Origin of the sequence: Micromonospora sp. AMSO31t, assembly GCF_008868175.1 — a bacterium.
GTDB lineage: Bacteria > Actinomycetota > Actinomycetes > Mycobacteriales > Micromonosporaceae > Micromonospora.
Genome location: NZ_WBKT01000005.1, coordinates 1 through 97,343 on the forward strand (window position 1 = coordinate 1; position 97,343 = coordinate 97,343).

90 protein-coding genes, 2 tRNA genes and 1 pseudogene are annotated in these 97,343 nt (G+C 72.7%); 43 read left to right on the forward strand and 50 right to left on the reverse strand.

What is annotated here, in order from left to right; genetic code table 11:
* The 3 genes from F8274_RS02025 to F8274_RS02035 form a co-directional block, all read right to left on the reverse strand.
* Positions 1–861: hydroxymethylglutaryl-CoA lyase (locus tag F8274_RS02025; protein ID WP_192579667.1), on the reverse strand; the 861-nt coding region annotated here is incomplete at its 3' end.
* Between the two features lie 84 nt (positions 862–945).
* Positions 946–2,283, reverse strand: a complete 1,338-nt coding sequence (locus F8274_RS02030) for an acetyl/propionyl/methylcrotonyl-CoA carboxylase subunit alpha (RefSeq protein WP_151460545.1) — start codon at positions 2,281–2,283, stop codon at positions 946–948.
* Between the two features lie 96 nt (positions 2,284–2,379).
* Complete coding sequence (locus tag F8274_RS02035; RefSeq protein ID WP_151460546.1) at positions 2,380–3,006, reverse strand: TetR/AcrR family transcriptional regulator; 627 nt, start codon at positions 3,004–3,006, stop codon at positions 2,380–2,382.
* 112 nt (positions 3,007–3,118) lie between these two features.
* On the opposite strand from F8274_RS02035, the gene F8274_RS02040 reads away from it, so the two are divergent.
* Entirely contained in the window at positions 3,119–4,318 is a 1,200-nt protein-coding gene (locus F8274_RS02040; RefSeq protein WP_151460547.1) for an MFS transporter, read from the forward strand.
* Positions 4,319–4,324: 6 nt separating this feature from the next.
* Here F8274_RS02040 and F8274_RS02045 read toward each other — a convergent pair whose 3' ends face one another.
* Entirely contained in the window at positions 4,325–5,479 is a 1,155-nt protein-coding gene (locus F8274_RS02045) for an FAD-dependent monooxygenase (RefSeq protein WP_151460548.1), read from the reverse strand.
* Positions 5,480–5,582: 103 nt separating this feature from the next.
* Here F8274_RS02045 and F8274_RS02050 point away from each other — a divergent pair, with 103 nt between their 5' ends.
* Complete coding sequence (locus tag F8274_RS02050) at positions 5,583–6,155, forward strand: TetR family transcriptional regulator (protein ID WP_192579665.1); 573 nt, start codon at positions 5,583–5,585, stop codon at positions 6,153–6,155.
* On the opposite strand, the gene F8274_RS02055 is transcribed toward F8274_RS02050, so the two are convergent.
* The 3 genes from F8274_RS02055 to F8274_RS02065 form a co-directional block, all read right to left on the reverse strand.
* Positions 6,152–7,054 carry a sulfurtransferase gene (locus F8274_RS02055; RefSeq protein ID WP_151460550.1) on the reverse strand — a complete coding sequence of 301 codons (903 nt, stop codon included), beginning with the start codon at positions 7,052–7,054 and terminating at the stop codon, positions 6,152–6,154. The two genes, F8274_RS02050 and F8274_RS02055, sit on opposite strands and share 4 nt — an antisense overlap.
* A 65-nt stretch (positions 7,055–7,119) precedes the next feature.
* On the reverse strand, positions 7,120–7,566 hold the full coding sequence (locus tag F8274_RS02060) for a hypothetical protein (protein ID WP_151460551.1): 447 nt from the start codon (positions 7,564–7,566) through the stop codon (positions 7,120–7,122).
* 2 nt (positions 7,567–7,568) lie between these two features.
* Positions 7,569–8,339 (reverse strand): SGNH/GDSL hydrolase family protein, encoded by a 771-nt coding sequence (locus F8274_RS02065; RefSeq protein WP_151460552.1) that lies wholly within the window; start codon positions 8,337–8,339, stop codon positions 7,569–7,571.
* Between the two features lie 236 nt (positions 8,340–8,575).
* Here F8274_RS02065 and F8274_RS02070 point away from each other — a divergent pair, with 236 nt between their 5' ends.
* Both F8274_RS02070 and F8274_RS02075 read left to right on the forward strand, forming a co-directional pair.
* The gene (locus tag F8274_RS02070) at positions 8,576–10,111 is read left to right on the forward strand and encodes a hypothetical protein (protein WP_151460553.1); all 1,536 of its coding nucleotides are present in this window, start codon (positions 8,576–8,578) and stop codon (positions 10,109–10,111) included.
* Between the two features lie 20 nt (positions 10,112–10,131).
* Positions 10,132–11,712 (forward strand): PQQ-binding-like beta-propeller repeat protein, encoded by a 1,581-nt coding sequence (locus F8274_RS02075; protein WP_305070064.1) that lies wholly within the window; start codon positions 10,132–10,134, stop codon positions 11,710–11,712.
* A gap of 159 nt (positions 11,713–11,871) precedes the next feature.
* On the opposite strand, the gene F8274_RS02080 is transcribed toward F8274_RS02075, so the two are convergent.
* Entirely contained in the window at positions 11,872–12,246 is a 375-nt protein-coding gene (locus tag F8274_RS02080; RefSeq protein ID WP_151460554.1) for a VOC family protein, read from the reverse strand.
* A 191-nt stretch (positions 12,247–12,437) separates the two neighbouring features.
* On the opposite strand from F8274_RS02080, the gene F8274_RS02085 reads away from it, so the two are divergent.
* From F8274_RS02085 to F8274_RS02100, 4 genes are all read left to right on the forward strand, one after another.
* Positions 12,438–14,207 (forward strand): proline--tRNA ligase, encoded by a 1,770-nt coding sequence (locus F8274_RS02085; protein ID WP_151460555.1) that lies wholly within the window; start codon positions 12,438–12,440, stop codon positions 14,205–14,207.
* 55 nt (positions 14,208–14,262) lie between these two features.
* Positions 14,263–14,682, forward strand: a complete 420-nt coding sequence (locus F8274_RS02090) for a CBS domain-containing protein (protein WP_151460556.1) — start codon at positions 14,263–14,265, stop codon at positions 14,680–14,682.
* Positions 14,683–14,751: 69 nt separating this feature from the next.
* Positions 14,752–15,177, forward strand: coding sequence for a SufE family protein (locus tag F8274_RS02095; protein WP_151460557.1), 426 nt, complete (start codon positions 14,752–14,754; stop codon positions 15,175–15,177).
* Between the two features lie 20 nt (positions 15,178–15,197).
* Positions 15,198–15,830 (forward strand): DsbA family protein, encoded by a 633-nt coding sequence (locus F8274_RS02100; protein WP_151460558.1) that lies wholly within the window; start codon positions 15,198–15,200, stop codon positions 15,828–15,830.
* 36 nt (positions 15,831–15,866) lie between these two features.
* Here the strand turns inward: F8274_RS02100 and F8274_RS02105 are convergent, their stop codons facing one another.
* The 6 genes from F8274_RS02105 to F8274_RS02130 all read right to left on the reverse strand — a co-directional run bounded on the left by F8274_RS02105 (position 15,867) and on the right by F8274_RS02130 (position 20,005).
* Positions 15,867–16,415 carry a YbaK/EbsC family protein gene (locus F8274_RS02105; RefSeq protein WP_151460559.1) on the reverse strand — a complete coding sequence of 183 codons (549 nt, stop codon included), beginning with the start codon at positions 16,413–16,415 and terminating at the stop codon, positions 15,867–15,869.
* 82 nt (positions 16,416–16,497) lie between these two features.
* Positions 16,498–16,692: a hypothetical protein gene (locus F8274_RS02110; RefSeq protein ID WP_151460560.1), complete on the reverse strand. Its 195-nt coding sequence runs from the start codon at positions 16,690–16,692 to the stop codon at positions 16,498–16,500.
* A gap of 37 nt (positions 16,693–16,729) precedes the next feature.
* Positions 16,730–17,509 carry an SDR family oxidoreductase gene (locus F8274_RS02115; RefSeq protein ID WP_151460561.1) on the reverse strand — a complete coding sequence of 260 codons (780 nt, stop codon included), beginning with the start codon at positions 17,507–17,509 and terminating at the stop codon, positions 16,730–16,732.
* 89 nt (positions 17,510–17,598) lie between these two features.
* Entirely contained in the window at positions 17,599–18,264 is a 666-nt protein-coding gene (locus F8274_RS02120) for a GAP family protein (protein WP_151460562.1), read from the reverse strand.
* A gap of 51 nt (positions 18,265–18,315) precedes the next feature.
* Positions 18,316–19,689: an MFS transporter gene (locus tag F8274_RS02125; RefSeq protein WP_151460563.1), complete on the reverse strand. Its 1,374-nt coding sequence runs from the start codon at positions 19,687–19,689 to the stop codon at positions 18,316–18,318.
* A 55-nt stretch (positions 19,690–19,744) separates the two neighbouring features.
* Complete coding sequence (locus F8274_RS02130) at positions 19,745–20,005, reverse strand: hypothetical protein (RefSeq protein WP_151460564.1); 261 nt, start codon at positions 20,003–20,005, stop codon at positions 19,745–19,747.
* A gap of 221 nt (positions 20,006–20,226) precedes the next feature.
* Here F8274_RS02130 and F8274_RS02135 point away from each other — a divergent pair, with 221 nt between their 5' ends.
* Positions 20,227–24,789, forward strand: a complete 4,563-nt coding sequence (locus F8274_RS02135) for a cation-translocating P-type ATPase (protein ID WP_151460565.1) — start codon at positions 20,227–20,229, stop codon at positions 24,787–24,789.
* Positions 24,779–25,567, forward strand: coding sequence for an MBL fold metallo-hydrolase (locus F8274_RS02140; protein ID WP_151460566.1), 789 nt, complete (start codon positions 24,779–24,781; stop codon positions 25,565–25,567). The genes F8274_RS02135 and F8274_RS02140 overlap by 11 nt, the downstream gene beginning before the upstream one ends.
* A gap of 55 nt (positions 25,568–25,622) precedes the next feature.
* Here the strand turns inward: F8274_RS02140 and F8274_RS02145 are convergent, their stop codons facing one another.
* Entirely contained in the window at positions 25,623–26,042 is a 420-nt protein-coding gene (locus tag F8274_RS02145) for a CBS domain-containing protein (protein WP_151460567.1), read from the reverse strand.
* 118 nt (positions 26,043–26,160) lie between these two features.
* Here F8274_RS02145 and F8274_RS02150 point away from each other — a divergent pair, with 118 nt between their 5' ends.
* A complete protein-coding gene (locus F8274_RS02150) occupies positions 26,161–26,622 on the forward strand; it encodes a GNAT family N-acetyltransferase (RefSeq protein ID WP_151460568.1) in 462 nt (153 codons plus the stop codon).
* Positions 26,623–26,628: 6 nt separating this feature from the next.
* On the opposite strand, the gene F8274_RS02155 is transcribed toward F8274_RS02150, so the two are convergent.
* Positions 26,629–27,576: an L-threonylcarbamoyladenylate synthase gene (locus F8274_RS02155; protein ID WP_151460622.1), complete on the reverse strand. Its 948-nt coding sequence runs from the start codon at positions 27,574–27,576 to the stop codon at positions 26,629–26,631.
* 75 nt (positions 27,577–27,651) lie between these two features.
* On the opposite strand from F8274_RS02155, the gene F8274_RS02160 reads away from it, so the two are divergent.
* Both F8274_RS02160 and F8274_RS02165 read left to right on the forward strand, forming a co-directional pair.
* Positions 27,652–28,203: a hypothetical protein gene (locus F8274_RS02160; RefSeq protein WP_151460569.1), complete on the forward strand. Its 552-nt coding sequence runs from the start codon at positions 27,652–27,654 to the stop codon at positions 28,201–28,203.
* A 51-nt stretch (positions 28,204–28,254) separates the two neighbouring features.
* Positions 28,255–29,145 (forward strand): aminoglycoside phosphotransferase family protein, encoded by an 891-nt coding sequence (locus F8274_RS02165; RefSeq protein WP_225853555.1) that lies wholly within the window; start codon positions 28,255–28,257, stop codon positions 29,143–29,145.
* Between the two features lie 34 nt (positions 29,146–29,179).
* Here the strand turns inward: F8274_RS02165 and F8274_RS02170 are convergent, their stop codons facing one another.
* The gene (locus F8274_RS02170; RefSeq protein ID WP_151460571.1) at positions 29,180–29,788 is read right to left on the reverse strand and encodes a transcriptional regulator; all 609 of its coding nucleotides are present in this window, start codon (positions 29,786–29,788) and stop codon (positions 29,180–29,182) included.
* 63 nt (positions 29,789–29,851) lie between these two features.
* Here F8274_RS02170 and F8274_RS02175 point away from each other — a divergent pair, with 63 nt between their 5' ends.
* Positions 29,852–30,442 carry a dienelactone hydrolase family protein gene (locus F8274_RS02175; protein WP_151460572.1) on the forward strand — a complete coding sequence of 197 codons (591 nt, stop codon included), beginning with the start codon at positions 29,852–29,854 and terminating at the stop codon, positions 30,440–30,442.
* Between the two features lie 4 nt (positions 30,443–30,446).
* Here the strand turns inward: F8274_RS02175 and F8274_RS02180 are convergent, their stop codons facing one another.
* Positions 30,447–30,800: a hypothetical protein gene (locus F8274_RS02180; RefSeq protein WP_151460573.1), complete on the reverse strand. Its 354-nt coding sequence runs from the start codon at positions 30,798–30,800 to the stop codon at positions 30,447–30,449.
* A gap of 64 nt (positions 30,801–30,864) precedes the next feature.
* Here F8274_RS02180 and F8274_RS02185 point away from each other — a divergent pair, with 64 nt between their 5' ends.
* Together F8274_RS02185 and F8274_RS02190 are read left to right on the forward strand one after the other, a co-directional pair.
* Complete coding sequence (locus F8274_RS02185; protein WP_151460574.1) at positions 30,865–31,113, forward strand: hypothetical protein; 249 nt, start codon at positions 30,865–30,867, stop codon at positions 31,111–31,113.
* Positions 31,113–31,817: a VOC family protein gene (locus F8274_RS02190; protein ID WP_151460623.1), complete on the forward strand. Its 705-nt coding sequence runs from the start codon at positions 31,113–31,115 to the stop codon at positions 31,815–31,817. Before F8274_RS02185 ends, F8274_RS02190 begins: the two co-directional genes overlap by 1 nt.
* Positions 31,818–31,873: 56 nt before the next feature.
* Here F8274_RS02190 and F8274_RS31685 read toward each other — a convergent pair whose 3' ends face one another.
* Positions 31,874–32,044: a hypothetical protein gene (locus tag F8274_RS31685; protein ID WP_225853549.1), complete on the reverse strand. Its 171-nt coding sequence runs from the start codon at positions 32,042–32,044 to the stop codon at positions 31,874–31,876.
* Between the two features lie 103 nt (positions 32,045–32,147).
* Between F8274_RS31685 and F8274_RS31690 the strand changes: the two genes are divergently transcribed.
* The 4 genes and pseudogenes from F8274_RS31690 (at position 32,148) to F8274_RS02210 (ending at position 34,955) form a co-directional block, all read left to right on the forward strand.
* Positions 32,148–32,549 carry a hypothetical protein gene (locus tag F8274_RS31690; RefSeq protein WP_225853550.1) on the forward strand — a complete coding sequence of 134 codons (402 nt, stop codon included), beginning with the start codon at positions 32,148–32,150 and terminating at the stop codon, positions 32,547–32,549.
* A gap of 263 nt (positions 32,550–32,812) precedes the next feature.
* On the forward strand, positions 32,813–33,382 hold the full coding sequence (locus F8274_RS02200; protein ID WP_225853551.1) for a hypothetical protein: 570 nt from the start codon (positions 32,813–32,815) through the stop codon (positions 33,380–33,382).
* Between the two features lie 51 nt (positions 33,383–33,433).
* Positions 33,434–33,565: pseudogene (locus F8274_RS31695) on the forward strand (ADP-ribosylation/crystallin J1); the annotation flags it as partial.
* 238 nt (positions 33,566–33,803) lie between these two features.
* The gene (locus F8274_RS02210; protein WP_151460575.1) at positions 33,804–34,955 is read left to right on the forward strand and encodes an epoxide hydrolase family protein; all 1,152 of its coding nucleotides are present in this window, start codon (positions 33,804–33,806) and stop codon (positions 34,953–34,955) included.
* Positions 34,956–35,345: 390 nt separating this feature from the next.
* On the opposite strand, the gene F8274_RS02220 is transcribed toward F8274_RS02210, so the two are convergent.
* The 6 genes from F8274_RS02220 to gyrB all read right to left on the reverse strand — a co-directional run bounded on the left by F8274_RS02220 (position 35,346) and on the right by gyrB (position 41,374).
* Positions 35,346–35,421 (reverse strand) — tRNA-Ala (locus tag F8274_RS02220).
* Between the two features lie 40 nt (positions 35,422–35,461).
* A complete protein-coding gene (locus F8274_RS31700) occupies positions 35,462–35,590 on the reverse strand; it encodes a DLW-39 family protein (RefSeq protein ID WP_208818042.1) in 129 nt (42 codons plus the stop codon).
* Positions 35,591–35,633: 43 nt separating this feature from the next.
* Positions 35,634–35,707, reverse strand: a tRNA-Ile gene (locus F8274_RS02225).
* Between the two features lie 149 nt (positions 35,708–35,856).
* The gene (locus F8274_RS02230) at positions 35,857–36,768 is read right to left on the reverse strand and encodes a DUF3566 domain-containing protein (protein ID WP_151460576.1); all 912 of its coding nucleotides are present in this window, start codon (positions 36,766–36,768) and stop codon (positions 35,857–35,859) included.
* A gap of 3 nt (positions 36,769–36,771) precedes the next feature.
* Positions 36,772–39,297 carry a DNA gyrase subunit A gene (gene gyrA / locus F8274_RS02235; RefSeq protein WP_151460577.1) on the reverse strand — a complete coding sequence of 842 codons (2,526 nt, stop codon included), beginning with the start codon at positions 39,295–39,297 and terminating at the stop codon, positions 36,772–36,774.
* A gap of 130 nt (positions 39,298–39,427) precedes the next feature.
* A complete protein-coding gene (gene gyrB, locus F8274_RS02240) occupies positions 39,428–41,374 on the reverse strand; it encodes a DNA topoisomerase (ATP-hydrolyzing) subunit B (protein ID WP_151460578.1) in 1,947 nt (648 codons plus the stop codon).
* A gap of 528 nt (positions 41,375–41,902) precedes the next feature.
* On the opposite strand from gyrB, the gene F8274_RS02245 reads away from it, so the two are divergent.
* Positions 41,903–42,457: a hypothetical protein gene (locus F8274_RS02245; protein WP_151460579.1), complete on the forward strand. Its 555-nt coding sequence runs from the start codon at positions 41,903–41,905 to the stop codon at positions 42,455–42,457.
* On the opposite strand, the gene F8274_RS02250 is transcribed toward F8274_RS02245, so the two are convergent.
* Positions 42,442–42,936: a MarR family winged helix-turn-helix transcriptional regulator gene (locus F8274_RS02250; RefSeq protein WP_151460580.1), complete on the reverse strand. Its 495-nt coding sequence runs from the start codon at positions 42,934–42,936 to the stop codon at positions 42,442–42,444. The genes F8274_RS02245 and F8274_RS02250 overlap by 16 nt on opposite strands.
* Before the next feature lie 98 nt (positions 42,937–43,034).
* Between F8274_RS02250 and F8274_RS02255 the strand changes: the two genes are divergently transcribed.
* On the forward strand, positions 43,035–43,265 hold the full coding sequence (locus tag F8274_RS02255; protein ID WP_151460581.1) for a hypothetical protein: 231 nt from the start codon (positions 43,035–43,037) through the stop codon (positions 43,263–43,265).
* 3 nt (positions 43,266–43,268) lie between these two features.
* On the opposite strand, the gene F8274_RS02260 is transcribed toward F8274_RS02255, so the two are convergent.
* The 5 genes from F8274_RS02260 to dnaA form a co-directional block, all read right to left on the reverse strand.
* Positions 43,269–43,883, reverse strand: a complete 615-nt coding sequence (locus tag F8274_RS02260) for a DUF721 domain-containing protein (protein WP_151460582.1) — start codon at positions 43,881–43,883, stop codon at positions 43,269–43,271.
* A complete protein-coding gene (gene recF, locus F8274_RS02265) occupies positions 43,873–45,006 on the reverse strand; it encodes a DNA replication/repair protein RecF (protein WP_151460583.1) in 1,134 nt (377 codons plus the stop codon). The genes F8274_RS02260 and recF overlap by 11 nt, the downstream gene beginning before the upstream one ends.
* Before the next feature lie 16 nt (positions 45,007–45,022).
* Entirely contained in the window at positions 45,023–45,895 is an 873-nt protein-coding gene (gene gnd, locus F8274_RS02270; protein WP_151460584.1) for a phosphogluconate dehydrogenase (NAD(+)-dependent, decarboxylating), read from the reverse strand.
* A 40-nt stretch (positions 45,896–45,935) separates the two neighbouring features.
* Positions 45,936–47,069 (reverse strand): DNA polymerase III subunit beta, encoded by a 1,134-nt coding sequence (dnaN, locus tag F8274_RS02275; RefSeq protein WP_151460585.1) that lies wholly within the window; start codon positions 47,067–47,069, stop codon positions 45,936–45,938.
* A gap of 761 nt (positions 47,070–47,830) precedes the next feature.
* Complete coding sequence (gene dnaA / locus F8274_RS02280; protein ID WP_151460586.1) at positions 47,831–49,660, reverse strand: chromosomal replication initiator protein DnaA; 1,830 nt, start codon at positions 49,658–49,660, stop codon at positions 47,831–47,833.
* 576 nt (positions 49,661–50,236) lie between these two features.
* Between dnaA and rpmH the strand changes: the two genes are divergently transcribed.
* From rpmH to F8274_RS02325, 9 genes are all read left to right on the forward strand, one after another.
* The gene (rpmH, locus tag F8274_RS02285) at positions 50,237–50,374 is read left to right on the forward strand and encodes a 50S ribosomal protein L34 (protein WP_013289388.1); all 138 of its coding nucleotides are present in this window, start codon (positions 50,237–50,239) and stop codon (positions 50,372–50,374) included.
* Positions 50,375–50,408: 34 nt separating this feature from the next.
* On the forward strand, positions 50,409–50,822 hold the full coding sequence (gene rnpA / locus F8274_RS02290; RefSeq protein ID WP_151460587.1) for a ribonuclease P protein component: 414 nt from the start codon (positions 50,409–50,411) through the stop codon (positions 50,820–50,822).
* Between the two features lie 41 nt (positions 50,823–50,863).
* Complete coding sequence (gene yidD / locus F8274_RS02295) at positions 50,864–51,103, forward strand: membrane protein insertion efficiency factor YidD (RefSeq protein WP_151460588.1); 240 nt, start codon at positions 50,864–50,866, stop codon at positions 51,101–51,103.
* Positions 51,104–52,105, forward strand: coding sequence for a membrane protein insertase YidC (gene yidC, locus F8274_RS02300; protein ID WP_151460589.1), 1,002 nt, complete (start codon positions 51,104–51,106; stop codon positions 52,103–52,105).
* A gap of 214 nt (positions 52,106–52,319) precedes the next feature.
* A complete protein-coding gene (locus tag F8274_RS02305) occupies positions 52,320–52,904 on the forward strand; it encodes a R3H domain-containing nucleic acid-binding protein (protein WP_151460590.1) in 585 nt (194 codons plus the stop codon).
* A 425-nt stretch (positions 52,905–53,329) separates the two neighbouring features.
* Positions 53,330–54,109, forward strand: a complete 780-nt coding sequence (gene rsmG, locus F8274_RS31105) for a 16S rRNA (guanine(527)-N(7))-methyltransferase RsmG (protein WP_225853557.1) — start codon at positions 53,330–53,332, stop codon at positions 54,107–54,109.
* Between the two features lie 248 nt (positions 54,110–54,357).
* Positions 54,358–55,722, forward strand: coding sequence for a ParA family protein (locus F8274_RS32430; protein ID WP_151460592.1), 1,365 nt, complete (start codon positions 54,358–54,360; stop codon positions 55,720–55,722).
* Between the two features lie 27 nt (positions 55,723–55,749).
* Entirely contained in the window at positions 55,750–56,808 is a 1,059-nt protein-coding gene (locus F8274_RS02320; protein WP_151460593.1) for a ParB/RepB/Spo0J family partition protein, read from the forward strand.
* Positions 56,809–59,759: 2,951 nt separating this feature from the next.
* Positions 59,760–60,665 carry a hypothetical protein gene (locus tag F8274_RS02325; protein WP_151460594.1) on the forward strand — a complete coding sequence of 302 codons (906 nt, stop codon included), beginning with the start codon at positions 59,760–59,762 and terminating at the stop codon, positions 60,663–60,665.
* A 2-nt stretch (positions 60,666–60,667) separates the two neighbouring features.
* Here F8274_RS02325 and F8274_RS02330 read toward each other — a convergent pair whose 3' ends face one another.
* Both F8274_RS02330 and F8274_RS02335 read right to left on the reverse strand, forming a co-directional pair.
* The gene (locus F8274_RS02330) at positions 60,668–61,666 is read right to left on the reverse strand and encodes a D-alanine--D-alanine ligase (RefSeq protein ID WP_151460595.1); all 999 of its coding nucleotides are present in this window, start codon (positions 61,664–61,666) and stop codon (positions 60,668–60,670) included.
* A gap of 7 nt (positions 61,667–61,673) precedes the next feature.
* On the reverse strand, positions 61,674–62,987 hold the full coding sequence (locus F8274_RS02335; RefSeq protein ID WP_151460596.1) for a PLP-dependent aminotransferase family protein: 1,314 nt from the start codon (positions 62,985–62,987) through the stop codon (positions 61,674–61,676).
* A 297-nt stretch (positions 62,988–63,284) separates the two neighbouring features.
* Here F8274_RS02335 and F8274_RS02340 point away from each other — a divergent pair, with 297 nt between their 5' ends.
* The gene (locus F8274_RS02340; RefSeq protein ID WP_151460597.1) at positions 63,285–63,950 is read left to right on the forward strand and encodes a GNAT family N-acetyltransferase; all 666 of its coding nucleotides are present in this window, start codon (positions 63,285–63,287) and stop codon (positions 63,948–63,950) included.
* 12 nt (positions 63,951–63,962) lie between these two features.
* On the opposite strand, the gene F8274_RS02345 is transcribed toward F8274_RS02340, so the two are convergent.
* From F8274_RS02345 to murJ, 7 genes are all read right to left on the reverse strand, one after another.
* Positions 63,963–65,123, reverse strand: coding sequence for an N-acetylmuramoyl-L-alanine amidase (locus F8274_RS02345; protein WP_151460598.1), 1,161 nt, complete (start codon positions 65,121–65,123; stop codon positions 63,963–63,965).
* Between the two features lie 188 nt (positions 65,124–65,311).
* Positions 65,312–65,635 (reverse strand): thioredoxin, encoded by a 324-nt coding sequence (gene trxA, locus F8274_RS02350; protein ID WP_073836974.1) that lies wholly within the window; start codon positions 65,633–65,635, stop codon positions 65,312–65,314.
* 38 nt (positions 65,636–65,673) lie between these two features.
* A complete protein-coding gene (gene trxB, locus F8274_RS02355) occupies positions 65,674–66,627 on the reverse strand; it encodes a thioredoxin-disulfide reductase (RefSeq protein WP_151460599.1) in 954 nt (317 codons plus the stop codon).
* Positions 66,628–66,806: 179 nt separating this feature from the next.
* Positions 66,807–67,775: a hypothetical protein gene (locus F8274_RS02360; RefSeq protein ID WP_151460600.1), complete on the reverse strand. Its 969-nt coding sequence runs from the start codon at positions 67,773–67,775 to the stop codon at positions 66,807–66,809.
* Entirely contained in the window at positions 67,772–68,503 is a 732-nt protein-coding gene (gene sigM / locus F8274_RS02365) for an RNA polymerase sigma factor SigM (protein WP_151460601.1), read from the reverse strand. Before sigM ends, F8274_RS02360 begins: the two co-directional genes overlap by 4 nt.
* 43 nt (positions 68,504–68,546) lie before the next feature.
* On the reverse strand, positions 68,547–70,157 hold the full coding sequence (locus tag F8274_RS02370) for a protein kinase family protein (protein WP_151460602.1): 1,611 nt from the start codon (positions 70,155–70,157) through the stop codon (positions 68,547–68,549).
* Positions 70,158–70,587: 430 nt separating this feature from the next.
* On the reverse strand, positions 70,588–72,327 hold the full coding sequence (gene murJ, locus F8274_RS02375; RefSeq protein ID WP_151460603.1) for a murein biosynthesis integral membrane protein MurJ: 1,740 nt from the start codon (positions 72,325–72,327) through the stop codon (positions 70,588–70,590).
* 130 nt (positions 72,328–72,457) lie between these two features.
* On the opposite strand from murJ, the gene F8274_RS02380 reads away from it, so the two are divergent.
* Positions 72,458–73,918, forward strand: a complete 1,461-nt coding sequence (locus F8274_RS02380; RefSeq protein ID WP_151460604.1) for a CCA tRNA nucleotidyltransferase — start codon at positions 72,458–72,460, stop codon at positions 73,916–73,918.
* A gap of 179 nt (positions 73,919–74,097) precedes the next feature.
* On the forward strand, positions 74,098–76,143 hold the full coding sequence (locus F8274_RS02385; RefSeq protein WP_151460605.1) for a S8 family serine peptidase: 2,046 nt from the start codon (positions 74,098–74,100) through the stop codon (positions 76,141–76,143).
* A 61-nt stretch (positions 76,144–76,204) separates the two neighbouring features.
* Here the strand turns inward: F8274_RS02385 and F8274_RS02390 are convergent, their stop codons facing one another.
* From F8274_RS02390 to F8274_RS02405, 4 genes are read right to left on the reverse strand one after another with little or no spacing between them, the layout of a single operon-like run.
* A complete protein-coding gene (locus F8274_RS02390; RefSeq protein ID WP_151460606.1) occupies positions 76,205–77,710 on the reverse strand; it encodes a flotillin family protein in 1,506 nt (501 codons plus the stop codon).
* A 26-nt stretch (positions 77,711–77,736) separates the two neighbouring features.
* A complete protein-coding gene (locus tag F8274_RS02395) occupies positions 77,737–78,279 on the reverse strand; it encodes a hypothetical protein (protein WP_151460607.1) in 543 nt (180 codons plus the stop codon).
* Between the two features lie 17 nt (positions 78,280–78,296).
* Positions 78,297–79,379 carry a PD40 domain-containing protein gene (locus tag F8274_RS02400; RefSeq protein WP_151460608.1) on the reverse strand — a complete coding sequence of 361 codons (1,083 nt, stop codon included), beginning with the start codon at positions 79,377–79,379 and terminating at the stop codon, positions 78,297–78,299.
* A complete protein-coding gene (locus F8274_RS02405) occupies positions 79,376–79,885 on the reverse strand; it encodes a SigE family RNA polymerase sigma factor (RefSeq protein ID WP_225853552.1) in 510 nt (169 codons plus the stop codon). Before F8274_RS02405 ends, F8274_RS02400 begins: the two co-directional genes overlap by 4 nt.
* A 70-nt stretch (positions 79,886–79,955) precedes the next feature.
* Between F8274_RS02405 and F8274_RS02410 the strand changes: the two genes are divergently transcribed.
* The gene (locus F8274_RS02410) at positions 79,956–80,435 is read left to right on the forward strand and encodes a methylated-DNA--[protein]-cysteine S-methyltransferase (RefSeq protein WP_151460610.1); all 480 of its coding nucleotides are present in this window, start codon (positions 79,956–79,958) and stop codon (positions 80,433–80,435) included.
* A 63-nt stretch (positions 80,436–80,498) separates the two neighbouring features.
* On the opposite strand, the gene F8274_RS02415 is transcribed toward F8274_RS02410, so the two are convergent.
* Positions 80,499–81,578, reverse strand: a complete 1,080-nt coding sequence (locus F8274_RS02415) for an inositol-3-phosphate synthase (protein ID WP_091264990.1) — start codon at positions 81,576–81,578, stop codon at positions 80,499–80,501.
* Positions 81,579–81,602: 24 nt separating this feature from the next.
* Positions 81,603–82,241, reverse strand: coding sequence for a PadR family transcriptional regulator (locus tag F8274_RS02420; RefSeq protein WP_151460611.1), 639 nt, complete (start codon positions 82,239–82,241; stop codon positions 81,603–81,605).
* A gap of 174 nt (positions 82,242–82,415) precedes the next feature.
* On the opposite strand from F8274_RS02420, the gene F8274_RS02425 reads away from it, so the two are divergent.
* From F8274_RS02425 to F8274_RS02435, 3 genes are all read left to right on the forward strand, one after another.
* The gene (locus F8274_RS02425) at positions 82,416–82,862 is read left to right on the forward strand and encodes a DUF5318 domain-containing protein (protein ID WP_151460612.1); all 447 of its coding nucleotides are present in this window, start codon (positions 82,416–82,418) and stop codon (positions 82,860–82,862) included.
* 194 nt (positions 82,863–83,056) lie between these two features.
* Complete coding sequence (locus F8274_RS02430) at positions 83,057–85,870, forward strand: transglycosylase domain-containing protein (protein ID WP_151460613.1); 2,814 nt, start codon at positions 83,057–83,059, stop codon at positions 85,868–85,870.
* Between the two features lie 122 nt (positions 85,871–85,992).
* The gene (locus F8274_RS02435; RefSeq protein ID WP_151460614.1) at positions 85,993–87,555 is read left to right on the forward strand and encodes a glycosyltransferase family 87 protein; all 1,563 of its coding nucleotides are present in this window, start codon (positions 85,993–85,995) and stop codon (positions 87,553–87,555) included.
* A 13-nt stretch (positions 87,556–87,568) separates the two neighbouring features.
* Here F8274_RS02435 and F8274_RS02440 read toward each other — a convergent pair whose 3' ends face one another.
* Together F8274_RS02440 and F8274_RS02445 are read right to left on the reverse strand one after the other, a co-directional pair.
* The gene (locus tag F8274_RS02440) at positions 87,569–89,905 is read right to left on the reverse strand and encodes a hypothetical protein (RefSeq protein ID WP_225853553.1); all 2,337 of its coding nucleotides are present in this window, start codon (positions 89,903–89,905) and stop codon (positions 87,569–87,571) included.
* On the reverse strand, positions 89,902–90,684 hold the full coding sequence (locus tag F8274_RS02445) for a deoxyribonuclease IV (protein ID WP_151460615.1): 783 nt from the start codon (positions 90,682–90,684) through the stop codon (positions 89,902–89,904). Before F8274_RS02445 ends, F8274_RS02440 begins: the two co-directional genes overlap by 4 nt.
* A 646-nt stretch (positions 90,685–91,330) precedes the next feature.
* Between F8274_RS02445 and rpsF the strand changes: the two genes are divergently transcribed.
* From rpsF to rplI, 4 genes are all read left to right on the forward strand, one after another.
* Positions 91,331–91,621, forward strand: a complete 291-nt coding sequence (gene rpsF, locus F8274_RS02450; protein ID WP_046563719.1) for a 30S ribosomal protein S6 — start codon at positions 91,331–91,333, stop codon at positions 91,619–91,621.
* Between the two features lie 80 nt (positions 91,622–91,701).
* Entirely contained in the window at positions 91,702–92,232 is a 531-nt protein-coding gene (locus F8274_RS02455; RefSeq protein ID WP_192579666.1) for a single-stranded DNA-binding protein, read from the forward strand.
* A gap of 41 nt (positions 92,233–92,273) precedes the next feature.
* Entirely contained in the window at positions 92,274–92,513 is a 240-nt protein-coding gene (gene rpsR / locus F8274_RS02460) for a 30S ribosomal protein S18 (protein ID WP_007073789.1), read from the forward strand.
* Between the two features lie 14 nt (positions 92,514–92,527).
* On the forward strand, positions 92,528–92,974 hold the full coding sequence (rplI, locus tag F8274_RS02465; RefSeq protein WP_151460617.1) for a 50S ribosomal protein L9: 447 nt from the start codon (positions 92,528–92,530) through the stop codon (positions 92,972–92,974).
* Between the two features lie 98 nt (positions 92,975–93,072).
* Here the strand turns inward: rplI and F8274_RS02470 are convergent, their stop codons facing one another.
* Positions 93,073–94,617, reverse strand: coding sequence for a hypothetical protein (locus tag F8274_RS02470; RefSeq protein ID WP_151460618.1), 1,545 nt, complete (start codon positions 94,615–94,617; stop codon positions 93,073–93,075).
* A gap of 395 nt (positions 94,618–95,012) precedes the next feature.
* Between F8274_RS02470 and dnaB the strand changes: the two genes are divergently transcribed.
* Entirely contained in the window at positions 95,013–96,416 is a 1,404-nt protein-coding gene (gene dnaB, locus F8274_RS02475) for a replicative DNA helicase (protein WP_151460619.1), read from the forward strand.
* Between the two features lie 18 nt (positions 96,417–96,434).
* On the opposite strand, the gene F8274_RS02480 is transcribed toward dnaB, so the two are convergent.
* Positions 96,435–97,118 (reverse strand): maleylpyruvate isomerase N-terminal domain-containing protein, encoded by a 684-nt coding sequence (locus tag F8274_RS02480; protein ID WP_151460620.1) that lies wholly within the window; start codon positions 97,116–97,118, stop codon positions 96,435–96,437.
* Positions 97,119–97,343: the final 225 nt, after the last annotated feature.

The following is a 97,343-nucleotide window of genomic DNA, read 5'->3' on the forward strand; positions in this document are numbered from 1 at the left end:
GGAGGGCAGCTTCTTGCCGACGAACTCCTCGGCCAGCTCGGCCGCCTCGATGAGGGCGGCCAGGTCGATGCCCGTGTCGATGCCCATGTCGTGCAGCATGTGCACGGCCTCCTCGGTGGCGAGGTTGCCGCTGGCGCCGGGGGCGTACGGGCAGCCGCCGAGGCCGCCGACGCTGGCGTCGAACTCGGTGATGCCCAGCTCCATGGCGGTGAGCATGTTGGCCAGCGCGGTGCCCCGGGTGTTGTGGAAGTGCAGCAGCACCGGCACGTGGGCGTTGCGGTCGCGAACGGCGGTGACCAGCTCGCGGACGCGGCGGGGCGTACCCATGCCGGTGGTGTCGCCGAAGGCGACCCGGTCCGCGCCGTCCCGGACGACCCGGTCGACGATGCCGGCCACCCGCTTCGGGTCGACGTCACCCTCGTACGGACAGCCGAAGCTGGTCGCCACGATCACCTCGGCGGTCGCGCCCGCGCCGTGCAGCAGGTCGATCAGCTCGGCGATGTCGTCGAGCGACTCCTCGGTGTGCCGGTTGACGTTGCGCCGGTTGTGGGTGTCGCTGGCCGAGACGACCACCTCGATCTCGGTGAAGCCGGCGGCCAGGGCGCGCTGCGCGCCCCGGGTGTTCGGCACCAGCGCCGAGTAGCGCACCCCGTCGGCCTTGGCGGCCCGCTGCCACACCTCGTCGGCGTCGGCCATCTGCGGGATCGCCCTGGGGTGCACGAAGGAGACGGCCTCGATCCGCCGCACGCCGGTGCCGGAGAGCGCGTCGAGCAGCCGCACCTTGGCGTCGGTGGGGATCGGCTCCTCGTTCTGGAGCCCGTCCCGAGGGCCGACTTCCCGGATGGAGACGAAATCCGGCAGTTCCGCCATAAGGGGTCACCTCACTGTGACGGTGGGATGCTGGGTTCCTCCAGCATCCCACCTGTGCCGATGGGGGTCCGATCGTCAGCGCATGCGGGAGACGATGCCGGTGTCGTAGTCGCCGGAGAGGAACTCCGGGTTCTCCAGCAGCTCGGCGAAGAAGGGGAGGTTGTTCTTCGGGCCGGCGATCTCGAACTGGGCCACCGCGGCCCTCGCCCGCGCGACCGCCTCGTCCCGGGTGGCGCCGCTGACGATCAGCTTGGCCAGCAGGCTGTCGTAGAACGGGGTCACCGTGTTGCCGGCGACGTAGCCGGAGTCGACGCGTACGCCCTCGCCGGCCGGCTCGTTCCAGGTGCTGATCGCGCCCGGGCCGGGCAGGAAGCGCTTCGGGTCCTCGGCGTTGATCCGCAGCTCGATGGCGTGCCCGCGCGGCGCGAGCGCGTCCGGGTCGAAGGTCGGGGCCAGGCCGGCGGCGACGCGCAACTGCTCCTCGACCAGGTCGACGCCGTAGACGTACTCGGTGACCGGGTGCTCGACCTGCAGCCGCGTGTTCATCTCCAGGAAGAAGAACTCGTTGGTGGCCGGATCGAGCAGGCACTCCACGGTGCCGGCGTTGCGGTAGTCGACCGCCTCGCCCGCCCGGACCGCCGCCGCCAGGAACCGCTCCCGCAGCTCGGGCGAGACCGCCGGGGACGGCGATTCCTCGACCAGCTTCTGGTTGCGCCGCTGCACCGAGCACTCGCGCTCGCCGAGGGCCACCACCCGGCCGTCGGCCAGGCCGAGGATCTGCACCTCGACGTGGCGTACCCGGGGGAAGTACCGCTCGATCAGCACCGAGCCGTCGCCGAACATCCGCTCGGCGAACGAGCGGACCTTGTCGTACTCGGTGCGCAGCGCGGCGTCGTCGCTCGCCACGCCCATGCCCATGCCGCCGCCACCGGCCGCGGCCTTGACCATCACCGGGTAGCCGATCTCCGCGGCGGCGGTGACCGCCGCGTCCAGGTCGGCCGCCGGCTCGGAGGTGCCCGGCGCGACCGGCACCCCGGCCGCCGCCATCAGGTTCCGGGCATTGATCTTGTCGCCCATCGCGGTGATCGCGTCCGCGCCGGGCCCGACCCAGCTGAGGCCGCTGGCCTCGACGGTACGGGCGAAGTCCGCGTTCTCCGACAGGAAGCCGTAGCCGGGGTGGATCGCCTGGGCGCCGGTGTCCTTCGCGGCGGCGAGGATCGCCTCGACGTTGCGGTAGCTGAGCGCGGGATTGGCCGGGCCGACGCAGACCGCGTGGTCGGCCTCGGTCACGAACGGCAGGCCGGCGTCGGCCTCCGAGTGCACCGCGATCGCACGGATCCCGAGCCTCTTCGCGGTGCGGATGATCCGGCGCGCGATCTCGCCCCGGTTGGCCACCAACAGCGATTCGAACAAGGAAGGGTCCCTTCTTGACGCCTCTTGCATAGCAGGGGCCCCTTCTTAACACGCCGACGACGCGCGCGCTTAACGGGCGTTAAGGCGTGCCGGGCGTCAGGCCGGGTCCGTCGGGGCGAGCAGCGCGGCCAGCGTGGCGCCCCGCAGCAGCTCGGCACGGCGGCGGCGGTCCACCTCACCGCCGAGGAACGGGGTGGAGTTCATGAGGCCGAACGCGGCGTGCGCGAGCACCCGCGCCTCGCCGTCCGGCAGCCCCGGGTGCAGCGCGGTCAGCACGGTCACCCACTCCTCGACGTACATCCGCTGGAGCCGGCGGATCCGGCGGCGCGGCTCGTCCGGGAGGCGGTCCAGCTCGTGCAGGTGCAGGGCGATCACCGCCGGGTTGGCCAGCGCGAAGTCGACATGGAAGTCGATCAGCGACTCCAGCGTGCCGCGCGGATCGTCGGGGTGCCCGGCGGCCCGTTCCCGGCCACCCGCCAGCAGCCCCTCGCTGACCGGGATCAGCGCGGCGACCAGCATGGCCTCCTTGCCGGCGAAATGATGGTAGAGCGCCGGGCCGGTGACACCGGCGGCGGCGCCGATGTCGTCCATCGACACACCGTGGTAACCCCGCGCCGCGAAGAGCCCGACCGCGATCTCCAGGATCTCGTCGCGCCGGGACCGGCGTCGGCCCGCACCCGTCGCGCCGCTCGCCGCGCCCCGCGCCTGCTGTTCCACCGCCACCGGGCCAGCCTAGACCGCGCACCCAAGCTGGTGGAGCCTCGGTTACCCGTCGGTCGCCTCACACCCCCGCCGCTTGACCCTCGACCCGGTTCAGGTCGCAGGGTCCATCGGCATGACCGCTACCGCCACCACGCTCGGCCGCGACTACCGGCTGCTCTGGTCCGCCGCCGTCTCGTCGCGGTTCGGCGACGCCCTGCGTACGCCCGCCCTGGCCCTGCTGGCCGCCGCGCTCACCCGCGACCCCCGGGCCATCGCCGCGGTGACCGTGGCCGGGCAGCTCCCGCCGCTGCTGTTCGGGCTGCTCGGCGGCGCGTACGCCGACCGGTGGGACCGGCGCCGCACGATGGCGGCGGTGGACGGGGCCCGGGCCGTGGTGGTGGCCGCGCTCGCCGGGCTGGTCGCCACCGGCCGGGCCGGGATCGTCGCGCTGGCCGTCGCGGCGTTCCTGCTCGCCACCCTGGGCACGCTCTTCGACGCGTCCGCCTTCGCGCTGCTGCCGTCGCTGGTGTCGCCGGCCGCGCTGCCCACCGCCAACGGCCGGCTCCAGGCCGGCACGGCGGTGGCCGGCGGGCTCCTCGGCACCCCGCTGGCCGGCGTCCTCTTCGCCCTGGCCGCGGCGCTCCCCTTCGCCGTGGACGCGCTCACCTTCGCCGTCGCGGCCGCCCTCGTCGTCGCCCTCCGCCCGCTGCCGGCGGCGCCGCCCCGGCCGGGCGGCACCGGGGTGTGGCGGGAGGCGTGGGCCGGCATGCGGTGGGTGCGCCGGGACCGGGTGCTGTGGGGAATCGCCCTCGCCTCGGCCGGGTCGAACCTGGCGATCAGCGGCGTGATGGCGGTGCTGGTGCTCTACGCGCTCGGGGCGCTGCGGGTGCCGGCGCAGGCGTACGGGCTGTTCGCGGCGGGGGTGGTCGCCGGTGGACTGCTCGGGGCACTGGTCGCCGGGCGGGTGGCGGTCCGGTTCGGCACCCTGCCCGCGCTGCGCGCGGTGCTGCTCGGGCAGACCGTGGCGCTGGCCGGGTTCGCCCTGGCCCGCGACCCGCTGGCCGGGGGCGTGGCGCTGGCCGCGTTCGCCGCCGGCACGACGATCTGGAACAGCCTCTGGTCCGCGTACGGGCAGGGGCACGTGCCGGCGGAACTGCTCGGGCGGGTCGGCGCGGCGCAGCGGGTGGTCGGCGTGGCCGCCGCACCGCTCGGGGCGGCGCTGGCCGGGTTGGCCGGCGAGGCGTACGGGGTGGGCCCGGTGATCGCTGCGGCGGCTGGCGTGTTCGCCCTGGTCACCGCCGGCGCGTGGGGAACGCTGCGCGGGACCGGGTGAGCGGGGTCAGCGGCCGGTCGGCTCGAACCCGGCCAGGCGCACGGCGAGCCGCCGCCGGACCGGGGGCAGCCCGGAGGCCGCCCGGAGCACCAGGTCGCGCAGCGGGCGGGCGGCCGGCGGGACGGCGGTGAGCCGGGTGAGCCCGGCGGCGAAGCCGAGCACCTCCTCGGCGAGCGGGCGGCGGGCGGCGGCGTACTCGTCGAGGAGCGTGTCGGGACCCCCGGCGAGCACCGCGGCGAGGGCGTCGCCGAGGGCGACCGCGTCGCGGAGGCCGAGGTTCATGCCCTGCCCGCCGGCCGGGCTGTGCACGTGCGCCGCGTCCCCGGCGAGCAGCACGGGGCCGGACCGGTAGCTGCTCGCGATCCGGTGGTGGATCCGGAACCGGGAACTCCAGAGCACGTCGGTGACCCGGTCCGGGCGGCGGGCCGGCCCCCGCTCGTCGAGCAGGGCCTGGAAGTGCCGTGCCTCCGGCTCACGCGGCGCGTCGTCCACCGCCGCGACCAGCCGGACCAGCCCACCGGGCAGCGGCGCCCAGACCAGGGGACCCTGCCGGGCCAGGAAGAGGTTGACCTGGTCGCGGGGCAGCGCGCTGTCCACCCGCAGGTCCGCGAGCAGGAACGACTCACCCGGGTCGGCCGGCCCGCCGAAGCCGATGCCGGCCAGCTCGCGGACCGGGCTGCGCATGCCGTCGGCGCCGACCACCCAGCGGGCACGGACCGTCTCGCCGCCCGCGAAGGTCGCGGTGGCGCCGGCGCCGTCGAGGTCGAGGCCGGTCAGTTCGTACGGCCGGAGCACCCGCCCGCCGAGCGCGGTGAGCCGGTCGGCGAGCACCGCCTCGGTCTCGGCCTGGGAGACGAGCAGCGCGTACGGGTAGCGGGACGGCAGGCGGTCGAAGGGTACTGTGAGCAGCACCCGGTCGCGGTCGCGGACGGTGAACCGGGTCGACGGCAGCCCGCGCGCGGCCAGCGGGGCGGCGACGCCGATCCGGTCCAGCACTTCGAGTGTGCCGGCGTGCACCACGGCCGCCCGCGAGGTGAGCGGCGGGGTGGGCAGCCGGTCCACCACGGTGGCGGTCATCCCGTGCCCGGCCAGGGTGACGGCGGCGGCCAGGCCGGTCGGTCCGGCCCCCACCACGAGGACGTCGGTGCGCTCGGGCAGCATGGCCCACCTCCAGGGTTGCCCACAACTGTTTGCCAACACTTGTTGACAACGGTAGGCGCGTCCCGGTTTCGGTGTCAACGCTTGTTGGCCTACAGTTGTGGGCATGACCGACACGGCACCCCGCGCCCGCCGCTCGGACGCCACCCGGGCGGCCATCCTGCGCGCGGCCCGCGAGCGCTTCGCCGCCGACGGCTACGAGCGGGCCACCATCCGGGCCATCGCCGCCGACGCCCGCATCGACCCGTCGATGGTCATGCGCTACTACGGCAGCAAGGAAGGGCTCTTCGCCGCGGCGGCCGAGTTCGACCTGCGCCTGCCGGACCTGGCCGCCGTGCCACCCGACCGGCTCGGCGAGACGCTGGTCCGCCACTTCCTCCGCCGCTGGGAGGGGGACGAGACCCTCGCGGCGCTGCTCCGCGCCGCCAGCACCAACCCGGGAGCGGCCGAGCGGATGCGCCTGCTCTTCGCCGACCAGCTCGCCGCGGCCGTGGCCGACTTCGACACCGATCCGGCGACCACCGGCCGCCGCGCCGGCCTGGTGGCCAGCCAGATCCTCGGGCTGGCCTTCACCCGGTACATCGTCCGGCTGCCGCCGGTGGTGGAGATGGCGCCGGAGGACGTGGTCGCCTGGGTCGCCCCGACCCTCCAGCGCTACCTGACCGGCCGGCCGGCCTAGCCGGCGAAGCTGCCCGGCTCCTCGCCCTGCACGACGGGGGCCCGGACCAGGTTGCCCCACTCGGTCCACGAGCCGTCGTAGTTGCGGACCTGCGGGAACCCGAGCAGGTGGTGCAGCACGAACCAGGTGTGGCTGGACCGCTCGCCGATCCGGCAGTAGGCCACCACGTCGTCCGACGGGCTCAGCCCGAGCTGGTCGACGTAGATCGCGCGCAGCTCGTCCACCGGCTTGAAGGTGCCGTCCTCGTTCGCGGCGGCCTTCCACGGCTTGCTCACCGCGCCGGGGATGTGCCCGCCGCGCAGCGCGCCCTCCTGGGGGTAGGCCGCCATGTGCAGCATCTCGCCGGTGTACTCACCCGGCGACCGCACGTCGACCAGCGGCCGGCCGGCGGTCACGTGCGCCATCACCTCGTCGCGGAACGCCCGGATCGGGGCGTCGTTCCGCTCCGGCACCGGGTAGTCGGCGCGCGGCCGGGTCACCGTGTCCTTCGACATCTCGCGCCCCTCGGCCACCCACTTCATCCGGCCACCGTCGAGCAGCCGGACGTCGGCGTGGCCGAACAGCGCGAACACCCAGAGGGCGTACGCGGCCCACCAGTTGAAGTTGTCGCCGTAGAAGACCACCGTGTCGTTGCGGCCGATGCCCTTGGCCGCGCACAGCTCGGCGAAGCTCCCGGCGTCGAGGTAGTCCCGGGTCACCTGGTCGTTCAGCTCGGTGTGCCAGTCGACCTTCACGGCGCCGGGGATGTGGCCGGTGTCGTAGAGGAGCACGTCCTCGTCGGACTCGACCACCACGAGGCCTTCGTCGCCCAGGTGCTCGGCCAGCCACTCCGTGGTGACCAGGCGCTGCGGGTCGGCGTACGACTGGAGGTGCGGATTCGGATCGCTCGGCACAGGCATGATCCCCAAGGTACGCCGGATCAGCGGACCGCGACCGGCCATCCCGTGTGGTGGCTCGACACCGGTCAGGCGCGGCGGTGCACCAGCCGTCCGGCCACCACCGTGGCCAGGCAGGAGCCGTCGGCCGCGAACACCGCCAGGTCGGCCCGGCCGCCGACCTCCAGCGCGGGCGGCCGGGCGGTGGCGAGCACCGCCACCTCGTTGCGCGCCGCGGCGGACCGCAACGCCGGGTCGGTGACGTGGTCGGCGAGCACCGCGGCGGCCCCGAGCCGGAACAGCGCGTGCACCCGCTCGCGCGGGGTCGGCGCGGGCGGCAGCGGCCCGTCGTGCACCAGCGCCGGCCCGAGGGCGCCGGCCCACCGCCGCACCCGCACCCCCGGGTACGCCCCGGCCAGCTCGTCCAGCGTCCCGACGGCCTCGACGCGGTCGCCGCCCACGAGCACGGCGTGACCCGACCGGGGCTCGTCGTCGAGGGTGAGCCGCAGCAGGGGCGCGGCGTGCAGGGTCCGCACGGTCAGTCGAGGGTGACCGGCCCGAGCACCGGCCGCTTGGCCGTGACCAGGTCACCGGAGGAGCGGCCGGTCAGCCGGCGCTTGATCCACGGGGCCAGGTGCCGGCCGGCCCAGCGCAGGTCGGCGGCCCGGGCGGCCAGCCAGGGGGTGGGCGCCGGGTGCGGCGGCACCATGAGCCACTCCTCGTCGCAGGCCACGCCGAGCGCGGCGAGCACCTGCCCGGCCACCCTCCGGTGCCCGGCCGCCGACAGGTGCAGCCGGTCGGTGCTCCAGAGCATCGGGTTGAGGTAGGTGTCGTCGGCGTACAGGTCGACCAGGATGGCGCCGTGCCGCGCGGCGACCTCGCCGACCACCCGGTTGAGCAGGGTCACCCGGGGGGCCACCAGCCGCTGGCCGGGCAGCCGGGCCATCACGTCGGCGAACCGGAACAGCACCACGTCGGCGCCCCCGGCGCGCAGCCGGCCGATCACCTCGTCGAAGCGGGGCACGAAGGAGTCCGGATCGAAGGTACGGCGCAGCACGTCGTTGCCGCCCGCCGCGAAGCTGATCAGGTCGGGCTTCATGGCCAGGGCGGCCGGCACCTGCTCGGCCACGATGTTCGGGAACAGCCGGCCCCGGATGGCTAGGTTGGCGTAACCGAAGTCGGGACCGGCCTCGGCGGCGAGCCGGGTGGCGACGAGGTCCGCCCAGCCCCGGTAGGTGCCGTCCGGATACGCGTCGTCCATACCCTCGGTGAAGCTGTCGCCCACCGCCACGAAGTTGCGCCAGCGCACTGCGCCTCCCTCTGACTGACCCGGCAGAGCTGCGTCGGCCAGTCTCGCACCGACCGGCCGCCCGCCGCCCGACCCCCGCGCGGGACGTGGCGGAGGTCATCGGGACAAATGTCCCGCTTGGTGGGTCCGGGGCAGAATCCGTCCGCCAGACCGGGGATGATGTGGCCCGTCATCCGGCCCGGGGTGTGAGGCGCCCGCCGCTGCGGCCGTTTCCCGACGGCGCGAACGAGGAACGCATGACCCAGGGACACCCGGCCGTTTTCCCGGCCGACGGTCAGCCGCACCCGCCGGGCCAGGCGTACCCGGCCCCGCCACCGGGGTTCCCCGCCCCGCCCGTCTACGGGCCGCCCGGGGCGTACCCGAGCGGGCCGGGGCAGCCGGGCTTCGGGCCGTACCCGCCGGCCCCGCCGCCGAAGTCGCGGCGCGGCCTCTGGATCGGGCTGGGCGCCGGGGCGCTGGCGCTGACCCTCTGTGCCGGCACGGCGATCGGCGTGGGCGTCGGGCTGAGCAAGCGCGGCGAGGACGCGGCCCCGACGGCCGCCGCCGCGGCCAACGGGGTGACCGTGGCCCAGCAGGAGCTGGACGACCTGCTGGCCCGGCACAGCAAGGCCCTCGCCGACAAGGACCTGAAGGGCTACCTGGCCCCCTTCGACCCGGCCAAGAAGGATCTGGTCGCCGGCCAGACCCGGCTCTTCACCAACCTGGGCAAGCTGCCGCTGGCGGTCGGCCAGTACCGGACCGTCGCGCAGCAGGGGCGGACCACCGACAGCTTCGGCCGCGGGGTCAGCTTCCAGCTCGACGTGTCCTTCGTGCACCAGTTCGAGGGGTACGACCTCACCCCGGTCGCCGAGTGGTACCGCTGGACGGTCGTCCGGGAGAGCCAGGGCGCCCCGCTCAAGGTCACCGCGGTCACCGGCGCGCCCGCAGCGCTGGGCAGCTCGAAGACCGTCTACTACCCCGGCCCCTGGGACAAGTGGCGCGACATCCACGTCGAGCGCACCGCGCACACCCTGGTCATCACCGACGCCGCGCTGGCCGCCGAGGCGAAGCGGTACGCGCCGGCCGCCGAGGCGGCGGTGGCCGACGACTTCGCCGCCTGGCAGGCCGGCGGGGTCACCGCGGACATCCCGAAGGGCTTCGTCATCAGCCTGGTCAAGGGCAAGCAGGACCTGGGCTCGCTCTACCGGATCAACAAGGAGAAGACCACCGAGGCCGGCGTCTCGATCGGCATGGTCTCCGCCGACCGGAAGCAGGACATCGACATCGGCGGCAGCCGGATCGTCATCGACGTGGCCGACCGGTCGTTCTTCGCCGCCGGCAACACCCGGGGGCCCCGGGAGATCTTCCGGCACGAGGTGGGCCACTCCCTGGTCGCCAGCCTGGAGGACGCCGACAAGCAGGACTTCTTCGACGGCATCGAGAACTGGATCGTGGAGGGCTTCGCCGAGTACCTGGCCCACCGGGGTGAGCCGCTGCGGTCCAGCGGCCGCACCCCGCAGGCACGGTCGATCGTCCGCTCCGGCGACTGGGAGGGCACGCTGCCGGGCAACGCCGACTGGGACCTCTCGGGGCGGACCAGCTTCCACTACTGGCTCGGGCACGCGGCCATGACCCACCTCGCGGAGAAGTACGGCGAGCAGAAGCTGTTCCAGTTCGTGACCGCCCGCTACCAGGGCGCCACCGCCGACCAGGCCAGCCGGCAGGTGCTCGGCATGCCGCTGGCCCAGTTCCAGACCGGCTGGGCGGCGTACGTGCGGGCACAGGCGCGTTGAGCGGGAACGGAGCGAACGAGATGACGAACCCACAGGTCCCCGCGAACCAGCCCGGGGCATCCGCCGGCTGGCCCGCCGCGCCGCAGCAGCCGTGGCCGCAGCAGAGCGTGCCGCATCCGGGCATGCCGCAGGTCCCCTACCCAGGAGTGCCGCAGCCACCGCACCCGATGGCCGGGCAGTCGCCGTATCCGGTGGCCGGGCAGCCGTACCCGGTGGCGGGGCAGGCCGCGTACCCGCCGAGCGGCTGGGCCGGGCCGGGCGGTAACCCCCCGGCGGCGCCCAAGCGGCGCGGACGTCTCGCGCTGCTGCTGGCTGGCGGCATCGTGGCCGTGCTGGCCGTCGGCGCCGGCACCGCCTACGGCGTCTCCCAGCTGATCGGCGGAAGCTCCGGCGGGGACGGCGACCTGAAGACCGCCTGGGTGCTGGACTTCCCCGAGCGGCAGAACATGACCGGGCTCACTGCGTTCGACCAGGAGGACATGTTCGGCGCCTGGCTGGTCGGCGACAACGTGGTACGGGCGCAGGCGGACGGCGTGCTCGCCTACCGGCTCTCCGACGGCGGGCAGGCCTGGGGCGCCCCCGCGCCCGAAGGAACCTCGGTCTGCGTCGCCGCCCAGGCGGTGACCGACGGGCGGGGTGCGGTCGCGGTCGGCTCCGACAAGTCCTGCAACACCGTCGCCGGAGTCGACCTGAACAGCGGCACAGTGACCTGGCAGGCCAAGTTCCCCGCGCCGGTCATCGAGGGGCGCGACACCCTCACCGCACCGGACCTGTCGGTCGCCGGTCAGCAGGTGATCGTCCGCTCCGAGGACACCCTGATCGGGCTGTCGCTCGCCACCGGGAAACAGCTCTGGCGCACCACCGGCGAAAAGCTGCTGCCGGGGCGGGACTGCGGGTTCAAGGACATGCGGGCCGCCGACGAGCTGGTGGTGGTCACCTACGGCTGCCCGCGCGGCGGCGAGGTGGACGCCCTCGACCCGGCCACCGGCAAGGTGCGCTGGCGGCAGCGGCTGCCCGAGTCGAAGCTCATCGACGGCGTGCTGAGCGTGCAGCCGCCGGTGGGCCTGCCGGGGCTCGGGCATGACGCGTACACGATCCGGGACCCGCGGACCGGCAAGGAGGTGGCCTCCTTCACCGACCCGATCGACGGCGTCGAGCTGTGGGACGTGCCGCCGAACCGGTCCAACGCGATCGACGGTCCGGCGATCTACGAGTGCCTCGTCACCGACGACACCCTCTACTTCCCGACCTTTCCCAAGCCGGTGCCGGACACCGGGCGGTCGGCCAACCAGATCGTCGCGATCGACCTGGCCACCGGCAAGAAGCGCTGGATCTCCTCCGGCCACAGCAGCAGCAAGGTCCAGCTGATCCGCCAGGACGAGCAGGGCGTACTCGCCTGGGAGAGCGGCGACCGGAAGAAGTCCCCGCCGCGCCTGGTCCGCATCGACCCGGCCACCGCCAAGGTCAGCGTGGTGGCGGAGGGGCCGCTCTCGGCCGGCTTCGAGGGCGAGGCGGCCAAGGTCATGGAGCGGGACGGGGTCGTGGTGATCGTGCCCTGGAAGCACGTCGTGGCGGACCGGGCGATCACCGTTCTCCGCTGAACGGGATCGCCGGGAGGGGCGGGCCACCGGTCGGTGGTCCGCCCGTCGAGGTGGGAGAGCGTCCGAAGCGGGGCACTTTCTCGCCGCCAGTCGATCGCCCCTGAACGTCTCCGGGTGCGGTTGTTGTCGCTGGGGCAGCAACAGACGCACCCACCATGCTCAGAGGTAGATGCAGAACGGGTGACCGGCCGGGTCGAGGTGCACCCGGACGTCGTCCTGGGGCTGGAAGTCCGCCACGGTGGCGCCCAGGGACACCGCGTACGCCGACGCCGCGTCGAGGTCGTCGACCTTGATGTCGAGGTGCGCCATCATCTGTGGCTCGCCCGGGCCGGCCGGCCAGACCGGCCGTACGTAGGCCGGCTCGGTCTGGAATGCCAGCCCGGCGCCGCCTCCGGACGCGGCCAGGACGACCCAGCCCGGCTCGTCCTCGTCCCGTGACCACCCGAGCAGCCGTTCGTAGAACCCGGCCAGCTCGCGCGCGTCGGGCGCGTCCAGCACGGTCGTCGTCATCGTCAGCCGGGGCCGTTCATCCATTCCGCTCTCCTACCCCGGGTCGGCACCCTCCACGCCGGACACCGGCCCCGCGTCGGTGGAACGTTATCGAGGTCAAACCGTGCCGATGACCTCCATGGCGTTCCACCGAGCGCCGCACCGACAGGCAGCTCGGCTCCGAGACGGGGGCCAATACGATCGCTTGCCGACCCCGCCCGCCGTACGCTGCCTCAATGCTGCTGCGCATGTCGACCCTGCTGCTCCGGACCCTGCGCGAGGATCCGGCCGACGCGGAGGTGCCGAGCCACCGGCTCCTGCTCCGCGCCGGCTACGTCCGCCGCGCCGCGCCGGGCGGCTACACCTGGCTGCCGCTGGGCAAGCTGGTGCTGGAACGGGTCACCGAGATCGTCCGCGCGGAGATGGCGGCGATCGGCGACCAGGAGGTGCACTTCCCGGCGCTGCTGCCGGCCGAGCCCTACCGGACCAGCGGGCGGTGGACGGAGTACGGCGACGACATCTTCACCCTCGAAGACCGCAAGGGCGCCGCGCACCTGCTCGCCCCGACCCACGAGGAGATGGCCGCGCTGCTGGTGAAGGACCTGTTCAGCTCCTACCGGGACTTCCCGGTGACGCTGTTCCAGATCCAGACCAAGTTCCGGGACGAGGCCCGGCCGCGGGCCGGCCTGCTGCGCGGGCGCGAGTTCCTCATGAAGGACGCCTACTCGTTCGACCTGGACGAGGCGGGGCTCCAGGCGGCCTACGACCGGCACCGCGAGGCGTACCGACGGATCTTCACCCGCCTCGGGCTGGACTTCACCGTGGTGCACGCGATGTCCGGGGCGATGGGCGGCTCGGCGTCGGAGGAGTTCCTGGCCGCCACGCCGGTCGGTGAGGACACCTACGTCGGCTGCACCGCCTGCGACTACGCGGCCAACACCGAGGCCGTGGTGACGCGCGCGCCGGCGGCCGGCGACCCGGACGCGCACCCGGCCACGGAGGTGCACGACACCCCGGAGACGCCGACCATCGCGTCCCTGGTCGACCTGGCCAACGCCCGCGCGCTGGCCGGCCGGACCGACTGGAATGCCGGCGACACGCTGAAGAACGTGGTGCTGGCCGTCCGCCGTCCCGGTGCCGGGCAGGCGGAGCTGCTGGTCGTCGGTCTGCCCGGCGACCGCGAGGTGGACCTGAAGCGGGTCGAGGCGGCGCTCGCCCCGGCCACCGTGGCGGTCTTCGACGACTGGGCGGCGCACCCGGAACTGGTCCGGGGCTACATCGGGCCGCAGATCCTGGCCAAGCACGGCGTCCGCTACCTGGTCGACCCCCGGGTGGTCACCGGCACCACCTGGCTGACCGGCGCCAACGAGCCGGGCCGGCACGCCACCGACGTGGTGTGCGGGCGGGACTTCGTTCCGGACGGCACCATCGAGGCCGCCGAGGTGCGCCCGGGCGACCCCTGCCCGGCCTGCGGCACGGGCGAGCTGACCACGCGCCGGGGCATCGAGGTGGGGCACATCTTCCAGCTCGGCCGCCGGTACACCGACGCCTTCGCTGTCGACGTCCTCGGCCGGGAGGGCAAGCCGGTCCGGCCCACCATGGGCTGCTACGGCATCGGCGTGTCGCGAGCGGTCGCGTCGGTGGCCGAGCAGCACCACGACGACCGGGGGCTGGTCTGGCCGGCCGAGGTCGCGCCGTGCGACGTACACGTGGTGGCGGCCGGGAAGGGGCCGCAGCTCGACGCGGCGCTGGACCTCGGCGGCCGGCTGTCCGCCGCGGGCCTGCGGGTGCTGGTCGACGACCGCACCCACGTCTCGGCCGGGGTGAAGTTCACCGACGCCGAGCTGATCGGCATCCCGCGCGCCGTCGTGGTCGGCCGCCGGCTCGCCGAAGGGTACGTCGAGCTGCGCGACCGGGCCTCCGGCGAGCGGATTGAGTTGCCAGTGGACGGCCTGGTCGAGCGCCTGCTCGACGAGGCGCGTGGGGCGCGTCGCGACGGGGTGTAGCGGACGCGCCACGGGGTACCGCAGACGGATCGACCAAGGCGTTTCGGAGGCTCTCATGTACCGGGTCAGTGACGTGATGACCAAGCAGGTGGTCTACCTGCCCGCGGAGACTCCCCTGGACGAGGCGGCCAGGGTGATGAAGGAGTCGGACATCGGCGATGTCGTGGTCACCGACGGAGCCACCCTGGCCGGCGTGCTGACCGACCGCGACATCGTGGTGCGGGCCGTCGCCGAGCGGGCCGACCCGGGGAGCACCACGATCGGTTCGATCGTCACCCGCGAGGTGGTGATGATCGAGCAGCACTGCACGGCGGGCGAGGCGGCCGCGCTGATGCGCGAGCGCAACATCCGGCGGGTGCTGGTCTGCGACAGCGACCGCAAGCTGGTCGGCATCGTCTCCCTCGGCGACCTGGCCATGCAGCTCGACCCGAACTCCGCGCTGAGCGACATCAGCGAGGCCGCCCCGAACGTGTGATCCGCCCGACCCGGTGCCCTCCCGGCCGACCCCGGAGGGCGCCGGGTCACCGGCGGTAGCCTGGCGGTCATGTCCGAGATGCCGAGCAAGCTGGCCGAGATCGTCGACGAGTTCGCCGCCGCCCCGCGCGACGTGGTGCTGGAGATGCTGCTGGAGTTCTCCGACGTGATCCCGCCGCTGCCCGAGGGCGTGGACCGGGACGACCTGGAGCAGGTCCCCGAGTGCCAGACCGCGTTCTTCCTGCGCGCCGAGGTCAACCCGGACAAGACGGTGAGCACCATCTTCGACTGCCCGCCGGAGGCGCCGACCACCCGGGCGTTCGCCGGCATCCTCGCCGAGGGCCTGGCCGGGGCGAGCGCCGAGGACGTGCTGGCCGTGCCGGACGACCTCTACCAGCGGATGGGCCTGGCCCAGGCCATCAGCCCACTGCGCATCCGCGGCGGCACCGCCATCCTGGCCCGGCTGAAGCGCCAGGTCCGGGAACAGATCTCCTGATCGACGGGTTGTCGCTGGTCATGGAGATCGAGATCTACGCCGACGTCGTCTGCCCCTGGTGCTGGATCGGCAAGCGCCGCCTGGAGCAGGCCCTGGAGCGGTACGACGGCGAGGTGACAGTCCGGTTCCGGCCGTTCCAGCTGGACCCGACGCCGGTGACCGAGCCGAAGCCGCTCATCGAGGCGCTGGGCGCGAAGTTCGGTGGCCGGGACAAGGCCGAGGGCATGGCCGCCCACGTCACCCGGATCGCCGAGGGCGCCGGGATCGAGATGCACTTCGACCGCGCCGTGGCCGCGAACACCTTCGAGGCGCACCGGCTGGTCCGGTTCGCCACCGAGCGGGGCCGCGCCGCCGAGCTGGTCGAAAGGCTCTACCGGGCGCACTTCCAGGACGGGATCGACGTCGGGTCGACCGACGCGCTGGTCAAGCTGGCCGCCGAGGTGGGCCTGGACGAGACCGAGGCCCGGGACTACCTGGAGTCGAACCTCGGCCGCCGGGAGGTGGCCGCCGACCTGAGCGAGGCGCACCAGCTCGGCGTCTCCAGCGTGCCGACGTTCGTGCTGGCCGGGAAGTACGCCGTGACCGGCGCCCAGGAGCCGGAGACCCTGCTGGCCGCCCTGCACGAGGTGGCGCAGCGCGAGGCGTCCGCGTGATGTTTCACGTGGAACAAGATCGATGCGGGTGACGACCTAGGCCGGTCGGGCCAGGTCCTCCATGACCGTTGCACCGGGCAGCGCGCCGAGCGCCGGCCCGGGCAACGCGATCTTGCTGTGCCGTACGCCGGAACCGATGATCACGTGCGGCGTGGCGATCACGCGCGAGTCGACCAGGATCGGCCAGTCCTCCGGGAGCCCGATCGGGGTGATCCCGCCGTACTCCATCCCGGTCAGCTCGACCGCCTCGGCCATCGGCGCGAAGCTCGCCTTGCGCACGTCGAGCATGCGGCGGACCACGCCGTTCACGTCGGCCCGGGTGGTGGCGAGCACGATGCAGGCCGCGTAGCGCGTCTCGCCGCCCCGCTTGCCGGCGACCACGACGCAGTTGGCCGACTCGTCCAGCCCCACCTCGTACGCCGCGCAGAACGCCGCCGTGTCGGCCAGCTCGGCGTCGATCGGGGCGACCAGCACGTCGTCCACGTCCACCGGAGCCTCGTCCGGCCACCGCTCGATCGCGGCGGCCACGGGCGCGGCCAGCAGGTCCAGTCGGGTACGGGCGGGCTCGGTCTTCAGCGTCCCCATCACGGCTGCGATCCTCGCACCCGCCGGACGGCTCCGCTCGCCGACGTCCCGACCGGTCCGCATGCCGGACGAGGTGACGGGGTCAGCTGCCGGTGAGGAAGGCGTTCTCGCGGGCGAACGTCCGGTCCTGGTGGGCCGCCAGCTCCTCGGCCCGCAGGGCCTGGGAGCGGTGGGTCTCCACGTCCTCGATGCCGTGCCGGACCCCGAGCCGGATCACGCCGTAGAGGAAGACGAAGCCGAAGACGTACAGGATCACGGTGGTGAGGAAGACCAGCATGCGGCCACGGTAGGGCGGTCCGGAACCGCAAGACGTTTCATCTCCCGCCGGTTCCCCCGTACGTGTCGGCGAGGTGGTCGGCCCAGGTGCGGGTGCCGGTCGGGGTGGCGGCGGTGGTGAGGCCGCCGGCACGCAGCTCCCGGCCGAGCCGCCCCGGGATCCGCACCGGCAGCAGCGGACGGTGTGACCGCCGGGCCTTCCGCCAGGCGCGGGCCGCCTCGTCGTAGCGGAGCACCTCCGGCCCGCCGAAGTCCTCGATCCGCCCCGACGGCCCGGCGGCCAGCATCGCGGCGAGCCGGCCCGCCACCTCGCCGGGGTCGACCGGCTGGGCGAGCACCTTCGGGTCCCCGAGCACCGGCCCGAGCCGGCTCGCGCCCCGCAGCAGCTCCTCCAGGAACTCCGGGAACTGGGTCGCCCGCAGCACGCTCCACGGCACCGGCCCGGCGGCCACGACCTGCTCGGCCGCGAGCTTGTGCCGGTAGTAGCCGAGCGGGACCCGGTCGACGCCGACGATCGAGACGTAGACCAGGTGGCCCACCCCGGCGTGCCCGGCGGCCAGCACCAGCCGGCGGGTGCCCAGCACGTCGATCTCGTGGGTGCGCCGGTTCGGCGAGGAGGCCAGGTGCAGCACGGCCTCCATCCCGTCGACGGCCGCCGCCAGCCCCGCACCGGTGGCCAGGTCGGCCGCCACCCACTCCACTCCGGCGTCGTTCCGGGGCCGCCGGCTCACCGCGCGGACGGTGTGCCCCTCGTCGCGCAGTCGGGGCAGCGTCACCCGCCCGAGCCGTCCACTCGCCCCGGTCACCAGCACCCGCATCCCGTTCTCCCCTCCACCCGTTCGCTCCTTCCTGGACGGCGACGGCCGACCCGAGGTGACCGGCTGTGCGGCGACTCACCCTCGGCGACTCACCCGCGGCGACTCGACTCCAGCAGGTCGAGCACGGTCACCAGCGCGAAGAACGCGATCACCACCTCGCTGACCACCCAGCCGTGCCGGTCGGCCCAGCGCCGGAGCCGGGGCAGCGCCGTCGCGGCCCGACCACGGGCCAGCAGCAGGATGAGCAGGGGCACGGCGAGCAGCCCGAGGGTCAGCAGGACGAACGGCAGCAGGTGCCACCACGCAAGGTTGTGCCGGGCGACGCTGGCGCCGACGGCCGCCATGGTGAGGTCGTCGCTCGGGGCGGTCGCGAAGAGCACCACCCCGAGCCGCAGGGCGTAGCCCGGCCCGGCCCGGCGGAGCGGCTCCATCCAGCGGGGCGGGCCGGTGCGGTGCCGGCGCAGCCAGACGACCACCGCGAGGATCACCAGCAGCGCCAGCACGGCCCAGTCGATCCAGATCGCGGTCCGTTCGAACCGGACGACGTCGGTCTCCGCTCTCGCCTCCGGACCGCGGAGCACCCTGGTGAGCAGCCAGCTCAGCGTCACCCCGGCGACGACCACCGCCCCCGCCCCGGTGAGGTACCCGAGCGAGGCGGCCCGGGGCCGCTCGGCCGACGCGAGGAGCACCGCCGCGACCACCTGCGTCCCGGCCACCATCACCACGGCCAGCGGCAGGATGGTCAGGAAGTTCATCGCCCGCCCATCCTCCCGGCCCGTCCTCGGGCCCGGGCCGCTTTGCGCGGATCACCGGCGGGCGAGCACCACGCGGCCGGCGAGCAGCACGCCGAGCAGCCCGCAGCCGGCCGCCACGGCCAGTGTCGTCACGTAGCTCGCCGGGCCCGGCGCCGAACCGGCGGCCAGGACGGCCCCGGTCAGCGCCAGCACGGTGGCCGCGGAGAGCGAGTCGCCCAGTTGCAGCGCCGAGCTGTTCCGGCCCTGCTCGGCCGGCGCCGACAGGTCGAGGGTGAGCACCGACAGCGACGGGTAGAGCAGGCCCATGCCGAGGCCGGCGACGGCCCAGGCGAGCACCGCGAGCGCCACCGGCACGGCCGGCAGGAGGGCCAGCGTGACGCCGGCCGTGCCGGCGGCGATGCAGGCCAGCCCGATCCGGGGCAGGGTGGCGGCGGACCGCGGCGCGGCGATCCGGCCCTGGATCCAGGAGCCCACCGACCAGGAGAGCGCGCCGACGGTCAGCACCAGTCCGGCCGCGGTCGGCGTGAAGCCCCGCTCCCGGGACAGCATCAGCGGGATCACCACCTCCGCCCCGGCGAACGCCGCCGAGGCCAGGCCGCGCAGGCCGATCACCGTGGGGAGCCCCCGCGCGGCCCGCAGGAACCCCGCCGGCAGCAATCGCGGTACGCACACCAGGAGCCCGACCAGCGCCGCGCCGATCAGCCCGGCGGCGAGCGCGCCGCGCTGCTGCCCCCCGTAGTGCAGCAGTGCGGCGCTCGCCCCCGCCCCGCAGGCCCAGGCGATCCGGGCCAGCGCACCGGCCGGCGGGCGGGTCGGCACGGCCGCGCCCAGCGCCCGCAGGCCCGGCTGGACCAGCAGCACCGCCGGCACCGCCACCGCCGGGACCGCGAGGAACACCCAGCGCCAGCCCAGGTGCTCGACGATCAGCCCGGCCAGCGCCGGACCGACCAGCGACGGGACCACCCAGGCCGCGGCGAACGCGGCGAACACCCGCCGCCGCAGTTCCTCCGGGTACGCCTGCCCGACGATCACGTAGAGCGCGACGGAGAGCAGCCCGGAGCCGAAACCCTGCACGACCCGCCCGACGACCAGTACCTCCATGGTGGGCGCGGCGCCCGCCACCACGAGACCCGCCACGAACCAGGCGACCCCGTGCCACATGGCCGGGCGCGGCCCCCGGGCGTCGCACCAGATGCCGGAGGCGACCATGGCGACCACGCCGGAGGCGAACGGGCCGCCGAAGGCGAGCGCGTAGAGGCCGAGCCCGTCCAGGGTGCGGGCGACCGTCGGCATGGCCGTGCCCACCGCGAGGGCCTCGAAGGCGAGCAGCGACACCAGGGCGACGCTGCCCACGGTCATCGCCCGCAGCCGCGGCGACCAGAGGTGTGCGGGCGGGGCCGGCGGTGCGGCGGTGACGGTCGGCATGGGCTCCAGCCTCGGACCTCAACCGGGATTGAGGTCAACCGTGAGCCCCGTCTCGTCAGGCCGACTCCAGGGCCTCACCCACCCCCTTCACCAGTCCCGAATAGTGCTGGTCGGCCAGGAGGTGCCCGGCGGTGATGACCAGGGCCATGGGCCACTCGATGACCTGGAGCGCGGCGAGGACGCCCAGCCCCGCGTAGTAGGCCAGCTTGTCGGGCGGCGGCACCGCCACCTCGCCCAGCATCGGGACCTCCACCCGCCGGCAGTAGGTGTTGATCATCTCTCGCGACCCGCTGAGATTTCGTGTCAGCGTGCTCATTCGCGCCTCCCCGGGTTCCGACGACGACAGCGATCTCTGGCGGCATTCCACCGGCCTCCCTGTCCATGCCCCGGGCAGGGCGGAAACTTCCCCTCCCTGAGGGGCATAACGGACGCGGCGGCGGGAAGTCGGGCTCGCCGGGACGAGGGTGCGGGAGGCGAGATGGCGTACGACGACGGGAGCACCGGGAAGCGGGGCCGGCAACCCGGCCGTACGCCTCGATGACCTCGCTGGGCCGCGTCGCCGGCCTCCTGCTGTCGCCGGCCGCCGTCCCCGACGCGGTGGCCCGGGTCGCGCGTACCGTCGCCACCGCGGTGCCGGACACCGCCCGTACCGTCGGGTCCGCCCTGCCGGAGACGGCCAGGAACGCCGTGCCGGACAGCGTCGCCGACGCGGCGGGGACCGTGGGCGCGGCGGCGGCCCGGCTGGCCCGCCTCGCCGGGCTGACCCGGCGCCGGGTCTGGTCGCGCGACGGCCGGCACCACATCGAGGTGCACGGCGTCTGCCAGGACGGCGGGGACCGGCTGGCCCGGCAGGTCGAGGCGGCGCTGGAGGCGATGCCCGGTGTGACGTGGGCCCGGGTCAACGCCCCGTCCGGCCGGGTGGTCGTGGCGGTCGAGGAGCCGAAGCCGAGGCTGCGCGACCTGATCGCCACCGTGTCGCGAACCGAGCGGGTCTGCCCGCACGAGCCGGACCCGGACATCCCGCCGCCGCACCCTCCCGAGGAGGGACCGCGCACGCCCCGGACGATGGGCGCGCTGGCCTCGGACGCGCTCGGCCTGACCATCTCGGCGGCCACCCGGATCCTGCCGTTCGCCCCGGTTCCCGGTGAGGTGGCCGGCTTCCTCGCCGCGGTCGACCTGCACCCGAAGCTGCACGCGCTCGCCGACCGGGGCCTGCGCGCCGACCCCCGCGCCGACCTGGTCTTCCCGCTCGCCGAGGCGGTGGTCCAGGGGCTCACGGGCGGCTGGGCCGGCATCGTGCTCGACGGCGCGCAGCGGGTGGTGCAGTGGGGTGAGGCGCGGGCCCAGCTCGCCGCGTGGGCGAAGGCGGAGCCGAGGCTGACCGGCGATCCGGACCGCGCGGTCGCCCGGGTGCCGGACGGCGAACGGCCGTGCCCGGTCCCGGACGGCCCGGCCGAGCGCTACGTGAGCCGGATGCTCGCGGCGGGGGCGGCGGCCGGGGCCGCGGCGCTGCCGGTGGCCGGCGGGAAGCGGGCCGCCGCGCTGGCCCTGTCGTCGCTGCCCAAGGCGCCGGGCAGCGGCCGCGAGGGGTACGCCGCCCAGCTCGGTTCGATGCTCGCCCGGCGCGGGGTGATCGCCATGGACCGCAGCGTGCTGCGCGAACTGGACCGGATCGACACGGTGGTGCTGGACGCCGCGGTCCTCGGCTCCGACCGGGGCGTGCTGGCCGACCTGGCGCCGCTGCCCGGCGCGGACACCGGTCAGGTCGCCGGCCGGGCGTTCGCCCTGTTCGACCCGGCCGCCCCGGAGGCCGTCCGGAACGCCGGCGGCTGGCGGCTCGGCCCGTTGGACCGGCTGGACGCCCACGACCCCGGGGACACCCCGGACAGCGCACGGCTACGCGGGGAGGGCGGCCGGCTGCTCGGGCTGGCCGAGGGCGGACGGCTCGCCGCCGTGCTGCGGGTCGAGCCGGAGCCCGTTCCGGGGGTGGACGCCCTGGCGACCGCCGCCCGCCACGCCGGCCTGCGGCTCGTGGTCGCCGGGGACGACGACGGCCGGTACGACTTCGCCGACGCCCTCGTGCCCGGCGGCGGCCGGCTCGCCGATTCGGTCCGCCACCTGCAACGCGAGGGCGCGGTGGTGATGGTGGTCTCCGGCGACCGGGCCGCGCTCGGCGCCGCCGACTGCGGGCTGGGCGTCTCCGCACCGGACGACCTGCCGCCCTGGGGCGCGCATCTGCTGGTCGGCGAAGACCTGCGGATCCCCGCCCTGCTCATCGACGCGACCGGGGTGGCCCGGCGGATGACCGGGCAGAACATCCGGATCGCGATGGCCGGCACCGGGCTGGGGGCGCTGGGCGCGTTCACCGCCGAGCGGGAGCGGCTGCCCGGCCGCGCCCTCGCCGCCGTGAACGGCGCCGCCGCGCTCGCCTTCGCCCACGGCGTCTGGCGGGCCCACCGGCTGCCGGACCGGACGCGCACGCCGGTGCCCGCGCTCACCGCCTGGCACCTGATGCCCGTGGAGACGGTCCTCGACCAGCTCAACACCCACGCCGAGGGGCTGACCGGCGAGGAGGCGGCCCGCCGCCGGCGCGCCGTGACCGGGGACGGGCACGGGCCGGCCGGGCTGCTCCGCGCCTTCGTGGACGAGCTGTCGAACCCGCTCACCCCGGTGCTCGCCGCCGGTGCCGTGCTCTCCGCGACGTTCGGCTCGCTGGTCGACGCCGCCCTGGTCGGCGGCGTGGTGGGTGGCTCGGCGCTGATCGGCGCGGTGCACCAGCGCAACACCGAACGGTCCCTGGCCGAGCTGCTGTCCCGCTCGGCGGTGACCGCCCGGGTGCTGCGCGACGGCGCGGAGCGGGTGGTGGCCGCCGAGGAACTGGTCGCCGGGGACGTGGTCGCGCTGGGGTCCGGCGACGCCGTCCCGGCCGACTGCCGGGTGCTGACCAGCGACGGGCTGGAGGCCGACGAGTCGTCGCTGACCGGGGAATCGCTGCCGGTGGGCAAGAGCGCCGAGCCGGTGGTGGCCGCCGCGGTCGCCGAGCGGCACTCGATGCTCTACGAGGGCACCACGGTCGCCGCGGGCCACGGCACCGCCGTGGTGGTGGCGACCGGTGAGGAGACCGAGGCGGGGCGCAGTCTCGCGCTGGCCCGGCAGGCGCCCCCGGCCAGCGGGGTGGAGACCCGGCTCGGGAAGCTGACCAGAGCCGCCCTGCCGCTGGCCGCCGGCTCGGCCGTCGCGGTGGCCGGTGCGGGGCTGCTCCGGGGCGTACCCCTGGTGGAGACGGCGGCGACCGCCGCGAACCTGGCCGTGGCCTCGGTGCCCGAAGGGCTGCCGTTCCTGGTCAGCGCCGCGCAGCTGGCGGCGGCGCGGCGGCTGGCCGAGCACGGCGCGCTGGTGCGCAACCCGCGGACCATCGAGGCGCTGGGCCGGGTCGACGTGCTCTGCTTCGACAAGACCGGCACCCTCACCGAGGGCAAGCTGCTGCTGGCCGGGGTGGGTGGCGGCGACGACCGGTACGCCCCGCCGGACCGGCTGGACGGTCCGCTGCGGCAGACCCTGGCCGCCGCGCTGCGGGCCACCCCGCCGGCGGCCGACCCGGACGAGCTGCCCCAGCAGACCGACCGCGCGGTACGCGGCGGCGCGGGCACCGCGGACGTCGTGGAGCAGACCGGCGTGCCGGACTGGACCGCGGTGGGCGGGCTGCCGTTCGAGCCGTCCCGGGGTTACCACGCCACCGTCGGCCGCACCGCCGACGGCCTGCTGCTCAGCGTGAAGGGTGCGCCCGAGTCGGTGCTGCCGCGCTGCGCGGCCCGGCGGACGGCCGGGGGCGACACGCCGCTCGACACGGCCGGCCGGGACGCCCTGCACGCGATGCTCGCCGAGCGGGCCGGGGCCGGGCACCGCATCCTGGCCGTGGCCGAGTGCCGGGTGGGGGCCGAGTCGGTGACCGACGAGCAGGTCGACGGGCTGGTCTTCGTCGGTTTCCTGGCCCTCGCCGACGGGGTGCGCGACAGCGCGGCGCCCGCGGTGCGGCGGATCCGGCAGGCCGGCGTGCACACCGTCATGATCACCGGGGACCATCCGGCCACCGCCGAGGCGATCGCCGCCACCATCAGCCCCGACCACGGGGAGCAGCGGGTGGTCACCGCCACCGAGCTGGACCGGCTCGACGACGAGGCCCTCGCGGAGCGGCTCATGGCCACCGACGTGGTGGCCCGCTGCACCCCGGCGCACAAGGTGCGGATCATCCAGGCGTTGCAACACCAGGGCCGGACGGTGGCGATGACCGGCGACGGCGCCAACGACGCCCCGGCCATCCGCCTCGCCGACGTGGGCATCGCGCTCGGCCAGCGCGGCACCCCGGCGGCCCGCGCCGCCGCCGACCTGGTGGTCACCGACGACCGGCTGGAGACGATCATCGCCACGCTCGTGGAGGGGCGGGCCATGTGGTCGTCGGTCCGCCACGCGCTGAGCATCCTGGTCGGCGGCAACCTCGGCGAGATCGCGTTCAGCGTGCTGACCGCCGCCGGTACCGGCCGGTCGGCGCTCACCGGCCGGCAACTGCTCCTGGTCAACCTGCTCACCGACCTGGCGCCGGCGCTGGCCATCGCGGTCCGTCCCCCCGCCTCGGACGGGGCCGACCACCTGCTGCGGGAGGGACCCGACACGTCGCTCGGCGAGACGCTGACCCGGGAGATCGCGCTGCGGGCCGGCGCCACCACGCTGGGCGCGACCGCGGGCTGGACGCTCGCCCGGTGGACCGGCCGGGAGCGTCGGGCCGGCACTGTCGCACTCGCCTCGCTGGTCGGCACCCAGCTCGGCCAGACCGTGCTGGCCGGCGGCACCAGCCCCGCCGTGCTGGCCTCCACCGCCGCCTCGATCGGCGCCCTGGTCGTCGTGGTGCAGACCCCCGGGGTCAGCCAGTTCTTCGGCTGCACCCCGCTCGGCCCGGTCGGCTGGAGCATCGCCGCCGGCTCCGCGCTCGGCGCCACCTTCGCCAACGGCGCGCTGACCCGGCTGGTCGACCGCCTGCCCCAACGCGGCTCCCGCCCGCATGGCGAGGCCGATCAGGGGTACGGCGAAGAGCATGACGCCTGAGGTGACCTTCGTCGGTACGGCGACAACCGTGTTGCGGATCGGCGGGTTCACCCTGCTCACCGACCCGAACTTCCTGCACCGGGGCCAGCGGGCCTACCTGGGCAGGGGGCTGTGGTCGAAGCGGAGCACCGACCCTGCGCTGACCATTCCCGAGCTGCCCACACTGGACGCCGTGGTCCTGTCCCACCTGCACGGCGACCACTTCGACCGGGTGGCCCGGCGCGGGTTGGACCACGCCCTGCCGATCCTCACCACACCCCAGGCGGAGCGGAAGCTGCGCCGCTGGGGGTTCCAGGCGGCGGAAGGGCTGCCCACCTGGCGCTCGCACGAGCTGCACCGCGGGGACGAGACGCTGCGGCTGACCGCGCTGCCCGGCCAGCACGGGCCCGGCGCGCTGGACCGGCTGATGCCCGACGTGATGGGCACCCTGATCGACCTGGAACACAGCGGCGAGCGCCGGTTCCGGCTCTACGTCACCGGGGACACGCTGCGCCGACCCCAGCTCGCGCAGATCCCGGAACGGTTCCCGGGCATCGACGCCATGCTCGTCCACCTCGGCGGCACCCGGGTCGCCGGCATCCTGCTCACCATGGACGCGCGGCAGGGCGCCGACGTGGTGGAGCTGATCCGTCCCCGGCTCACCGTGCCGATCCACTACGACGACTACCCGGTGTTCCGCTCCCCGCTGCGGCACTTCGTCGAGGAGGCCCGCCGGCGCGGCTTCGTCGGGCAGGTCCGCACCGTCCACCGGGGCGAGACCGTGCCGCTGACCCCCTGACGCGGCTCGCCGCCCCACCCGGCGGGAGGCCGGAGGGGCGGCGGGACGGATCCGGTCAGGCGCGCTCGGAGATCGCCTCGATGAGGTCGCCCACCGGGCGTTCCGGCAGCGAACGGGCCACGTCGGCGACGGCCACGATGCCGACGAGTTCGTGCCCGTCGATCACCGGCAGCCGACGTACCTTGTGCTCGCCCATGGTCCGCAGGATCTCGGCCGCGTCGTCGTCCGCGCCGATGGTGACGGCCTCGCCCTGGGCCAGCTCACCGGCGGTCACGTCGGCTGGGTCCTTCCCCTGGGCCAGCACCTTCACCACGATGTCCCGGTCGGTCACCATGCCCTTGAGGCGGTTGTCGTCGCCGCAGATCGGCAGCGAGCCCACCCCGAGCTCGGCCATCCGCCGGGCGGCGGTCCGGAGGTCGTCCTGCTCCCGGACACAGCTCACGTCGCTGGTCATGATTTCGCGTGCGGTCGGCATTGGCATGACACCTCACTTTCGGGGGGTTGTTGTCTGTACTCCTACCCCCACCCGCGGCAGCCATGCGGCGGTGGAAATGGGTTCGATCGCGCGTCGGCCCGGCGGCTAGGGTGCCGGCGTGCCGTCACCCCGCCTGGAGCAGATCACCCCGGACAACGTCCTGGCCGCCTGCGCGATCGCCGTCCGTCCCGACCAGGAGGGGCTCGTCGCGCCCGTCGCCCGGTCGCTGGCCGAGGCGTACGCCCAGCCGGCGGTCGCCTGGCCGCGGCTGATCGTCGACGACGACCGGCCGGTGGGCTTCCTGATGGCCTTCCTCGACATCCGGTGGCGTGCGGACGACCCGGCCGACATCCGCTCCGGCCTGTGGCGGTTGAACATCGCCGCGGACCAGCAGGGCCGGGGCTACGGACGGTTCGCCGTGGGGGCGCTCGCCGACGAGCTGCGCCGCCGGGGCACGGACCGGATGTTCGTCACCTGGGCGCCCGGCCCCCACGGCCCGGAGCGCTTCTACCAGCGCCTCGGCTTCCAGCTCACCGGTGAGACGAGCGGCGACCAGGTGGTCGGCGTGCTGGCCCTCTGACGGGGTCTAGTGCCAGGTGGCGGCGGCCCGCCGCAGCCGGTCGTTGATGGCGCGGCCCACCCCGACCTCGGGGACCGGCTCGGCGACGATCTCGGTGACCCCGGTGGCGTCGAGCCGGTGCAGGGCGTCGAAGAGCCGCGCGGCCGCCGCCGTCAGGTCACCGTCGGGCGACAGCACCTCCACCGCCGCCCAGTCACCCTCCGCCGGCGGCTCCCGGAAGGCCAGGAACCCGCGCCGGCCGCCGTCCCCCTCGGCCGCCGCGCCCAACCGCAACGGGGTACGCGGGGCGTAGTGCGCGGCCAGCGTCCCGGGCGCCACCGGCTGGCCCGAGCTGCCCTGGCGTACCTCGACCGGCCCGACCGCCTCGACCAGCGCCTCCACCGGCAGCGCGCCCAGCCGGAGCACCACCGGCCGCCCGCCGCGCGCGTCCACGATGGTCGACTCGATCCCGCACCGGGTCGGCCCGCCGTCGAGCACCACGTCCACGGCGGCGCCCAGCCCGGCCACCACGTGCTCGGCCCGGGTGGGGCTGAGCTGCCCGAACCGGTTGGCGCTGGGCGCGGCCACCGGCACACCGGCGGCGGCGATCAACGCCCGCGCGGACGGCTCGTCGGGCACCCGCACGGCCATGGTGTCCAGGCCGGACGTGACGATCGGCGGGATCGCCGCCGGTCGGTCCACGATCAGGGTGAGTGGGCCCGGCCAGAAGCGCTCCACCAACGCGGCCACCGCGGGCGGCACCGCACCGACCAGACCGGGCAGGTCGGCGGCGTCGGCCAGGTGGCTGATCAGGGGGTCGAAGCTGGGCCGGGCCTTCGCCTCGAAGATCCGGGCCGCCGCCCGGGCGTCCAGCGCGTTCGCGCCCAGCCCGTAGACCGTCTCGGTGGGGAAGGCGACCAGCCCGCCGGAGCGCAGGACGGCGGCGGCCTCGACGATGCCGCTCTCGGCCGGCAGGACGCGCGGGGATCCGGTGCTCACGCACCCGACGCTAGCCTGCCGGGGCGGCCCGTCCGGCACTACCCTGCCCCCATGGGCAGGCGGGTGGCGCTGGCGGTGGCCGCCGTCCTCGTGCTGGTCGGCGGTCTCGGCCTGCTGACCGCGCTGCCGGCCGTCCAGCGGGCCGTCTCGCCGCACGCCGAGCCCACGCCCCTCCCGCTCCGCCTCACCGGCCAGCGCTACGACGACCTCACCGTCGACCTCCACCCCGGCCGGTACGCCGTCTGGGCCACCCGGCCGACCAGCTCGCCGGACCGCGACCGTTGCCGCGTGGCCGGCCCGGACGGGCGGCCGGTGCCGGTGGCCGAACCCGGGCCGGTGATCAAGTGGACCGAGGTGGCCACGGACGACACGATCTGGACCTGGACGGCCACCTTCGCCGCCCCGGCCGCCGGCGGCTACCGCCTCACCTGCCGGCTCGACCCCGACGCCCCCGGCCAGCAGTACGCGGTCACCCGGGAACCGGACCGCCGGCTCGCCCTGCGCCTGCGGCTGGAACTCTGGCGCGGGCTGCTGGTGGCGGCCCTGCCGACCGGCCTGGTGATCCTCGGCATGACGCTGACCTGGCGCCGCCGGGCGGACTGAATCCGTTTGCGGCCCACGCCGGGCCGAATCAGGATGGTCGCCGTGACCCGGATGAAGATGCACGCCGACGAGGTGCTGACCGACGCCGACCTGGTCGGCCGGCTGCTCGCCGGGCAGTTCCCGCAGTGGGCCGGGCGGCCGCTCCGCCTCGTTCCCTCGCACGGGACGGACCACGACGTCTACCGGCTCGGCGACAACCTCGCGGTGCGGATGCCCCGGGTCGGCTGGGCCACGGAACAGGCGGCCCGCGAGGCCGAGTGGCTGCCCCGGCTCGCCCCGCACGTGCCGCTCGCCCTGCCGGTGCCGCTGGCCATGGGTCACCCCGCCGAGGGCTACCCCTTCGACTGGTCGGTCTACGAATGGCTGCCGGGTGAGAGCGCCAGCACCGCCCGGTACGACCGGGACGCGGCAGCGGTCGACCTGGCCGCCTTCATCGCCGCGATGCGGCGGATCGACACGGCCGACGCGTACCCCCGGCCACCTCGCGCCCGGGGCGCGGACCTCGCGGAACTGGACGAGGGGGTTCGCGACGCGGTGCGCGAGCTCGGCGACCGGGTCGACGGCGCCGCCGTGCTGCGCGCCTGGCAGGAGTCGCTGGACGCAACGGCCTGGAGCGGGCCGGGGCTCTGGCTGCACGGCGACCTGCTGCCCGGCAACCTGCTGGTGGTCGACGGCCGGCTCTCCGCGGTCATCGACTTCGGCGGGCTCAACGTCGGCGACCCGGCCTGCGACCTGCAACCGGCGTGGAACCTGTTCACCGGCGGCCGCCGCGACCGGTTCCGCGCCGAACTGGCTGTGGACGACGCCTCCTGGCTGCGCGGCCGGGGCTGGGCGCTGCTCCAGGCGGTGATCGCGCTGCCCTACTACTGGGACACCAACCCGGGGATGGTCCGCCAGACCTCCCACGCGCTGCGCGAGGTGCTCGCCGACGCCGACCACTGACCCGCGCGGCGATCCGGCGGGCCGGGGCCCACCACTACCGGGCGGCCTCGCCGTCGGGCCGGTCGGCCGGGTCCCGGTCGGTGTCCGGGAGGGTGGGCGCGTCGGTCGGATAGAGGCCGGCGACGAACCCGTACACCTGGTCGCCGGAGCGGGGGATCTGGGCGAAGCGGCGGGCGAGCGCCTGGACCTCCGCCCAGAACGTCCGCACCTCCTCGATCGGGATGCGCGCGTGCACGAGCGTGCACCGCAGGTCGTCGGCGGCGTGGGCCGCGGCGGATTCGGCGGCCGCCTCGGCGAGGCCGTTGATGCGCGCGACGACCTGCTTGTCCTCGGGCCGGTTGAGCACGCCGACATAGAACGTGCGGGCGACTCGGCCGTAGAAGCGTTCCTCGATGGCCCGGACCCGCCGCGTCCGCACCACCTGGAGCAGGCCGGCCTCGACCAGCAGGTTCACGTGGTAGGCCACGCTGCTCTTCGGTCGGTCGACCGCCCGGGCCATCTCGTTGACCGTGGCGGCCCGCTCCAGGACCAACTCCAGCAGGGTGGAGCGCAGCGGGTCGGCCAGCGCGCGCAACTGCTCGGGCGCGGTGACCACGAGCAGCTCGTCGAGGTCGTAATCCGGGATCTGCTGATTGACCGACATTTCTCGACCGTTCTAGAATTCTGGATCATTCGATCACTCTGGTTCGATGACAGGAGTCTAGAGATGGCCGACATCGTCCTCTTCCACCACATCCAGGGGCTCACCGACGGCGTCCACGCCTTCGCCGACCAGCTGCGCGCCGGCGGGCACACCGTGCACACCCCCGACCTCTTCGACGGCGAGCGGCCGGCGACCATCGAGGACGGCGCCGCGCTGACGAAGCGCATCGGCGGCGCGGCGCTCGACGAGCGCGCCGACCGGGCCGTCGCCGACCTGCCGAAGGACCTCGTCTACGCCGGCATCTCCTGGGGCGCCGCCACCGCCCAGCGGCTCGCCCAGACCCGGCCCGGTGCCCGCGGCGCCCTGCTCTACGAGTCCTGCCTGCCGGTCACCGGCGAGTGGGCCGTCGGCCCGTGGCCGGACGGCGTCCCCGTGCAGATCCACGGCATGGACAAGGACCCGTTCTTCGCGTTGGAGGGCGACATCGACTCCGCCCGCGAGCTGGTCGGGATCGTCGGGCCCGAGCGGGGCGAGCTGTTCGTCTACCCGGGCGACGCCCACCTGTTCACCGACAGCTCGCTGCCCTCCTACGACGGGGACGCGACGGCGCTCGCGGTGCGGCGCTCGCGGGAGTTCCTCGACCGGCTGGGGTGACCGGTCAGCGGCACACCGCCGCCACGTTGACGAAGAGGCCGCACGAGGCGACCGTCGTCAACACGATCGCGCCGGCCGCCCGCAGCGCCACGTCGACGCCACCACGACCGCGCCGGGTGACCGACAACGTCTGCTCCAGGACGACCAGGAACACCCAGCCGAACAGCAGGAGCGTGAGATAGAAGTCCCAGGCGGGGTTCCCGAACGCGCTCGCGTTGCCGTTCCCGCCGTAGTTGGGGCAGTCCTCGTAACGGGTGATTGGCTGGAGGACCGCCAGCAGGGCCACGAAGAAGGCGCCGCCGACGAGACAGACCCAGAAGCCGCTGAGACGGGACGGCGACCTCCGGTTTTCGATCATCGACTCAGCCTAGAGACGTGCCGGTTCAGCCGGGGCCCCGCGGCGACCATGCATCGTCCTCGCCATGCTCGTCCGGTTCATCGGGCTCGCCGATGCCGTTGTGCTCGCACCCGACCGCTCCACCTTGCTCGCGCGCGAAGGGCAGCGGCACCACCTTCCCGAGATGCTTCGCGCCGACGCCACGGTCGTCACAGCAGGCTCGGATGTGGAACGCGTTCCTGCAGCGCCTAGGCGAGGTGTGGGCGTGCGGTCCGACCGCGTGGCGCGCGAAACCGCCTTGTTGTCGTGCTGGCCCGTCTCTACGGTGCAGTGATGCTGTCGCGAATTCTGACGCTGACCGTCGATGCGCACGATCCCGCCCGTCTCGCGCAGTTCTGGGCCGGAATGCTGGGCCGGGAGGTCGTCGAGGACGCCGGTGCCTCGCTCCTGCCCGGCGATGACACCCAGGTCAGCCTCCAGTTCGTCCCGAGCGATGCGAAGAAGCTGGGGCCGAACCGCATCCACCTTCACCTGACCAGCACCAGCCTCGCGGACCAGCAGCACAAGGTGGCGACGGCACTGGGGCTCGGCGGCGGCCACCTCGACGTCGGGCAGCGCCCCGAGGAGGGACACATCGTCCTGGCCGACCCCGAGAGCAACGAGTTCTGCGTGATCGAGCCGGACAACTCTTTCCTCGCCGGGTGCGGCCTGCTCGGGGAACTCGCCTGCGACGGCACGCGGGAGGTCGGCCTTTTCTGGAGCGAGGCGCTGGGCTGGCCGCTGGTGTGGGACCAGGACGACGAGACCGCGATCCAGTCACCGCACGGCGGCACGAAGGTCGCGTGGGGAGGCCCGCCCGTGGCCCCGAAAGAGGCGAGGAACCGACAGCGCTTCGACCTCATCCCGGCGGGTGGCGATCAGGAAGGGGAGGTCGACCGGCTCGTCTCCCTCGGAGCCACTCGGCTGGAGGTCGGCGAGGACGGCACCGTCGTGCTGGCCGATCCCGACGGCAACGAGTTCTGCGTCAAGAGCAACTAAGCACCCAACTGCCTGTCCTGCCGGCTGATGGTTGACCCGGGGTCGGCCAGCTATCGTCACCGCTCCACGAAGATCATGAGATGGGATGCGGCGTTGATGGGGCGACGGTTCGGGCTCTGCGTAGTGGTCGCGGCGACGCTGCTGGCCGCGTCGGCGTGTGGCGGCACCTCCGAGGTGCCGGGCACGCCCACCGCCGCGGAGGCCAGTGCCTCCGTGGGGTCCGCCACCCCCACGCCCACGGCGTCGCCGGCGGCCACACCGGCGCACGTATCCAAGCCTTCCCCGACCCCACGGTCCCCCGGGAGCCCGCGCTCCTCGGCGGGCCCTGCGGTGCCCACGACCAAGAAGGCCACGCAAGCGGCCACCGCGAGCAACAAGACGGCCTGCACCGCTGTCAGGGGCCCGCTGGCGAGGGCCCTCGCTGGCCTGGTCGCGTTGGGCGCGATCGCCGCCAGTGCCACGTCGGAGACCGAGGTCGCCTCCGCCTGGACGGAGGCGATCACGCGGCTGGTCAACCTCGAGGCGGCGGCGAACAAGGTTGCCGCCGAGCAGACCGACCGCACGCTGCGGAGCAAATTCAGGGCGCTCGCCGTGGCCGCAGGCCTGAAGTACACCAAGATCCGCTCGGTCAAGCCCCCCAAGGTGGAAGCGCTCGTGGCCGTCGCGGGCGACACCGGCGCTCTGGAGGACGCGGTCAACAAGCTCGAACCGACCTGCGGCAAATACTGGTAGCCGGGTGCCGGCCGCCCGCCTGTGGGGCGGAGCCGCGGAACGCGAAGCGGCGTTCGCGCAGCATCCTGAGGCAAGCGGAATGAACTCGCTGCCTCGGCTCCGAACGTTGCTGGTCGCTCGGCTTCCCTGTGGGGATGGCTGTACAGCCAGGGGCGCAAGGATGATCGTAAGCTGCCCTCGTGAGGCGACACCTCCGTGACGCACCGTCCAGCCTGAGTGCTCGAGCCCGCCGCTTCGTGGCGGTCCATGGAGTTTGGCTCGACGTGCCCTCTGTCAGTGACTGGCGCAAGCAGTGGGAGGCCAACGGCATTCCGTCGGGAGTCGTTGACCGGGCGGAGAGGCATCAGGCTCGCTGGGGCGGGCTCGCCCTACCTCCATCGCTCAATTACGACGGCGGGCCGCGAATGCTGTGCGCAGATACACCGGAGTGGGAGAACGACCTCCCCGAGCCAGGCTGGTGGTTCGAGGCAGGACCACAACGGACAGCGGTGCCGTACTCCTTTCTCATCGGGCCTGACGGAAGCTTTGGCATCGCCATGGATAGTTGGGTGCCACTGCACGCCCGGATCGAAGGTTGGGTCGAGTCGCTGGCACTCGCCCAGTCGGCCGAGCACATCGCGGAGACGGTTACCAAGCTTTCTGGCGACGCGGTTACCGCCCTTGACCTCTCCGGTATGCGACCCGTGCCAGGGACTGCCGGCATTGTCGACACCTGGTGGCATGGGGCAGGCTCGCTCATTGCGATCTGCAACGGAGAAGCGAAGCTGTTTGGACGCCCCGACTACCGGGTTGCGCGCGTCTACTCCGGCAACATCGACATGGAGTGGCTGTAGCCGTTCAAGCGGATCTCCTCATCACGACACTGACGAGAGACAGGCGCACAAGTGAACACCACCGACGCTGGCACCACACTGCTCTGGCGACCCACCGGGCCGACGGAGCTGGATCTCGTGCGCCAGTCGGGTTGGCGTGCTTGGCCGCCGCGCCTACCGGATCAGCCGATCTTCTGGCCAATTCGGCAGTGCACGCCGTCACCGCTGGGTCCTCCGTCGCTGATGTGCGGCAGTCGTCCGTCAACTGATCTGCGACACCTCGGCGCGCTGATCGCGGCAGAAGAGGATGTGTAGGATGACCGGCGTCAGCGATGAGGGGAGGTGAGCCCGGTGATCACTCAATGTCACCTCTGGGCGCTCCACCCGGCTGTCCCTGTCCGCTGACCTTGCGTCGGGGAGCGCCCTCCTAGCCGGAGGAACAATGAGCTTCTCCCCGTTCCGTATCGATGTATCCGACGAGGTACTCGACGACCTTCGGGCCCGCCTGGCCCGTAGCCGCTTCACCGACCGCATCGGCGACCAGCCGTGGCAGGCCGGCACGGACCCCGACTACCTGCGGCACCTGCTGTCCTACTGGCTCGACGGGTTCGACTGGCGCGACCGGGAAGTCGAACTCAACGCACTGCCGCATTACCAGGCCCAGATCGGCGGCCGGCGCATGCACTTCCTTCGCGTACCCGGAACGCGTCCGGAAGGCGCACCCGCACCGCTGCCGCTGATCCTGAGTCACGGCTGGCCCAGCAGCTTCGTGGAGATGCTGCCGCTGGTCGACCGTCTGACCAACCCCGCTCGCCACGGGGGCGACCCCGCCGACGCATTCGACGTGGTGGTCCCCTCGCTGCCCGGCTTTCTGTACTCGGAGCTGCCGAAGGGTCCGCTCACCCGCGCTGCGATGGCGCAGACGCTGCACTTGTTGATGACCGACGTCCTTAGCTACCAGCGTTACGGCGCCTTCGGTGGCGATGTCGGCGGCGTGGTCACCGGTTGGCTGGGCGCTCTGTACCCCGAGCAGGTGGCCGGCATTCACATGATCCACCCACCGTTCCCGGCCAGCTTCGATTCCCACCCGTTGTCGCCGGCCGAGCAGGCGTTTCTCGACGCCGAAGCGGCGTACGACGAGACTGACGGCGGCTACAGCGCCATCATGGGCACCCGACCGGACACCATCGCCGCGGCGCTGGTCGACTCGCCGGCCGGACTGGCCGCCTGGCTCGTCGACAAGTACCGAGACTGGAGCGACAACCACGGGGACCTGGAAAGCCGGTTCGACCGGGACACCCTGCTCACGATCATCACCCTGTACTGGGCGAGCGGCACCATCGGCTCCTCGTTCCGGCAGTACTTCGACTTTCACCACAACAGTCCACGACCTGACATCACGGTGCCGTCGGCGTTCACGGTGAGCACCGAACCGTCGATGGTCAACTTCCCGCGCGAGATCGCCGAACGCGCGTGCACCGACATCCGGCACTGGAGCGAACCAGGTAGGGGCGGACACTTCATGCCGCTGGAGGAACCGGACCTGCTCGCCGGCGAACTGCGGCGGTTCTTCACGTCGCTCCGCCCGTACTGATCAGCAAGGGAGCCCGGTCGCACCGGCCCGGCTCCCGCTGCCGGATTCCGCATGCATCGATCGAGAAGCTACCCGTGAATGCCATCCGATGGAGCCGCGGAACGTTAGCCGGCGCTTCGAGCAGCTGCGTACGGCGGCCGGGCTGGACTGGCTGCACCTGCACGACCTACGGCACGCCTTGCCACGTTCCTGCTCGACCAGGGCGAGGATCTGCGCACGGTGATGGAGCTGCTCGGGCACTCCACGATCCGGATGACGGCCGACACCTGCGGGCCCGTCCTGCCGGCGCGGGCTCGTCAGGCTGCCTCGGCCATCGATCGGGTGCTGGGCGAGGAGGGACGGCGTGACCGCTCGGCTGTAGTGGCGACCGAGATCAGCCGAAGAAAGTGCTGGTGGAGCCCAGGGGACTCGAACCCCTAACCCCTGCCTTGCAAAGGCAGTGCTCTGCCAGTTGAGCTAGGGCCCCGAGGCGGGCGGATTCGCCCCGTGCTGCCGGTCCGACGCGCTCAGCGCAGGTCGGGCGCGGTGGTCGCCTCGTGCCAGAGGGCGCGCTCGTCGTTCGAGGCCTTGATCTTCTTGGCCACGACGGCGGCGACGCCGACGACGCCGGCCAGGATCAGGAGCTTCTTGAACATGGGCTTGACCCCTCGCGCTCGACGACCGTCGGACGGTGTGCGGTGGGGCTAGCTGGAATCGAACCAGCGACCTCAGAGTTATCAGCTCTGCGCTCTAACCGACTGAGCTATAGCCCCGCGTAGCGACGAGCAAGGTTAACCCATCGCCGCCGTGGCGCCCAAATCGGGGGCCGTGGCGGCGCGCTCACCCGCGCCACCTTCGAAACTACCCGGACACGCGACGCCGGGGCGACCGCTTTACGCGGTGCCCCGGCATCGTCGTCGGGTCAGTCCCGCTCGGCGAGCGTCAGCTCGATCCCGCCGACCAGGTCGGCGCAGACGTTGTAGACGAACGCGCCCAGCGTGGCCAGCGCGGTGAAGAGCACGACGTTGACCAGGCCGATCAGCGCGGAGCTGAGGATCACGCCCTTGGCGGTGATCCGGAAGCCGCCGCCGCCACCCTGGCCGCCGCCGGCGTTCACCAGGTCGGTGAGGCTGTCGTTGACGCTCTTGAACACGCCCATGGCGTCCAGCGCCAGGTAGAGCACCGAGGTGGCGACGACCACCACGATGAAGAGCACCACGGAGACCGCGAACGCGAACTTCATCACGGACCAGGGGTCGATCCGCTTGAGGTTCAGCCGGGCCCGGCGCGGTCCCCGCGACGCGGCCGAGCTGACCGAGGTACGGGCGGCGCGTACCGCCTCACCCACGCGCGCGGCCCCGACGGCGGCCGCACCGCCGATCCCCGGCGGCAGCCCGCCCCCGTTGGCGGGGCGGGCCGTGGCGGCGGGGCGGCCGCCGTCCGGGGACGGCTTCGGTGCGGTGCCCAGGCCGGCGCCGACGCGCGGCTGGGTGCCGGTGGTGCCGGTGGACGGCCGGGCGGCCGCCGCGGGCTTGGGCGGCTGCGGGGTCGCCCCCGGCTTCGCCGCGGCCGGTGCGGCCAGGCCGTCGGCCGACGTGGGAGCGTCGACCTTCGTCTCGGCCTGGTCGGCCGGTGGCGAGCCCTCGCCGGTGGTTTCCGGCGGCGGGGTCATGCCGGGAGCCCGGGTGAATTTCGGGGCAGGCGCGTCGGCGGGGACGGTGGCCCGACCCACGGCCGCGCGGCCGGTCGCTGGTGTACCGCCCTGTGCGGCCTCCTCGTCGACCGGGTTGGCCGAGGTCCCCGTGTTCCCCGACTTCGCCTGTGTCTCCGTCATCAACTAGTCCTGTTCGTCAGGCTCGTCGGCATTGCGAGCAATCGCCACGATAGTCACGCCGTCCGGGAGGTCCATCAGCTTGACCCCCATTGTGTTCCGGTCACGCGTACGGCGTACAGGCTTCACCGGAGTCCGGATGACGCCACCGTTGCTGGTGATGGCGAACAGTTCGTCGTCCGGACTGATCACCACCGCGCCGACCAGACCACCGCGTCGCTCGGTGATCTTCGCAGTCAGCACGCCCTTACCTCCCCGGCCCTGGACCGGGTATTCCTCGATCGGGGTTCGTTTCGCGTACCCCCCGTTCGTCGCGACCAGCACGTCCATGTCCATGCCCTCGCGGACGACCTCCATCGCCAGGAGGACATCCTCCTCGCTGAACCGCATGCCGATCACACCGGAGGTGGCCCGGCCCATCGGGCGCAGCGCCTCGTCACTGGCGTTGAAGCGGATGGCCTGGGCGTTCTTGCTGACCAGCAGCAGGTCGTCCGTCGGGGCGACCAGGGCAGCACCGACCAGCTCGTCCTCATCGCGCAGGTTGATCGCGATGACTCCGCCGGAACGGTTGGAGTCGAACTCCTCGAGCCGCGTCTTCTTCACCAGGCCGTTCTTCGTGGCCAGTACCAGGTAGGGCGCCACCTGGTAGTTCGGGATTTCGATGATCTGCGCGATCTGCTCGTCCGCTTGGAAGGCGAGCAGGTTGGCCACGTGCTGGCCCTTGGCCACCCTACTGGCTTCGGGAAGTTCGTAGGCTTTGGCCCGGTAGACCCGGCCCTTGTTCGTGAAGAACAGGATCCAGTCGTGGGTGGAGCATACGAAGAAGTGGCTGACGATGTCGTCCTGCCGCAGCGTCGCCCCGCTGACGCCCTTGCCGCCGCGCCGCTGCGAGCGGTAGAGGTCGACCTTGGTGCGCTTGGCGTACCCGGTGCGGGTGATCGTGACGACCACGTCCTCGCGGGCGATGAGGTCCTCCATCGAGACCTCGCCGTCGAACGGCACGATCTTGGTGCGCCGGTCGTCGCCCCACTTGGCCACGATCTCGCCCAGCTCCTCGGAGACGATGCGCCGCTGCCGCTCGGGCTTGGCCAGGATGTCCTTGAGGTCGGCGATCTCGACCTCGAGCTTGGTCAGGTCGTCCAGGATCCGCTGCCGCTCCAGGGCGGCCAGCCGGCGCAGCTGCATGTCCAGGATGGCGGTCGCCTGGACCTCGTCGATCTCCAGCAGCCGGATGAGGCCCTGGCGGGCGTCCTCGACGGTGGGCGAGCGCCGGATCAGGGCGATCACCTCGTCGAGCGCGTCCAGCGCCTTGGCCAGACCGCGCAGAATGTGCGCCCGCTCCTCGGCCTTGCGCAGCCGGAACGCGGTCCGCCGGCGGATGACCTCGATCTGGTGCTCGACGTAGTAGCGGATGAACTGGGCCAGGTTGAGCGTGCGCGGCACGCCGTCGACCAGCGCCAGCATGTTGGCGCCGAAGGTCTCCTGGAGCTGGGTGTGCTTGTAGAGGTTGTTCAGCACCACCTTGGCGACCGCGTCGCGCTTGAGCACGAGCACGATCCGCATGCCGGTGCGCCCGGAGGACTCGTCGCGGATGTCCGCGATCCCGGCGAGCTTGCCCTCCTTGATCAGCTCGGCGATCCGCTCGGCCAGGTTGTCCGGGTTGACCTGGTAGGGCAGCTCGCTGACCACCAGGGCCGGCCGGCCGCGCTTGTCCTCTTCGACCTCGACCACGGCGCGCATCCGGATCGAGCCGCGCCCGGTCCGGTACGCGTCCTGGATGGCGGCCTGTCCGACGATCAGGCCGTGGGTCGGGAAGTCCGGGCCCTTGACGATCTCCAGCAGCGCTTCGAGGGTGGTGGCCTCGTCGGCCTCCGGGTTCTCCAGGCACCACTGCACGGCCGCGCCGATCTCGCGCAGGTTGTGCGGCGGGATCTTGGTGGCCATGCCGACCGCGATGCCCTCGGAGCCGTTGACCAGCAGGTTCGGGATCCGCGACGGCAGGATGGTGGGCTCCTTGGCCCGGCCGTCGTAGTTGTCCTGGAGGTCGACGGTGTCCTCGTCGATGTCCCGGAGCATCTCCATGGCCAGCGGGTCGAGCTTGCACTCGGTGTACCGCATGGCCGCGGCCGGGTCGTTACCCGGCGAACCGAAGTTGCCGTTGCCGTCGACCAGCGGGTAGCGCAGCGACCAGGGCTGCGCCATCCGGACCAGCGCGTCGTAGATGGCGGAGTCGCCGTGCGGGTGGAACTGGCCCATCACGTCACCGACGACGCGGGAGCACTTCACGTAGCCGCGGTCCGGCCGGTAGCCGGAGTCGAACATGGCGTAGAGGATCTTGCGGTGGACCGGCTTGAGCCCGTCCCGGACGTCCGGCAGGGCCCGCCCGACGATCACGCTCATCGCGTAGTCGAGGTACGAGCGCTGCATCTCGACCTCGAGCCCGACCGGCTCGATCCGGTCGTGCGCGACGACCGCGGCCAGTGTCTCCGGGGTCTCCGGCTCGTTCGGCGTGGACTCGGGAGTATCGGTCACTGTTAACCCTTATCAGACTCAGAGTCGTTTTCGTGCTGTGGATAACGTCTGTGGATACCGGCCAGACTGTGGATAACTCTGTGGACCGCCGGGCCGACCGGTGGATCTCCGGCCGACCCGGCGCGGTCCGTCAGATGTCCAGGAACCGCACGTCCTTGGCGTTGCGCTGGATGAACGACCGGCGCGCTTCGACGTCCTCGCCCATCAACACGCTGAACAGCTCGTCGGCGGTTGCGGCGTCGTCGAGCGTCACCTGCCGCAGGGTGCGGGTGGCCGGGTTCATCGTGGTCTCCCACAGCTCGGGATAGTTCATCTCGCCGAGACCCTTGAACCGCTGGATGTCGTCCGGCCTGGCGTTGGCCTTCTTCTGCTGGCGCAGCGCGATCAGCCCGTCCCGCTCCCGGTCCGAGTACGCGTACTGCGCGTCGTCGCCCTTCTTGTTCCACTTGATCTTGTAGAGCGGCGGGGCGGCCAGGTAGACGTGCCCCAGCTCGACCAGCGGACGCATGAAGCGGAAGAGCAGGGTGAGCAGCAGCGTCTGGATGTGCTGGCCGTCGACGTCGGCGTCGGCCATCAGCACGATCTTGTGGTAGCGCAGCTTCTCGATGTCGAAGTCGTCGTGGATGCCGGTGCCCAGCGCGGTGATGAGCGCCTGGACCTCGTTGTTCTTCAGCACCCGGTCGATCCGGGCCTTCTCCACGTTGAGGATCTTGCCGCGGATCGGCAGGATCGCCTGGGTGCGCGGGTCGCGCCCCTGCTTGGCCGAGCCGCCGGCGGAGTCGCCCTCGACGATGAACACCTCGGACTCGCGCGGGTCGGTCGACTGGCAGTCGGCCAGCTTGCCCGGCATCGAGCCGGACTCCAGCAGCGACTTGCGCCGGGCCAGCTTGCGCGCCTGCTGGGCGGCGATCCGGGCCCGCGCCGCCTGGGACGCCTTCTGGATGATGGTCTTGGCCTCGGCCGGGTTCCGGTCGAACCAGTCGACCAGCCGGTCGTTGCAGACCCGCTGCACGAAGCTCTTCACCGGGGTGTTGCCGAGCTTGGTCTTGGTCTGGCCCTCGAACTGCGGGTTGGTCAGCTTCACCGAGATGATCGCGGCCAGGCCCTCGCGGATGTCCTCGCCGGAGAGCTTCTCGTCGCCCTTGAGCAGCTTCTTGTCCGTGCCGTACCGGTTGACGACGCTGGTCAGCGCGGCCCGGAAGCCCTCCTCGTGGGTGCCGCCCTCGTGCGTGTTGATCGTGTTGGCGAAGGTGTAGACCGACTCGCCGTACGACTCGTTCCACTGCATGGCGATCTCGACCGACATGCCCTCCTCCTCGGAGCCGAACTCGACCACCGTCTTGTGGATCGGGTTCTTGGAGGCGTTGAGGTGCCGGACGAAGTCGGCGATACCGCCCTTGTAACAGAAGGTGACCTCGCGCGGCTTGCCCTCCTCGCCCTCCGGGACCCGCTCGTCGACCAGGTGGATGGTGAGGCCGCGGTTGAGGAAGGCGTACTCCTGAATGCGCCGGTAGATGGTCTGGAAGTCGAAGTCGACGGTCTCGAAGACGTCCGGGTCCGGCCAGAAGGCGACCGCGGAGCCGGTGCGGTCGGTGGTCTCACCCTTCTCCAGCGGCGACGGCTTGGAGTTGGTGTACTGCTGCCGCCAGACGAAGCCGGACTTGTGGATCTCCACCGCCATCTTCGTGGAGAGGGCGTTCACCACGGACACGCCCACGCCGTGCAGACCGCCGGAGACCGCGTACGCCTTGCCGTCGAACTTGCCGCCCGCGTGCAGCACGGTCAGCGCGACCTCGACACCCGGCTTCTTCAGCTTCGGGTGGAGGTCGACCGGGAAGCCGCGCCCGTTGTCGGTGACCCGGACGCCGCCGTCGGCCAGCAGCACCACGTCGATGGTGTCGCAGTAGCCGGCCAGCGCCTCGTCCACGGCGTTGTCGACGACCTCCCACACGAGGTGGTGCAGGCCGCGTTCACCGGTGGACCCGATGTACATACCGGGCCGCTTCCGGACCGCCTCGAGGCCTTCGAGAACGGTGATCGACTCGGCGCCGTACTCCTGCTTGTCCTGCGCTGCCACCCTCGGCCACTTTCTCGCGCCGACCGCGCCAGGGCGCGGGGGCGCGGGTTCGGCGGACAGGACGCGACGTCGGCGCGCACAAACCGGTCCCCGGATCTCCAGGTCACGGATCGCGTGCGCCGGTCGCCGCGGTTGCCCGCGGATCGCGATCGGCTCGACCCGATGCGGGACAATGATCAAGGGCCCGGTGGGCCCATGTCCGTCGCTCCGTGTCGGGTCTTTCGTCTCGCCCTCAATCTTACTGTGCGCAGCCGACCAAACCGCCACTCGGCACCCCTCCGGGGCGGCTGAGAATGCCGTAGGAGCCCGAACCGTGCTATCCGCGACTCCCCCTACACGCCTCGCCCTGATCGAGGGCGCGGCCCGCACCGGATCGGTGCCGGCGGGTGACCGACCGGGGGTCGCGGCGGGACCGGACGTGCCGTACCTTTTGCGGCGCCGCCACCTGCGGTCTTGATCTTTCGCGGCCGGAACCGGGACGATCGACCCGATCGGTCGGACAACGTGCTTGCTGAGAGGTGACGCCAGATGGGGCTGGACAACGTCGCGGTGCACTGGCCGCGGACCGGCCGCTTCTACGATCCGGTCGCGCCGGCCGAGTTCGTCGACTTCGGCGAGATCGTGGACATGCCACGCATCTCGGCACCCACCGCCGCGCTCGCCGAGCTGATCGCGAAGACCGGCACGGTGCGGGCGACGGCCTACACCGAACTGGTCGACCTCATCCTCGGCCTGGAAAATGTGCTCTACGCCACGGAGAACTCGGCCGAGGACGAGGACCCGGTGATCGACCCGGACGGCTGCTCCTGGATCGCCGAGGGCGTGGAGAAGTTCATCACCCGGCACCGGCCCTTCGGCGAGGCGGTCACCTTCGAGTCGGTGAGCGAGGTGCTGCGCTCGCTGCTCGGTGACGGGCGCCTGGCCGAGCAGCAGCTCCGCTGGCTGGACAGCCGGCTGGACAAGCTGCGCGACGAGAGCGGCGAGCCGCCGCAGTGGAACTTCACCTGTGCCGAGCTGAGCGTGCTGGCCGCCTTCTACCGGCGCTGCGCCGAGCGCGGCTTCGCGGTCTACGCCGACGCCTGACCCGGCTGCCCGGCCGCGCCAGGCCCGGCCGTCGCAGCCCGGTTGGCCGCGGCGATCACCTCGGTGAGCACCGTGTGCAGGTGCCGCAGGTCGGCCAGCGGCAGGCCGAGCCGCTGCACGATCGCCGGCGGGATGCGCTCGGCCTGCGCCCGGAGCGCCCGCCCGCTCGCGGTGAGCGAGACGGCCAGGCTGCGCTCGTCCGACGCGTCGCGCTCCCGCCGCACGTAGCCGGCGGCTTCCAGCCGCTTGAGCAGCGGTGACAGGGTGCCCGGGTCGAGCTGGAGCAGCCGGCTCAGGTCCCGCACCGAGAGCGGCGCGTGCTGCCAGAGCGCCAGCATGACCAGGTACTGCGGGTGGGTGAGCCCCATCGGTTCCAGCAGCGGGCGGTAGACCGCGACGACTCCGCGCGCGGCGACGGAGAGCGCGAAGCACACCTGCTGCTCCAGCGCCAGGGGATCGCCCTCCAGCTGGTCGGCCATCCTCGCCCTCCTCGTCCGTCGTTGCGATCGTAGCAACGATTGGTGTACCAATTATTGGGGCACCAATCGTACGTTGGTTGGCGAGGAGAGGGCGGCGGATGAGCGGCGACGAGCAGCAGGTGGGCGACACTTCCGGCAAGGGCGGTCGCCTGATGGGCTGGGTGTTCCAGAACCTCGCCGGCCCGTCCCAGGTGCAGGGCGCGGTGCAGGGCGGCTCCCGCCTGGCCCGCGAGGCCTGGAAGCACGACCTGGAGCGGCGCAAGCAGTGGAGCCGCGAACAGCGGGAGCTCAAGCGCGCCCAACGGGAGGCACGCCGCGGCGACCGGTGACGGTCAGCCGTAGGTGTCGCGCGGTCCCCGCCCCCGCACCCGGCGTGGGCCGCGCGACCAGGACGGCGCCGCCGGGCCGTGAATGTGCAGCTTGCGCACCACGTTGTGGCCCACCTCGCTGGCGATCTGCTTGAGCAGCGAGCCGGCGAGCAGCCGCAGCTGGGTGGCCCAGGCCGTCGAGCGGGCCTCCACGGTCAGCTCGCCGTTCTCCAGCTTCACCGGACGGCTGTGCTGCGCCACCTCCGCCCCGACCACCCGCTCCCAGGCGCCGAAGACCGTCGCCTCGGCCGCCGGCTGCTGCCAGCCACGCGCCTTGACCAGCTTGTCCAGCACCGCGCCGAGCGGCTGCGGGTCCCGCGGATCCGGCCCCGGGCCGGAGTAGCCGCGCAGCCGCTTCTCGCCGTCGCCCCGGACCGCGCCACGCCGCCGCGTGCCGGACGCCGCCTGCCGGCGGGCCTTCGCCGCGTCCAGCACCGCCCGGGCCAGCTCCGGCCCGGACGTCCCATCGGGCAGGTCCGCGCCGGCCTCGCCGCCCGGCTTCGCTTCCGGCCCCTCCGGGGTACGCCCTCCGCGTCCCGGCCCCAGCCGCGCGGGCGGGAGCTCCACCTCATCCGACACGGCGTACCGTCCCCTCGCCCACCGCGTACCGGGTGCCCCGCAGGGTCGCCGGCACGTCGTCGTCGACCGCGCAGGTCACCAGGAGCTGGCTCGCGCCGCCGACCAGCTCGGCCAGCCGTTCGCGCCGGCCAGCGTCCAGCTCGGCGAAGACGTCGTCCAGCACCAGCACCGGCTCGATCCCGTCGGCGCGCAGCAGGTCGTAGCCGGCCAGCCGCAGCGCCAGCGCGTATGACCAGGACTCGCCGTGGCTGGCGTAGCCCTTGGCGGGCAACGGGCCGAGGGTCAGCGCCAGGTCGTCCCGGTGCGGGCCGACCAGGGTGGTGCCCCGCTCGATCTCCGCCGACCGGCTCGCGGTCAACGCGGCACCGAGTGCCTCGACCAGCGCCGCCCGGTCGGTGGTCGACTCGGGCAGCTCCAGCGACGGCCGGTACGCGATCCCCGCCGCACCCCGGCCCGCCGCCACCGCGTCGTACGCCTTCGCCACGTGCGGGGTCAGCGCGGCCACCAGCTCCAGCCGGCCGGCCAGCAGCTCCGCGCCGTGGTGCGCCAGGTGCGTGTCCCAGACGGCGAGGGTGGACAGGTCCCCGCCCCGCGAGCCGCCCGTCTTCCGGGCCAGGTACGCCGTCCGGAGCAGCGCGTTGCGCTGCTTGACCACCCGCTCGTAGTCGGCGCGCACCCCGGCGTACCTGGGTTGGCGGGTGACCAGCAGGTCGTCCAGGTAGCGGCGGCGCTCGGCCGGATCCCCGCGGACGAGTTCCAGGTCCTCCGGGGCGAAGAGCACCAGCCGCAGCGCGCCGAGCACGTCCCGGGCGCGGCGGGCCGGGGAACGACCGAGCCGGGCCCGGTTGGCCTTCCCCGGGACGATCTCCAGCTCGATCAGGAGCTCCCGGCCCTCGTGCACGACCGCGCAGCGGATCACCGCCGAGGTGGCGCCCATCCGGACCAGCGGGGCGTCCGTGGCGACCCGGTGCGAGTCCAGGGTCGCCACGTAGCCCAACGCCTCGACCAGGTTGGTCTTGCCGACGCCGTTCGCGCCGACCAGCACGTTCGGGCCCGGCTCCAGGTCGACGCCGACCCGCTCGTACGAGCGGAAGTCGACCAGTTCGAGCCGGCGGACGTACACAGGCTGTGGATGCCAGTCAGCGCTTGCGGACGGCGTGCCCGCCGAACTGCTGGCGCAGCGCGGCGACGGCCTTCATGGCGGGCGAGTCGTCCTGCCGGGAGGCGAACCGGGCGAACAGCGAGGCGGTGATGACGTTCAGCGGCACGGCGAGCCGCACCGCCTCGTCGACCGTCCAGCGGCCCTCGCCGGTGTCCTCGGTGTAGCCGCTCAGCTCGGCCAGCTCCGGGTCCTCGTCGAGCGCCCGGTCGAGCAGGTCGAGCAGCCAGGACCGGACCACGGTGCCCTCGCGCCAGGACTTGAAGACGCCCGGCACGTTGGTCACCAGCTCGGAGGCGGCCAGCAGCTCGTAGCCCTCGGCGTAGGCGTGCATGAGGCCGTATTCGATGCCGTTGTGCACCATCTTGGCGTAGTGGCCGGCGCCGACCGGGCCGGCGTGCACGAAGCCGAACTCGCCCTCGGGCTTGAGCGCCTCGAAGATGGGCATCAGCCGCCCGACATGCTCCTGAGCGCCGCCGACCATCAGGGCGTACCCGTTCTGCTTGCCCCAGACGCCGCCCGAGACGCCGACGTCGATGTAGCCGATGCCCTGCTCGTTGAGGCGCTCGGCGCGCGGGGCGTCGTCGCTGAAGCGGGAGTTGCCGCCATCGATGATGATGTCGCCCTCGCCGAGCACACCGGCGAGCTCGTCGATGGTGGCGTCGGTGACGCCGGCCGGCACCATCACCCAGACCGCGCGGGGCGATTCCAGCTTCTCGGCCAGCTCCGCGAGGCTCGCGACGTCGCTCAGCTCCGCGTTGCGGTCGTAGCCGACCACCTCGTGACCGGCGGCGCGCAACCGCTCGCGCATGTTGCCGCCCATCCGGCCGAGTCCTACCAGGCCGAGCTGCATCTGCTCCTACCTCCGTACGTCTGGATCGTGCTGCCGGCGATCAGCGGGACACGCGGATCGGCATGATGAGATACCGGTACCCCGGGATGACCTCGCCATCCTCGCCGGCGGGGGAAATCACCGCGGGCTTGAAGGCGTCCACGAACGCCAGCTGGGCGTGCTGGGCGCCCAGGTTGGTCAGGCCGTCGATCAGGTACTGCGGGTTGAAGCCGATGGTCAGCGCGTCGCCGGTGAAGGTCGCCTCCATGGCCTCGCTGGCCCGGGCCTCCTCGGTGCCGCCGGCCTCGACCACCAGGCCGTCGGAGCTGAAGCTGAGCAACACCGGGGTGGTGCGCTCGGCGACCAGCGCCACGCGCTTGACCACCTCGATGAGCGTGGCGACCGGCACGCGGGCCTCGGCGTTGTGGCTGGCCGGGAAGAGCGAGCGCACCGGGGGGTAGTTGGCCCCGTCGAGCAGCCGGCTGGTGGTCCGGCGGGTGCCGCCGGAGAAGCCGATCATGCCCTCGCCGGCGCCGCCCTGGGAGAGCGCCATGGTGACGTGGCCGCCGAGCGGGCCCAGAGCCTTGGCGGTGTCGTGCAGCGTCCGGGCGGGCACCAGCGCGTTGAGGCTGATCTCCGGGTCGTCCGGGTTCCACTCCATCTCGCGCAGGGCGAGCCGGTAGCGGTCGGTGGCGAGCATCGCCAGCGTGCTGCCGGACAGCTCGATCCGGACGCCGGTCATCATCGGCAGCGTCTCGTCCCGGCCGGCGGCCACGGCCACCTGGGCCACGGCGGCGGCGAAGGCGGCCGCGTCGACGGTGCCGGCGCTCTCCGGCATCTCGGGCAGGGTCGGGTAGTCCTCGACCGGCATGGTCGGCAGGGTGAACCGGGCGCTGCCGCACACCAGTTCCAGGTGCGCGCCGACGGCGGCGATGTCCACCGGCTTGGCCGGGAGCGCCTTGGTGATCTCGGCGAGCAGCCGGCCGGAGACCAGGGCGGCCCCGTCGGCGTCACCCTGCACCTCGACGGTGACCTGGCTGGAGACCTCGTAGTCGAAGCCGGAGACCTGGAGGTTGCCGTCGGTGACGCGGAGCATCACCCCGGCCAGCACCGGCACGGAAGGTCGGTTGGGCAGGCTCTTGGCGGTCCACGCGACCGCCTCGGCGAGCGCGTCGCGCTCCACTCGGAACTTCATCAATGCCTCCGCGTCGACGTCAGCGACAACTCTCTCATGCCGACCGCTGCCACCCGTCCCGCCCGACCGTGCGGGTACCCCTCGCACCTTAGGGCGCGTGGGCATCGGCTGTGCGCCCGACCCCGTGGATCCAGGTGCCCGGGTGACTGCCGGCGGCAGTGCTCCGGCCCGATCCACAGGAAGTCCAACGGTGATGATTGGTTTTTGTTGTTTAGAAGAGATAACTCATCGTCTTCATCGCACCTGTGCAAACTGTGGAGAACCGGCGTCCGCCCAGGTCAGACAGGTTATCCACCGGTGGTTTCGCTGTGGAGAACCAGGGGTACAACCCGTGTCTGAGTCCACAGCCGTCGCCAGCCGCCGAGTTATCCACGGCTGTCCACCGGTTGTCCACCGCTAATCCACCGGGTTTCTCCCCAGTGCTGTGGACGGCGCCGGCGGCGTCGACCGGCGTCATCCCCAGAACCTTCAACAGGTCGCCCACAGGCCGACCGTCGTCGGTGGACAACGGGACCGTCGTCCCCAGGCGTCCACAGCCTCGTCCCCAGGAGTTGTCCACAGTCTGTGGGTAACCGGGCGGAGACCGAGCGTGGTTTTCCACCGGCTGTGGAACAGGGGGTGTGGACAACCGGCCCGGGGTGTGGATGAAACACGACACCGATCGTGGGCCCTGCACCGGGTCGAGGGTCAAGCGCCGGATCTCCACCGGCACGAAAAAGCCCGGCCGGTGGGCCCGGCCGGGCGTCGCGTCGGCGTACGGATCAGGTGGTCTGCTTGATCCGGTTGGTCAGCTCGGCGATCTGGTTGTAGAGCGAGCGCCGCTCCGCCATCTGCTGGCGGATCTTCCGGTCGGCGTGCATGACGGTGGTGTGGTCCCGGCCGCCGAACGCCTGCCCGATCCGTGGCAGCGACAGGTCGGTCAGCTCGCGGCACAGGTACATGGCCACCTGGCGGGCGTTGACCAGCACCCGGGACCGGGAATGGCCGCGCAGATCCTCCAGGCTCACCCCGAAGTAGTCCGCGGTGGAGACCATGATCTGGTCGGCGGTGATCTCCGGGCCGGCGCCGTCCGGGATGAAGTCCCGCAGCACCTCCTCGGCCAGCGACAGCTCCACCGACGAGCGGGTGAGGCTGGCGAACGCGGTGACCCGGATCAGCGCGCCCTCGAGTTCCCGGATCGAGTTCGACACCCGGGAGGCGATGAACTCCAGCACGTCCGGCGGGGCGTACAAGCGCTCCTGCGCCGCCTTCTTCTGCAGGATCGCGATCCGGGTCTCCAGGTCCGGCGGCTGGATGTCGGCGAGCAGCCCCCACTCGAACCGCGTCCGCAGCCGGTCCTCCAGCGTCGCCAGTTGCTTCGGCGAACGGTCGGAGGTGATCACGATCTGCTTGTTGGCGTTGTGCAGCGTGTTGAACGTGTGGAAGAACTCCTCCTGCGTCCGCTCCCGGTTCTCCAGGAACTGGATGTCGTCGATCAGGAGGATGTCCACGTCCCGGTAGCGGCGCTGGAACGCGCTGGTCTTGTCGTCCCGCAGCGAGTTGATGAAGTCGTTGGTGAACTCCTCGGTCGAGACGTACCGGACCGAGCGGGCGTTGCCCAGCGTCGTGGCGTAGTGCCCGATGGCGTGCAGCAGGTGAGTCTTGCCCAGCCCGGAGCTGCCGTAGATGAAGAGCGGGTTGTACGCCTTCGCCGGCGACTCGGCCACCGCGACGCTCGCCGCGTGGGCGAAGCGGTTGGACGAGCCGATGACGAACGTCTCGAACATGTACTTCGGGTTGAGCCGGTTGCCGCCGCTCTCCGCGCCGCCGGGCATCCGCCGGTCGGCCTGGCCGCCCGGGCGGTGGTCCGGGCCGCCGCGGCCGGGGCCGCTGTCCGTGGCGCCGTCCCGGGGCAGGCCGCGCAGCGGCGGGGCGTCGGCCGGGCCGGGCGCCTCCCGGTAGCGGGGCTCGTAGTTGTCGGGGGCGGCCGCTTCGACCCGGGGCCGCTCGTCGAAGCCACGGCGCTCGGGAGTGGCGCGCAGCGGCTCCGCGAAGGCGGCGCTGAAGAGCGTGTCCTGGCCGTCGCGGCTGGCCGGGATCAGCTGCGGGCGGCCGCCGTCGGCCGTGCGCTGCCGCGGGGCCGGCTCCTCGGCGGGCGGCTCCGGACGCGGATCGGCGTACGCCGGGGCCTCGGGCCGGCCCGGGGGGAAACCCAGCTCGGGGAAGCCCGGCGCGGCGTCGGCCGGGCCGGGCTGGTCGAAGCCGGTGAGCAGATCCGGTGGGCCGGCGGGCTCGGCGGCGGGTTCGGGGTTGCTGCGGTAGACGGTGCCGGCCGGACGGCCGCCCGGGTCCTCCGCGACGCGGACCGTGACCGCCACCTGGATGGGCCGGCCGAGCCGGCGGCTCAACGCCTCGGTGATGGCCGGGCGGAGGCGGGACTCGATCACGTCCCGGGTGAAGGCGTCGGGCACGGAGAGCAGTGCGGTGTCCTCGACGATCGCCCGCAGCCGGGTCAGCCGGAGGTACGCCCGCTGCTGCGCGGAGATGATCTCGTCGGCGAGCTCGTCGGTCGTCGCCGTCCACACCGCGGCAAGGTCGGTCGCTCCGGTCACCGTCGTGCCACCCCCCCTCGCCTCTCCTCACGCCCGCCCGGACGGCTGACCGGTCGTCATCCACAAGTTATCCACAGCCTGTGTGTACCGACCGATTGGGGCCGCCCACCGGACGCGGGTCGGACCTGCCCCCTGATTCGCGGAGGCACTGAAGCGGGTTCACCGTGCCGAACGATTCACTACCTTGTCCGGTCTTGCCAGCCAGCGACAAACCCCCACCCCCGACGCTGACCGCAATCGGGCACGCTAACAGCGCGGACCCCGCGCCATCAACCGTCGACACCGGGGCAGCCTTGTCAACATCAGTGAAAACCGCCCCTTCGGTCGCGCTCCCGGCGCTGGTCGCGGCCGAGGTGCGAGGTTGACGGTCACTGCCCCCCTGCGTAGGCTGGAACGGCTGCTCTCTCGCCCTCTGCTAGGGTGATGAGTGCTTGCTGCCCGCGGTCACCGCCCCGCCTAGCCGGGGTCCCGCGCCACCGGGCAGCACCGATCGGAGGCCACCGCCCGAGGTGGCCTGGACCACCACACGACCCGGGCGATCCCCCGCGCGAGGTCTACGACAACGGAGAGCCTGACGTGAGCAAGCGCACCTACCAGCCGAACAACCGCCGGCGCGCGAAGACCCACGGCTTCCGGCTGCGCATGCGCACCCGTGCCGGCCGCGCCATCATCTCGACCCGTCGCAGCAAGGGCCGCGCCCGCCTGTCGGCCTGAGGCCGACAGGTCCGGTCCGGGGACGTGGGCAGTCGTGCTGGCCGCCGCACAACGACTGCGGCGTAGCAGCGACTTCGCCGCAGCGGTCCGCGGTGGCCGACGCGTCGGCCGTGGCGCCGTCGTGGTGCACCTGACCCTCCCCGAGCAGACCGGATCCACCGCGACCACCTCGCCGGAGCCGGCGCGGAGCAGCGGTGCGGAGACCTCCGCACCGAGCCGCGCCGGCTTCGTCGTGTCCAAGGCCGTCGGCAACGCCGTGGTCCGCAACACGGTCCGCCGCCGGCTCCGCCACCTGGTCCGCGAGCGGCTGGCCGACCTGCCCGCCGGCAGCACCCTGGTGGTACGCGCGCTGCCGCCGGCCGCCCAGGCGTCGTACGCCCGGCTCGGGGCCGACCTGGACGCCGCCCTCGCCGCCGCACGGTCCCCACGGGGACGGCGGTCGCGGTGACCGAGCACACTGCCGCGCCGCGGCCCTCTGCCGGTGCCCGCATGCTGATGGCGCCCATCATCGCGTACCGTCGGTGGATAAGTCCGGCACTGCCGGCCCGCTGCCGGTTCTACCCGTCGTGCAGTGCCTACGCCGTCGAGGCGGTGTCCCGGCACGGTGCGCTGCGGGGAGCCTGGCTGACGGTCCGGCGGCTGTCGCGCTGCCACCCCTTCCACCCTGGTGGACACGACCCGGTCCCGGAGCCGGGCGACCGCCGCCGTTCCGACGTGACTGGAGCCTGAGTGTTTAGTCTCGACTGGATCTACTACGCGATCTCGTGGATCCTGCTGACCTGGCACTCGGCCTGGGACGCCATCGGGGTCTCGGTCGGGGCCGTGATCGGCACGAACTGGGCGTGGATCCTCTCCATCATCTTCCTGGTGGTCACCGTCCGGGTGATCCTGTTCCCGGTCTTCGTCAAGCAGATCAAGTCGCAGCGGGCCATGCAGGCGCTCCAGCCCAAGGTCAAGGAGCTGCAGGAGAAGCACAAGGGTGACCGGGAGACGCTCCAGAAGGAGATGATGGAGCTCTACCGGAAGGAAAAGGCCAACCCGCTGATGGGCTGCCTTCCGATGTTCCTCCAGATCCCGGTCTTCCTCGGCCTGTTCCACACGCTCAAGCGGCTCAACCCGGACAACCAGGGCAAGACCCTGTACGGCTGGACCGTCGAGCAGTTCAACAGCGCCTCGAACGCGAAGCTCTTCACCGCTCCGATCTCCGGGAAGTTCGGCTCCACCGCCGGCGAGATGGCGGCGCTCGGCGCGAACCTCACCACCGTCAAGATCGTCGCCGGCGTACTGGTCTGCATCATGATCGCCACGACCTACCTGACCAGCCGGCAGATGATCCTCAAGACCGGTTGGGCGGAGGACCCGCAGCAGCGCATGGTGCAGCGGCTGATGCTCTACGGCATCCCGGTCTCGCTGCTCATCTCGGGCGCGATCTTCCCCATCGGCGTGATCATCTACTGGGTTACGAACAACCTCTTCACCCTCGGCCAGCAGCAGTGGGTGCTGCGGAAGTTCCCGCCGCTGGTGCCGCCGAAGAACAGCACCGCCGGCAAGGCCACCGCGGGCAAGGCCGCCGCCCAGCCCGCCAAGGCAGGTGGCCTGCTCGGCCGCAAGACCGCGCAGCCGGCCGCCAAGGCTCCGGCCGTCGCCCCCAAGGTGGCCGGTCCGAAGCCCGGCGCCAAGCCGGTCAACCCGAAGAAGGGCAGCGGCCGACCCGCCAAGCGACAGGGGTGAGCCGCCGGGCCGCCGCCGGACACCGGTGGCGGCCCGTTCGGTCCCCGAGCTGCCACCCGAGGGGTCGGCGCCGGACCGGAACCGCCGCGCCGAGCGCGGTCACGGGCGAAACTGGCCCGTACAGACGTGCCCGAGGGCACCGGCGAACCTCCCGCCGGGCCCCGGGAGACCAGCGGACCCGACGGTCCGGCCGAGCGAGTACGGAGATGACACCGTGACCGACACCAGCATCCCCAGCGCGGACCAGTCCCTGGACGAGGAGACCGCGCCGGCCGCCACCACGGAGGAGGCCGAGGACACCCAGGCCGAGGGCCGGGAGAAGAAGGCCCTCGCCGACAGCGACCTGTTCCGGCAGAGCGAGATCGCCGCCGACTACGTCGAGGGCCTGCTCGACATCCTCGACTACGACGGCGACATCGACGAGCTGGTCTCCGGTGGCCGCCCGGTCGTCGAGGTGGTCGGCGCTCGCCTGCAGAACCTGGTCGGCCAGCGCGGCGCCACCCTGGAGGCGCTTCAGGAGCTGGCCCGGCTGGCGGTGTTCCGGCAGACCGGTTCGCCGAGCCGCCTGCTGCTCGACGTCGGCGGCTACCGCGCCGCCCGGCGCAAGGAGCTGGCCGCCGTCGCCAAGAACGCGGTGGAGAAGGTCAAGGAGCACGGCGAGGCGGTGCGCCTGGAGCCGATGTCCGCGTTCGAGCGCAAGTGCGTGCACGACGTGGTCAACGCGATGACCGGCGTGGAGAGCGAGTCCGAGGGCGTCGAGCCGAACCGCCGGATCATCGTCCGGCCGGTGACGGACTGACGTAGGTGTCCTCCGACGAGACGACGGCGGGTGCCGTGACCGGCCCGGGCGGCAACCCGCCCGGGCCGTCGCCTGTCCACACCGACCCGGCCGTCGACCCGCTCTTCTCCGCGGGCGACGCCCCGGCCCAGCCGCCGATGCCGGGAACGCCGGCGGGTCCGATCGACCCGGCCTTCTCAAACGAGACGGCCCTCTCGGATGATTCGGTTCCGGCGACGGCGCGGCCCATCGCCGGTGCCGACCCCGCCACCGGAGTGACGCCGGCCTTCTCCGGTGAACCGGAGGAGCGGCCCGAGGCGCCGAGATCGGCGGAGGTGCCGGTCGCACCGGCCGCGGTCGACCCGGTGTTCGCCGAACCGGCGCCCGCCGGCGGCGACCCGGACGACGGCCCCGCCGACGATCGGAGCGAATCCGGACCGTCCCTCCTGGACAGTGAGGACCGGCCCACCGGCGATCAGCCCGCCCCGGGGGACGCGACGTTGCCGCCCGAGTTGGCGGAGGCCGCCCGTACCCTCTTCGGCGACCGGCTCGACCTGGCCGCCGCGTACGCCGAACTGCTGGCCACGGACGGCGTGGTGCGCGGCCTCATCGGCCCCCGCGAGACGCCGCGGCTCTGGGACCGTCACCTGCTCAACTGCGCGGCGATGGCCGAGCGGATCCCGGAGGGCGCCAGCCTGATCGATGTCGGCTCCGGGGCCGGCCTGCCCGGCCTGGTGCTGGCGATCGCGCGCCCCGACCTCACCGTTACCCTGGTCGAGCCGCTCGCCCGGCGCACCTCCTTCCTCATCGAGGCGGTGCAGCAACTGGGGCTGACCAGGTCGGTCCGGGTGTTTCGTGGACGGGCCGAGGAGGCCGCGGTCGGCTCCCGGGACCGGGAGCCGCTGACCGCCGACATCGTCACCGCGCGCGCGGTGGCCCCGCTGGACCGGCTCGCTGGCTGGTGCCTGCCGCTGGCGGTGCCCGGCGGGCGGCTGGTGGCGCTCAAGGGCGCCTCCGCCGCCGAGGAGATCGCCGAGCACGCCGCGGCGGTGGCCCGGCTCGGCGGCGGCGAGCCGGAGTTGCACCGGTGCGGTGCCGACGTGATCGACCCGCCCGCGACGGTGATCGAGGTGGTCCGCGAGCGGGTGGTCGGCCCGGCCAGGAAGAAGGGGCCGAAGCGCTCGCGGGGCGGCCGTCGGCGCGGCACCCAGGGACGGGATCGCTGACGCGGCGCGGCTTTCCGGACGCCCGCCCGGTCGTTGGACCGGGTGGGCGTGAGCTGATCGATCAGAACCCGACGTGGACCCGCTGCGCCCGTCGGCCGTAGGCTGGCCGCGCGCCGATAGTGTGGAGCGGCGGTGTCGGGCGGCACCCGAACCCGACCGTTCCCACCGGGCCGGTGACGCCGCGCGGCGAGCGCGGGGGCCTGAATGACGGGTGCGGACCGACCATCCGGAGCGGGCAGGGATGACAGGTGCATGACGACGGCAGGTACGACGATTCACGGGTGACCGGGCCAGGCGAGAGATCCTCTGCCACCGGCCCCGTTTCACGTGAAACCACCTTCGAGGGCTGGCCGCCGAACGGCGAGCCACACGACCCGTCCACGCGACCCCCGGACTGCGACCCGGTGGTGCGTCGGGACGTGCCTCCAGCCGGCGCCGTGCGGCCGACGTCGTCCGTACCGGCGAACGTCCCGCCGGTGCGGGACCCGCACGACCCGAGCGACGGCCCGGCGAACGCTCCCGCCTCCCGTCCGGCCCCGGTGCGCGGGAACGCCGCGGTCCCCGCCCGCTACGAGCCGCAGCCGCCGGTCGTGGTCGTGCCGCAGCAGCCCACCCCGGACTCCGCGCCGGATGTGGCTCCGGCCGCGCCGCCTTCCGACACGCCACCGGACGCCGGCTACGGTGCCGAACCCCCGGCCAGCACGTACGTTTCACGTGAAACCCCGACGCGCGAAGAGGATGACCCACCGTTGGCTATGGAGGCTATGCGCGCCGTGCAGATCCTGAACCCCAGTGGTGAGGTCACCATGCCCCGCCCCGAACGGACCCGGGTGATGTGCGTCGCCAACCAGAAGGGCGGCGTCGGCAAGACCACCACCACGGTGAACCTGGCAGTGGCGCTCGCCCTGCACGGCAACCGGGTGCTCGTCGTCGACCTGGACCCGCAGGGCAACGCCTCCACCGGGCTCAACGTGCCGCACCACACCGGAGTGCCCGACGTCTACGACTGCCTCATCGACAGCGTGCCGCTGGAGGAGGTGGCCCAGGCCGTCGAGGGCATCCCGAACCTGTGGTGCGTACCGGCGACCATCGACCTGGCGGGCGCCGAGATCGAACTGGTCTCGGTCGTCGCCCGGGAGTCCCGGCTGGCCCGGGCGATCGCCGCGTACCCCGGGCACTTCGACTACGTGTTCATCGACTGCCCGCCCTCGCTCGGCCTGCTGACCGTCAACGCGCTGGTCGCCGCGCAGGAGGTGCTGATCCCGATCCAGTGCGAGTACTACGCGCTGGAGGGCCTCAACCAGCTGATCCAGAACATCAACCTCGTCCGGCAGCACCTCAACCCGAAGCTCGAGGTGTCCACGATCCTGCTCACCATGTACGACCGGCGTACCCGGCTGGCCGACGCGGTGGAGCAGGACGTCCGGAACCACTTCGGCGACAAGGTGCTCCAGTCCGTGATCCCCCGGAACGTGCGGGTCTCCGAGGCGCCCAGCTACGGCCAGTCGGTGATGACCTACGATCCCGGTTCGCGGGGGGCCACGAGCTACTTCGAGGCCGCCCAGGAGATCGCGGAGCGAGGCGTCAAGGAGCCGGTGAGCCGGAATGCGTAGTACGGAGAAGTCGCTGGGAGGCGTCGCATGAAGAACCGTCCTCGCGGCGGCCTGGGCCGAGGGCTCGGTGCCCTCATCCCCACCGGGCCCGTGCCGGGCAGCGCCACGGCGACCGCCGAGACCGAGAACGGTACGGCGCCGGCCGTCCCGGCCACCCCGGTCGGCGGCGGCCCGGCGGCAGCCGTGACCGGAGCCCTCGACGGCGGCAACGCGGCCGCCCCGGCCGCCCCGGCTCCCGAGCCGGAGCCGCAACTGAGCCCGGTCCCCGGGGCGCGCTTCGCCGAGATCCCGGTCGACAGCATCGTGCCGAACCCGAAGCAACCCCGGCACGTCTTCGACGAGGAGGCGCTGGAGGAGCTGAAGACCTCGATCCAGGAGGTGGGCTTCCTCCAGCCGATCGTCGTCCGCCAGCTCGACAGCGAGAAGTACGAACTCGTCATGGGCGAGCGGCGGTGGCGGGCAGCCCAGGCGGTCGGCCGGGAGAGCATCCCCGCGATCGTCCGGGACACCAAGGACGACGCGATGCTTCGGGACGCGCTCCTGGAGAACATCCACCGCGCGAACCTCAACCCGCTGGAAGAGGCGGCCGCGTACCAGCAACTGCTGGAGGAGTTCGGCGCCACCCACGAGGAACTGGCCCGCCGGATCGGCCGCAGCCGGCCGCAGATCTCCAACACCATCCGGCTCATGAACCTGCCGGCCCAGGTGCAGCGCCGGGTCGCCGCCGGGGTGCTCTCCGCCGGCCACGCCCGCGCCCTGCTCAGCCTCGACGACTCCGAGGCGCAGGAACAGCTCGCCAAGCGCATCGTCGCCGAAGGCATCTCCGTACGCGCCACCGAGGAACTGGTGGCCCTGGCGCTCGCCGACGGCCCGGCGAAGACCCCGGCCGCGAAGCGCCGACCGAAGCCGCACGCGCCCGCGCTCACGGACCTCGCCGACCGGCTCTCCGATCGTTTCGACACCCGGGTGAAGGTCGACATCGGCCGGAGCAAGGGCAAGATCACGATCGAGTTCGCGACGGTCGACGACCTGGAGCGGATCGTCGGGATCATCGGCGTCGGGCAGGAGGAGCAGCCCGGGGAATGACTGGCCGGCTGCCGGTCTCGTCCGCTGCCGGTCTCTTCGCTGTCGGTCTCGGCCGCGTGGTCCCTGTGTCGGGGCGACGCGGCCGAGCCGTTTCCGGGCGCTGTTGGGTTCGGTGCTCGGGATCGGTGGGTCTGGTCGTTGTGAGGACGGCCCTGCCGCTTCGGATGGGCGTGCTGGTGGTCTCCTGACGGCCGTTGCCGAGGGTGGACACCGAGGGCCCGCTCTGACTCGCTCGCGCGCTTCTCGGATGTCGCGATAGGGCGTCCGTGCGGCGGCCTGAGGCGCCCCAGGGTGGGCGGGGCGCCTTGGGTTGGTGTGGGAGATCCGAGTTGCTGTGCTCAACGCTGACGGCTTCTGCGGGCACCGGTCGCGCCGGCACCTCGGCGTCGCACCATCGCCTCGGCGTCGCACCATCACCGCGTGGTTGGCAGAAGCTACGAATTGCTCCCTTGGACGCGCGGTTGTCTGCGCAATGGTCCATCGCCGTCGCCGTCGCCGTCGCCGTCGCCGATCGTCGTGGTTGCCGGCTCGGCCGCGTCTTGAAATGGTCGCGCTTCGCCGGAATGGCTTAGTGGGTCGCAATGGATGCCGCCGTGGCCGTCGGCGTCGCCGTGGCCGTCGCTGTGGTCGTGGTGGTGGTTGTGGTCGTCGCGGTGGCCGTGATCGTCGTCGTGGCCGTCGCCGTGTCGTGGTGGTGGCTGTGGTCCTCGCGGTGGCTGTGGTCGTGGCTGTCGTCGTCGCCGGCGGCGTCGTCGTTGCCATGGCCGGGGACCGGGCCCGGGGGCGTCGCCGTGGCGTGTGGGCGGCCGCCATGCGGTCTTGTGCCGCATGCGGATCTCGCGGCCGGCCGGCACGGGAGCGGATCCGTCGGGTACGCCTGCCGGTCCCCAACTGCGGCCGCTGATGTATGGCGGCGCCGGTCGTGACTGCGCGGACCGTTTCACGTGAAACGGGGCCGGCCAAGTAAGCCAGCGAGATCCCGCTCGGCACGCGTCCCGGCCACCCAAGAACAGCCAGCAGCGGTGCGCCACTCCGGCCAGAGCCCTCCGGGGCGAGTTTCACGTGAAACGACGACGCCCGAGCGAGCCCTCCGGATCGTCACGCCCATCCGCTGTGCCCGGTGCCCACACCGGCGCGCACCCCGCCCGCTGGCCGTCAGGTGCCGGGTCCAGCGCGGGCCCTCATCGGTCAGCCCTCGTGCGGGGATCCCTTCGCCAGGCCGGCGTCTCTCCGCATCTGCTGCCGTCGCCCATGTCGAGGCCGCTCCTGTCGGCGACTTGCACCACGTCCGTTCCGTCCCGCGATCCCGACGGTTTCTGAGCCGGCAGCGGCACCGGAGCTCGGCCCTGTTGTCCCGCGCGAGCACTCCCGGGCGCCGGCGTCCAGCGCGAGCGGTTGGTCTCGTCGACGGGCATGCGACTGTCCGCCTCGATGCCGATGCTGCTCGCTGCGGCCGTGACGCCGCTCGCGTGGACGCTCCAGTCGCAGTCGCAGTCGCAGCCGCAGACGACAGCGACAGCCGCAGCCGCAGACGACAGCGACAGCCGCAGCCGCAGCCGGTAGCGGCAGCGACAGCCGGTAGCGGCAGCGACAGCCGGTAGCGGCAGCGACAGCCGGTAGCGGCAGCGACAGCCAACAGCGGCAGCGACAGCCAACAGCGGCAGCGACAGCCGCCAGCGGCAGCCGGTAGCGACACCGACGGCCGACCCGCAGCCCGACAGCCGATAGCCGGACCCCATTGCCCCCCAGCCGTAGCCGTAGCCGAGCCCTGGCCGAGCCCAGCAAGCCCAAGCTAAGCCCCAGCCGAGTCCCGGCGAGCCGCAGCCGTCGGCGCAGCCGAGCCGCGACCGATGCCGTAGTCGAAGCGGAGCCGCCGCCGAGTCGCGGTTGCCGTCGAGGCGGAGGTGGTTCGTCCTGGGCCTGTGGGCCCTCCTGGCGCTTCTTCCCGTCCTTCTCGACCCAGGGGCGCCGAGCGCTGCCTGTGAGCGGCTCAGAGCCGCTGAGCGGGCCGGTGCCGGCTGTCTACCACTGGGCTGCCCGGCACAGTCGCTCTGCGGCCCGCCGGCTGCAAGTCGTCGCCGGTCCGCATCCACCAGTCGCCCGTCCGGTCGGCGGCGGCGTTCGCCGGCTGTCCGTCGTCAGGGCTGGGTGTCAGACGCCGTGGACGGACAAGACCGGTGCGTTGCCGTCAACGGACCATCAGAGCCGACGAGCTGGCAGAGCCGCGGAGGTGCGATGCCCGGTGGCTTAACGGTGGTCCGGATGGCAACTCGTGCAGACCGGCCCGCCGAGCGCGAGCAGCGAGCAGCGAGCAGCGAGCATGGACGTTCACGTCGGTCATGACGCCCGCCGGCCTGCGCTACAGGGGGCCCGTCGATTCACGCCCAGGCGCCACGCGACCTCGGCAGCCCCGTCCCGTTGTTTCACGTGGAACAGGCCGTCCAGCGACCGCAGCTCGGCGCCCGTTTCACGTGAAACGGGGCTCAGCCACGATCGGAGCCCAACCCCTGCAACAACCGCCGCTGATAAGTACCCCAACGACGCTGCACCGGTCAGATCGCTCACCTGCCGACGCCGCCGTTTCACGTGAAACACCACCGCACCCGGCCCGCCTGTCCGGCCTTGCGAACCGCCTCGGAACCCGCTCCGGAAACCACCGGACCGGCCGGTGCCGATCGCCGGTTCGCTCGTTGGGAAGGAAGGATCGAGGCACCCCGGAGCCCGGAAAACCACCGCCCCCGTTATCCACAGCTGTTTTCCACAGGCCCTCCCCGTTTCACGTGAAACACCACGCCGAAACCCTTGCTGAGCAGTGGATGACGCGCTGTGCTGGTGATCTCAGCTGCCTGTGGACAACGCGGTGGACAACCTGTTGTGGATCGACGAGGAACGCTCAGCGGCTCGGCAATCAGGTAAGGACAGGCGTCGCCAACTCGGTTAGGGTCAGCGTCGTGCAGGACACCCCTCCCTCAGTCCCGGACTTCACCCAGTGGCCCTCCTTCCCCTTCGAGGGCGATCTCCATGTCAAGCAGCTCGACGAGCCGGTGCCGGTCGAGCCTCCCCGCCGCGGCGAGGGGAATCGGGAGTGCACCGCCTGCAATGCGTCGGACGAGGCGTACATCTGGGTGGGTGAACGATGGCGGGTCCGGGCGATGGACCGGCCCACCGGCCTGCCGATGGTGTTGATCCTGGAGTCCCGGTCGCACCTCGACCTCGGCGACCTGCCGAACCTGCTCGCCGCCGAGCTGGGCGTCATGACCGTGCGCCTGGAGCGGGCCATCCGGTCGTTGGACGGTGTGGCCCGGGTGCACGTCAACCGCTGGGGCGACGGCTCGGCGCACCTGCACATGTGGTTCCTGGCCCGGCCGTACGGGCGGCTGCAACTGCGGGGCACGTTCCTGTCCCTGTGGGACTCGATCCTGCCGCCGATTTCCGAGGCGCAGTGGCGGGAGAACCTGGCGATGGTCGCCGCGTGGTTGGCCGAGTTCGGTGGCCGGCCGCTCGCCGAACCGCCCCGCATCCAGTGGCAGGCGCCGTCGAGCCTTACCCCCGCGCCGACGGGCGGGGCGACCGAGGAGCCTGAGGAGGAGACCGCTTCGGTGATCGAGGCCGCGGACGAGATCCCGGAGGCCGAGGCGGCGGAGGAACCCTCGCCCGATGCGCCGGAGCAGCCGGCCGCGCCCGAACAGGCCGGGCCCCCGGAGCGGGCGGGCACGCCGCAGCAGCCCGAGGCGCCGCGGCAGGCGGGCGCGGCGCAACAGACCGGGCAGCAGCCGCAGCAGGCGGGCGCGCCGGACCAGGCCGGGCAGCAGCTACAGCGGGCGGAGACGCCGAAGCAGGCGACCGAGTCGGCCTGACGTCAGGGGCGGCGAGCGGCCGCGCGGCTCACCAGGGTGCCGAGCGCCCGCCCGAAGTCCAGACCGGCCGCCTGGACGGCCAGCGGCAGCAGCGAGGTCTCGGTCATCCCCGGGGAGACGTTGACCTCCAGCACGTGCGGCTGCCCGTCCGCGTCGACGATCAGGTCGACGCGGGAGAGGTCGCGGAGGCCGAGCGCGGCGTGCGCGGCGAGCGCCACCTGCGTTACGCGCCCGGTCGTCTCCGGGTCGAGGCGGGCCGGCGCGTGCCAGGTGGTGCGGCCGGCCGTGTAGCGGGCTGCGTAGTCGTAGACGCCGTTGCGGGGCACGATCTCGACCGGGGGCAGGGCCTGCGGGCCATCGCCCAGGTCCAGCACGGAAACCGCCACGTCCATCCCGGGCACGTAGCGCTCCACCAGCGCCGTCTGGTCGTACGCGAAACAGCCGACCATGGCGGCCGGCAGCGACGCGGCGTCCCGGACCACGGCGGCGCCCAGTCCCGAGCCGCCCTGCGCGGGCTTGACCATGAGCGGCAGGCCGAGCCGGTCGGCGATCCGGTCCAGGACGGCCACCGCGCCCAGTTCCGAGAAGCGGTCGTGCGGCAGCGCCACCCAGTCGGGCGTGGGGATGCCGGCCTCGCGGAGCACCGCCTTGGCGGACGGCTTGTCCCAGGCGAGCCGGGACGCGCGGGCGTCGCAGCCGACGTAGGGCACGTCGCAGAGGTCGAGCACGCCCCGCAGCGAGCCGTCCTCGCCGGTGGCGCCGTGCAGGGCGATCACCACGGCGTCCGGCGGGTCGGCGGCCAGGGCGGGCAGCAGCGCCACATCGGCGTCCCGTAGCTCGGCCTCCACGCCGACCGCGCGCAGCGCGTCGAGCACCCGCCGGCCGGACCGGAGTGAGACGTCCCGCTCGTAGGAGAGCCCGCCGGCGAGCACCAGCACGTGCAGTTCGTCGGTGGCGGCGGGTCCGGTCACGGGAGTGTGTGCGGCAGGGCTGACGGACATGCGGGAATCATGCCAAGTCGGGACCGGGCGCGTCCGAGCCGCCCTGCCGGCGCCGCGGACCCGCCCCGCCGACGGCGCCGAAGACCTTGCGCATGGCGATCTCCTGCTCCATCACGCCGGCCAGCCGGCGGACGCCCTCACGGATCCGCTCCGGCGGCGGGAAGGAGAAGTTGAGCCGCATGTTGCCGGCACCGGTCCCGTCGGCGTAGAAGCCGGTGCCGGGCACGTAGGCGACCCGGGCGGCGACCGCCCGCGGCATCATCGCCTTGGAGTCGAGGCCGTCCGGCAGGGTCGCCCAGACGAAGAGGCCGCCGGCCGGGGTGGTCCAGGTGGTGCCCTCCGGCATCAGGTCCGCGAGCGCGTCGAGCAGGGCATCCCGGCGCTCGCGGTAGACCTCGCGGTAGACCTTGAGCTGCTGCCGCCAGGGCATGGTGCTCAGGTAGGTCGAGACGGCGGCCTGCGCGTAGCCGCTGGGGCAGAGGATCTGCGCCTCGCTGGCGATGACCAGCTTGTCGCGGACCGCGTGCGGGGCGAGGATCCAGCCCACCCGCAGGCCGGGGGCGAAGGTCTTGGAGAAGGTGCTCAGGTAGAACACCCCGTCGCGCCGCCGGGCCCGCAGCGGCGCGGGCGCCTCGCCCTCGAAACCGAGCTGACCGTACGGGTCGTCCTCGACCACCAGCAGCCCGGCGCGCTCGCAGATGTCGAGCACCCGCTCGCGCCGCTCCTCGCTCAGCGTCACGCCGGTCGGGTTCTGGTAGGTCGGGATGGTGTAGAGGAACTTCACCCGCCGGCCGGCCCGGGCCAGGTCGGCGATGGCCGCCTCCAGCGCCTCCGGGATCAGCCCCTCGGCGTCCATGGGCACGTGCGCCACCTGGGCCTGGGCGGCCTGGAACACCCCGAGTGCGCCGACGTACGTCGGGCCCTCGGCGAGCACCACGTCACCCGGGTCCAGGAAGAGCCGGGCCACCAGGTCGAGTGCCTGCTGCCCGCCGACGGTGACGACCACGTCCTCGGGTGAGGCGCCGCACGACGCGTCGATCCCGGACAGCGCCATCACCTCGCAGATCCGCTCGCGCAGCTCCGGGGTGCCCTGGCCGATGCCGTACTGGAGGGTGGTGGCGCCGTGCTCGGCGCCGAGCCGGCCGAGCATCTCGCCGACCGCGTCGAGCGGCAGCGCCGCGATGTAGGGTGCCCCACCGGCGAGCGAGACCACCTCCGGCCGGCTGGCCACCGCGAAGAGGGCCCGGATCTCGGAGGCCGTCATCCCCCGGACCCGCCGGGCATACCGGTCGGTGTAGTCGTCGAGTGTCGTGCCGGTCATGACATCACCTCGATCGGGTGTCGGCGGGGCTGCCGCCCGGTGTGGTACCCGCGATGCCGGCAACCATGGCGGCGCGCGGGAAAAGCCGGTTGGTCGATCGTAGTCGCCGCCGGCCAGCACCGGGCCCACCGTGTGGGTACGTCCACATCCCGGACCGGCCCGCTCTCCCCGGCTCGGGTGGGCGTTCGCGCGTCCTCTCCCGTAGCGCCGGGCGGAAGCGTACGATCGCTCGTCGGGGGCAGAAAGGCGGTGGGAGACCGCAGTGGTCTCCGCTCCGGGCCTATGGGTGGGGTGCTCATGTCGCGACGTCTGGTCAGTCTGACCCTGGACACGCTGGAGGACCTGCCCCGCTCCTGCCGGCAGTGCGTCTACTGGGAGCTCGACCCGGTCTCGGCCGAGCGCGCCTGCGCCGCCGGCGATCCGGGGTTGGAGAAGGAGGCCTGGGTCTCCCAGACGCTCCTCGAGTGGGGATCCTGCGGCAAGCTCGCGTACGTGGACGGCATGCCCGCCGGTTTCGTCATGTATGCCCCGCCCGCGTACGTTCCGCGCTCGATGGCCTTCCCCACCTCGCCGGTCTCGGCGGACGCCGCGCTGCTCATGACGGCCCACGTGGTGCCCGCCTTCGCCGGCGGCGGCCTGGGCCGGATGCTGGTGCAGGGGGTCGCCCGGGATCTCACCAAGCGCGGGATCAAGGCGATCGAGGCGTTCGGCGACGCGAAGTTCGGCGACGACGGGGGCGACCCGACCCGGGCCTGCCTGGCGCCGGCCGACTTCTTCCTCTCGGTGGGCTTCAAGACGGTCCGCCCGCACCCGCGCTACCCCCGGCTGCGGCTGGAACTGCGCACCGCGTTGAGCTGGAAGTCCGACGTCGAGTACGCGCTGGAGAAGCTCCTCGGCTCGATGAGCCCGGAGACGCTGCTCCGCCCGGTCCGCCCGGCGCCCGCCACCCGCTCGATGAGCTGAGGCGCGGGTCGCTCAGTCGACCACCGTGCCGGCGGCGACCACCGCCCGCAGCTCGCTCACGTCGATCGAGCCGGTGGGCACGTCCCGCTCGATCGGGTAGTACATCCGCTGTACGGCGGCGACGATCGCCTCGACGAGCCGGTCCCGGAACCGGGGGTCCACGAGGCGGTCGCGGTCGGCCGGTGAGGTCAGGTAGCCCACCTCGACGCGGACCGCGGGCATCCGGGTCAGCCGCAGCAGGTCCCAGGTCTTGGCGTGGGTGCGGCAGTCCCGCAGCCCGGTGCGGGCCACGATCTCCCGCTGCACCAGCCCGGCCAGCCGCTCCCCGGTGGCGGAGGTGACGCCGTTGTTCGTGCCGTAGTGGTAGGTGGCCACCCCGTCGGCCGCCGGGTTGGTGTGCCCGTCGGTGTGCAGGGAGATGAAGACGTCGGCGCCGAGGGAGTTGGCCAGCTGGGCGCGGTCCGCGTCCGGCAGGCAGGTCCGCGGGGACGGGCCCCGGGTGAGCTGCACGCGTACGCCGGCCGCGGCGAGCCGCCCCTCCAGCCGGCTGGCCAGGTCGTGCACGAGGTCCGCCTCGGTCCAGCGCAGCGGGCCGTCGGGCACGACCACGCCCGGGTCGGTGCCGCCGTGCCCCGGGTCGATGACCACGGTGCGCCCCACCAGGGTCGGCCCGGCCTGCCGGATGGCGTCGGACTCGCGGAGCCACTGGGGCCGCCCGCCGACCACCTTCCGGCCGAGGCGGCGCAGCGCGTTGATGGTGTGCGGGCCGCACGTCCCGTCCGGTTTCAGCCCCATCTCCCGCTGGAACTGGGCGACGGCGCGGGAGGTGCGGATGCCGTAGATGGCGTCGGCGCGCCCCGCGTCGTACCCCATCTCCAGGAGCCGTTCCTGGAGTGACCGGACGTCCTCGCCGGTCAGCGGCTCGGGGACCGCGTGGTAGAGGGTGCGCGCGCCGAACCGCCAGCGGGCCGCGTCCAGCGCCTGCCAGGTCTCCGAGCCCACCCGCCCGTCCACGCTCAGGCCGCGGGACTGCTGGAACGCCCGGACGGCGCGCTCGGTCTCCGTGTCGAACTCCTCGCCGCCGCGGCCGGCTGGGAGCAGCTCCAGGCCGGTGAGGACGGTGCGGATCTCGGCCACCGCGGGTCCCCGGTCACCGGGTCGGATGGGACGCACGACGACCCCCTCTGCACGGACGCTGGCTGGCCGGAGACTCCGACGGAGGTGCTTCCCCGCTGGGGACGCCTTACGGAGCGTACCGTGGCCGGTCACCGGCGACTGCGGGTTCGCCGCAGGTCAGGAACGCGGAACCCCCGTCACCCGGGGTCGGGCGGACGGGGGTTCCGGTGGTGTCGGGTGTCGGCTCAGAGCGCCGACTCGATGAGCTTGACCAGCTCGCCCTTCGGCTTGGCGCCGGCGATGGACTGCACCGGCTCGCCGTTCTTGAAGATGGTCAGGGTCGGCACGGACATCACCCGGTAGGTGCGCGCCGTCTCGGGGTTCTCGTCGATGTTGAGCTTGACGATGGTGACCTGGTCACCCATCTCGCCCGCGATCTCCTCCAGCAGCGGCGAGACCTTGCGGCACGGACCGCACCACTCCGCCCAGAAGTCGACCAGAACCGGCTTGTCGGACTTCAGCACGTCGCTCGCGAAGCTCGCGTCCGTGACCGCCTTGGTTGCTCCCACTATGAACCCCTCCTCCGGGACCTGTTCGTGAAAATCTTTCAGCCTTGCAGGGTGGCGATGAAGCGCTCGGCGTCGAGGGCGGCCGCACAGCCCGTGCCGGCCGCCGTGATGGCCTGCCGGTAGATGTGGTCGACCACGTCACCGGCGGCGAACACACCCGGAATGCTGGTCCGGGTGCTCGGCGCCTGCACCTTCACGTACCCCTCGTCGTCGAGTTCCACCTGGTCACGGAAGAGCTCGCTGCGCGGGTCGTGGCCGATCGCCACGAAGACGCCGGTGACGTCGAGCACCTTGCTCTCACCGCTGTGCACGTTGCGCACCCGTACGCCGCTGACCTTGCCGTCCTCGCCGAGGATCTCCTCGATCACGCTGTTCCACTCGACCTTGATCTTCTCGTTGCCGAGGGCGCGAGCGGCCATGATCTTGCTGGCGCGGAACGAGTCGCGGCGGTGGATGATCGTCACCGACTCGGCGAACCGCGTGAGGAAGCTGGCCTCCTCCATCGCCGAGTCGCCGCCGCCCACCACCACGATGTGCTGGTTGCGGAAGAAGAAGCCGTCACAGGTCGCACAGGACGACACGCCGTGGCCCAGGTATTCCTGCTCGCCCGGAACACCCAGCGGGCGCCAGGCCGAGCCGGTCGAGAGGATGACCGCCTTGGCGCGGTAGGCCGTCTCGCCCACCCACACGGTGCTCACCGTGTGGGAGCCGACCTCGCCGGTGTCCTTCAGCTCGACCCGGGTCACGTCGTCGGTGAGGAACTCGGCGCCGAACCGCTCGGCCTGCTTGCGCATGTTGTCCATCAGCTCGGGGCCGAGGATGCCGTCCGCGAAGCCGGGGAAGTTCTCCACCTCGGTGGTGGTCATCAGCGCGCCGCCGGACTGCACGCCCTCGATGACCAGCGGCTTGAGGTTGGCGCGCGCGGCATAGACCGCCGCCGTGTAACCGGCCGGCCCGGAGCCGATGATGATCAGGTTGCGGACCTCGTCCACTGCCGTCTCCCGATGTGTGTGTTCGTCACCGGCGCGCACCGATGTCCGATCCCGAGTGCCGACAGCTCAGCGGCGCCGACACCTGACTTGCAGAACGTCATCGTACGAAGCGGGGATTCCCGAGCCGGTCATCCGGTGGGTCACGTCACGTGGCGGAACCCGCCCGGGTGACCGCGACCTCACCCTACCCGCGCGGTGAAGCGGGTGTCGGCTCCGGACCCGGGGACCCCGCACTCGGGTCCGCTCACCCAGGCCCACCGGGCGCCGCCCCCGTCCGTGAAGATGACCACCAGGGCCGGGCCGCCCCGGAACCGGGCGTAGTCGACCAGGTGGACGCTGAGCGGGCCGGCACCGTGTTCCGTGCCGATCTCCGACAGGCAGGAGGCCAGCGCCTCGGGGCGTTCCAGCCGGTCCAGCCCGGCGGACTCGAAGACCCGGTGCTCGTCCTGTCCACCGGCGGAGCTCGCCTTGTCGCTCGCCATCATCGAGGGCCCGGCAACCCCGCCCGGGATGCGGGAGATGGCGTCCGGGGTGTAGTCGGTGCCGCTGTGCAGGGCCGGCCCGGTGGTCTGGAACGGCCCGGCGGCCAGCGGAGCGGCCTCGCCGTCGGCCCGGCTGCCCGCGCTGTCGGCCGCACCGGTGACCTGGCCGGCACCCGTGTCGATCAGGTGGCTGACCCCGAACCCGACCGCGGTCACCGAGGCGGCGGCCAGCGCGACCGGACCGGCGAGCCGGGTCCAGCGCCGGGAGCGGCGCCCCGGTCCGGTGTTCCGGCCGGGGCGGCCGGTCGCGCCGGACGGGTGGGTGCCGCGGCCGGGCTGTGCCGGCACCGCGGCCGGCATCGAGCCCGGCTCGGGAGGGTCGGACGCCAGGTCGCCGGTCGGGGCCGGGCCGGCGCCGGCGAGCGCCGCGGTGATCCGGTCAGCCACGGACTGCGGAAGCTCCGGGCCGGGCTCGGCGGCCCAGCCAGCGAGGTCCGCCCGGACCAGCTCGTCCGCACGGGCCAGGGTCGCGTACGCCTCGCCCCAGGCCGGGTCCCGCTCGACCAGCCGGGCGACGGTCGCCTGCTCCGGGGTGCCGTCCAGCGCCCCGCCGAGGTAGTCGGCGAGCAGGTCGTGGTCGACCTCGCTGAACTCCCGGGAAGTCACGTCTCCTCCTGGCTGGCATCCCGCCGGGACCGTCCCGACGTGGATCCGACGCCCTCGGGCGGCCGCGGGTTCCCACCGGTGACCCGGGGCACGTCCGGGACCTCGTCGGAACCGGTCCGCAGGTGCCCGAGAAGCACGGCCAGCCGGGCCCGGCCCCGGGCGCACCGGCTCTTCACCGTGCCCTCGGCGACCCCGAGCATCCGGGCGACCTCGGCCACCGGATAGCCCTGCACGTCCACCAGGACCAGCGCGGCCCGCTGCTCGACCGGCAGCGCGGCCAGGGCCTGCCGGACCACCAGGGCGGTGTCGTGGTCCCGGGCCGGCGCCGCCGGCTCCACCCCGCCGGTGTGCCGGCCGGGCTCCCCGTCGGTGTGTACGCCGTCGGGCAGCGGGACGGTGGCGTGCGTCTGGCGCCGCCGGATCCGGTCCAGGCAGGCGTTGACCACGATCCGGTGCAGCCAGGTGGTGACCGCCGAGTCGCCCCGGAACCGGGCCGCGGCGCGGTGCGCCGACAGCAGCGCGTCCTGGAGGGCGTCGGCGGCCTCCTCGCGGTCGCCGAGCGTCCGCAGGGCCACCGCCCAGAGCCGGTCCCGGTGGCGGTGGAACAGCTCGGCGAAGGCGTCCCGGTCACCGGCGACGTGCGCCCGCAGCAGGTCGAGGTCGGACATCCCGGCCGGCGGGCCGTCCCCGGTCGCCGGCTCGGGCGTACGCCCACCGCGACCCGCCATCACCACGTCCGGCGGAGGTGGTGCACCGGGTGCGGCGTGCGGCTCACGAGCCCTCGACCGTCAGTTCCTGGACGCCGAGCTTCCAGCCGCCGCCGCTGTCCTTCTCCGGCAGCTCGGTGATCCAGAAGAGCAGGTACTGGTACTTCTCCTCCGGGTTGAACCCGTCGAAGACCATCGTGGTGCCGTCGTGCTCCTCGAACGGCTGGCCGATCCGCTCCTTGTAGGCGGCGACGAGGTCCTTGTCCCCGGAAGAGCTGGAGGGGAACTCGCCCTTGCCCGCGCGCAGCTCAGCGGAGGCGCCGGTGGACGACAGCGTCGCCTTGATCGACTTGACCGTGTGCGGGGAGCCGAGGTCGATCCAGATCCCCATGCCCTTCTTCAGACCGCCGAACTTGCCGTTGTTCCGGTAGCTGGCGGTCTCCCAGCCCTCGTTCGGGTCGCCGTCGATCACCTTCTCGGCGTCCCGCACCTCGGCGCGGTCCCGGCTCTCCGGGTCGATGATCCGGACGTCCTGGATGTTCAGCTTGCGGACCGGGGCGGCCGGTGCGCTCGTGCCGCCGGCGGGCGCGCTGCTGGACGGCTGGGCCACCGGCTCCTTGCCCGGGTCCTTGTCGTCGCCGAGGGCGCTGATGCCGATGAGCAGGCCGACCAGGGCCACCGCCAGCAGGGCGGCGATGCCGAGGGCGACCTTGCGGCCCCCGGCCGCGGCCAGCGGCGAGGGCTCGTCCTCGGTGTCGGCCGTGAAGCGCAGCGGACCGGCCTGCTCCAGGAAGTGCTCGTCGGCGGGGATGTCGAGCCGGTTCAGCTCGGCCGACAGGACGTCGGACGAGGGCGGCGCGATCTCCGAGTCGAGCAGGTCCATGGTGAGGTCGTCGAGGTACGCCGGCACCCCGGCGCGCACCTGGCGGGGCGCGGCGATGGAGCCGCCGGCGTCCCGGACGGCGTCGGGGAGGGCGGCGCGGCCGTGGCCGGCGGTGGCGCCGTGCAGCGGAGCCTCGCCGTGCGGCCAGTGCCCGGTCAGGGCGAAGTAGAGCACCCCGCCGACCGCCCGCAGGTCGTTCTCCTGGCTGTCGGCCCCGTCGGTGCGGGCGTCGGCCAGCACCACGCGGCCGTCGTCGCTGATCATCACGGTGCCGGGGTGGACGTTGCCGTGCACCATGCCGGTGGCGTGCACGGCGGCGAGGGCGCTGGCGACGGCGCTGCCGATGGCCGTGGCCCGGGCCGGGTCCAGCGGACCGTCGGCGGTCACCAGCTCGCGCAGCGACTGCCCGTCCACCCATTCGCGGACCACGTAGGCCCGGTCGGCCTCGTCGATCGCGTCGTAGACGCCGACCAGGTTGGGGTGGATCACCCGGCTGGCCGCGACGGCCGCCTGGAGCATCTCGGTGGCGGAATCGCCACCCGGGTAGCGGAGGACCACCGCGACCGGACGGCGCAGCACGACGTCGACCCCGCGCCAGACCAGCCGGCCTGCGCTGTCGTTGTTGATGTGCTCGACCAGCTCGTACCGCTCGGCCAGGACCTCACCGACCGCGGGAGCACCGAAGGTCACGACCGGAGGAGAGGTCTCCTCCGCCTCCTGACCCTCGCCGACCTGGGTCACCCGTCCTCCCTCGGTGATCGTGTCGATCGATGGACCCGTGCTGCTGGGCATGTGGCTTCCCGCTCTGCCTTGGCTGGAACCGGCAGACCGGTGTCGACGCCCGCGTCGGCACCCGCCGTGCCCGTCGAGAGTGACCTTACCCGGGATGCCCGGTTCTCCGACATGTCATCTTCCCGCCGGAGTTGGTGGGACGCCAGTGACGGTGGGGATCGGCCGGGTGAACGGCCCGGTCGGGCCACGTCGCTGGGACACGCACGCCCAATCTAGATGTTGACGGCAAGTAGTCGGCGCAGGGGCACACCGGTGTGGCGGCCTCCGTGACCCGGGCGGGTTTCCCCTGCTCCGGCCCTTCACCCTCAGCCGTACGGTTGGTTGTCCACAGGCCGAGAGGCCCATTGGGCGGGGGAACCCTGAGTTATCCACAGCCGTATCCCCAGGCTGGTGATCGTCGTTCACCGTCCGTCACAGGTGCTGGTCGAGGTCAGCGCCCGAGGCGGCGGCGGACCATCCCGACCACCTCGGTGATCTCACCGATGCGCAGCACCATGGCGAGCCCGAGGTACGTCACGCCGATCACCGCGCCGCCGATCACCAGCTGGGCGACCGCGGCGAGCCAGCTCAGGTGGGCCGGGTCGCCGGGGAGCAGCTTCACCACGAGCAGGCCGACCAGCGCGGCGCCCAACGCGGCGAGCACCACCCGGCCCATGGTCCGCATGATCCCGCCGAGCCCGATCCGGCCCACCCGGGGTCGCAGCAGCAGCGCCGAGACGACCGCCGCCGCCACGTACGAGATCGCGTTGCCGAGCATCATGCCGGCCGCCGCGAAGGTGGCCGAGAAGGCCAGGTAGAGGCCGACTTGGAGGAGCACCCGCAGGGCCACCACCGGGATGTTGACCAGGGCCGGAGTGCGGGTGTCCGGCAGCGCGTAGAAGGCGAAGGTGAAGAGCTGACTGATCGCGAACGGCACCAGGCCGATGGCCGCCACCAGCAGCACGGTCGAGGTGGCCACGGCGTTCTCGCCGGTGAACGCGCCGTACCGGAAGACCACCACCGAGATGGGGCCGGCCAGCACGGCGTAGCAGACCGCGATGGGGGCCAGCACCGCGGTGACCATCCGGGTGCCCCGGGACAGGTCGGCGGTGACGTCGCGGAACCGGCCGTCGGCGGCGGCCGCGCTCATCCGGGGCATGAGCGCGGTGATGATCGACACCGCGATGATGCCGTGGGCCATCATCAGCAGCAGGAAGACGTTGTTGTAGATCAGCAGGCCGGCGCTGTCCTCGCCCGCCGCCCGGGTGAGCAGGTTGACCACCACGAAGAGGCCGAGCTGGTTGACCGCGACGTAGCAGAACATCCAGGCGCCGAGCTGGGCCAGCTCGCGCAGCCCCAGCTCCCGGAAGTCGAAGCGCAGCCGCCACCGGAAGCCGACCTTGCGCAGGGCCGGCAGCAGGCCGGCCGCCTGGACCGCCACGCCGAGCAGGGCGCCGCCGCCGACCAGCAGGATCTGCCCCCAGCCCATGTCCTCCGGCCGGATCGCCTCCGCGCCGTAGATCAGGATGTAGAGGCCGAAGGCGCCGATCACCACCAGGTTGTTGAGGATCGGCGCCCACATCGGGGCGGCGAAGTGCCCCCGGGTGTTCAGCACCGCGGCGATCAGCGCGCTCAGGCCGGTGAAGAACAGCATCGGGAGCATCAGGTACGACAGGTTGGTGACCAGGTCGGTGTAGTGCTCGTCCTTGCCGCTGGCGTAGAGCGCGGTCAGCACCGACGCGCCGGCCATCGCGATCAGCGCGGTGGCGGCCAGGGCGAGCACCGCGAGGGCCAGCAGCCGCTGCGCGTACGCCTCACCCCGGTCCGGGTCGATCTTGCGGCGGCGGACCAGCACCGGGATCAGCACGCTGGTGAGCACGCCGCCCAGCAGGAACTCGTAGACCTGGTTCGGCAGGAACTGGGCGGTGGTGAACACGTTGCCGACCAGGTTGCCGAGCGCCGCGCCCACCATGAGGTTGCGGACGAAGCCGGTGCCCCGGCTGACCAGGCTGCCGACCGCCATCACCGCGCTGTTCGCCGCGGCGCTGGTCTCCGCGACCACCTCCTGGGGCGGCGCGGTGGCCTCGACACCCGGCTGGTTCAGCGGCTCCGCCGAGATGAAGGTGGCGTCGTCGTTCGGCGGCAGGCCGTCGCCGTGCGCGTTCGCGCTGCGGTAGAGCCCGCCGCTCATTTCCCAGCCTCCAAGGGGTACGTCAGAGCCGGGCCTCGCCGGTCCCGCTACCGAGACCTTAGTCAACCTCGGCCCGTTACCCGCGCCCGGCGCAGGAGATGCCACCCGGGCCCGATAGGCTGGCGATCCCATGTCCGAAGTCTCCGCGTCCCACGCCGCCGACCGCCGCGACCTGACCGCCGCGCAGCGCAACGCCGTCGCCGAACTGCTCCGCGTCTCGCCGGTCGCCGACGAGCTGGGCCGGCGTTTCGCCCAGGCCGGTCACGAGCTGCACCTGGTGGGCGGTTCGGTCCGGGACGCCCTGCTCGGCCGCCTCGGTGACGATCTGGACTTCTGCACCGACGCCCACCCGGACGAGACCATCCGGGTCATCCGCGGCTGGGCCGAGTCGATCTGGGAGACCGGACGGGAGTTCGGCACCATCGGCTGCCAGCGCGACGGGCTCCGGCTGGAGATCACGACCTTCCGCGCGGAGGCGTACGACCAGGTCAGCCGGAACCCCGTCGTCGAGTACGGGACCAACCTGGTCGACGACCTCAAGCGCCGGGACTTCACCGTGAACGCGATGGCGGTCAGCGTTCCCGACCACCGGTTCACCGACCCGTACGGCGGCCTGGCCGACCTGGCCGCGAAGATCATCCGTACCCCGGGCACGCCTCAGGAGTCGTTCCGGGACGACCCGCTGCGGATGCTGCGCGCGGCCCGGTTCGCCGCCCAGCTGCGCTTCGGGGTCCACCCGGACGTCCGCGCGGCGATGACCAGGATGGCCGCCGACCTGGACCGGATCACCGCCGAGCGGATCCGGGACGAGTTCACCAAGCTGCTCTGCGGTGCGGACCCGATCACCGGGCTGCGGCTGCTGGTCGACACCGGGCTGGCCGAGCGCTTCCTGCCGGAGCTGACCGGGCTCAAGCTGGAGATCGACGAGCACGCCCAGCACAAGGACGTCTACGAGCACACGCTGACCGTGGTCGCCAACGCCATGTCGTTGGAGGAGGGCGGCTGCGACTTCACGTTGCGGATGGCCGCGCTCATGCACGACGTCGGCAAGCCGGCCACCAAGGCGGTCGGCTCGGACGGCCGGGTCAGCTTCCACCACCACGAGGTGGTCGGCGCCCGGCTCACCAAGGCCCGGATGAAGGCCATGCGCTACCCCAAGGACGTGACGTCCCAGGTGGTCAAGCTGGTCGGCCTGCACCTGCGCTTCTACGGGTACGGCCGGGGCGAGTGGACCGACTCGGCGGTCCGGCGGTACGTCACCGACGCCGGTGACCTGCTGTCCCGCCTGCACAAGCTGACCCGCTCCGACTGCACCACCCGCAACCGGCGCAAGGCGGCCCAGCTCGCCGCCGACTACGACGCGCTGGAGGAGCGGATCGCCCGGATCGCCGCGGAGGAGGACCTGGCCCGGGTCCGCCCCGACCTCGACGGCAACGCGATCATGGAGTTGCTGGGCGTGCCGCCGGGACCGGTCGTCGGGCGCGCCTGGCAGTACCTCAAGGAGTTGCGGCTGGAGCGCGGCCCGCTGGAGCGGGACGAGGCCGAGGCGGAGTTGCTGCGCTGGGCCCGCGAACAGGGCGTTCTCGGCTGACGCCGGCGGCCGGCTGACGACGATACGCCGGCGTGTCGACCGAACGGTTGACGCGCGAGAGTCGATGTCTCCCGCATGATGTTGGTCATCACCGGCCTCCCGGTTCCGAGGGGTGAGGCTGTTCTGATCGCATCCGCCCGTCCCATCCGGACGGTCGCTGGGCACGGGGAGAACTCTCAGTGAGAAGCCACGGCGCCCTGCGCCGCTCTGCCCTGGTGGGGCTCGCCCTCACCTCGGCAACCTCCATCATGTGCGCCGCCGCGGGTGGACCCGCGTATGCCGATCCGGCCGGCCCGAAGCGTGCTCCGGTCCGGGGCGCGGACGCGGCCGAGGCGGTCCCCGGCCGCTACATCGTCGTCCTGAAGGACGGCAGGGCAGCCGGCGCCGCCAAGGTGCGGTCCGCCGCCTCGGCCCTCGCCGGTGAGCACGGCGGCACCGTCCGCCGGGTCTTCGGCAAGGCGCTGCACGGCTACTCCGCCAGCATGGACCGCCGGCAGGCCGAGCGCCTCGCCGCGGACCCGGACGTCGCGTACGTCCAGCAGGTGCAGCGCTGGTCGGCCACCGGCAGCCAGAGCAGCCCGCCGTCCTGGGGCCTGGACCGGATCGACCAGACCACCGCGAAGGCCAACGGCGTCTACACCTACCCGGCGACCGGGGCCGGCGTGACCGCGTACGTCATCGACACCGGCATCGACATCGAGCACCAGGACTTCGGCGGGCGGGCCAGTTACGGCTACGACGCCATCGAGCAGGACGACGTGGCGCAGGACTGCGACGGCCACGGCACCCACGTGGCCGGCACCATCGGCGGCACGAAGTACGGCGTGGCCAAGGACGTCAAGCTCGTCGCGGTCCGGGTGCTCGACTGCGCGGGCAGCGGCGACAGCGAGCAGGTGATCGCCGGCATCGACTGGGTCACCGCGCACGCCACCGGGCCGGCCGTGGCCAACATGAGCCTCGGCTTCGGCGCCACCGACCAGGCCGTCAACGACGCGGTCGCCCGTTCCATCACCTCCGGCATCACGTACGCCGTCGCGGCGGGCAACAGTTGGCAGGACGCCTGCGGTGTGTCCCCGGCCAACGTGCCGGCGGCCATCACGGTCGGTGCCACCGACCAGGTGGACTTCCGGGCCTGGTTCTCCAACTACGGCCGCTGCCTGGACACCTTCGCGCCGGGCACCGGCATCGTCTCCGCCAGGATGGGCACCACCGACGGCTCGGTGGCGATGAACGGCACCTCGATGGCCTCCCCGCACGTGGCGGGCGCCGCCGCGCTGCTGCTGGAGGCGCACCCGACCTGGACGCCGCAGCAGGTGCGGGACGCGGTCGTCACCACCGGTGTCGGCGGCGCGGTGCACGACACCATGGGTTCGGTCGACCGGCTCCTGCACGTCGGCACGGTCCCGACGGCCCGCGCCTCGTACGGCCTGAAGGCCCGGGTCAACGGCCGCTACGTGACCGCGGAGAGCGGCGGCAACCGGCCGCTGATCGCCCGGGGGACCACCATCGGGGCCTGGGAGACGTACGACGTGGTCGACGCCGGCAGCGGCCTGGTCGGTCTGCGCGCCCGGACCAACAACAAGTTCGTGACCGCGGAGAGCGGCGGCAACCGGCCGCTGATCGCCCGGTCCGCCTCGATCGGCGCCTGGGAGACGTTCCAGATCGTCGACAACACCGACGGCTCGATCAGCCTGAAGGCGACCACCAACGGCCGGTACGTCACCGCGCCGAGCACCACCACCCCGCTGATCGCCAGCAAGACCGCCATCGGCACCGCCGAGAAGTTCGACTTCGACGCGTCGGCCCCGGTGGTCAGCCTCAAGTCGCTGGCGAACAACAAGTTCGTCACGGCGGACAGCAGCGGGAGCCAGCCGCTGATCGCCAAGGCCGCCGCCGTCGGGGCCTGGGAGAAGTTCGAGCTCGTCAGCGCCGGCGACGGCTACGTCGGCCTCAAGGCGCTGATCAACGGTAAGTTCGTCGCCGCGGAGAGCGCCGGCACGAAGCCGCTGATCGCCCGGTCCACCGCGATCGGCCCGTGGGAGACGTTCGACTTCCTCGACTACAACCCGGACGGCTCGGTCTACCTGCGGGCGGACATCGACGGGCAGGCCGTCACCGCCGGCAGCACCGGCACCAGCCAGCTCATCTCCAGCCGCACCATCGACTGGGAGAGCGAGACCCTGGGTCTCGGCATCGGCGAGAAGTTCGTCGTCGCGGTCATCTGACCGTCCACATAACGGCGCCCGCCGGCATCCCCAGCAGGGGAGACCGGCGGGCGCCGTCGTGTCACGGGGTGACCGTGGTGCCGTCCACGGTGTTCTTGCCGTTCGTGTGCGCGCTGCCCAGCTTGGCGAGCAGCCCGGCCAGGTCGATGCCGGTGAGGTCGCTGCCGAGCTGAAGGCCCTGCGCCACGTTGCCGGCGACCGACTTGGTCAGCGACGACGCGCCGTCGGTGGAGATGACGGTCATCTTGTCGATGGCGCCGATCGGGGCGCTGGCCGCCTCGACCACCTGCGGCAGCACCTTGACCAGCAGGTCCAGCACCGCGGCCTCGCCGTACGCGGCGAACGCCTCGGCCTTGCGGGCCATCGCGTCGGCCTCCGCCTGCCCCCTGGCCAGGATGGCCGCGGCCTCGGCCTGACCCTCGCGCTCGACCGCCTCGGCGATCGCGGAACGCCGCCGCTGCTCCGCCTCACCCTCCTTGGCGCCCTCGATCGCGTTCGCCTCGGCCAGCGCGGCCCGGCGGGCGCGCTCGCCCTCACCGGTGAGCCGGGCCTGCTCGGCCGCGGCCTGGGCGGCGGCGATGGTGGCCTGCCGCTCGGCGTCGGCGCGCAGCACGGCCGCGTTGCGGTCCGCCTCGGCCTCCTGCTCGACCTTGTAGCGGGCCGCGTCGGCCGGCTTGCGCACCTCGGTGTCGAGCTGCCGCTGCTTCAGCTCGGCGTTGCGCTCGGCCACCTTCTGCTGCTCGGACAGGATCGCCTGGTCCCGCTCGGCCTGGGCGAGCGGGCCGGCCGCCGCGGACCTCGCCTTGGCCGCGTCGATCTCGGCCTGGATGGCGGCCTGCTTGAGCGACAGGTTCCGGTTCGCCTCGGCGATGGCCTCCTCGGCCAGCAGCCGCTCCTGCTCGGCCTGCTGCCGGGCCCGCGCCTCGGCGATGGCCGCGTCCTTGAGCACCCGGGCCGCCTCCGGCCGGCCCAGGTCGGCCAGGTAGGAACCCTCGGCCAGGATGTCCTGGAGCTGGAAGGTGTCCAGCACCAGGCCCTGGTTGGTCATCGAGTGCTCGGCCTCCTCGGCGACCGCGCTGGCGAAGGCGGCCCGGTCCCGGATGACCTCCTCGACGGTGAGCCGGCCGACGATCGAGCGCAGCGCGCCGGCCAGCACCTCCCGGGTGAAGTCCTCGATCTCGTCCTGCTGGTGCAGGAAGCGCTGGGCAGCCGCGCGGATCGCGTCCTCGGTGCCGCCGACCTTGACGATCGCCACGCCGTGCAGGTCGGCGCGGATGCCCTGCTTGCTGACCGCACCCTTGATGCCGACGTCGATCCGCCGGCTGGACAGGTCGAGCGACTGGAGCTTCTGCACCACCGGCAGCACGAAGACGGACGCGCCGAGCACGACCTTCTGCCCGGACATGTCGGTGGAGCGTCCGCCGTCGGCGGTCTGGGTGGTCCGGCCCTTGCGGCCGGTGACGATGAACGCCTCGTTGGGGCCGGCCACCTTGATCCGGGAGAGCACGAAGAGGACGAGGACGACGGCGAGGAGGACCGCGCCGCCGATGGCGACGAGCAGGGGCATGGGGATTCCCGTCTGTGCTGGAGGTGTCAGTAGGTCTCGACGTGCACGCTGGTCTCGCTGAGCGCTTCGACCACGAAGATCCGGGCGCCGACCGGGATCGGATGGTCGGCGCGGGCGTTGAGTTTGACCGGCTGGCCGGCGAGGCGTACCCGGACCTCGCCGTAGCCGCCGGCGGGGACCGGGGTCACCACCAGGCCGATCGCGCCGGCCAGGTCGTCCCGCGTCGGGGTGGCGTCCGTGCGCATGTTCCGGGCCGCGCGGCTGAGCCGGGCCGCCAGCCAGCCGGTGGGCACGGCGGCGAGCGCGCCGCCGGCCACCGCCGCCGCGATCATCCCGGGGGTACGCCCACCGAGCAGCTCGTTGACGATCGCGGCGCCGAAGCCGAACGCCCCGATGAACCCGGCGACCGCCTCCAGCGACACCGGCCCGTCGACGTCCGGATGGCCCAGGTGCAGCACGCCCGACCCGAGCAGGGCGAGCGTCAGCACCCCGACCCCGACTCCGCCGATGATCAGGAAGATGAGCGTCCCCGTGGCCACGACCTGCACGGTATCGATGCCCCGCAACATCAACGACCGCTGAACGGTCAGCGGGGAGCGACACTCACCTCAAGATCGATCAGCTGCTTCGGCAGCGGCTGGCGGACCAGTTCCCGGCCGGAGGTGTCGGCGAGCACGAAGTCCCGCGACCCGTTCGGCCGCCGGTAGAGCAGGCGGTCGTCGGTGACCCAGACGACGTCGGCGGTGGGCAGCGGGTTCACCACCCGGCCGGTGGCCGTCTCCACCAGCAACGGCTCGGTCAGGCCCTGGACGACCACGAGCTTTCCGTCCGGCGACCAGGCGTCGGGACCGGCCGGCCCGCCGGGCATGGTCACCAGCCGGGTGGGCCGGCCGTCGTCGACCGACAGGAGTTGGACGCCCTTGGCAAGATCCCGGGGCCAGCTCTCCGAGCGCTGCTTGCTCAGCGTCAGCGCCACCTCCCGGCCGTCCCGCATCCAGGTGAACTCGCAGGTGTCCGCGCAGGGCCAGCCCAGGAGGCCCACCGGATGGGTGTGTCTGGTGCCGTCCACGTCCAGCACGATGAAGCCGAAGTGGTCCAGCTGGTGGGTGGTGAACAGCAGCCGCCGCCCGTCCGGCGACCAGCGCGGCACGGAGAGCGCGCGGCCCACCTCGTACCAGCGGGTTTTTCCGCTGGCCACGTCGACCAGGCCGACCTCCCGGGGCCGGTCGTCGTCGCGGACCGCCACGAGCGAGCCGGTGGGCGCCGGGAAGATGCCGTCGTAGCGGTCGGTGGCGAAGTACCGGCCGTGGCCGCGGTCGAGCACCACTCCACTGCCCGATCCGCCGGCCACCTGCGCCCGGGTCACCACCCAGTCGCCCGGCAGCACGAGCGGCTTCCCGGCCCAGTCCGGGCCCGGTGTGGGCCGCACGGCAGGCGACGGGGTGGTGGTCACCGGTGGCGGCGGGGTCGGCCGGGGGCGGAACAGCACGAACGGCAGGGTCACGGCGGCCACCGCGACCAGGGCGGCGGCGGCCGCCGTGACGCGCCGCCGGCGGCGCAGCCGGCGACCGCGGCCGAGCGACCGGGCGGCCAGGTCCGGGGCGGGACCGGCGCCGTCCGCGAGGTCGCGTACGGCCGTCCGGAGGGTCTCGTCCAGCGACGTGCTCATCGGGTCACCTCCGCTCGGCTGGTCCGTTCCTCCAGGCCCGGCACCAGCTGACGCAGCTTGGCCAGGGCCTTGGCGCTCTGGCTGGCCACCGTGCCGGTCCGGCAACCGAGCAGCGCGGCGGTCTGTTCGACGCTCAGGTCCTCCAGGTAGCGCAGCGTCAGCACGGCCCGCTGCCGGGGCGGCAGCGCCCGCAGCGCGTCCCGCAGCAGCAGCCGCAGGTCGCTGTCCTCGCCGGCCGCCGCCCGCTCCGGCAGCTCCGCCAGCGTCACCTCCGGCCGCCGCGCCCGGCGCCGCCAGCCCGAGACCTGGTCGTGGTAGAGGATCCGCTTCACGTACGGTTCCGCGTCGCCGCGGATCCGGGGCCAGCGGGCGTACGCCTTGGCGAGCGCGTTCTGGAGCAGGTCCTCCGCCGCGTGCTGGTTCCCGGCCAGCGCGTACGCGACGCGCAGCAGGACCGCTCCCCGTTCGTTGACGAACGCGGTGAACTCCCCGTCGACCTCTGCCACCGCCCACCTCCGTAGCTCAGACGCCCGGGGCGCGAGGAACTTTGCCTCATGGCGCGGGACAATGGGCGACATGCTGTGGACCGTGCTCGACTCACCGATCGGGGAGTTCTCCGTCGGCACCGACGCCGGCGCCGTTCGCGGGGCGCACTTCGGCCGGGTGGCGTCGGCCGCCGACGAGCCCGGCGACGAGGTCGCCCGGTGGGCGGTGGCCGAGCTGCGGGCGTACTTCGCCGGTGAGCTGACCGGGTTCACCGTGCCGGTGGTGGCGCCGCGTGGCTCGGAGTTCGAGCGCGCGGTCTGGCGGGAGATGACCCTCATCCCGTACGGGGAGACGAAGACCTACGGCGAGGTGGCGAAGGCGGTCGGGGATCCGGGAGCGGCCCGGGCGGTCGGGGTGGCCTGCAACCGCAACCCGATCCCCGTGATCGTGCCCTGCCACCGGATCGTCGGGGCGGGCGGCAAGCTGGTGGGCTTCGGCGGCGGGCTGCCGCGCAAGGTGACCCTGCTGGAACTCGAAGCGGCCGTGGCGCTGCGGCGCGCCTGGTCCTGACGTACGCCGAGAAGGAAGGCCGGGTCCGTGCGGACCCGGCCTTCCTTCGGTGTGCTCAGCGCGTCAGCGCTCGACCTCGCCGGCGATGAACGCCTCGACGGCGGCGTGCGCGTCGTGGTCGGCGTACTGCTTCGGCGGGGACTTCATGAAGTACGAGGAGGCGGAGAGGATCGGGCCACCGATCTTCCGGTCCAGCGCGATCTTCGCGGCCCGGACGGCGTCGATGATGACCCCGGCCGAGTTCGGCGAGTCCCACACCTCGAGCTTGAGCTCGGCGTTCAGCGGGGTGTCACCGAAGGAGCGGCCCTCCAGGCGGATGTACGCCCACTTGCGGTCGTCCAGCCACGGCACGTGGTCGGACGGGCCGATGTGCACGTCGCTCTTCTGCATCTCGTGCGGGATCTGGGAGGTCACCGACTGGGTCTTCGAGATCTTCTTCGAGACCAGGCGGTTGCGCTCCAGCATGTTCATGAAGTCCATGTTGCCGCCGAAGTTGAGCTGGTACGTGCGCAGCAGCTCGACCCCGCGGTCCTCGAAGAGCTTCGCCAGGGCGCGGTGCACGATGGTGGCGCCGACCTGGCTCTTGATGTCGTCTCCGACGATCGGCAGGCCCGCGTCCTCGAACTTCTTGGCCCACTCCGGGTCGGAGGCGATGAAGACCGGCAGGGCGTTCACGAACGCGCAGCCCGCGTCGATCGCGGCCTGGGCGTAGAACTTGTCGGCCTGCTCGGAGCCCACCGGCAGGTAGGAGACGACCACGTCGACCTGGGCGTCACGCAGCGCCTGGACCACGTCGACCGGCTCGGCGTCCGACTCCTCGATGATCTCGCGGTAGTACTGGCCGAGACCGTCGAAGGTCGGGCCGCGCTGCACGGTGACGCCGGTCGGCGGCACGTCGCACAGCTTGATGGTGTTGTTTTCGCTGGCCACGATGGCCTCGGCGAGGTCCATGCCCACCTTCTTGGCGTCCACGTCGAACGCCGCGACGAACTTCACGTCGGAAACGTGGTAGTCGCCGAAGGTGACGTGCATGAGACCCGGGACGCGGTCGTTCGGGTCGGCGTTCCGGTAGTACTCCACGCCCTGCACGAGGGACGAGGCGCAGTTACCCACACCGACGATGGCGACGCGGACGGAGCCCATAACGTCTGCCTCCTTCTTCTTTCATCACGGCCGCTCTTTCCTGGACTCTCCAGGCGGGGGCGGGCTGTCGTTTTCTCTGCGGCCGCCGGCCGTCCCGGGTTGGGGGACCGTCGGGGCCCGGCCGGAGCGCTCGTTGGCGATGAGCTCCTCCAGCCAGCGGACCTCGCGCTCACAGGCGTCGAGCCCGTGGCGTTGCAGTTCCAGGGTGTACGCGTCGAGCCGCTCGGCTGCCCGGCCGAGCACGTCACGAAGGCCTTCGCGACGCTCCTCGATCTTTCGGCGACGACCTTCCAGGATCCGGAGCCGGGTGGCCTGGTCGGTCCGGGCGAAGAACGCGAAGTGCACGCCGAAGCCCGTGTCGTCGTACGTCTCGGGTCCAGCCTGCGCTATGAGCTGGGCGAAGCGTTCCTTGCCCTCGGCGGTAATGGTGTAGACCACCCGACCGCGTCGGCTGGTCAGCGCGGGAACCTCCTCGGCGGTGGCGGGTGTCTCGGCGGCTTCGGTGATCCATCCCGCCGCCTGCAGCCGGCGCAGAGTCGGGTAGAGCGTGCCGTAGCTGATCGCCGCCCGGATCGCGCCGAGCTTGGCGGTCAACTCCTTGCGCAGCTCGTAGCCGTGCATCGGAGCCTCCTGCAGGAGACCCAGGATGGCGAACTCGAGCACGGGCCATCCCTTCTTACCCCCGGCGCGGAGTGGTAACCGCCGCGATGTATCGGTTCGATACATCGCACGTTAGCGGAGACGCATGATCAGGGCAAACCCCCGATTACGAGGTTCTGTCGTCACGGATCGTGACGATGGTCGCCTCACCTCTCCGGACCGCGTACCCTTTCCCGCATGCGTACGCAGCGCCAGGTCGTCGACTACTCGCTCCAGAAGCGAGCGGTGCTGCGTGAACTCCTCACCGGGCGGATCGGCACCTACGACGTCTGCGACGCCTCGCCGTACCTGAAGAACGCCGCTCGCTTCCACGGCGACCCCACCGACGAGCGCTGCCCGATCTGCCGCAGTGAGAACCTCATCCACGTCCACTACATTTACGGCGACGAACTCAAGCAGTCGGCCGGCCAGGCGCGCACCCGAGCGGAGTTGCCGGTCCTGGCCATGACGCTGCGTGAGTTCCAGGTGTTCGTGGTGGAGGTGTGCCCCGGCTGCGACTGGAACCATCTCGTCGAGCAGTTCCTGCTCGGCCGGGACGGGCTGGCCGGCGGCACGGAGGACACGGTGGAGCAGGAGACCGCGACCGGCTCCACCCCTCGGCGAAGGCGAGAGGCGCAACGGTGAACCTGGCTGTCCCGATCGATCCCGGCCCGACCCCAGGGCGGGACGACCGACAGCCACTAGGTCTGATTGATCCGAATAGTTCGGATTTGACGCCTGCGCCCGGGCACCCCCGGGGTGTAGCGTCTCGTGTTCCATCTCACGGCAACCCGGTGGCGGCGCGCCAGCGCCCCACCGCGACCGGCAGGGTGTGAGGAATGAACTACGGCGATCCCAGTTCTTCGCGTGGGCGGGCCCAGATCCCAGGCCCGAACGGCGAGCCCGGTCTTCCCGGGAGCCCGCACGGGAACGGCTGGTCCTCCGGTTCGGAGGGCGCTGCCTCGGCCCGGGCCTCCGTGACACCGCGCGGCTCCGCGTCCGGTGGCCGGGCCTCGGTCGGCGGCGCGCCACCGGCAGCCCGTGGCGCCGCAGGCGCGGCCTCCGTGGGCCGGGCCGGTGCGGGGCGAGCCTCCGTGCCCGTCTCGCCGGCCCCCGGCACCTCGGGGCGAACCGGCGCAGGCCGCGCCTCCGTGCCGATCTCCCCGGCCGGCCCGGCAGGGCGCGCCTCGGTGGGCGCGGCCAGCGTGGGCACCGCGGGGCGGGCGAGTGTCGGCTCCGCGGCGGTGGGTGGCCGCGCCTCGGTGGCCCGGGCCGGCGTGCCCGGCTTCGCCGGCGGCGGCCCCGGTGGCCCAGGCGGCCCGACCGGCCCCGGTCGGGGTGGTCGTGGTGGTCGTGGCGAGGATCCGGCCCGGGCGAAGAAGCGCCGGCGGATCAACATGATGATCGCCGGGTTCGCCGTCTTCATCATGCTCGCCGGCATGGGCGTGGTCGGCTTCACCTGGTACTCGCAGAAGGTGCTGCTGCCCGAGGACACCATCCCGCCGCTGTCCACGACCATCTACGACCGGACCGGCAAGGGGGATCCCATTGCCAAGATCGGCGACCAGAACCGGCAGCTCGTGACGATCGAACAGATCCCGGAGCACGTGCAGCACGCCGTCGCCGCGGCCGAGGACCGGAACTTCTACCGGCACTCCGGTGTGGACTACAAGGGCATCGCCCGGGCCGCCTGGAACAACGTCAGCGGCGGCGACAAGCAGGGCGCCTCGACGATCACCCAGCAGTACGCGCGCAACGCCTTCGACAACCTGAACCAGGACACGTACGGCCGCAAGGTGAAGGAGGCGATCCTCGCCTCCAAGCTGAACGACAAGTACGACAAGCGCGTGATCATGCAGCACTACCTGAACGTGATCTACTTCGGCCGGGGCGCGTACGGCATCCAGGCGGCGGCGCAGACGTACTTCAAGAAGGACGTCTCCAAGCTGACCGTGGCCGAGGCGGCCGTGCTCGCCGCGCTCATCAAGCAGCCCGAGCCGAGCGCGACGCATAAGGGCTACGACCCGGCGATCAACCCGCAGGACGCGCTGGACCGGTGGAACTACGTCGTCAACGGCATGATCAGCGAGAAGTGGCTCGACGCGCCGAACATGCCGCAGCACCCCACCGAATACCCGACCAAGACGCTGCAGAAGCCGTCGAAGAACAACGGCGGCGGCTTCGGCATCGACACCCCGTACGGCAACGTCGTCAACTACGTCGCGCAGGAACTGCGCGAGATGAAGCTCTGCACCGACAACGAGGCCGAGGTGACCGAGAAGAAGCCGCTCTGCGCCAAGGCGCTGAGCCGGGGCGGTTACAAGATCACCACCACCATCGACAAGAAGATGCAGGAGGCGGCACTCGACGCCGCCCAGCGGGCCAAGAAGGGCTCCGAACTCTACGGGCAGCCGAAGAATCTGATGGCCGCCATGGTGTCGATCGACCCGGCGAACGGTCGGGTGCTCGCCTACTACGGCGGGGACAACGGCACCGGCACCGACTACGCCGGCAAGAACAACGAGAACGGCGTGATCAGCGGTGGTCACTCACCGGGTTCGAGCTTCAAGATCTACACCCTCGCTGCCGCCCTCAAGGAGGGCATCTCCGTCAAGTCGCGGTGGAAGGGTTCGGCGTTCACCCCGAAGGACACGAAGTTCAAGGTCAGCAACGCCGGCGCCGACAAGGTCTCCTGCGGTGACTCCTGCACCCTCGAGCAGTCGACCCTCAAGTCGCTGAACGTGCCGTTCTACTACATCACCGAGAAGATCGGCCCCGACAAGGTCCTCGACATGGCCAAGCAGGCCGGCGTCACCACGATGTGGCAGACCGACACCAACCCGGCGAAGCCGCACGATCTCACCAGGGCCGATCCCAAGGACCTGGCCCCGGCGCCGTTCTTCCACGTGATCGGCTACGGGCAGTACCCGATCACCGTGCTCGACCACGCCAACGGCGTGGCCACCTTCGCCAACCAGGGCGTCTACAACAAGGCGCACTTCGTCAAGCTGGTGCAGAAGCAGAACCCGGACACCGGCAAGTGGGACACGGTCGGCTCGGAGAAGCTCAAGGGCCAGCAGCGGATCGACAAGGACATCGTCGCCGACGTCACCTCGGTGCTGGAGCAGTACCCGGGCCAGGTGAACCGCCGGCTCGACGACGGTCGCAAGGCGGCCGAGAAGACCGGCACCTGGGAACTCGGCGACGGCAGCACCCGCAACGGCGACGCCTGGATGATCGGCTACACGCCGCAGCTCGCCACCGCCGTGTGGGTCGGCAACGTCAAGGACCGCAAGGCGATCAAGGACAAGAACGGTAACGACGTCAGCGGCGCCAGGATGCCCGGCGCCATCTTCCAGCGCTTCATGAACGAGGCGCTCAAGGGCAAGGACAAGGAAGACTTCCCACCGGCCGCGCACGTCGGCAAGGACGACACCGGCAACGGCAAGCAGCCGCCGCCGGAGGTGCCGCTGCCGGGGCTGCCGGGGCAGCCGGGCTGTGACCCCCTGGGCCTGTTCTGCCCGGGCGGCAACAACGGCGGCAACAACGGCGGCGGTAACAACGGGCCCGGCCTCCCGCCGGGACCGGGCGACACCGGTGGTCGCGGTGGCGGCCTGCTACCGAGCACACCACCGACCCGCCAGACCTACTGACGCCGACGGGCCCATGACGGCGGCCGGACCACCTGGTCCGGCCGCCGCCGGCGTTTCGCGGAGCGGAATTTGTGTGCGCGAGGCGGGACGGCGGGGCCAGGCGTACGGCAGGATGCCTCTCCATGAGCACCCAGTCGACGGCAGGCATCGACGAGAACGGCTCCGACCGGCAACTCCGGCCCGGCGCCTCCGAGGTCGCGCCACGACCCGGAGCCGTCGTGGACCACCCGTCCCGCTCGGACGGCTTCGTCCGCGGCGCCGCCGAGCTGATCGGCGGCCCGCTGGGTGACCACGCCGTCGCCCTGGACCGGCCCCCCGGCCGGGAGGGCCGGTTCTGGACCGCGGCCCGGATCGTGCTGGCCCTGGTGTGCCTGACGCTGGCCCTGCACTGGGTGCAGAAGTCCCCCTGCCAGGACGGCGCCTGGCAGAACAACGTCCAGTACACCCGGATGTGCTACACCGACGTGCTGGCCCTCTACTACGCCGAGGGGCTCAACGAGGGCAAGGTCCCCTACGCCGACCACCCGGTGGAGTACCCGGTGCTGACCGGCTACTTCATGGGCGCGATCGGCCTGCCGGTGCACGCCCTCGGCCTGGACAACCCCGGCGTCAACCAGGGGCAGTGGTTCTACAACCTCAACGCGCTCGTGCTCAGCGCGCTCGCCGTCGCCACCGTTGCGGTCATCCTGAGCCTGCGCCGCCGACGACCATGGGACGCGGCCCTCTTCGCACTCGCACCGGCCCTGGTGCTCACCGCCACCGTCAACTGGGATCTGCTCGCCGTCGGGCTGGCCGCGTTCGGGCTGCTGGCCTGGGCGCGCCGCCACCCCGCCACCGCCGGCGTGCTGCTCGGCCTGGCCGGGGCGGCGAAGATGTGGCCACTGTTCCTGTTCGGCCCGATCCTCGTGCTCGCCCTGCGCGCCGGCCGGCTGCGGGCCGCGCTCACCGCCACGGCCACCGGCGCGGTGGCCCTGATCGCGGTCAACCTGCCGGTGGCGATCCCCTACCGGGAGAACTGGGAACGCTTCTTCGACTTGAACACCACCCGGCCGATCGACTGGGGCACGATCTGGTACATCGGCCGCTACCTGGACGGCAGGATCAGCCCCTCCGCGCCGGGCGACCTCGGGCCCTTCGAGTGGCTGAACGCGCACATCTCCACGCTCAACTGGCTGTCGTACCTGCTCTTCGGGCTGGCCTGCCTCGGCGTGGCCGCGCTGGCGCTGCTCGCACCGCGCCGCCCGCGGCTCGCCCAGCTGGCCTTCCTGGTGGTCGCCGCCTTCCTGATCTTCAGCAAGGTCTGGTCCCAGCAGTTCGTGCTGTGGCTGCTACCGCTCGCGGTGCTCGCCCGGCCCCGCTGGGGCGCCTTCCTGGCCTGGCAGTTCGCCGAGGTCTGCTACTTCGCCGCCTTCTACGGCGAGCTGCTCGGCGCGGCCACCACCCGGCCGGTCTTCCCCGAAGGCGTCTTCGTGCTGGCCGCCAGCCTGCGCCTGATCACCGTCGTGGTGCTCTGCGGCTTCGTGATCCGGGACATCCTGCGCCCCGAGCGGGACGCGGTCCGGGACACCTACGCGGACGACCCGGACGGCGGGGTGCTCGACGGTGCGCGGGACGCGCCCTGGTACCAACGCTGGCGGCACGGCGCCGCCAGCGTCGATCGCCCCGCCGAGGCGGTCACCGCCTGACCGGCCGGCCCGGTCAGAGGCGGTAGACCACCGCGTCGCCGACCTCTTCCCGGGTCACGCCCAGCCCGTCGACCGGCCGGTCGAGCATCCCCTCCCAGGGGGTGCCGCCGAGCCGGTCCCGGAGCACCACCACGTTCTTCACGCCCAGCCGCCGCAGGTAGTCGACGCTGCCGAAGTCGGGGAAGCTGACCGTGACCTCGCGGACCTGGGCCTGCGAGTTCGGGGTGAAGCCACTGCCGCCGTTGACCATCCGCTGGAACCGGTCGGTCGACCAGAGCATCACCGGCTGGTCCAGGTTCTGGCTGCTGGGCAGCACCAGCATGGGCCCGTCCACCGTCCGCATCACCGCCGGTTGCTGCGGCACCACCGGGTGCGGGGTGACGTTCAACCCCTCCACCACGACCAGCAGCAGCGGCACCAGGGTGGCCAGTCGCAGCCACGGGCCCGGCCACGGCGGGACCCGCTCGGCGGCGAGCTCGCGTACGCGGGCGCAGAACGCGGTGACCGCGCCGGCCGCGAGCAGGCCGAGCAGAAGAGTGGTCCAGAGCATCATCCGGCCCGGGGTCCGCAACCCGTTCCAGCCCGGCAGGTGCTCGAAGAGCGGCACGTAGGTGAACCGGCCGCCGAAGAACCGGGTGCCCATGCCCAGCGCCATCGTCAGCAGCACCCCGGCCAGCAGGAAGAGCCGGTGGCGGACCCGCCAGACCGAGAAGAAGAGCCCGCCGGCGGCCAGCGCGTAGAGCACGAAGCCGGGCAGCAGGGTCATCTCGGGGTGCCAGGGCAGCACGGCACGGGCACCCTCGTGCAGCTCACCCCAGATCCGCGACTCCGCGGGGGCGGTGAAGAACCCGCTGGCCGGCGGCGAGTAGAGCTGGATCTCGCCCAGCGTCCGCGCCGCGTTCGGGTGCTGCTCCGACACCGTGAAGTACGGCACGGCCAGCAGCGCGCCCACCGCGGCGAAGACGAGCCCGCCGAGCAGGTCGGCCAGGAACAGCCGCCAGCCGAACGGACGCTTCACCCGGCGCCGCCGCGCGAACCAGACGACCGCCGAGACCAGCACGATGCCGGCCAGCAGGTACGCGAACGGCAGCCCGATGCCGAAGCCGAGGCTGAGCTGCCAGGCGGCCACCAGCCAGCCCGCGAACGCCCAACCGGCGTGCCGGCGCGACGGCCGGTAGCCGTGCCGCAGCGACCAGCCGTGACCACGGGCGAGCATGGCCAGCGCCAGCGGAATGCCGCCGTTGGAGATGATGTGCAGGTGCCCGGCCTGGGCCAGCAGCCACGGGGCGTAGGCGTAGCTCGCCCCGGCCACCGCACCGGCGATCCGGCCCGCCCCGAGCTGCCGAGCCAGCGCGTACGCCCCGAACGTGGCGAGGGCGTGCGCCAGCACGAACATGATGTTGTAGCGCAGCAGGGCGTCCTCGGGGCCGACCCCGATCATGCCGGCCGGCGCGTACCCGAGCAGGGTGTCGGAGAAGGCGAAGCTCCACGACTCGGGGAAGAACGTGTTCGAGTTCCACAGCTGCGCCGGGTCGGTCAGCAGGATGTGGCCGGACCAGGCCAGCTGCCAGGACTGGAGGCTCGGGTCCCAGTAGTCCTGCGGCAGCGTGTAGCGCGGGTAGCGCAGCGTGGGCCAGGTCATCAGCACGGCCAGCGCCACCGAGGCGACGGCGGCCAGCGTCCACTCGTGCACCAGGAACCGGCCCACCGCGCGGACGATCCGGCGGGGCCGGGTGAGCACCGGGTCGGGGGCGGGACCGAACGCCGTCCAGGGATCGGCCGGCTTGTCGCCGTCCTTGCCCTCGGCACCGGTCGTGCCGTCGCTCCCCGCCGTGGCCGACGCCGCCTTGTCGGTCTCGGCCGGGCCTTCGGCTCCGCCCTCGTCGGTCCCGCTCTTGTCGGTCCCGGCCTTGTCGGTCCCGGCCTTGTCGGTCCCGGCCTTCCCCGTTTCGGTCTTGTCGCTGCTTCCGGCCTTGCGGCGGGTCCTGGCCTTGCGGCCGGTCCCGGCCTTGTCGTTGGCGCGGGTCGCGTCGTCCGTTCCGCCCGCCTCCGCGGTTTCCGCGTCGCCCTTGTCGGCCGTGCCACCGCTGCCCGCGGTTGCGCTGGCGGCGGTCCCCGCCGCGGCGGCGCGGTCACCGTTCCGCCCTGCCTCGGCGGTCGGCGCCCGCTCGTCGCCCGCAGCCGGCTCGGTCGCGGTCCCGTCCGATGCCGCGCCAGCCGTGGCGCCCTTCTTCCGGGCCCGTCGACGGGCGCTCGCCCTCGGTTTCGCGTCGGACGCGGTGTCGCCGGTGGCCGGTGGCGGGTCGCTGTCGGCCCGGCCGCCGGTGGCGTCGGACTGCTCGGTGGTCATGCCGTCGCGCCCAGCTGCCCGCGCAGGAACGCGATGTCGGCCGCCTGGCCCTCGGTGCCGCCCGGTGTCTCCACGATCACCGGCGCGCCGGCCGCCCGGATCACCGCGACCACCAGCTCCGGGTCGATGGTGCCGCCGGTGAGGTTGTCGTGCCGGTCCTGGCCGGAGTTGAAGGTGCCCTTGGAGTTGTTCGCGTGGATCAGGTCGATCCGGCCGGTGATCACCTTCACCCGGTCGACCAGCCCCAGCAGCTCCTCGCCCCCGGCGTGCGCGTGGCAGGTGTCGAGGCAGAAACCCACCTCGTAGTCGCCGAGCGCGTCCCAGAGCCGGGCCAGCGCGTCCAGGTGCCGGGCACAGGCGTTGTCGCCGCCGGCGGTGTTCTCGATGAGGATCGGGAGCGGGAAGCCGCCGGAGTCCGCCGCGTACGCGAATGTCTTCCGCCAGTTGTCGAAGCCGACGGCGAGGTCGTCACCGGCGTTGACGTGCCCGCCGTGCACGATCAGCCCCCTGGCGCCGACCGCCGCCGCGGCGGCGGCGTGGCCGAGCAGCAGCTTGCGGCTGGGGATGCGGATGCGGTTGTTCAGCGTGGCCACGTTGATGACGTACGGCGCGTGCACGTAGAGGTCGACGTCGGCGGCCCGCAGGCGCTCGGCGTCCTCCCGCGGCTTCGGGGCCTTCCAGCCCTGGGGGTCGGCGAGGAAGAACTGCACCGCCTCCGCGTCCCGGGCGGCCGCCTCGGCCAGCGGGTCGGTCGGATCGACGTGGGCTCCGATTCGCATGCAGGGCAGCCTACGTCGCGCCCCCGACGCGCGGGGCTCCCGCGCGCGGGGGTTCCGCGGTACGGATCGCGTCACCAGCCGGCCCGGTGGTCGTTGTCCGAGGTGGGATCGATGGTCGACGCTCCGACCGGACGCGGGTCCACAGCGCGGACGGCGAAGCGGAGGCCCCCGGCAACGGGACGCCCCGCCGTGCGGCCCGGCACGACGGGGCGGGATCCCGGCTCGTCAGACCCGGAGGCTGGCCGCACAACCAGTCCGGCGAATTCCTCCATTTCCCCCAAGAGGTGACGAGAGCCGTTGTATGGTCAGACCAGGTAACAACACAATAAAGCTCCGCGGGGCGTCCTCGATCCAACCTCATCGGTGTGGTCGTTCCTCCCCAGGTCCCACCCAAGGAATGCGGACGGGACGCCCCGCGGCCCCGTGGACAGGGGTCCACCTTCCGGCACGCGACGCCGGAGGTGGGCCCCTGTCACCGCGTCCGGACCCCGGAGACGACCGGCCCGGGCATGATCGTCGGGACCGGGTATCCTGGTCCGGTTGTCCGCGTCCGGCCGGGTTCCCCCGGCACCGGTCACGGCAACGACGCACGACCTCCTGCCACGGAAGGACCGTGGCCGCTTAGCCCACAGGAGGTGAGCACGTCTTGCGTCATTACGAAGTCATGGTGATCCTCGACCCCAGCCTCGAGGAGCGCACCGTCGCCCCGTCGCTCGACACGTACCTGAACGTGATCCGGACCGCGGGTGGCTCGGTGGAGAAGACCGACGTGTGGGGCCGCCGGCGCCTCGCGTACGAGATCAACAAGAAGGCCGAGGGCATCTACGCCGTCATCGACCTCCAGGCGTCGCCGGAGGCCGTGGCTGAGCTGGACCGTCAGCTCCGACTCAACGAGTCGGTGCTGCGCACCAAGGTCATCCGCCCGGAGATGCGCTGAGCATCTAGACCCGGCACGTCCGGATCAAGCCTCATCGACGCTGTCGGAGGGCTCTGAGAGCCTGTAGGGCACAGAGATGAGTGCGCGAGGAGATGGTCATGGCAGGAGACACCACCATCACGGTCATCGGCAACCTGACCGATGACCCCGAGTTGCGGTTCACCCCCTCCGGGGCGGCGGTCGCCAAGTTCCGGGTCGCCTCGACGCCCCGCTTCATGGACAAGGCGTCCAACGAGTGGAAGGACGGCGAGCCGCTGTTCCTCTCGTGCACGGTCTGGCGGCAGGCCGCCGAGAACGTCGCCGAGTCGCTGCAGCGCGGCGCCCGGGTGATCGTGTCCGGCCGGCTGCGTCAGCGGTCGTACGAGACGCGCGAGGGTGAGAAGCGCACCGTCATCGAGCTGGAGGTCGACGAGATCGGCCCGTCGCTGCGCTACGCCACGGCGAAGGTGCAGAAGATGTCCCGCTCCGGCGGCGGTGGCGGCGGCTTCGGTGGTGGTGGCGGCCAGGGTGGCGGCGGAGGCAACTTCGACGACCCCTGGGCTTCTGCTGCACCGGCTCCCTCGCGCGGTGGTTCGGGCGGCGGAAACTTCGACGAGGAGCCCCCGTTCTAATGGCGCCGAGCGCCCGCGATCGCAAACCAGGAGCAAGAGCAATGGCCAAGGCTGCGGCACTTCGCAAGCCGAAGAAGAAGGTGAACCCGCTCGACAAGGACGGGATCACCTACATCGACTACAAGGACACCGCGCTGCTGCGGAAGTTCATCTCCGACCGCGGCAAGATCCGCGCTCGGCGGGTGACCGGCGTCACCTCGCAGCAGCAGCGGCAGATCGCCCGTGCCGTCAAGAACGCCCGCGAGATGGCGCTCCTGCCGTACACGGCCACGGCCCGCTGAGAGGAGGCACCGACATGAAGATCATCCTGACTCAGGAGGTGTCCGGCCTCGGTGCCCCGGGCGACATCGTCGAGGTGAAGGACGGCTACGGCCGTAACTACCTGCTGCCGCAGGGCTTCGCGATCGCCTGGACCAAGGGCGCGGAGAAGCAGGTCACGGTCATCCAGCGGGCCCGCGCGGCCCGCGAGATCCGCGACCTCGACCACGCCAACGAGGTCAAGGCCCAGATCGAGGGTCTGAAGGTCAACCTGAAGGCCCGCGCCGGCGACGGCGGGCGGCTCTTCGGCTCGGTCACCCCGGCCGAGATCGTCGACGCCGTCAAGGCGGCCGGCGGCCCGACCCTGGACCGTCGTCGGCTGGTGCTGCCCAGCCACATCAAGTCGCTCGGCGCCTACCCGGTCAGCATCCGGCTGCACCCCGAGGTGAGCGCCAAGTTCGACCTGAACGTGGTCAAGGGCTGACACGGGCTGACACCCGACAGCACGACGGAAGGGCCCGCACCGCCATCCGGTGCGGGCCCTTCCGCATGTCGGAGGGGCCACAGCCGCCAGTCGCGGCGTCACCCGATCGGCTGGCCAGTCACCGCGCTGATCACCACGGTCGAGAGCCCACCGCCCACCACGGCCGCCGCCAGCGCCACCGTCGCCGACCGCCAGGTCGTGCCGACCCGACGCAGCACCACCGCCACCACGAGACTGCTCAGCAGCGCCAGCCCGAACCGCGGCGCCCCGGCCACCAACGAGGCGATGGCGTGCGCCCGCGGCGAGTCACAACCGCCCCCGCTGATGTCCGTGACGCACCCCTCCGGGGGCTGCCCGTCGAGGAACAGCAACCCGACGATGAGCAGCAACGCCGGCACCAGGTAACACGAAGCCGTGTAGAACAGCGACCGCAGCGGCCCACCCGGATCCGGGTCGAGCAGGTCGTCCTCCAGCGGACGGCCCCACGACCCGCCGCCCACCGTCTCCACGCGCCGCCGCACCGTCGACGCCCCGGCCCGCCCCGCGACCACCGGCTCCACCGGTCGACGGCGGGGCGCCGGACGCGGCGCGGGCGCGGCGACCATCGGCGACCGCGGGGCCGACGGCGGCGTCTCCGTCCAGCGGGGATCGTCACCGGCCAGCCGGGTCCCGGACCAGAACGCCTCGGCGCGCTCCGGCGACGCCCAGCCCTCCCGGACCGGCACCTGCGGCGCCGTCCGGTCCCACTGGTCGACCTCCGCGTACCGCTCCCCGGCACCGGCCTCCCGGACCCGGTCCCACTGGCCGGTGCCGGCCTGCCGGTCCCACTGGCCGGTGTCCGTGAACCGGTCCCACTGGCCGGTGTGCTCCGTCCGGTCCCAGCGGCTCTCCGCCTGGTCCCACCGGCCGGCGGTGGCGGAACGGCCCCACGCCTGCACGCCCGACGCGTCCCACGGGTCGACCGCCGGCTGCTCCGCCGGGTCCGGCTCGGCCGCCCGGCCGCGTTCCCACGGATCGGCCGCCGGCCGCGACCACGGATCCGTTGTGGCGCGCCGGCTCCGCCGGGTCGGCCGCTCGGCATCCCAGCGGTCACCCTCGTCGCCCGACGCGGGCGCCTCCTCCAGCCCCGACCAGGTCACCTGCGGCCGCCGGGTCGCCGCGCGACGCGGCCGGCTCCGCGGGGCCACCCCGGAGACCGGCTCGCCCCCGATCCCGTCGGCCCGCCGGCTCCCCACGTACCCCTGGTCCTGCGGGGTGTCCATGGTCCACTCGGCGGTGTGGTCGGAGACCGGGCCCGCGCCGATGGCCCGCAGGTCGCGGCGGTCGTCCTCGCGACGCCAACCGGTGTCCGCCTGCCAACCCCCGCCCGAGTAGGGCGGGTCGACGTCCTCGTCGTCGTCGCGGGCGGCGTGCCGACCCCCGCCGTCGGCGCGACGGATGCCGGACTCCAGAGCCCAGCGAGGAAGGTAGGCGTCGACCGGCTCGTCCTGGCCGCGCTCGACGGCGCGCCGACGACTCGGCGTGCGGTAGCTCTCGGAGGCGGACGACCCGACCGGGAGCGGACCGGCGGGAGCGGCCCAGGAGGCGCTCGGCCGGCGCTCGCGCGGGCTGCCCTCCCCGCTTCCCCAGTCCCGGTTTCTCACGGCGGGAGCGTGACCCTTCTCAACCGAAAGTGCAATCCGCAGTCCAGGTGTAGCCGTTCGCAGAGATAGTACGGGACGAACGGCGCCCAAGCTCGACCCGAAATCTTTCGTCCACAGGGTGGGGATCGCAAAACCCCAGGTCAGCGCCGAGCGGGCCGAAATTCCCCATCACTTATCCACACCCTGTGCACACCCTGCGCACATGCCTGCCCACCGGCGTCCACAGGTTGTCCCGAGGCTCGTCCACCGGTGCTGTTGAGTGGCTGACCTCGGGTTCCGTATCGTGGTCCCCCGACCGTCCGGGCGATGGCCCCCGATCGACCGGAGGGTCGTCGGAACTTGTCACACCCTGGCGGTAGAGCTGGATCCGATCCGACGCAGCAAGGGGGGAACCCGTGTCGGTCACCGACGAGACGCGCTCGGAACGGGCCGGGGGGCCGCCGCCCGCCCCGGCGCAGCGGGACGGCCAGTTCGAGAAGACCCCGCCCCAGGACGTGGCCGCCGAGCAGTGCGTCCTCGGCGGCATGCTGCTCTCCAAGGACGCCATCGCCGACGTCGTCGAGATCCTCAAGTCGAACGACTTCTACCGCCCGGTGCACGCCACCATCTTCGACGCGATCCTCGACATCTACGGCCGCGGTGAGCCGGCCGACCCGATCACCGTGGCCGCCGCGCTCGCCGACTCCGGCGACCTGGCGCGGATCGGCGGCGCGCCCTACCTGCACACGCTGATCGCCAGCGTCCCCACCGCCGCCAACGCCGCCTACTACGCCCGCATCGTCGGCGAGCGGGCGGTGCTGCGCCGGCTCGTCGAGGCCGGCACCCGGATCGTCCAGCTCGGCTACGGCACCGGCCAGGGCGGCAGCCGCGACGTCGACGACGTCGTCGACCTCGCCCAGCAGGCCGTCTACGAGGTCACCGAGAAGCGGGTCAGCGAGGACTTCGCGGTCCTGGCCGACATGCTCCAGCCGACCCTCGACGAGATCGAGGCGGTTGGCGCGCAGGGCGGGGTGATGACCGGTGTCCCGACCGGGTTCAGCGACCTCGACCGGCTGCTCAACGGCCTCCACCCGGGTCAACTTGTGATCGTGGCCGGCAGGCCTGGCCTGGGTAAATCGACGGCATCTATGGACTTTGCCCGGAATGCTGCTATTCGCGCCAACCAGGCCGCGGCGATCTTCTCGCTGGAAATGAGCAAGGTCGAGATCGTCATGCGACTCCTCTCGGCCGAGGCGCGCGTTCCGCTGCACGTGCTGCGCAGCGGCCAGCTCTCCGACGACGACTGGACCAAGCTGGCCCGGTGCATGGGCGAGATCAGCGAGGCGCCGCTCTTCGTCGACGACACGCCGAGCATGAACCTCATGGAGATCCGGGCCAAGGCGCGCCGGCTCAAGCAGAAGCACGACCTCAAGCTGATCGTGGTCGACTACCTCCAGCTGATGACCTCGCCAAAGCGCACCGAGAGCCGGCAGCAGGAGGTCGCGGACCTGTCCCGTGGCCTGAAGCTGCTGGCCAAGGAGGTCGAGTGCCCGGTGATCGCGGTCAGCCAGCTGAACCGTGGCCCGGAGCAGCGCACCGACAAGCGACCTCAACTGTCTGACTTGCGGGAATCGGGATCGATCGAACAGGACGCCGACGTCGTCATCCTGTTGCACCGCGACGACTACTACGACAAGGAGTCGCCGCGCGCCGGGGAGGCGGACCTGATCGTCGCCAAGCACCGAAATGGACCGACCGACACGATCACGGTTGCCGCCCAGTTGCACCTGTCCCGCTTCGTCGACATGGCCATCGTCTGACCCGGAGCGGCGCGGTGGTCAGCCGAGCAGGGGGAACCAGCCGGCGGCCTCGCCCAGCTCCAGCCGGTCGCGGTCGGTGAGCGGCACCCGGCCGGTGGCCTTGAGCAGGTAGTCGCGGTCGTCCCAGCCGGTCGGGCGGACGGCGTCGTCGCTGAGCAGCCCGTCCACCGTGGCCACCGCCAACCGGGTGGGCGCCTCCGCGGGGAGCGGGGCGTCGGGTAGGTCCACCACCAGGTCGAGGTGGTGGATGACCGCCTCGGTGGCCAGGGTGGCGAGGAAATCGGGTACGCGCAGCACGTGCCCCTGCGTGGTCACGTGCCCGTCGGGGTCGGCGGCTGCGGCCGCCCGGACGGCGGCGGGCGCCGTGTCGGACCAGATGCGCACCACGCCGCTGGGCCGGTCGAAGGCGGCGGCGGAGCGCCGCGCCCACCAGGCGTGCTTCGCGCTCGCCTCGTCGTCGTCGCCGGGGGTGAACGCGCGCCAGTAGCTGACGTCGTCGACGTCGGCGGGCCCGGGTGCCGGGCTGGCGAGGGCGACCAGCGCCCGTTGCGCGTCGCAGAGCACGTGGAAGAGCAGGTCGGCGACGAGCCATCCCCGGCAGCGGGTGGGGCGTTGCAGACCGGCGTCGTCGAGTGGGGTGACGACGGCGGTGATGCCGTCGTACGCCTGCGCCAGCGCCTCGTGCGGCCGGATCGCGGTCATGTCGTGAGCCTGCCACGGCGGGGCGGTGTCGGCACGACGGTGACGCCGGGCCGGTGGATCGCCGGCCCGGCGTGGCGAGGGTCAGTCGAACAGTTCGCCGAGGAAGCCGCCGTGCTTCTTCTTGCGGCGGTAGTGGCCGTGGTAGCCGTGGTGCTGGCCGCCGTACGCGGGCTGCCCGTAGCCGTGGCCGGGCGGCGGAGGCGGGGGGACGGCGCCGTAGCCGGG

Coding starts and splice junctions, on each gene's coding strand:
- F8274_RS02085 (WP_151460555.1), top strand. CDS start 12,438: ATGCTGCTGCGCATGTCGACCCTGCTGCTCCGGACCCTGCGCGAGGAT.
- rpsR (WP_007073789.1), top strand. CDS start 92,274: ATGGCCAAGGCTGCGGCACTTCGCAAGCCGAAGAAGAAGGTGAACCCG.
- F8274_RS02185 (WP_151460574.1), top strand. CDS start 30,865: ATGCTCGTCCGGTTCATCGGGCTCGCCGATGCCGTTGTGCTCGCACCC.
- rplI (WP_151460617.1), top strand. CDS start 92,528: ATGAAGATCATCCTGACTCAGGAGGTGTCCGGCCTCGGTGCCCCGGGC.
- F8274_RS02380 (WP_151460604.1), top strand. CDS start 72,458: ATGTCCGAAGTCTCCGCGTCCCACGCCGCCGACCGCCGCGACCTGACC.
- F8274_RS02230 (WP_151460576.1), bottom strand. CDS start 36,768: ATGACGGAGACACAGGCGAAGTCGGGGAACACGGGGACCTCGGCCAAC.
- F8274_RS02120 (WP_151460562.1), bottom strand. CDS start 18,264: ATGAACTTCCTGACCATCCTGCCGCTGGCCGTGGTGATGGTGGCCGGG.
- F8274_RS02170 (WP_151460571.1), bottom strand. CDS start 29,788: ATGTCGGTCAATCAGCAGATCCCGGATTACGACCTCGACGAGCTGCTC.
- yidD (WP_151460588.1), top strand. CDS start 50,864: ATGCTGATGGCGCCCATCATCGCGTACCGTCGGTGGATAAGTCCGGCA.
- F8274_RS02130 (WP_151460564.1), bottom strand. CDS start 20,005: ATGAGCACGCTGACACGAAATCTCAGCGGGTCGCGAGAGATGATCAAC.
- F8274_RS02140 (WP_151460566.1), top strand. CDS start 24,779: ATGACGCCTGAGGTGACCTTCGTCGGTACGGCGACAACCGTGTTGCGG.
- F8274_RS02245 (WP_151460579.1), top strand. CDS start 41,903: ATGGGGCTGGACAACGTCGCGGTGCACTGGCCGCGGACCGGCCGCTTC.
- F8274_RS02255 (WP_151460581.1), top strand. CDS start 43,035: ATGAGCGGCGACGAGCAGCAGGTGGGCGACACTTCCGGCAAGGGCGGT.
- F8274_RS02395 (WP_151460607.1), bottom strand. CDS start 78,279: ATGTTGCGGGGCATCGATACCGTGCAGGTCGTGGCCACGGGGACGCTC.
- F8274_RS02180 (WP_151460573.1), bottom strand. CDS start 30,800: ATGATCGAAAACCGGAGGTCGCCGTCCCGTCTCAGCGGCTTCTGGGTC.
- F8274_RS02335 (WP_151460596.1), bottom strand. CDS start 62,987: ATGACCGGCACGACACTCGACGACTACACCGACCGGTATGCCCGGCGG.
- sigM (WP_151460601.1), bottom strand. CDS start 68,503: ATGGCGGGTCGCGGTGGGCGTACGCCCGAGCCGGCGACCGGGGACGGC.
- F8274_RS02070 (WP_151460553.1), top strand. CDS start 8,576: ATGACCCAGGGACACCCGGCCGTTTTCCCGGCCGACGGTCAGCCGCAC.
- F8274_RS02135 (WP_151460565.1), top strand. CDS start 20,227: ATGACCTCGCTGGGCCGCGTCGCCGGCCTCCTGCTGTCGCCGGCCGCC.
- F8274_RS02340 (WP_151460597.1), top strand. CDS start 63,285: ATGTCGCGACGTCTGGTCAGTCTGACCCTGGACACGCTGGAGGACCTG.
- F8274_RS02080 (WP_151460554.1), bottom strand. CDS start 12,246: ATGGATGAACGGCCCCGGCTGACGATGACGACGACCGTGCTGGACGCG.
- F8274_RS02165 (WP_225853555.1), top strand. CDS start 28,255: ATGAAGATGCACGCCGACGAGGTGCTGACCGACGCCGACCTGGTCGGC.
- F8274_RS02210 (WP_151460575.1), top strand. CDS start 33,804: ATGAGCTTCTCCCCGTTCCGTATCGATGTATCCGACGAGGTACTCGAC.
- F8274_RS02415 (WP_091264990.1), bottom strand. CDS start 81,578: ATGGGCTCCGTCCGCGTCGCCATCGTCGGTGTGGGTAACTGCGCCTCG.
- F8274_RS02330 (WP_151460595.1), bottom strand. CDS start 61,666: ATGTCCGTCAGCCCTGCCGCACACACTCCCGTGACCGGACCCGCCGCC.
- F8274_RS02425 (WP_151460612.1), top strand. CDS start 82,416: ATGCGTACGCAGCGCCAGGTCGTCGACTACTCGCTCCAGAAGCGAGCG.
- F8274_RS02430 (WP_151460613.1), top strand. CDS start 83,057: ATGAACTACGGCGATCCCAGTTCTTCGCGTGGGCGGGCCCAGATCCCA.
- F8274_RS02040 (WP_151460547.1), top strand. CDS start 3,119: ATGACCGCTACCGCCACCACGCTCGGCCGCGACTACCGGCTGCTCTGG.
- F8274_RS02145 (WP_151460567.1), bottom strand. CDS start 26,042: ATGCCGACCGCACGCGAAATCATGACCAGCGACGTGAGCTGTGTCCGG.
- gnd (WP_151460584.1), bottom strand. CDS start 45,895: ATGCAGCTCGGCCTGGTAGGACTCGGCCGGATGGGCGGCAACATGCGC.
- F8274_RS02480 (WP_151460620.1), bottom strand. CDS start 97,118: ATGACCGCGATCCGGCCGCACGAGGCGCTGGCGCAGGCGTACGACGGC.
- F8274_RS02160 (WP_151460569.1), top strand. CDS start 27,652: ATGGGCAGGCGGGTGGCGCTGGCGGTGGCCGCCGTCCTCGTGCTGGTC.
- F8274_RS02055 (WP_151460550.1), bottom strand. CDS start 7,054: ATGCCTGTGCCGAGCGATCCGAATCCGCACCTCCAGTCGTACGCCGAC.
- F8274_RS02090 (WP_151460556.1), top strand. CDS start 14,263: ATGTACCGGGTCAGTGACGTGATGACCAAGCAGGTGGTCTACCTGCCC.
- F8274_RS02115 (WP_151460561.1), bottom strand. CDS start 17,509: ATGCGGGTGCTGGTGACCGGGGCGAGTGGACGGCTCGGGCGGGTGACG.
- F8274_RS02400 (WP_151460608.1), bottom strand. CDS start 79,379: ATGAGCACGTCGCTGGACGAGACCCTCCGGACGGCCGTACGCGACCTC.
- F8274_RS02075 (WP_305070064.1), top strand. CDS start 10,132: ATGACGAACCCACAGGTCCCCGCGAACCAGCCCGGGGCATCCGCCGGC.
- F8274_RS31700 (WP_208818042.1), bottom strand. CDS start 35,590: ATGTTCAAGAAGCTCCTGATCCTGGCCGGCGTCGTCGGCGTCGCCGCC.
- F8274_RS02390 (WP_151460606.1), bottom strand. CDS start 77,710: ATGCCCCTGCTCGTCGCCATCGGCGGCGCGGTCCTCCTCGCCGTCGTC.
- F8274_RS02440 (WP_225853553.1), bottom strand. CDS start 89,905: ATGACCACCGAGCAGTCCGACGCCACCGGCGGCCGGGCCGACAGCGAC.
- dnaN (WP_151460585.1), bottom strand. CDS start 47,069: ATGAAGTTCCGAGTGGAGCGCGACGCGCTCGCCGAGGCGGTCGCGTGG.
- F8274_RS02175 (WP_151460572.1), top strand. CDS start 29,852: ATGGCCGACATCGTCCTCTTCCACCACATCCAGGGGCTCACCGACGGC.
- F8274_RS02190 (WP_151460623.1), top strand. CDS start 31,113: ATGCTGTCGCGAATTCTGACGCTGACCGTCGATGCGCACGATCCCGCC.
- F8274_RS02370 (WP_151460602.1), bottom strand. CDS start 70,157: ATGCCCAGCAGCACGGGTCCATCGATCGACACGATCACCGAGGGAGGA.
- F8274_RS02105 (WP_151460559.1), bottom strand. CDS start 16,415: ATGGGGACGCTGAAGACCGAGCCCGCCCGTACCCGACTGGACCTGCTG.
- F8274_RS02250 (WP_151460580.1), bottom strand. CDS start 42,936: ATGGCCGACCAGCTGGAGGGCGATCCCCTGGCGCTGGAGCAGCAGGTG.
- F8274_RS02050 (WP_192579665.1), top strand. CDS start 5,583: ATGACCGACACGGCACCCCGCGCCCGCCGCTCGGACGCCACCCGGGCG.
- F8274_RS02110 (WP_151460560.1), bottom strand. CDS start 16,692: ATGCTGGTCTTCCTCACCACCGTGATCCTGTACGTCTTCGGCTTCGTC.
- F8274_RS02045 (WP_151460548.1), bottom strand. CDS start 5,479: ATGCTGCCCGAGCGCACCGACGTCCTCGTGGTGGGGGCCGGACCGACC.
- F8274_RS02125 (WP_151460563.1), bottom strand. CDS start 19,689: ATGCCGACCGTCACCGCCGCACCGCCGGCCCCGCCCGCACACCTCTGG.
- F8274_RS02100 (WP_151460558.1), top strand. CDS start 15,198: ATGGAGATCGAGATCTACGCCGACGTCGTCTGCCCCTGGTGCTGGATC.
- F8274_RS02445 (WP_151460615.1), bottom strand. CDS start 90,684: ATGCGAATCGGAGCCCACGTCGATCCGACCGACCCGCTGGCCGAGGCG.
- F8274_RS02320 (WP_151460593.1), top strand. CDS start 55,750: ATGAAGAACCGTCCTCGCGGCGGCCTGGGCCGAGGGCTCGGTGCCCTC.
- F8274_RS02435 (WP_151460614.1), top strand. CDS start 85,993: ATGAGCACCCAGTCGACGGCAGGCATCGACGAGAACGGCTCCGACCGG.
- F8274_RS02095 (WP_151460557.1), top strand. CDS start 14,752: ATGTCCGAGATGCCGAGCAAGCTGGCCGAGATCGTCGACGAGTTCGCC.
- F8274_RS02410 (WP_151460610.1), top strand. CDS start 79,956: ATGCTGTGGACCGTGCTCGACTCACCGATCGGGGAGTTCTCCGTCGGC.
- murJ (WP_151460603.1), bottom strand. CDS start 72,327: ATGAGCGGCGGGCTCTACCGCAGCGCGAACGCGCACGGCGACGGCCTG.